At 41.3% G+C, this 115,343-nt stretch carries 128 protein-coding genes and 1 other RNA gene (1 of these 129 only partly in view); 18 read left to right on the forward strand and 111 right to left on the reverse strand.

What is annotated here, in order from left to right:
• Nucleotides 1-287, reverse strand: partial view of a nucleoside hydrolase gene (locus AB685_RS01960; RefSeq protein ID WP_198530440.1) — the 5' end (the start) only. Its footprint begins 694 nt before the window's first position; the window shows 287 of its 981 coding nt (coding positions 1-287); its start codon is at nt 285-287; its stop codon lies off the left edge, out of view.
• 128 nt (nt 288-415) lie between these two features.
• Between AB685_RS01960 and AB685_RS01965 the strand changes: the two genes are divergently transcribed.
• Nucleotides 416-928: a PCYCGC motif-containing (lipo)protein gene (locus tag AB685_RS01965; protein ID WP_047968866.1), complete on the forward strand. Its 513-nt coding sequence runs from the start codon at nt 416-418 to the stop codon at nt 926-928.
• A gap of 529 nt (nt 929-1,457) precedes the next feature.
• Here AB685_RS01965 and AB685_RS01970 read toward each other — a convergent pair.
• From AB685_RS01970 to AB685_RS02035, 15 genes are all read right to left on the reverse strand, one after another.
• Nucleotides 1,458-2,300: a DegV family protein gene (locus AB685_RS01970; RefSeq protein ID WP_047968867.1), complete on the reverse strand. Its 843-nt coding sequence runs from the start codon at nt 2,298-2,300 to the stop codon at nt 1,458-1,460.
• A gap of 227 nt (nt 2,301-2,527) precedes the next feature.
• On the reverse strand, nt 2,528-2,779 hold the full coding sequence (locus AB685_RS01975) for a DUF2535 family protein (protein ID WP_047968868.1): 252 nt from the start codon (nt 2,777-2,779) through the stop codon (nt 2,528-2,530).
• 92 nt (nt 2,780-2,871) lie between these two features.
• Complete coding sequence (locus tag AB685_RS01980) at nt 2,872-3,537, reverse strand: SOS response-associated peptidase (RefSeq protein ID WP_047968869.1); 666 nt, start codon at nt 3,535-3,537, stop codon at nt 2,872-2,874.
• 79 nt (nt 3,538-3,616) lie between these two features.
• Nucleotides 3,617-4,327, reverse strand: a complete 711-nt coding sequence (locus AB685_RS01985) for a lysophospholipid acyltransferase family protein (RefSeq protein ID WP_047968870.1) — start codon at nt 4,325-4,327, stop codon at nt 3,617-3,619.
• 69 nt (nt 4,328-4,396) lie between these two features.
• Nucleotides 4,397-4,882, reverse strand: a complete 486-nt coding sequence (locus AB685_RS01990; RefSeq protein ID WP_047968871.1) for a dihydrofolate reductase — start codon at nt 4,880-4,882, stop codon at nt 4,397-4,399.
• Complete coding sequence (locus AB685_RS01995) at nt 4,879-5,673, reverse strand: thymidylate synthase (protein ID WP_047968872.1); 795 nt, start codon at nt 5,671-5,673, stop codon at nt 4,879-4,881. The genes AB685_RS01990 and AB685_RS01995 overlap by 4 nt, the downstream gene beginning before the upstream one ends.
• Before the next feature lie 124 nt (nt 5,674-5,797).
• Nucleotides 5,798-6,547: a hypothetical protein gene (locus tag AB685_RS02000; RefSeq protein WP_047968873.1), complete on the reverse strand. Its 750-nt coding sequence runs from the start codon at nt 6,545-6,547 to the stop codon at nt 5,798-5,800.
• Nucleotides 6,548-6,757: 210 nt separating this feature from the next.
• Entirely contained in the window at nt 6,758-7,288 is a 531-nt protein-coding gene (locus AB685_RS02005; protein WP_047968874.1) for a phosphatidylglycerophosphatase A, read from the reverse strand.
• A gap of 30 nt (nt 7,289-7,318) precedes the next feature.
• Nucleotides 7,319-7,906: a YpjP family protein gene (locus AB685_RS02010; RefSeq protein ID WP_047968875.1), complete on the reverse strand. Its 588-nt coding sequence runs from the start codon at nt 7,904-7,906 to the stop codon at nt 7,319-7,321.
• 338 nt (nt 7,907-8,244) lie between these two features.
• A complete protein-coding gene (locus AB685_RS30800; RefSeq protein WP_128755785.1) occupies nt 8,245-8,376 on the reverse strand; it encodes a YuzL family protein in 132 nt (43 codons plus the stop codon).
• A gap of 62 nt (nt 8,377-8,438) precedes the next feature.
• The gene (locus tag AB685_RS02015; protein ID WP_047968876.1) at nt 8,439-9,212 is read right to left on the reverse strand and encodes a class I SAM-dependent methyltransferase; all 774 of its coding nucleotides are present in this window, start codon (nt 9,210-9,212) and stop codon (nt 8,439-8,441) included.
• A 479-nt stretch (nt 9,213-9,691) separates the two neighbouring features.
• Complete coding sequence (locus tag AB685_RS02020) at nt 9,692-10,126, reverse strand: BrxA/BrxB family bacilliredoxin (protein WP_047968877.1); 435 nt, start codon at nt 10,124-10,126, stop codon at nt 9,692-9,694.
• Nucleotides 10,127-10,164: 38 nt separating this feature from the next.
• Nucleotides 10,165-11,286 (reverse strand): conserved virulence factor C family protein, encoded by a 1,122-nt coding sequence (locus tag AB685_RS02025; protein ID WP_047968878.1) that lies wholly within the window; start codon nt 11,284-11,286, stop codon nt 10,165-10,167.
• Between the two features lie 74 nt (nt 11,287-11,360).
• Nucleotides 11,361-13,268 (reverse strand): ABC-F family ATP-binding cassette domain-containing protein, encoded by a 1,908-nt coding sequence (locus AB685_RS02030; RefSeq protein WP_047968879.1) that lies wholly within the window; start codon nt 13,266-13,268, stop codon nt 11,361-11,363.
• A gap of 4 nt (nt 13,269-13,272) precedes the next feature.
• Nucleotides 13,273-13,902: an HD domain-containing protein gene (locus AB685_RS02035; RefSeq protein WP_047968880.1), complete on the reverse strand. Its 630-nt coding sequence runs from the start codon at nt 13,900-13,902 to the stop codon at nt 13,273-13,275.
• A 219-nt stretch (nt 13,903-14,121) separates the two neighbouring features.
• Here AB685_RS02035 and AB685_RS02040 point away from each other — a divergent pair, with 219 nt between their 5' ends.
• Entirely contained in the window at nt 14,122-14,373 is a 252-nt protein-coding gene (locus AB685_RS02040; protein ID WP_047968881.1) for a hypothetical protein, read from the forward strand.
• A 3-nt stretch (nt 14,374-14,376) separates the two neighbouring features.
• On the opposite strand, the gene AB685_RS02045 is transcribed toward AB685_RS02040, so the two are convergent.
• From AB685_RS02045 to AB685_RS02065, 5 genes are all read right to left on the reverse strand, one after another.
• On the reverse strand, nt 14,377-15,219 hold the full coding sequence (locus tag AB685_RS02045; RefSeq protein WP_047968882.1) for a DegV family protein: 843 nt from the start codon (nt 15,217-15,219) through the stop codon (nt 14,377-14,379).
• A gap of 44 nt (nt 15,220-15,263) precedes the next feature.
• The gene (locus AB685_RS02050) at nt 15,264-16,121 is read right to left on the reverse strand and encodes an amidohydrolase family protein (protein WP_047968883.1); all 858 of its coding nucleotides are present in this window, start codon (nt 16,119-16,121) and stop codon (nt 15,264-15,266) included.
• A gap of 152 nt (nt 16,122-16,273) precedes the next feature.
• Nucleotides 16,274-16,753: a glutathione peroxidase gene (locus AB685_RS02055; protein WP_047969690.1), complete on the reverse strand. Its 480-nt coding sequence runs from the start codon at nt 16,751-16,753 to the stop codon at nt 16,274-16,276.
• A gap of 243 nt (nt 16,754-16,996) precedes the next feature.
• Nucleotides 16,997-17,488, reverse strand: a complete 492-nt coding sequence (locus AB685_RS02060) for a hypothetical protein (protein WP_047968884.1) — start codon at nt 17,486-17,488, stop codon at nt 16,997-16,999.
• Complete coding sequence (locus AB685_RS02065) at nt 17,488-19,179, reverse strand: formate--tetrahydrofolate ligase (RefSeq protein ID WP_047968885.1); 1,692 nt, start codon at nt 19,177-19,179, stop codon at nt 17,488-17,490. Before AB685_RS02065 ends, AB685_RS02060 begins: the two co-directional genes overlap by 1 nt.
• A gap of 228 nt (nt 19,180-19,407) precedes the next feature.
• Between AB685_RS02065 and AB685_RS02070 the strand changes: the two genes are divergently transcribed.
• Nucleotides 19,408-20,586 (forward strand): glycosyltransferase, encoded by a 1,179-nt coding sequence (locus AB685_RS02070; protein ID WP_047968886.1) that lies wholly within the window; start codon nt 19,408-19,410, stop codon nt 20,584-20,586.
• Between the two features lie 28 nt (nt 20,587-20,614).
• Here AB685_RS02070 and AB685_RS30070 read toward each other — a convergent pair whose 3' ends face one another.
• The 3 genes from AB685_RS30070 to AB685_RS02080 form a co-directional block, all read right to left on the reverse strand.
• A complete protein-coding gene (locus AB685_RS30070; RefSeq protein ID WP_082153462.1) occupies nt 20,615-20,767 on the reverse strand; it encodes a DUF3934 family protein in 153 nt (50 codons plus the stop codon).
• Between the two features lie 278 nt (nt 20,768-21,045).
• Complete coding sequence (locus AB685_RS02075) at nt 21,046-21,735, reverse strand: AIM24 family protein (RefSeq protein ID WP_047968887.1); 690 nt, start codon at nt 21,733-21,735, stop codon at nt 21,046-21,048.
• Between the two features lie 14 nt (nt 21,736-21,749).
• Entirely contained in the window at nt 21,750-22,430 is a 681-nt protein-coding gene (locus tag AB685_RS02080) for a class I SAM-dependent methyltransferase (protein WP_047968888.1), read from the reverse strand.
• Nucleotides 22,431-22,501: 71 nt separating this feature from the next.
• On the opposite strand from AB685_RS02080, the gene AB685_RS02085 reads away from it, so the two are divergent.
• From AB685_RS02085 to AB685_RS02090, 3 genes are all read left to right on the forward strand, one after another.
• Nucleotides 22,502-22,726, forward strand: coding sequence for a DUF3892 domain-containing protein (locus AB685_RS02085; protein WP_082153463.1), 225 nt, complete (start codon nt 22,502-22,504; stop codon nt 22,724-22,726).
• Between the two features lie 23 nt (nt 22,727-22,749).
• The gene (locus tag AB685_RS31630) at nt 22,750-22,893 is read left to right on the forward strand and encodes a hypothetical protein (RefSeq protein WP_198530441.1); all 144 of its coding nucleotides are present in this window, start codon (nt 22,750-22,752) and stop codon (nt 22,891-22,893) included.
• A 156-nt stretch (nt 22,894-23,049) separates the two neighbouring features.
• A complete protein-coding gene (locus AB685_RS02090; RefSeq protein WP_047968890.1) occupies nt 23,050-23,682 on the forward strand; it encodes an FMN-binding negative transcriptional regulator in 633 nt (210 codons plus the stop codon).
• Between the two features lie 289 nt (nt 23,683-23,971).
• Here the strand turns inward: AB685_RS02090 and fetB are convergent, their stop codons facing one another.
• The 4 genes from fetB to AB685_RS02110 all read right to left on the reverse strand — a co-directional run bounded on the left by fetB (nt 23,972) and on the right by AB685_RS02110 (nt 28,057).
• Nucleotides 23,972-24,724 (reverse strand): iron export ABC transporter permease subunit FetB, encoded by a 753-nt coding sequence (fetB, locus tag AB685_RS02095; protein WP_047968891.1) that lies wholly within the window; start codon nt 24,722-24,724, stop codon nt 23,972-23,974.
• The gene (locus tag AB685_RS02100) at nt 24,721-25,440 is read right to left on the reverse strand and encodes a phosphate ABC transporter ATP-binding protein (RefSeq protein WP_047969691.1); all 720 of its coding nucleotides are present in this window, start codon (nt 25,438-25,440) and stop codon (nt 24,721-24,723) included. Before AB685_RS02100 ends, fetB begins: the two co-directional genes overlap by 4 nt.
• A 94-nt stretch (nt 25,441-25,534) precedes the next feature.
• On the reverse strand, nt 25,535-27,706 hold the full coding sequence (locus AB685_RS02105) for a DNA topoisomerase III (protein ID WP_047968892.1): 2,172 nt from the start codon (nt 27,704-27,706) through the stop codon (nt 25,535-25,537).
• 105 nt (nt 27,707-27,811) lie between these two features.
• Nucleotides 27,812-28,057, reverse strand: coding sequence for a hypothetical protein (locus tag AB685_RS02110; RefSeq protein WP_047968893.1), 246 nt, complete (start codon nt 28,055-28,057; stop codon nt 27,812-27,814).
• 195 nt (nt 28,058-28,252) lie between these two features.
• Between AB685_RS02110 and cspD the strand changes: the two genes are divergently transcribed.
• Complete coding sequence (gene cspD / locus AB685_RS02115; RefSeq protein WP_047968894.1) at nt 28,253-28,453, forward strand: cold-shock protein CspD; 201 nt, start codon at nt 28,253-28,255, stop codon at nt 28,451-28,453.
• 165 nt (nt 28,454-28,618) lie between these two features.
• The gene (locus tag AB685_RS02120) at nt 28,619-28,900 is read left to right on the forward strand and encodes a DUF2564 family protein (RefSeq protein WP_047968895.1); all 282 of its coding nucleotides are present in this window, start codon (nt 28,619-28,621) and stop codon (nt 28,898-28,900) included.
• Between the two features lie 489 nt (nt 28,901-29,389).
• Here AB685_RS02120 and AB685_RS02125 read toward each other — a convergent pair whose 3' ends face one another.
• Nucleotides 29,390-29,578: a zinc-finger domain-containing protein gene (locus tag AB685_RS02125; RefSeq protein WP_082153465.1), complete on the reverse strand. Its 189-nt coding sequence runs from the start codon at nt 29,576-29,578 to the stop codon at nt 29,390-29,392.
• Nucleotides 29,579-29,599: 21 nt separating this feature from the next.
• Nucleotides 29,600-30,253 (reverse strand): reverse transcriptase-like protein, encoded by a 654-nt coding sequence (locus tag AB685_RS02130; RefSeq protein WP_047968896.1) that lies wholly within the window; start codon nt 30,251-30,253, stop codon nt 29,600-29,602.
• A gap of 167 nt (nt 30,254-30,420) precedes the next feature.
• On the opposite strand from AB685_RS02130, the gene AB685_RS02135 reads away from it, so the two are divergent.
• The gene (locus AB685_RS02135) at nt 30,421-30,807 is read left to right on the forward strand and encodes a reverse transcriptase-like protein (protein WP_047968897.1); all 387 of its coding nucleotides are present in this window, start codon (nt 30,421-30,423) and stop codon (nt 30,805-30,807) included.
• A 31-nt stretch (nt 30,808-30,838) separates the two neighbouring features.
• Here the strand turns inward: AB685_RS02135 and AB685_RS02140 are convergent, their stop codons facing one another.
• A complete protein-coding gene (locus AB685_RS02140) occupies nt 30,839-31,111 on the reverse strand; it encodes a DUF6123 family protein (protein ID WP_047968898.1) in 273 nt (90 codons plus the stop codon).
• 62 nt (nt 31,112-31,173) lie between these two features.
• The gene (locus tag AB685_RS02145; RefSeq protein ID WP_047968899.1) at nt 31,174-31,662 is read right to left on the reverse strand and encodes a divergent PAP2 family protein; all 489 of its coding nucleotides are present in this window, start codon (nt 31,660-31,662) and stop codon (nt 31,174-31,176) included.
• A 97-nt stretch (nt 31,663-31,759) separates the two neighbouring features.
• Here AB685_RS02145 and sspL point away from each other — a divergent pair, with 97 nt between their 5' ends.
• Complete coding sequence (gene sspL, locus AB685_RS02150; protein ID WP_047968900.1) at nt 31,760-31,900, forward strand: small, acid-soluble spore protein L; 141 nt, start codon at nt 31,760-31,762, stop codon at nt 31,898-31,900.
• Between the two features lie 219 nt (nt 31,901-32,119).
• Here sspL and AB685_RS02155 read toward each other — a convergent pair whose 3' ends face one another.
• The 10 genes from AB685_RS02155 to AB685_RS02195 form a co-directional block, all read right to left on the reverse strand.
• Nucleotides 32,120-32,989: a 5'-3' exonuclease H3TH domain-containing protein gene (locus tag AB685_RS02155; protein ID WP_082153466.1), complete on the reverse strand. Its 870-nt coding sequence runs from the start codon at nt 32,987-32,989 to the stop codon at nt 32,120-32,122.
• Nucleotides 32,990-33,113: 124 nt separating this feature from the next.
• Entirely contained in the window at nt 33,114-33,248 is a 135-nt protein-coding gene (locus AB685_RS32320; RefSeq protein ID WP_262372560.1) for a hypothetical protein, read from the reverse strand.
• Nucleotides 33,249-33,321: 73 nt separating this feature from the next.
• Nucleotides 33,322-34,161 (reverse strand): sulfurtransferase, encoded by an 840-nt coding sequence (locus tag AB685_RS02160; RefSeq protein ID WP_047968901.1) that lies wholly within the window; start codon nt 34,159-34,161, stop codon nt 33,322-33,324.
• Between the two features lie 17 nt (nt 34,162-34,178).
• A complete protein-coding gene (locus AB685_RS02165; RefSeq protein WP_047968902.1) occupies nt 34,179-34,436 on the reverse strand; it encodes a YpbS family protein in 258 nt (85 codons plus the stop codon).
• Nucleotides 34,433-34,633, reverse strand: a complete 201-nt coding sequence (locus tag AB685_RS31985; protein WP_047969694.1) for a hypothetical protein — start codon at nt 34,631-34,633, stop codon at nt 34,433-34,435. Before AB685_RS31985 ends, AB685_RS02165 begins: the two co-directional genes overlap by 4 nt.
• Complete coding sequence (locus AB685_RS29640; protein ID WP_053073697.1) at nt 34,620-35,378, reverse strand: nucleotidyltransferase domain-containing protein; 759 nt, start codon at nt 35,376-35,378, stop codon at nt 34,620-34,622. The genes AB685_RS31985 and AB685_RS29640 overlap by 14 nt, the downstream gene beginning before the upstream one ends.
• Before the next feature lie 12 nt (nt 35,379-35,390).
• On the reverse strand, nt 35,391-39,107 hold the full coding sequence (locus AB685_RS02180; protein WP_053073698.1) for a dynamin family protein: 3,717 nt from the start codon (nt 39,105-39,107) through the stop codon (nt 35,391-35,393).
• Between the two features lie 511 nt (nt 39,108-39,618).
• A complete protein-coding gene (locus tag AB685_RS02185; RefSeq protein ID WP_047968903.1) occupies nt 39,619-40,188 on the reverse strand; it encodes an isoprenylcysteine carboxylmethyltransferase family protein in 570 nt (189 codons plus the stop codon).
• 6 nt (nt 40,189-40,194) lie between these two features.
• On the reverse strand, nt 40,195-41,274 hold the full coding sequence (locus AB685_RS02190; RefSeq protein WP_047968904.1) for a 3-oxoacyl-[acyl-carrier-protein] synthase III C-terminal domain-containing protein: 1,080 nt from the start codon (nt 41,272-41,274) through the stop codon (nt 40,195-40,197).
• A gap of 230 nt (nt 41,275-41,504) precedes the next feature.
• Nucleotides 41,505-42,038: a GNAT family protein gene (locus AB685_RS02195; RefSeq protein WP_047968905.1), complete on the reverse strand. Its 534-nt coding sequence runs from the start codon at nt 42,036-42,038 to the stop codon at nt 41,505-41,507.
• A gap of 160 nt (nt 42,039-42,198) precedes the next feature.
• Here AB685_RS02195 and AB685_RS02200 point away from each other — a divergent pair, with 160 nt between their 5' ends.
• Nucleotides 42,199-42,657 carry a chemotaxis protein CheX gene (locus tag AB685_RS02200; protein ID WP_047968906.1) on the forward strand — a complete coding sequence of 153 codons (459 nt, stop codon included), beginning with the start codon at nt 42,199-42,201 and terminating at the stop codon, nt 42,655-42,657.
• Between the two features lie 491 nt (nt 42,658-43,148).
• Here the strand turns inward: AB685_RS02200 and AB685_RS02205 are convergent, their stop codons facing one another.
• From AB685_RS02205 to AB685_RS02260, 13 genes are all read right to left on the reverse strand, one after another.
• Nucleotides 43,149-44,666 (reverse strand): carboxypeptidase M32, encoded by a 1,518-nt coding sequence (locus tag AB685_RS02205; protein WP_047968907.1) that lies wholly within the window; start codon nt 44,664-44,666, stop codon nt 43,149-43,151.
• Nucleotides 44,667-44,807: 141 nt separating this feature from the next.
• Nucleotides 44,808-46,727 (reverse strand): ATP-dependent DNA helicase, encoded by a 1,920-nt coding sequence (locus AB685_RS02210; RefSeq protein ID WP_047968908.1) that lies wholly within the window; start codon nt 46,725-46,727, stop codon nt 44,808-44,810.
• 828 nt (nt 46,728-47,555) lie between these two features.
• Nucleotides 47,556-47,750, reverse strand: a complete 195-nt coding sequence (locus AB685_RS02215) for a hypothetical protein (RefSeq protein ID WP_047968909.1) — start codon at nt 47,748-47,750, stop codon at nt 47,556-47,558.
• Nucleotides 47,751-47,843: 93 nt separating this feature from the next.
• The gene (locus AB685_RS02220) at nt 47,844-48,050 is read right to left on the reverse strand and encodes a hypothetical protein (protein ID WP_241773249.1); all 207 of its coding nucleotides are present in this window, start codon (nt 48,048-48,050) and stop codon (nt 47,844-47,846) included.
• Between the two features lie 52 nt (nt 48,051-48,102).
• Nucleotides 48,103-49,245 (reverse strand): class I SAM-dependent RNA methyltransferase, encoded by a 1,143-nt coding sequence (locus AB685_RS02225; RefSeq protein ID WP_047968911.1) that lies wholly within the window; start codon nt 49,243-49,245, stop codon nt 48,103-48,105.
• A 159-nt stretch (nt 49,246-49,404) separates the two neighbouring features.
• Nucleotides 49,405-49,794: RNase P RNA component class B (rnpB, locus tag AB685_RS30080), an RNA gene on the reverse strand.
• A gap of 62 nt (nt 49,795-49,856) precedes the next feature.
• Nucleotides 49,857-50,162 (reverse strand): cell division regulator GpsB, encoded by a 306-nt coding sequence (gpsB, locus tag AB685_RS02230; RefSeq protein WP_047968912.1) that lies wholly within the window; start codon nt 50,160-50,162, stop codon nt 49,857-49,859.
• Between the two features lie 104 nt (nt 50,163-50,266).
• On the reverse strand, nt 50,267-50,833 hold the full coding sequence (locus AB685_RS02235; protein ID WP_047968913.1) for a DUF1273 domain-containing protein: 567 nt from the start codon (nt 50,831-50,833) through the stop codon (nt 50,267-50,269).
• Between the two features lie 269 nt (nt 50,834-51,102).
• Nucleotides 51,103-51,513 carry a spore coat protein gene (locus tag AB685_RS30085; protein WP_047968914.1) on the reverse strand — a complete coding sequence of 137 codons (411 nt, stop codon included), beginning with the start codon at nt 51,511-51,513 and terminating at the stop codon, nt 51,103-51,105.
• 339 nt (nt 51,514-51,852) lie between these two features.
• Nucleotides 51,853-53,088 carry a ribonuclease H-like domain-containing protein gene (locus tag AB685_RS02245; RefSeq protein ID WP_347230858.1) on the reverse strand — a complete coding sequence of 412 codons (1,236 nt, stop codon included), beginning with the start codon at nt 53,086-53,088 and terminating at the stop codon, nt 51,853-51,855.
• Nucleotides 53,089-53,130: 42 nt separating this feature from the next.
• Nucleotides 53,131-55,398, reverse strand: a complete 2,268-nt coding sequence (locus tag AB685_RS02250) for a DEAD/DEAH box helicase (protein WP_047968916.1) — start codon at nt 55,396-55,398, stop codon at nt 53,131-53,133.
• 155 nt (nt 55,399-55,553) lie between these two features.
• On the reverse strand, nt 55,554-55,766 hold the full coding sequence (locus tag AB685_RS02255; protein WP_047968917.1) for a cold-inducible protein YdjO-related protein: 213 nt from the start codon (nt 55,764-55,766) through the stop codon (nt 55,554-55,556).
• A gap of 164 nt (nt 55,767-55,930) precedes the next feature.
• Nucleotides 55,931-57,853: a lysylphosphatidylglycerol synthase domain-containing protein gene (locus tag AB685_RS02260; protein ID WP_047968918.1), complete on the reverse strand. Its 1,923-nt coding sequence runs from the start codon at nt 57,851-57,853 to the stop codon at nt 55,931-55,933.
• Between the two features lie 156 nt (nt 57,854-58,009).
• On the opposite strand from AB685_RS02260, the gene AB685_RS02265 reads away from it, so the two are divergent.
• Entirely contained in the window at nt 58,010-58,474 is a 465-nt protein-coding gene (locus tag AB685_RS02265; RefSeq protein WP_047968919.1) for an Hsp20/alpha crystallin family protein, read from the forward strand.
• A 108-nt stretch (nt 58,475-58,582) separates the two neighbouring features.
• Here the strand turns inward: AB685_RS02265 and AB685_RS31635 are convergent, their stop codons facing one another.
• The gene (locus tag AB685_RS31635) at nt 58,583-58,732 is read right to left on the reverse strand and encodes a hypothetical protein (RefSeq protein WP_198530442.1); all 150 of its coding nucleotides are present in this window, start codon (nt 58,730-58,732) and stop codon (nt 58,583-58,585) included.
• Between the two features lie 137 nt (nt 58,733-58,869).
• Between AB685_RS31635 and AB685_RS02270 the strand changes: the two genes are divergently transcribed.
• Nucleotides 58,870-59,067, forward strand: coding sequence for a hypothetical protein (locus tag AB685_RS02270; protein ID WP_128755788.1), 198 nt, complete (start codon nt 58,870-58,872; stop codon nt 59,065-59,067).
• Between the two features lie 569 nt (nt 59,068-59,636).
• On the opposite strand, the gene AB685_RS29650 is transcribed toward AB685_RS02270, so the two are convergent.
• The gene (locus AB685_RS29650) at nt 59,637-60,269 is read right to left on the reverse strand and encodes a YppG family protein (protein WP_053073699.1); all 633 of its coding nucleotides are present in this window, start codon (nt 60,267-60,269) and stop codon (nt 59,637-59,639) included.
• A gap of 206 nt (nt 60,270-60,475) precedes the next feature.
• Here AB685_RS29650 and yppF point away from each other — a divergent pair, with 206 nt between their 5' ends.
• Together yppF and AB685_RS31640 are read left to right on the forward strand one after the other, a co-directional pair.
• On the forward strand, nt 60,476-60,679 hold the full coding sequence (yppF, locus tag AB685_RS02280) for a YppF family protein (RefSeq protein WP_047968921.1): 204 nt from the start codon (nt 60,476-60,478) through the stop codon (nt 60,677-60,679).
• Between the two features lie 300 nt (nt 60,680-60,979).
• Nucleotides 60,980-61,147 carry a hypothetical protein gene (locus AB685_RS31640; protein WP_198530443.1) on the forward strand — a complete coding sequence of 56 codons (168 nt, stop codon included), beginning with the start codon at nt 60,980-60,982 and terminating at the stop codon, nt 61,145-61,147.
• Between the two features lie 238 nt (nt 61,148-61,385).
• Here the strand turns inward: AB685_RS31640 and AB685_RS02285 are convergent, their stop codons facing one another.
• The 3 genes from AB685_RS02285 to AB685_RS02295 all read right to left on the reverse strand — a co-directional run bounded on the left by AB685_RS02285 (nt 61,386) and on the right by AB685_RS02295 (nt 63,409).
• Nucleotides 61,386-61,745 carry a YppE family protein gene (locus tag AB685_RS02285; protein WP_047968922.1) on the reverse strand — a complete coding sequence of 120 codons (360 nt, stop codon included), beginning with the start codon at nt 61,743-61,745 and terminating at the stop codon, nt 61,386-61,388.
• Between the two features lie 39 nt (nt 61,746-61,784).
• The gene (locus AB685_RS02290) at nt 61,785-62,042 is read right to left on the reverse strand and encodes a hypothetical protein (protein ID WP_047968923.1); all 258 of its coding nucleotides are present in this window, start codon (nt 62,040-62,042) and stop codon (nt 61,785-61,787) included.
• Nucleotides 62,043-62,395: 353 nt separating this feature from the next.
• Nucleotides 62,396-63,409 (reverse strand): DUF2515 family protein, encoded by a 1,014-nt coding sequence (locus AB685_RS02295; RefSeq protein ID WP_128755789.1) that lies wholly within the window; start codon nt 63,407-63,409, stop codon nt 62,396-62,398.
• A 101-nt stretch (nt 63,410-63,510) separates the two neighbouring features.
• On the opposite strand from AB685_RS02295, the gene recU reads away from it, so the two are divergent.
• On the forward strand, nt 63,511-64,107 hold the full coding sequence (gene recU / locus AB685_RS02300) for a Holliday junction resolvase RecU (protein ID WP_047968924.1): 597 nt from the start codon (nt 63,511-63,513) through the stop codon (nt 64,105-64,107).
• A gap of 45 nt (nt 64,108-64,152) precedes the next feature.
• A complete protein-coding gene (locus AB685_RS02305; protein ID WP_047968925.1) occupies nt 64,153-66,876 on the forward strand; it encodes a PBP1A family penicillin-binding protein in 2,724 nt (907 codons plus the stop codon).
• A 48-nt stretch (nt 66,877-66,924) separates the two neighbouring features.
• Here AB685_RS02305 and AB685_RS02310 read toward each other — a convergent pair whose 3' ends face one another.
• From AB685_RS02310 to AB685_RS02395, 20 genes are all read right to left on the reverse strand, one after another.
• Entirely contained in the window at nt 66,925-67,440 is a 516-nt protein-coding gene (locus AB685_RS02310) for a YpoC family protein (protein WP_053073700.1), read from the reverse strand.
• Nucleotides 67,440-68,093, reverse strand: a complete 654-nt coding sequence (gene nth / locus AB685_RS02315) for an endonuclease III (RefSeq protein ID WP_047968926.1) — start codon at nt 68,091-68,093, stop codon at nt 67,440-67,442. Before nth ends, AB685_RS02310 begins: the two co-directional genes overlap by 1 nt.
• 72 nt (nt 68,094-68,165) lie before the next feature.
• Nucleotides 68,166-68,867: a DnaD domain-containing protein gene (locus AB685_RS02320; RefSeq protein WP_047968927.1), complete on the reverse strand. Its 702-nt coding sequence runs from the start codon at nt 68,865-68,867 to the stop codon at nt 68,166-68,168.
• Between the two features lie 547 nt (nt 68,868-69,414).
• On the reverse strand, nt 69,415-70,707 hold the full coding sequence (gene asnS / locus AB685_RS02325; protein ID WP_047968928.1) for an asparagine--tRNA ligase: 1,293 nt from the start codon (nt 70,705-70,707) through the stop codon (nt 69,415-69,417).
• A 132-nt stretch (nt 70,708-70,839) separates the two neighbouring features.
• Nucleotides 70,840-72,027 (reverse strand): pyridoxal phosphate-dependent aminotransferase, encoded by a 1,188-nt coding sequence (locus AB685_RS02330; RefSeq protein WP_047968929.1) that lies wholly within the window; start codon nt 72,025-72,027, stop codon nt 70,840-70,842.
• 21 nt (nt 72,028-72,048) lie between these two features.
• Complete coding sequence (locus tag AB685_RS02335) at nt 72,049-72,522, reverse strand: DUF5590 domain-containing protein (protein ID WP_047968930.1); 474 nt, start codon at nt 72,520-72,522, stop codon at nt 72,049-72,051.
• A gap of 12 nt (nt 72,523-72,534) precedes the next feature.
• On the reverse strand, nt 72,535-72,705 hold the full coding sequence (locus AB685_RS30095; protein ID WP_082153472.1) for a YpmA family protein: 171 nt from the start codon (nt 72,703-72,705) through the stop codon (nt 72,535-72,537).
• Between the two features lie 216 nt (nt 72,706-72,921).
• Nucleotides 72,922-73,755, reverse strand: coding sequence for a hypothetical protein (locus AB685_RS02340; RefSeq protein ID WP_047968931.1), 834 nt, complete (start codon nt 73,753-73,755; stop codon nt 72,922-72,924).
• Between the two features lie 58 nt (nt 73,756-73,813).
• Complete coding sequence (locus AB685_RS02345; protein ID WP_047968932.1) at nt 73,814-76,393, reverse strand: exonuclease domain-containing protein; 2,580 nt, start codon at nt 76,391-76,393, stop codon at nt 73,814-73,816.
• 169 nt (nt 76,394-76,562) lie between these two features.
• Nucleotides 76,563-76,946 carry an aspartate 1-decarboxylase gene (panD, locus tag AB685_RS02350; protein ID WP_047968933.1) on the reverse strand — a complete coding sequence of 128 codons (384 nt, stop codon included), beginning with the start codon at nt 76,944-76,946 and terminating at the stop codon, nt 76,563-76,565.
• 3 nt (nt 76,947-76,949) lie between these two features.
• Entirely contained in the window at nt 76,950-77,813 is an 864-nt protein-coding gene (gene panC / locus AB685_RS02355) for a pantoate--beta-alanine ligase (RefSeq protein ID WP_047968934.1), read from the reverse strand.
• A gap of 5 nt (nt 77,814-77,818) precedes the next feature.
• The gene (gene panB, locus AB685_RS02360) at nt 77,819-78,649 is read right to left on the reverse strand and encodes a 3-methyl-2-oxobutanoate hydroxymethyltransferase (protein ID WP_047968935.1); all 831 of its coding nucleotides are present in this window, start codon (nt 78,647-78,649) and stop codon (nt 77,819-77,821) included.
• 288 nt (nt 78,650-78,937) lie between these two features.
• Nucleotides 78,938-79,084: a hypothetical protein gene (locus AB685_RS31175; protein WP_157860689.1), complete on the reverse strand. Its 147-nt coding sequence runs from the start codon at nt 79,082-79,084 to the stop codon at nt 78,938-78,940.
• Nucleotides 79,085-80,038: a biotin--[acetyl-CoA-carboxylase] ligase gene (locus AB685_RS02365; RefSeq protein WP_047969700.1), complete on the reverse strand. Its 954-nt coding sequence runs from the start codon at nt 80,036-80,038 to the stop codon at nt 79,085-79,087.
• 2 nt (nt 80,039-80,040) lie between these two features.
• Nucleotides 80,041-81,252: a CCA tRNA nucleotidyltransferase gene (locus AB685_RS02370; protein WP_047968936.1), complete on the reverse strand. Its 1,212-nt coding sequence runs from the start codon at nt 81,250-81,252 to the stop codon at nt 80,041-80,043.
• A 22-nt stretch (nt 81,253-81,274) separates the two neighbouring features.
• The gene (bshA, locus tag AB685_RS02375; protein WP_047968937.1) at nt 81,275-82,402 is read right to left on the reverse strand and encodes an N-acetyl-alpha-D-glucosaminyl L-malate synthase BshA; all 1,128 of its coding nucleotides are present in this window, start codon (nt 82,400-82,402) and stop codon (nt 81,275-81,277) included.
• Nucleotides 82,403-83,113: a bacillithiol biosynthesis deacetylase BshB1 gene (bshB1, locus tag AB685_RS02380; RefSeq protein WP_047968938.1), complete on the reverse strand. Its 711-nt coding sequence runs from the start codon at nt 83,111-83,113 to the stop codon at nt 82,403-82,405. It lies immediately after the preceding gene.
• The gene (gene mgsA / locus AB685_RS02385; protein ID WP_047968939.1) at nt 83,106-83,525 is read right to left on the reverse strand and encodes a methylglyoxal synthase; all 420 of its coding nucleotides are present in this window, start codon (nt 83,523-83,525) and stop codon (nt 83,106-83,108) included. The genes bshB1 and mgsA overlap by 8 nt, the downstream gene beginning before the upstream one ends.
• Nucleotides 83,526-83,542: 17 nt before the next feature.
• Entirely contained in the window at nt 83,543-84,346 is an 804-nt protein-coding gene (dapB, locus tag AB685_RS02390; RefSeq protein WP_047968940.1) for a 4-hydroxy-tetrahydrodipicolinate reductase, read from the reverse strand.
• Nucleotides 84,346-84,684: a nucleotide pyrophosphohydrolase gene (locus AB685_RS02395; protein ID WP_047968941.1), complete on the reverse strand. Its 339-nt coding sequence runs from the start codon at nt 84,682-84,684 to the stop codon at nt 84,346-84,348. Before AB685_RS02395 ends, dapB begins: the two co-directional genes overlap by 1 nt.
• A 218-nt stretch (nt 84,685-84,902) precedes the next feature.
• Here AB685_RS02395 and AB685_RS02400 point away from each other — a divergent pair, with 218 nt between their 5' ends.
• Complete coding sequence (locus AB685_RS02400) at nt 84,903-85,778, forward strand: YitT family protein (RefSeq protein ID WP_047968942.1); 876 nt, start codon at nt 84,903-84,905, stop codon at nt 85,776-85,778.
• Between the two features lie 434 nt (nt 85,779-86,212).
• Here the strand turns inward: AB685_RS02400 and AB685_RS02410 are convergent, their stop codons facing one another.
• From AB685_RS02410 to spoIVA, 31 genes are all read right to left on the reverse strand, one after another.
• Nucleotides 86,213-86,893, reverse strand: coding sequence for a zinc metallopeptidase (locus AB685_RS02410; RefSeq protein WP_047968944.1), 681 nt, complete (start codon nt 86,891-86,893; stop codon nt 86,213-86,215).
• Between the two features lie 81 nt (nt 86,894-86,974).
• Nucleotides 86,975-87,772, reverse strand: a complete 798-nt coding sequence (locus AB685_RS02415) for a sporulation protein YpjB (RefSeq protein WP_053073701.1) — start codon at nt 87,770-87,772, stop codon at nt 86,975-86,977.
• Nucleotides 87,773-87,831: 59 nt separating this feature from the next.
• On the reverse strand, nt 87,832-88,428 hold the full coding sequence (locus tag AB685_RS02420; RefSeq protein ID WP_047968945.1) for a DUF1405 domain-containing protein: 597 nt from the start codon (nt 88,426-88,428) through the stop codon (nt 87,832-87,834).
• Between the two features lie 73 nt (nt 88,429-88,501).
• Complete coding sequence (locus AB685_RS02425) at nt 88,502-89,296, reverse strand: menaquinol-cytochrome c reductase cytochrome b/c subunit (protein WP_047968946.1); 795 nt, start codon at nt 89,294-89,296, stop codon at nt 88,502-88,504.
• A 37-nt stretch (nt 89,297-89,333) separates the two neighbouring features.
• Entirely contained in the window at nt 89,334-90,008 is a 675-nt protein-coding gene (gene qcrB, locus AB685_RS02430) for a menaquinol-cytochrome c reductase cytochrome b subunit (RefSeq protein ID WP_047968947.1), read from the reverse strand.
• Nucleotides 90,009-90,011: 3 nt separating this feature from the next.
• Nucleotides 90,012-90,521, reverse strand: coding sequence for a ubiquinol-cytochrome c reductase iron-sulfur subunit (locus tag AB685_RS02435; RefSeq protein WP_047968948.1), 510 nt, complete (start codon nt 90,519-90,521; stop codon nt 90,012-90,014).
• 247 nt (nt 90,522-90,768) lie between these two features.
• Nucleotides 90,769-91,227, reverse strand: coding sequence for a YpiF family protein (locus AB685_RS02440; protein WP_047968949.1), 459 nt, complete (start codon nt 91,225-91,227; stop codon nt 90,769-90,771).
• 174 nt (nt 91,228-91,401) lie between these two features.
• Complete coding sequence (locus AB685_RS02445) at nt 91,402-91,938, reverse strand: ReoY family proteolytic degradation factor (protein ID WP_047968950.1); 537 nt, start codon at nt 91,936-91,938, stop codon at nt 91,402-91,404.
• A 32-nt stretch (nt 91,939-91,970) separates the two neighbouring features.
• On the reverse strand, nt 91,971-93,230 hold the full coding sequence (locus AB685_RS02450) for a tetratricopeptide repeat protein (RefSeq protein ID WP_047968951.1): 1,260 nt from the start codon (nt 93,228-93,230) through the stop codon (nt 91,971-91,973).
• Between the two features lie 69 nt (nt 93,231-93,299).
• Nucleotides 93,300-94,211 (reverse strand): hypothetical protein, encoded by a 912-nt coding sequence (locus AB685_RS02455; RefSeq protein ID WP_047968952.1) that lies wholly within the window; start codon nt 94,209-94,211, stop codon nt 93,300-93,302.
• Between the two features lie 147 nt (nt 94,212-94,358).
• Nucleotides 94,359-95,651, reverse strand: coding sequence for a 3-phosphoshikimate 1-carboxyvinyltransferase (gene aroA / locus AB685_RS02460; RefSeq protein WP_047968953.1), 1,293 nt, complete (start codon nt 95,649-95,651; stop codon nt 94,359-94,361).
• A 16-nt stretch (nt 95,652-95,667) separates the two neighbouring features.
• The gene (locus AB685_RS02465) at nt 95,668-96,780 is read right to left on the reverse strand and encodes a prephenate dehydrogenase (protein WP_047968954.1); all 1,113 of its coding nucleotides are present in this window, start codon (nt 96,778-96,780) and stop codon (nt 95,668-95,670) included.
• Between the two features lie 54 nt (nt 96,781-96,834).
• Nucleotides 96,835-97,929, reverse strand: coding sequence for a histidinol-phosphate transaminase (gene hisC / locus AB685_RS02470; protein WP_047969702.1), 1,095 nt, complete (start codon nt 97,927-97,929; stop codon nt 96,835-96,837).
• Nucleotides 97,930-97,938: 9 nt separating this feature from the next.
• Entirely contained in the window at nt 97,939-98,745 is an 807-nt protein-coding gene (gene trpA, locus AB685_RS02475; protein WP_047968955.1) for a tryptophan synthase subunit alpha, read from the reverse strand.
• A complete protein-coding gene (trpB, locus tag AB685_RS02480) occupies nt 98,742-99,941 on the reverse strand; it encodes a tryptophan synthase subunit beta (RefSeq protein ID WP_047968956.1) in 1,200 nt (399 codons plus the stop codon). Before trpB ends, trpA begins: the two co-directional genes overlap by 4 nt.
• Nucleotides 99,916-100,581, reverse strand: coding sequence for a phosphoribosylanthranilate isomerase (locus AB685_RS02485; protein WP_047968957.1), 666 nt, complete (start codon nt 100,579-100,581; stop codon nt 99,916-99,918). Before AB685_RS02485 ends, trpB begins: the two co-directional genes overlap by 26 nt.
• Nucleotides 100,574-101,338 (reverse strand): indole-3-glycerol phosphate synthase TrpC, encoded by a 765-nt coding sequence (gene trpC, locus AB685_RS02490; protein ID WP_047968958.1) that lies wholly within the window; start codon nt 101,336-101,338, stop codon nt 100,574-100,576. Before trpC ends, AB685_RS02485 begins: the two co-directional genes overlap by 8 nt.
• Nucleotides 101,328-102,353, reverse strand: a complete 1,026-nt coding sequence (trpD, locus tag AB685_RS02495) for an anthranilate phosphoribosyltransferase (RefSeq protein ID WP_047968959.1) — start codon at nt 102,351-102,353, stop codon at nt 101,328-101,330. Before trpD ends, trpC begins: the two co-directional genes overlap by 11 nt.
• Nucleotides 102,346-103,860: an anthranilate synthase component I gene (trpE, locus tag AB685_RS02500; protein WP_128755805.1), complete on the reverse strand. Its 1,515-nt coding sequence runs from the start codon at nt 103,858-103,860 to the stop codon at nt 102,346-102,348. Before trpE ends, trpD begins: the two co-directional genes overlap by 8 nt.
• A 283-nt stretch (nt 103,861-104,143) precedes the next feature.
• Nucleotides 104,144-104,524 (reverse strand): chorismate mutase, encoded by a 381-nt coding sequence (gene aroH, locus AB685_RS02505; protein ID WP_047968961.1) that lies wholly within the window; start codon nt 104,522-104,524, stop codon nt 104,144-104,146.
• Nucleotides 104,525-104,557: 33 nt separating this feature from the next.
• Entirely contained in the window at nt 104,558-105,655 is a 1,098-nt protein-coding gene (gene aroB / locus AB685_RS02510; RefSeq protein WP_047968962.1) for a 3-dehydroquinate synthase, read from the reverse strand.
• The gene (aroC, locus tag AB685_RS02515) at nt 105,639-106,811 is read right to left on the reverse strand and encodes a chorismate synthase (RefSeq protein WP_047968963.1); all 1,173 of its coding nucleotides are present in this window, start codon (nt 106,809-106,811) and stop codon (nt 105,639-105,641) included. The genes aroB and aroC overlap by 17 nt, the downstream gene beginning before the upstream one ends.
• A 213-nt stretch (nt 106,812-107,024) precedes the next feature.
• On the reverse strand, nt 107,025-107,807 hold the full coding sequence (locus AB685_RS02520) for a protein-glutamate O-methyltransferase CheR (RefSeq protein WP_082153473.1): 783 nt from the start codon (nt 107,805-107,807) through the stop codon (nt 107,025-107,027).
• Between the two features lie 788 nt (nt 107,808-108,595).
• A complete protein-coding gene (ndk, locus tag AB685_RS02525) occupies nt 108,596-109,042 on the reverse strand; it encodes a nucleoside-diphosphate kinase (protein ID WP_047968964.1) in 447 nt (148 codons plus the stop codon).
• 136 nt (nt 109,043-109,178) lie between these two features.
• Nucleotides 109,179-110,141, reverse strand: coding sequence for a heptaprenyl diphosphate synthase component II (gene hepT / locus AB685_RS02530; RefSeq protein WP_047968965.1), 963 nt, complete (start codon nt 110,139-110,141; stop codon nt 109,179-109,181).
• 18 nt (nt 110,142-110,159) lie between these two features.
• Complete coding sequence (locus tag AB685_RS02535) at nt 110,160-110,873, reverse strand: demethylmenaquinone methyltransferase (RefSeq protein ID WP_047968966.1); 714 nt, start codon at nt 110,871-110,873, stop codon at nt 110,160-110,162.
• A gap of 3 nt (nt 110,874-110,876) precedes the next feature.
• Nucleotides 110,877-111,695: a heptaprenyl diphosphate synthase component 1 gene (locus tag AB685_RS02540; RefSeq protein ID WP_047968967.1), complete on the reverse strand. Its 819-nt coding sequence runs from the start codon at nt 111,693-111,695 to the stop codon at nt 110,877-110,879.
• Between the two features lie 225 nt (nt 111,696-111,920).
• Nucleotides 111,921-112,142 (reverse strand): trp RNA-binding attenuation protein MtrB, encoded by a 222-nt coding sequence (mtrB, locus tag AB685_RS02545; RefSeq protein ID WP_047968968.1) that lies wholly within the window; start codon nt 112,140-112,142, stop codon nt 111,921-111,923.
• Nucleotides 112,143-112,174: 32 nt separating this feature from the next.
• A complete protein-coding gene (gene folE, locus AB685_RS02550; RefSeq protein ID WP_047968969.1) occupies nt 112,175-112,741 on the reverse strand; it encodes a GTP cyclohydrolase I FolE in 567 nt (188 codons plus the stop codon).
• A gap of 137 nt (nt 112,742-112,878) precedes the next feature.
• Nucleotides 112,879-113,151, reverse strand: coding sequence for a non-specific DNA-binding protein Hbs (hbs, locus tag AB685_RS02555; RefSeq protein ID WP_010193643.1), 273 nt, complete (start codon nt 113,149-113,151; stop codon nt 112,879-112,881).
• Nucleotides 113,152-113,513: 362 nt separating this feature from the next.
• A complete protein-coding gene (spoIVA, locus tag AB685_RS02560; protein WP_047968970.1) occupies nt 113,514-114,992 on the reverse strand; it encodes a stage IV sporulation protein A in 1,479 nt (492 codons plus the stop codon).
• Nucleotides 114,993-115,343 lie beyond the last annotated feature (351 nt).

Consider the following 115,343-nt stretch of genomic DNA (forward strand, 5'->3'; position numbering starts at 1 on the left):
TCCTCCGGTAGTACATATCCCCCAAAGCCTTCCGGTCCATGAACTTCAGGGTAATAGATTGGAGGGTCACCAATCATGGACCTCTCCGCACCACCAATAAGGGGAACATCATGCCTTCCGGTATTTCTCTGAATATATCTGGCATTTCGTATTGCAGTCCTTTTATCCACGTTTCCATATTCAGCAACCACGCCAACAATATCCACATTTTTTTCATTATAGGCATAAATGATCGCCATTATATCGTCTATCCCAAAGTCAGCAAACAAGAGGACTTTTCTGATCAATTACACCACTCCTCTTTGGACTTGCAATGCCCAATAACATACCAACTTGTTCACAATAGTGTTATAAATGATTTCTTCTCAATATGTTATAGTATATTTGTACAGTTTATGTGAACGAGGTGTGAATTATGAAAAAAATGGCAGTAACACTAACCTGCATCATGGTATTCTCAGCAGGGTGCTCCAGCACAGAAACGGATAACAATCACTCCAGCCATGGTGAACAATATAATCATAATGAGAAGCCTTCTTTTTTCCAGGGGGATTTAAGGGAAGAGACAGCATCTGTCGACGAACTGCCATCCTTTTTGGGGGATAAGCCAGAGGATATGCAACTGATCTATACAGCTGCAGCACAACATCAAGAAGTACTTGAGAGTATTCCATGTTATTGTGGGTGTGGTACATCGGCCGGGCATAAAAGCAGCTATGATTGTTTTGTTTATGAGAATAATGAGGATGGATCGTTAGTATGGGATGATCATGGTACTAAGTGTGGGGTATGTTTGGAAATTGCGGCAACCTCTGTGATGGAATACAGTAAAGGGAAAAGTGTCAAAGAGATACGAGATATGATTGACAACGCATATAAAGAAGGATTCTCAACACCCACTCCAACACCAGAACCTAAAGACAACTAAATAAGAAAGACCGGGCAAAACCCGCCCGGTCCTTTTTATACTGAAAAAAGCACTTCATTGTTTGTTGGGTTCTACGCCGCTGTTCCTTTCCGCAAATGGCTGCTCTTTCCACGGGGCGACCTTGAGCTTCCTCGTGTTACGCACTGCGGGGTCTCAAGATTGCCGCTATCCCCCGCAGGACAAGGAAGGCTACGGCAGCGATACATCGCACGCAGAAAATGCTCGCATTTTCAAGGAGTCTTCGCCTATTGCTTCAATCAACAGCTAGAAATCAGTCACCTCTTTAAAATCGTTTTTAATTACCCTTTCGGTGAATGAAATTACCTTGTTGATTGGAGTGGAAGGCGCGCAGACTCCTGTGGGAGGAAGGGACTGAGGAGACCCCGCAGGCTTGTCGAGGAGGCTCCCGGACCGCCCACTGGAAAGCGAAGCGCCTGGAACGGAAATCAACCGGATTTTATACTTTCTTACTTTTAGAAATAACAAAAGCCTTTCCATTTACACGGAAAGGCTTTTGTATTTACTATATCTACTCAGCGTAATACATGAACGCCAGTGCACCGGGACCTGTATGCGTAGATATGACAGGAGTTGTATAGGCAATCTGAATGTTATCAAAGCCTGAAGCCTCATACAATGATGCTTTTAGTGCTTCAGCCTGCTTGATGGTACCAGCATGAGCAATTCCTACACCCTTCACCACTTTCCCTTCAATATCTTCTTTGAATTGCTTTGTATAATACTTGATGACTTGTGAATAGCTTCTTGCCTTCGTAACAGGAGTGTACACACCATCAGCTAATGAAGCGATTGGTTTGATATTTAATAAGGAACCTATAAGAGCCTTTCCTCTACCAATTCTTCCACCCTTCACTAGGTTATCCAATGTATCAACCATTATAAATAGATCAGTGTTTGAACGGATTTCATCCAGCTTACTGACGATTTCTTCAACAGACTTCCCTTCATTGGCCATTTTGGCAGCAGCCACAACCTGAAAAGACAATGCGAATGAGATGAATCGTGAATCCACCACTGTAACATCTGCGTCACTGATACTTGCAGCACTTTCGGCAGATCCGACTGTTCCGCTCATTCCACCAGTCATATGAATGGACAGGATTTTACTCCCATCCTCACCTAAGCGGTTGTAAACATCAACAAAGGTACCCACAGCAGGCTGAGAGCTTTTCGGTAGTTCTTTGGAATCCTTCATCTTGTCCATAAATTCATCCGGCTTAATTCCAAATCTATCTATGTAGGACTCTCCGTCAATTATAATGGATAACGGTACTATTTCAATATTCAATTCATCAATTATCGACTGTTCTATGTCAACGGTCGAGTCGGTCACTATTTTTACATTTGTCATTTAATTCACTTCCCCAATAAAATCCTTATGTATATTATTATACCTTCATATGATGGAGGTTGAAACCTAAACAGGCTAACCTGCAAGTTAAAAAAAGGCTTTTTTCAAAAACTTGACACAAAGGTCGTTGATGCCTTTTCAACCACATACTTCATTAAGAGCCTTTATAAAGCAAAAAAAATACAGGGTCATGGGCCCTGTATTAATATTATCACAACTAAAGAACTTTAAGCATTATTTTTTAATATATCTGTTTTTACAACGTTACAATAATCCGGCCACTTCAATACTGTACGCAAGTATTCCTTGAAGGAATAGATTTGCTTTGGTTCTTTTTCAGAAAGAATACTGTTTATAAATGCTTCCAGTCTGACACGAACCATAAAATGATATGTGCTATCGTCCTCCAATACTGGAATTTCAATGACTTTTACCTTCTGTCCCTCATTAATCGTGAACTCTAGGCTTTTCCATAGCAAAATATCAATCCTCTTTTTTCACCCGTTTGTCATTATTATACCCTAATTTTTTTCAAAAGTGCAAACTTTCATTAGACAAAATAAAACATTTTTTATACTTTTTCTATACATTCCGGTCCGTAGTTTTTTGGAGAATTTACAACCGATGACACTTCAAATGCCTGCATGAGACTCTCTTCATAAGGTTGTAATAAAGAAGTTACTAGTTTGATGTCCCGCTCTTTTTTAGATAGCCATGTTTGTTCGTGTTCCTTTTTTACAATGACCGGCATTCTGTCATGAACACCTTTGACAAGCCCGTTCGGTTTGGTGGTAATCAATGTGCAGCTTACCACTTCTTCCTCATCATGAACCCAGCGGTCCCATAATCCTGCAAAAGCAAAAGGTTCTTCATTCTTCAGAGAGAACCTGACCGGTCTCTTTTCTCCGTTTATTTTCTTCCATTCATAGAATCCGTCTGCAGGAATCAAGCACCGTCTTCGCTCCAATAACCTGTTGAAGCTTACTTTCTCCTCCAGGGTTTCCGACCGCGCGTTTATCATTTTATATCCGACTTTCCTATCTTTTGCAAAGCTTGGCACCAGCCCCCAATGGAGATAGCCGGCTCTGTAATTCGTGGAACCCTCTACTATAGTCAATATTCGTTGACCTGGTGCTATATTGTAGTTGATATGGTAATCCAGATCCTTTGTATTCTCCAGAAAAAAACGCTCTTCCAATTTATGTAGCTCCGTTGTCAATGAAAACCTTCCACACATGTTATGTTCACTTCCTTTTTATGGATAGTACCATTGTACTGTACAGGAAGGGCCACTACAAATGTAGTGGCCTCTTTTGTTATAATTGTTGCTTGATTCTTTCTTGCACTTCTAAGCCAAGTTGATTTCCATCCACTTTTTCATCCTCGGGTAAGTAAATCGGATCATGGACAGTCACCTTTACATGGGCTGGATGAAAACCGAATCTACTTTCTTCCATGATTTTGTAGGATCCTGAAATGGTAATAGGAACAACCGGAACCTTGCTGTCTGTTGCCAGTCGAAGTCCACCTTTTTTGAATTCGCCCATCTCGTTCCCTTTGCTTCTGGTCCCTTCGGGGAAAATCACAAGTGAATGACCTTCTTTTAAAGTCGTAATACCTTCCCTTATGGACAGAATCGCCTTTCTCCTATCCTTTCGATCAATGAATACACAGTTCATCGCTTCCATCCATCGAGAAATCAATGGAATTTTCTTCACTTCAACCTTTGAAAGGAAACCTAATGGCTTTTGCAGAAAGCCAATTAAGATTGGGACATCAAAATTCCCTTGATGATTACTTACAAAAAGGACAGGTCCCTTTGGTATTTTCTCCTCACCAACCACCTCGATTTCCGATCCTGTAAGCTTGACCAAAGTTTTGGCCCAGTGTTTTGGCTTTTGGTGAATGATTGTATCTTTCTCCTCCACTGTCAGAGTGGAATCCAACTTTTTCACCTTTTTGATTGTCGGCAGACTGTAAATAAGATAGCCGAAAAAATAAACAAACCACCATATCGTACGTAGCATTTCTTACTCTCCCTATACAACACACCTATTCATATTATCTGAAGGTAACTTACTTAACACTTAAGGGGGTTATATTTTTCTTCTTTTATATTTTCTAAAATAGTAATCATACGGATTTTTCTCATCCTTAATTCCTTTTTCATCGGAGATCAGTTCCCACTCACGCTCATTAAAAGATGGAAAGTACGTATCACCTTCAAACTCCTCATCGATATACGTCAAGTACAAGAAATCCGAATATGGTAATGCTTCCTTGAATATATGGGCTCCTCCTATGATAAAGAGCTCTTTGCTTTCCTCATCCAAATGTTTGACCTCGTTCAAAGAAGGTAGTGTTTCACACCCCTCTGCCGAAAAACCTTTTCTTGATAAAATGATATTTTTCCGTTTAGGAAGGGGCTTTCCGATGGACTCATACGTTTTTCTGCCCATAACAATGGTGCTCCCGCTAGTAATCTTTTTAAAATAAGCAAGATCAGCAGGGAGTCTCCAAGGGAGATCGTTGTCCTTTCCAATGAGATTATTCCGATCTGCCGCTACAATAATCGAAATCATACACTTACGGCTCCTTTAATATGCGGGTGAGCTTCATAATCCACAAGTGTAAAGTCTTCGTATTTGAAATCGAAAATGGAAGTGACATCTTTATTCAGAACCATTTCTGGCAACTTTTTCGGTTCTCTTTCCAGTTGCAATTTTACCTGATCTAAATGGTTGGAATAGATGTGGGCATCTCCTAGAGTATGAATGAATTCACCAGGCTTTAAATCACATACCTGCGCAACCATTAACGTTAACAGTGCATAAGAGGCGATGTTAAATGGAACACCTAGGAATACATCCGCCGACCTTTGATACAACTGACAGGACAACTTTCCATCTGCTACATAGAACTGGAACATCGTATGACATGGCGGAAGTGCCATTGAGTCGACATTCGCCACGTTCCATGCAGAAACAATTAATCTTCTTGAATCTGGATTACTTTTTATCTGTTCGATTAAATTGGTTATCTGGTCAATCTGTCTACCATCCGGAGTTGGCCATGACCTCCACTGATAGCCATATACAGGACCAAGCTCCCCGTTTTCATCTGCCCATTCATTCCAAATCCGCACGCCGTTATCTTGCAGATACTTCACGTTTGTGTCCCCATTTAGGAACCAAAGCAGTTCATGGATAATTGATTTTAAATGTAATTTTTTCGTTGTTACCACAGGGAACCCTTCCTGCAAGTTGAATCTCATCTGGTAGCCGAATGTACTGATTGTGCCTGTGCCTGTTCGGTCCTCTTTTTTTGTTCCATTATGTAAAATGTGTTCGCATAAATCCAAATATTGTTTCATTGTTCCCTTCACCTCTTGGACAGTGATTTTTTCCTTAGTACATTCTAACACAAAAGGAAGAATCGACGCGCTTATTTATTATCCAAGACAAAAAGAAAAGCATTCCAATATAGGAATGCTCCCTCTACTCCTTTTTGACAAAGAATTCTCTTGTTAGAGGCCTCTTTTCCATATTTTCAAAGAACAAGAACGTCTGCGGGGCGAGCTTTGCCAATTCAAGTTTTGAAACATCATTTAGATAGTACATGGCAAACGTCTCCGCAAAATACTCTTCCGGAAAAGTTTGGAAGTAGCTTCTGTTCGGGAAAATGGCAGCCACCTCTTGTTTCCAAGCTTCTTGGAATGCTTGATTATTCCGGACATTACCAAGTACATAGCGATCAATGGAATGAGCCAATTCGTGCAGCTCAAGATTAACGGAACCATGTCCCATCCCTTTATTACTGTGACCTATTTTCGCCAAGACCAATTTTGATCCACCAACACCTGGTACATCTTCCCAGCTAGATCCAGTAACACTGTAACCTCTAGGTTTGATCCCTTGTAAATGCGCAAACCCCTCAACATCTGTCAATTTACCATTGAACAAATATAGATGTACATTTTGCTGTACAAGAACGTTAAGGATGTTTACTGGAATATTTGCTACATGATGTATCATTGTTGCTGCATCTTTTTCCGAAAAATTATGGGTTGGAAGGTATATAAGCTGATCGATCGTTTCCTTGTTAGGGATGTCTTGGAGAAAGACATCCATTTCAGTAGAATGGTAATATTTAAGTGGGATGGCATCCAAGCTTGCATATGCTTTCCAGTATATCGGGATAATTGTAAAAACAATCAATAACATGATTGCCAGAATACGCCGCTTCATCTTTGCTCTCCTTCTCGTGGTGTCAATTATACGTGATGTTTTCATCTGTAAATTAGACTCTATTATACTAGTATTATATCAGGAAAAAGATTTAATTTGAATGTTATTTTTGTAATATTTCGTTAATATAAGGTATTAATTTTTTCCAATTAAACCCCGGAAAATAAAAAGGACTATTCATAAGTGAAATAGCCCCTTGTTGTTACTCTTTTATACAATTACTTCTTTTTCGTTTAACTCGGCTTCCTCTATATCTCTTGATCGATGTGCAATTCGACTCGCAGCCGCTGCAGCAAGTGCGCAGACTATGTCATCCATGAAGGTATGTACTTCTTCTCCCTCATGTTCATCTAGGCTTTTAATGATTCCAAATTTTTCTTTATCAAGAAAGCCGAAATTGGTCAATCCAATTGAGCCATATACATTTACTATGGATAAAGGAATGATTTCATCAATTCCGTACAATGGCTCATCCGTTTCAACCAGATACTGAAGCGGTTCAGGAAGCAATTTTTTCTCTGCCAATATGTCAAGAGAAACGCCGGTTAAAACAGCATGCACGATTTCTCGCTTTTCCAGAACTTTTTCCACATTATGAATGCAATCTTCCAGCGTGACGTTTGAAATATATTTCTTTTGAAGAAGAAGAACGATCTCAGCGATGTCATTGATTGTAACCCCTCTGTCTTCCAACATTTTTTTTGTGGTCTCCCGCATTTCTTGCAGTGTGTACTTTCTCATTGTGACCCCCTCTTTCTCTCTCTAGTTCAACTAGCTCAACCATTTAGGTGGAGTGTTTTTTGCCCAATAGATGGAACCCAATGTATGATGACCTAGGAATTCATCGTGGTATGTATGGTAATGGAAGTTGAAGTAGTATCCATCCAAAGGTGGATGATCTTTTCTCACGTGAAAACGAATCAGATCCTGGCCGGTCTGTGAGTGGTAGATATGAAAGATCTTTTCACTATCTCCTCCTGTCGGCTTTTCGGAAATGGTTAAATTATTCAGATCTTCTTCCGGGTGCTCTATTCCGAGTTGATTTATCACTTCTTCCATTTTAGGAAAAACGATGTCCATGAACTCGTCTTGTATTTTCGGTCCGATACGGGAACCAAATTTTGTAAAGCTTTGAATTTCGGCCTGTTCTTTAGCCAAAGATAGAAAGGCTTCTCTGGTAAGCTCCTGTTCAAATGGTTCAATAATATCATTTGAATAGTTAAAATCTTTATTGGAAAAATCGCCAAAAGATGAGTCATCTTTTTGATCATCTACGGTCAAGTAGGCGGGTGGCGATACTGTACCGAATGTAAGGGCTGTTATGAGGACTACTAATGATTTTTTTAACCATTTCGGCATGATAGTCTTCCTTTCCATTTCTGTTTCATGGTTGCGACAACACTATTAATTTCTCTATTAATCAGTAAAACTAGTATATCACAAAAGTAAGAAAATTTAATCAATTTTCTTTAATTCGCTTTTATAAACAAAACACATTTTATTTAAATATTTGTTATTCATTTATTTGTGGTTTTTTGTTAATATTAAGAAAGAGTACATATTGGAGGTAATTATCATGGCAGATGTTGCTATTCTTGTATCAAGTTTTGTTACTTTAGGGGCTTTAATTTATTTATGTTTTGCTGACTGATATGAAAAGAAAAAACTCGCGTTGAGCCTTACTCAACGCGAGTTTTTTAATTCTTCTTATTGCTTTTTCTGGTTGATGACCTGGATTCTCCATCGATTTCAGAATTTGTTGTCCCCTGTCCTTCCACCTGAGGAGAGGAAAGCCCTACATTTCCAGGTTTTTTCCTTTTTCCACCCATGTCCTGACACCTCTTTTCTACTGGTAATATACCATCAAAAAATAGGATGCCCAACCTGCCTGCTAAGTTTTCAAATACCCATAATGAAACTTAGCCGTTTTTCTTTTATTTACTGTAAATCCGAACTTCCCAAATCTTTCGCTTTGCCAATGATCTTTTAATACAATCCTGTTCCTTGCGACTCTTTTGGCATCTAGAATGGTCTGTTCCGTTAATTCGTCATAAACAGCAACTTTTCTTAGTGGACTGATACCATTCGATTCTTTTATCTGGTTCTCAAACATCGGATCGAAATATACTACATCAAAACTATTTTCTGGAAGACTGGTAAGTATATGTTGGTGTTTACCTTCAAGGACTTTAATCCTCTTCATCGCTTCATTCATTTGCCCAATATCGGATTCCCAATTCTTCAGGCCCGTTTTCACCAAGTATGCCAGTAGCTTATTGCCTTCCACGCCAGTTACTTGACCATGTTCTCCTGTTGCCATACTTGCCATTATACTATCGGAAGCCAAACCAAGCGTGCAATCCAGGAAACTCATACCTGTATTGAGATCGGTTGCTAGCAGAAATGGTTCCACCTCCCCTTTTTGCCACCTTTTCGCTCTGAATGCGGCTGTATTGGGGTGGAAGAAAACCGGGTCTGCTTCACCTAATCTGTACCATTCATAACGGTTTTTTCCGATTACCAGTACATCTTGTTGTCTTTCTTCGGAGATTGCCCCAATGGATTTTTTGTTCCTTTGGTAGTAATGATAACCGAGATCGTTGGCAATTTTTCTTGCGGTTTGAATCATCTGTTCATTTGTTCTCCCCGCGGTGGTTACAATCATATATTTTTTCTCCTTATAAGTAGAAAATTTGCTCATTCAACTTAAGAAAAACCGCCCGGTCCTTCCTTGTTTGTTTGGTTCAAGGCCGCTTTTCCTTTCCGCAAATGGCTTCGCTTTCCACGGGGCGACCTTGAGCCTCCTCGGCGTTGCGGGGTCTCAACATTGCCGCTACTCCCCCGTTGGAGTCTTCGCCATTTGCTCCAATCCACAGCTAGAAATTACGAGAACGTAACGTTAATGCTTTTTTCAGTAAACTCAATTTAATGACTTATCGTTAACTTTTAGATGAATGAAGTCACCTTGTTGATTGTAGTGGAAAGCGCAGACGCCCGCGGGAGGAAGGGACAGGGGAGACCCCGCAGGCTTGCCGAGTATGCTCCCGGACCGCCCACTGGAAAGCGAAGCGCCTGGAACGGAAATCAACAGAATTATATCCTTTTAATAAAAAGGATGTGCAAAGTTTGCACATCCCTCACTTACTAACAGTATTGGTGAAACGCTCCTTGCAGGTTGGTCATGATGTTCTCCATCGTATTCGATTCTATATCGTGGCGATGGATGAAATGGAAAACTTCTTTGCCTTTCATAAGTGCCATGGATGGGGAGGACGGTGGAATATCACCAAAGATCTCTCTCATTTTTGATGTGGCATCTTTATCCTGCCCTGCAAACACTGTCACAAGGTGGTCCGGGGTTTTGTCTGCTTGGATAACGGATTGTGTAGCTGCTGGTCTTGCCAATCCGGCTGCACAGCCACAAACTGAGTTGACTACAACCAGTGTCGTTCCTTCCACTTTGTTAAAAAAACCCTCTACTTCTTCACTTGTTGTCAATTCTTCAAATCCTGCTCTTGCCAGTTCATCTCTCATCGGTTTCACTAATTGTTTCATATATTCTTCGTATGCCATCGACATCTTTTTTTCCTCCTATTATAATATTGTTTTTGCAGAGCCTAATTATTCCGTTCTGTCATCTGCTTCCAAACAGAGCCCTTTGCTTCTTCTCCGCCTTCAATACGTTGAATCGCCATCTTCACTTGCATGCTTACTTCGAATTCAGAATCACTTTCCGCATCATGCAAAGCAGGCAGAGCTGTTTTATCTCCCACTTCATATAGGAACATCGCAGCCCTCCATCTCACCAATTTATTTTTATCCTTAAGCGCCTCTATCATGGCTGGCATTGCAGCTTTATCACCAAGGTCTGACATGCAGTCCCCTGCCGTTCTTCTCACTGTAACAGATTTATCTCTCAAAGCTTTGGCAAGGTAAGGTAAAATATCCGATTTTTCCAGCATGCCGAAATAGACGGTTGCCAAACGACGGATGGACCCCTTTTCATCCTCAAGGGCCTTTGCCAAAACAGGAATGTCCTCTTCTTTTGGATCCATCTGGTCGAGCGCTGCAAAGCGTTTTGACCAATCAGGGTCATCAAGCATTTCCAGTGTGACTTTGTAACGTTCCTTCGACTTTATTGTATTCGATTTATCGGCATTTTCTTCTTGCTTCAGCATTTTTCCAATACGCTCTTCGGTAAAAGTTGCAGAGAGCTCTTCCACAATCTCCGTACCAACTGCTTCAAGATCACCATAGCGAACACCATGTTCTTTCCACTCTCTTTCAAGAACCACATTGTCCTGTTTTTCTTGAACGGTTAGAATGGCATTCATAAAGCGGTCAGGTAAGCCGACCCGCTTTTCTTGCTCCCCATCGGATAGTTTCACCTGCATAGGAATGCCTTGGAACATTTGCACAAACACTTTCACTTCTCCAAAGCCTTCCAATGATCGTTGTTGTTCCGTCTCTTGGTTTTCTTCGTTTTCACCAAATGCTGCCCTTACTTCCGAAAGTATACCTTTCCAATCGAAACGTGCATTTCTCTCAACTGCCAAAAAGTCGGCAACATGATAAACCCCTTTTACCCCTTCAATTACCAGGATTTCCTGAATGATTTCTGGTGCTTGGTTACTATTCTCTTTCGTATAATTATTCCTTGCTCCTGCCGGTAACTCTTCACTTAGAATTACTTTCATTGTATTGGGACTTGGAGTAGGTTCAATGGATTGTATATTCACTAGAAAACACCCCTTCTGAATTTTTTCTTTATATCATCGTAGCATATATTTTACACACACTACATTAGTAGCGCTTATGATTGCTCTTTGATCGTTTCGACTTTTTCAGATAGCTCTTCCCACCTGTTCATAGATTCTTCCAACTGTCTGTTCGTTTCTTCCTGCTCAGCAAGCCACTTGCTAACTTTTTCATAATCGCTTCCGGCTTCAGCAATTTCAGTTTCAATATTCTCAAGTTTTTCCTCTAGGCTCATGATCCGTTCTTCAATCGTATCCCAGTCTTTCTGCTCTTGATAGGAAAGCTTCATCGTTTTCTGTTTTTGACGGGTAGAAGATTGTGCTTCCTTTTTAGCCAATTCCAGTTGCTTCTCTTCTTTTCGTTTTTGTTGCTGTTCCTCTACATAGTCTGTATATTCACCAAAGATCCTTTTCGCTTTCCCATTTCCCTCGAGGATAACCAGTTCCTCCACAACTTTATCAAGGAAGTAGCGATCGTGGGATACAGTTATGACAACCCCAGGGAACTCCTCCAAGTAAGATTCCAAGATGGTCAATGTTTCTGTATCCAGGTCATTTGTCGGTTCATCCAAGAGCAGAACGTTTGGCTGTGACATAAGGATTCTTAATAGATATAGCCTTTTACGTTCACCACCTGAGAGTTTTTGTATCGGTGTGCCATGGGAATGGGGCGAAAACAGGAATCTTTCCAGTAACTGGGATGCACTGATATGCTGCCCATCTTCCCCTTTAATGACTTCCGCTTCTTCCTTTACATACTCAATCATTCGTTGCTCAAGGTTCATATCCTGCTGTTCCTGGGTGTAATAACCGAGCTTAACCGTAAGACCCACATCGACCTTGCCGCTAGTAGGGGTGATCTTTTGGGCTAAAATGTTTAATAGACTTGATTTCCCTACACCATTTGGACCAACTATTCCTATACGGTCCTTTTGCTTGATCAGCAGGTTCACCTTTTCAAAAATCACCTTCTTATCGTACTGCAGGGAAACCTCTTCAAGCTCCATCACCTTTTTTCCCAAGCGGGCCGAACCAGTAAGGAGTTCCAGTTCACCGGAGGTAGAGGTAGAAGCAACTTTCTCATCCAGTACATCAAATCGCTTGATTCTTGCTTTTTGCTTTGTTGTTCTTGCCTTGGCGCCTTTTCTCATCCATTCCAACTCTTGGCGATAAAGGCTTTTTTGCTTGGCCTCCGTTTTTAACTGTTCTTCCTGCCTTATTGCTTTTGCCTCTAAGTAGTCTCCATAGTTTCCGGAGTAGGTATATATAGTACCATTATGTAACTCGAATATTTTATTTGTGACCCTGTCCAAGAAGTATCGGTCATGGGTGACGAGCAGGACCGCTCCTTGATATTTGCTTAAATAATCCTCAAGCCACTCAATAGCTTCAAAATCTAGGTGGTTGGTAGGTTCATCAAGAATGAGGAGGTCCGCAGCTTCAACCAATGTCTGGGCAAGTGCGACCCGCTTTTTCTGCCCCCCTGATAAGCTTTCAATCCGCTGGTTCACTTCAATAATTCCTAGTTTGTTAAGAATAGCTTTGGCATTTGCGCTGGCATCCCAAGCTTGCAGCTGATCCATCTGAGCTTGCAGGTTGGCTAGACGCTCATGCAACTTTTCATCAGTAGGAGTTTCCTGGACTTGCAGGAGGCAGTTCTCATACTGCTTGATGATGTTATTCATATGTGACTCTTTACTGAATATTTGCTCCATCACTGTATAAGACTCCATCAGTTCGGGCTGCTGAGATAGAAATCCGATGGTATAGTCATTTGATGTCGTAATGACACCGGCATCTGCAGTTTCCAGTCCAGCAATTATTTTTAACAAAGTAGACTTCCCTGTCCCATTAACCCCTATCAGGCCGACCCGTTCTTTTTCCTGGATATTGAAAGAAGCCTTATCCAGTATCACTTTCTCTACATATGTTTTTGATAGACCTTCTCCAATCAACATTTTCATAATCTTATATCTCATTCCATTCTTTCATAAATTGATTCACGAATTGTTCCATGAATGTATGGCGTTCCAAGGCAATCCTTTTCGCTTCCTCCGTATGGAGCGTATCCTTCAAAAGAAAGAGTTTCTCGTGAAAGTGATTGATCGCAGTAGATTTTTCTTTTCGGTACTGTTCGTAGCTCATAGCAGATCTCACTTCTATTTCTGGATCATACATCGCTTGCCCTTTCGCACCGGAATACATGAATGTTCGTGCAGTACCAATAGCACCAAGAGCATCCAATCTATCCGCATCCTGTACAACCTTACCCTCAAGCGTTTCCAGAACAATGCCGTTTCCGCCTTTGAAACCGATGTTTTCAATTGTATGGAGAATTTCATCTATATGTAATTTCGTTAACGGTAGTTCCGCTAACAGTTCAGCTATTTCAGTTCTTGACTCGGTCTTGTCATGGGTCATTTTATCGTCAAGCACATCATGCAGAAGTGCAATGATCTCTACCATCAATAGGTTGGCTTGTTCCTCTTTCCCAATGTGCAATGCAAGTCTTTTGACCCTTTGAATATGGTACCAGTCGTGTCCGGTTGTATCATTATTGAATATTGATTCTATGTATTGCTCTACTTTATGTATCACAAGTGTAACTCCCTTATCTTTTGATTCCATCTTATTTTACCATGAGTGAGTATATATCCATACCATTTCGCAATGGAAGCCATTTCAATAGTGTAACATACCTACTTAATCCCTCATAAAATAGGGATAGAGTTACATGAATCCACTAACTAAAAAAGCCGATGACAATGTCTGATTAAAACTTCAGACATGCACATCAGCTATTGAGGAGGAGAACAGTTGAACTATCCTCGTAATTTCAACAATCCGCAAATTGGCACGGCATGGTTTGGAACCCATATTGTACTCATTAACTGCAATCATCAAACCGGTGAAATGCTAACCTTGTTTCAAAGCGATCATGCCCCGACTGAGCCAGTATCCGAAAGTTGTGCTGAAACATTATCAAGATATATCAGCATCGGCTATACACTTATTGGAGCCTACCCTCTTAATAAAAGGGAAATCCAGTATGTTCTACAGTACCGATGAGCGTTATTCGTTATACCATGATATCCCTATCGTATTGACTCCGGCATGCACGGCAATTGCAGTAGATAAAGGGAAAGGGTTAATTGGGATATCCGGATACTTTTCCTTGAGATTGGCTACTAGAACATCCGCTTCCTCCACGTTCGTACCATGTAAAACAAACAATTCTTTGATGTTTGCCTGTTCATTGGCTTCGTCAAGGAAATCAACAATCTTTGATAACGCTTTCTTTTGGGTACGTACCTTTTCTGCTACATCGAGCTTTCCTTCTTCTATCCGAATGATTGGTTTAATCTGGAGAAGGCTACCCAATAATTTTTGTACTCCTGACATTCTACCACTACGGTGCAACTGTTCAAGACTGCCAATCAGAACATAGATGTCACATTTTGTTGCCAAATCATGGAGGTAGTCCAGAATTTCCTCATGCGACTTGCCTGCCTCTTGAGCTTGAATGCCTTTCTTTACCATGGCGGATAGTGGGAACGAAATGACTTTTGAATCCACTGTGTGAACAGGAATTTCCACAAGCTCCCCTGCTTGCATACTGGATGATACCGTCCCGCTTAGATGACTAGATAGGTGCACAGAAATAATTCGATCATAGGATTCTGAAAGCTTATTGTACAATTCCACAAATGCCCCTACGGAAGGTTGAGAAGTTTTGGGCGGGGTACTGCTTGCCGCAAGCCTTGTATAGAAGTCCTCTAAAGATAAAGTGACTCCATCGAGAAATTCTTCCTCTTCAAAATATACCACCATCGGTATGCTATATACATCAGGATGGTTCTTCAACATCTCGTCCAAATATGCCGTACTATCAGTTACCCATGCTATCTTTTCCATAAAAAATCCCCCGTTCTCTATATCTTTTATCCTATTTTATTCTACTATTCTGATAATAATGATTGCAACCTTGGAAATACCTTTAATGCGGTGTCATGGAATACCGCTTGATGAAAGTCTTCAGGAATAATCCCTTTGATGAATTGTATATAGCTACCCACTGATAGAAGTGGCCAATCAGTCCCAAACATAAGCTTCTCATAATGGTCGCAGTAGTCGAGAGCATGTAAAAGGTGCTGCAGAAACCTTGTCTGCCGATGGCGATTAATTTCCCGTTCTGTTCCGACAATCAATCCCGAAAGGTCCGCATACATGTTTCTGTTTTTATACACAACCTCTGCACCATCGAGTACCCAAGGGTCACCGAAATGTGCCATTACAAAGGTGACATCCCGGTTTGCAACAGCCACCTCATCTAGTGTCAATGGGTGTGAGTATTTTAACAGCCCTCTTTCTGAATATGTATCCCCTGTATGAAATACGACCGGTAATTGATACTTGGCTGCCAGTCGGTAAATCGGAATATAAATCTCATCATAGGCATAGAAGGGGTAATAGCCCAAATAGATTTTCATTCCTACCACATTGGTTTTTTGAATTACTCTTTCAAGTTGCCTGAGATTCTCTTCTTTCATCCTATAAGGGTTAATCCCTGGACAATAACCCATGTTTGCGGGAATGAAAGGTGAAAGGTCTAGCCCCATCGGCGTTTCACTGCGATTGTCCGGAAATCCATAAGGCTCTGTCTCTGTAACCCCCATCGCCACCGCTCCCACTACATGATGTTCCTTCCATTCTTTCAGGAGCCCATCATATGTATAGGATAGACGTGAAAGGTTATCTGCGGTGTCCTTAAAGCTCTTAATAGTTGAAAAATGCACATGGGCGTCAATGATTTTCAAGCGCTTACTCCTTTCTTCGGATAGTGATAATATTATTTATTCGATAGTAATATAGAAAACCCTTCTCTAAATTTAAGAAAAGGGTTTTCTTTTATAATAGGTTTTATAAGTCGCCATTATTCTTTCAATAGCAAAAAATCAGTTTAAATTTATTATAGTAACTTCTCAATATCATTTTTCAATTTTGATGGTGAGGTCGTAGAAGCAAAGCGCTCCACCACTTCCCCGTTTCTGTCCACAAGAAATTTGGTGAAATTCCATTTAACCGCTTTTGAGCCAAGTAATCCCGTCGCATTTTCTTTTAGATATTCAAAGAGTGGATGGGTATCGTCACCATTCACTTCCACTTTGGAAAACATAGGAAAGGAAACACCATAATTCAACTGGCAAAAGTCATTGATTTCCTCTTCTTTTCCTGGTTCCTGATTGCCGAATTGGTTACAAGGAAACCCAAGTATCATAAATTGTTTATCTTGATACTCTTTGTAGAGCTCCTCCAACTCTTCAAATTGCGGGGTAAAACCGCATTTACTAGCTGTATTGACAATAAGAATTACATATCCTCTATATTCCGATAACGGTACTTCATTACCTTTGATGTCGATTGCAGAAAAGTCATAGATTGTTGACATTGTGCTCACCTCATTTTTTTTGGTTCTGTTAAACACCGCTGTTGATTTCCGCACCGGGCTTCGCTTTCCGCGGGGCGCTTGTGGAGCCTCCTCGGCAAGCCTGCGGGGTCTCCACTAAGCGCTACCTCCCGCTGGAGTCTTCGCCCTGTGCTACAATCAACAGCTAAAAGTCTCTTTTACATAGCTGATTTATACTCATTATGAATCAAGGGGATGGTTCTGTCTATGTTGAGTATGCTGAAGCTAGTTAAGGCTTTGGATCATAAAAGTAAGCATATCTCTAAGGTCATCAATATTCTCCTCATGGATAAGCCTGGTAAAGTTGATTTCAGCTGAAAGTGTAACCTCTTCCTCGGCGTCGTGTTTTCTGGTGGAAAAGATGGTGATTTCTCTTTCTTCCCAAATATCTGAAAGAAAGATTCTCCATTTCAACACTTCAGCATCGATATCAGCTTCAGGGTGAGCTATTTTCATAAATACTAGCTTCACACGGCAACCAGGCTTCTCGTTTAGCCGGAGTAATTCTCCTGAGATATTTTCGATATCAGAGGAAAGACTAATCTCTCCAAACACTTTGTCATCTAGCGTAAATTTCATACTGAAGGAACGGGACATCGTCGCCAGGTCAATCCTATCCTTGCGGTCTGCAATCTGAATCTGTCCTACGAGATCCAAATCGTATAAATCACCCTCGATTACCACTTTCAAATTATCAAAGACAGTAGGGTCGAACATCAGAAAAGTCCTACCGCTTTTCCATCCACATCCACATCCATATTAAGTGTTGCTGGCTGCTTTGGCAGTCCTGGCATCGTCATGATATTTCCGGTCAGTGCAACGATGAACCCAGCTCCTACCGATGGCTTCAACTCCCTGATTGTGATGGTGAAGTTTTGAGGTCTGCCAAGCTTCTTGGCATCATCGCTTAAAGAGTATTGCGTCTTTGCCATACAAACAGGCAGATGGCCCCACCCCTCACCAACAATCTGCTGAAGCTGTTTCTTTGCAGCGGGGAGCAGTTCCACTCCTGATGCACCATAGACGTTTTTCACAATCGACTCCAATTTTTGTTCGAGCGGGTCCTCGGAATTATATAATGGAGTAAATTCAGCCTGCTTATTTTCCAACTGCTGAAGAACTTTCGTCGCCAGGTCTATTCCACCTTCCCCGCCTTTTTCCCAGACTTGGGTCAATGCCATAGGAATCTGGTTTTCCTCGCACCATTGACGTACAAAATCAATTTCAGCTGCGGTATCGGTAATAAATTCATTCAAGGCAATAACAAATGGCAGGCCAAATTTTTGTACAGTTTCAACATGTTTTTTTACGTTTTCTATACCTAACGTCAATGCTTCAAGATTCTCTTCCTTCAGCTGATCCTTAGACATCCCTCCATGCATTTTAATAGCACGAATGGTTGCCACAATTACCACTACTTCTGGGTTGAACCCAAGAGCAGGTGTTTTGATATGCAGAAATTTCTCCGCTCCAAGATCTGCCCCGAATCCAGCTTCTGTCACCACATAATCACCTAGCTTCGCAGCCATTTGCGTGGCCATCACACTGTTACAGCCATGTGCTATGTTGGCAAAAGGTCCGCCGTGAATAATAGCCGGTGTATGTTCCATTGTCTGTACAAGGTTTGGCATGCAGGCATCCTTTAGGAGCAAAGTCAATGCACCTTCCACTTTGAGATCCTTTACAGTTACCGGTTTTTTAGTAACATCATAACCAATGACCATTTTGGAAAGCCGTTTTTTTAAATCACTTAAGTCCTTTGCCAAACAAAACACTGCCATTATTTCAGATGCAACCGTAATATCAAAACCATCCTCACGAGGCACACCTTGAGTAGGTCCGCCCATCCCAATCACCACTTTTCTGAGAGCACGGTCATTCAAATCGAGCACCCTTTTCCAAGTGATTCTTCTTGTGTCGATCTGCAGGGCATTTCCTTGATGGATATGGTTATCAATCATCGCCGCCAAGGTATTGTTGGCAGTCGTGATGGCATGGATATCCCCTGTAAAATGAAGGTTGATATCCTCCATCGGCAACACCTGTGAGTATCCCCCACCAGTTGCTCCACCCTTCATACCCATTGTTGGCCCAAGAGATGGTTCCCGCATTGCAATCATCGCTTTTTTACCAAGCTTATTTAGCGCCTGACCAAGTCCCACTGTAACCGTAGACTTTCCTTCACCCGCTGGAGTGGGATTGATTGCTGTAACCAAGATGACCTTACCATTTTCTTTCGTATGTAAACGTTTTGTTATATCAAGAGAAAGTTTTGCTTTATATTTTCCATATAGCTCTATTTCATCTTCTTCAATATCAAGCAGACTAGCAATGTCCATAATCTTTTTCATAGATGCTTGCTGTGCAATCTCAATATCGCTAAGCACCGCAGTCTTAGTATGCTTCATCATTCATTCCCCCGTATATAATGATAGACTTCTTTATTACCTGCCAAACAATGTTATTATTGTACCACTTTTCTTTAAAATTATGGGTGTGGTTCTGCTCACCAGCCTCCTCTGCCGTTTAAAATTTCATAAAACCTTAACATATATTTTGAAAAACTTTAATTTTCCGACAACAAACGGCTGATAACATTTATTATGGGGACAGTTAATTTGTTAGGAGGTTTAAAGATGGGTAAGAGGAATCCAAAGATTATTATATTGACTGCTTCTTATGGAAATGGTCATTTGCAAGTTGCCAATTCTCTTTATCAGGAGTGTTTGAACAGAGGATTTGATAATGTAAAAATTTGCAATCTATATGCTGAATCACACCCCTTCTTTTCGGAACTGACTGAAAAACTTTACAAAAAAAGTTTTACTTTCGGCAAGCAATTCTACAAGCTGTTTTATTATGGTACGGATAAAATGCAAAGTAAAAAATTGCTTCGATGGTATTATCAGTATGGATTCAAACGGTTGACGTCTCTTATCCAAACGGAAAAATCCGACATATTAATTAACACCTTTCCGATAAACGCCGTTCCTGAATTTAGAAGAAGGACAGGCATCGTTATTCCGACTTTCAATGTCATAACCGACTATTGCCTTCACAGACTTTGGCTGCATCATGAAATAGATAGATACTATGTTTCCACAAATGAAATGAAATTAAAAATAATGTCAGAAGGTGTTATTGAATCCAAAGTAGTAGTAAGCGGCATCCCTATCCGACCAGCATTTTCAGAAATAAGGAACAAAAGGCATCTCTTTGAAAAATATCATCTTACTCCAGGAAGAAATTTGGTCCTCCTTCTTGCTGGAGCACAAGGTGTTCTAAAGAATATGAAGGAGATTTGTGAAACCCTTCTCCAACAAACAGATCATCAGGTAACTATAGTGTGTGGCAATAATCATTCTCTAAGAAACGAGCTTGCCCCGTTGGCAAGCAAATACGTTGGAAGGTTCCATTCCTTTGGGTATGTGGAAAGAATCGATGAGCTTTATAGGCTGGCAAGTGTGATCGTTACGAAACCGGGAGGAATTACACTTACAGAGGCTACCGCAATCGGCTCCCCTCTCATCCTTTATAAACCTATACCAGGTCAGGAAAGAGAGAATGCTGTGTTTTTTACAGAAAAAGGGGCTGCAATAACTGTCCATCATCAAGATGAATTGATAGGTACTATTGCCTCTTTACTTGAGAATAAAGAATGGCAAATGGACATTTACACCTCATTAAAAAAGTTGCACATTCCACAGTCGCACCATGTAATTATGGATGATATCCTGACTGAAAGTGATAAAATAGCTAGGTCACCGGTCTTTATAAAAAATGTGAAAATCGATAAAAAAAAGCTTGGGAGCTAAAATATCAGCTCCCAAGCTTTTCTTTCAATCATTCTGAATCACTACCGCCCTTTGCTTTTACACCCTTACTTTTATAAGGCTTGTTGCTTTTGGCTTTATTAGCTGCTTTCTGCCAACGGCTCCATCCCTTCTTACCTGTTCCACGGCCTGTTCCTCCGCCTTTGCTCTTTCCGCTACTCATCGCCTTCACTCCTGTATATGTTAAATGAATATAATATATATAATTTGATTAAACATCTAGTTTACTACAGTAAAGTGACAATGGAAAGTTTTTTTATGAATGCTTAGAGTAGAGTAATCAAATTAAAGACATTCTAGCTGTTGATTGCAGCACAGGGCGAAGACTCCAGCGGGAGATACCGCTTAGTTGAGACCCCGCAGGATTGCCGAGGAGGCTCCACAGGCGCCGCGCGGAAAGCGAAGCCCAGTGCGGAAATCAACAGCGGCGCTTAACAACATTTACTCACTGGCGGTGTACACTTCCTCGAATGGCTGTACCACCACAAAACCACTGCCGGCGAATTTCATTTGGATAGACTCTCCACTTCCTCTTCCCAAGAAGGTCTTCAACTGCACATCTGTGACAAATTCCGGCTGAAGGTTCCCTGACCACGCAACAGTGGCGTTCGGGTCGGTATAGACTGGCTGCCCAGGATACACCATCAGGGTTAGCGGCTCATAATGAGAGGTAAAGGCAACCATCCCCTGCCCTTCCAGCCTGACATTGAACAATCCGCCCGCCATCATACCTGCCACTCTTCTCATCAATTTGATGTCCCAGTCCAAGCCTTTTTCAAAAGCCAGCAGATCGTTTCCATTAATGAAAATACTGTCGCCTTCTAAATCAAGGATAGTAATCTTCTTTCCCTGATCCGCAACATAAAGCTTACCCTTACCTGAAGCTTTCATTAATTGAGACCCTTCACCTGTAAATGCCTTCTTCATGAGTTTCCCTAAGCCGTGTTCAAGAATCCCTTCCCGCTGGAACTTGATGGACCCCTCATAGGAAATCATGGAACCCATTTTTGCCCATATGTCACCATTAAGGTTTATTTCAAGAATCCTTTCCGTCTCCAGTTCAAACAAACCTTGTCCCTTATCCTCTTGTTTACTTTTTTGAATAAATTGTTGAATGGAGTACTTAGACATACACTATCGCCCCTTTATTTTTTCTGTAGCATGAACACCCACATGAACGTTAATGACTGCTTCAGGATACGAGGCAGGTTAGTAGTGTCCAGCTTTTTTGCTTCTTCCTTATATACGGGCATCCCGTCCATAAGTTCCCAACCATTTTCCTGTGCAAGTTGTTCAAACTCCCAAGGCATCATGGTGTTGCAGATTGCTTTTTGGTTATATAACCTCGGAAAGCTGTTTCCTCTTGGTCCTGCTGTAGGTCCCAGCAAGCCTATAAACAACTTCCCATTAGGTTTTAGAACCTTATGAAACTCCTCCAACACTTGAAGGGGCTGTTCCACCCATTCAATACTATTGATTGCCATGATTGCATCTTTTGATGAAGGGTCCATGTGTAGTGCTGTCAAATCCCCTTTCTGAAAAATTACATGATTATGTACTCTTTTTTCCGTTGCAAGATCAATCATTTTCTCTGATATGTCAATACCGGTTACCTGATAACCGTTCTCCGCCAATAGTAGGGATCCGAAACCGTCCCCACAGCCTGCGTCCAGAATATGTGACCCTTCTGCTAACCTCGCCTGGATGAACGGCACAATGGTCTTCCTGCTTCCATGCAGCCACATGTTCTCACTATTTTCATGCCAAAAACCAGCCCGTTCGTTCCAGGCTTTTTCCGTTTCCTCATTCCAATTGAACGACTTCATCTAAACCCACCTCCGAATAATTTTATTCTACAAGGAAACGCTACAATCGTATAGAGAAAGGAGGATTAACTTTGAGCGAAACATTCGTGGCAGTGCAGAAAAATGGCGATGGAGACATCACAGGTTTTAAAACATCCACCGGAAGAGTCCTCTCCTATCAAGAAGCGTTGAATGATGTAAATCAAGGTGTAGTCATTGGAGCAAATGTATTTAAAGGCAAGGATGGCGAAATGTATATCCGAGGGAATGCGGATGGAGATCCTACCAACAACTTGGATAACTTACCGATGTTCTAACCTGCCGAAAGGAGATAACCATCATGACGAAGAAATATAACAAAGGCGGAAGCCAAAACCAAAACAGTCCTACTAGCAGCATTACAGGCGGAAGCGAGAAAGTTGCTGGTGATAACAGCAAAGGAAACAAGCGAAATAAAGATCAGAAGGATAAAACGGAGCTATAAAGTGAATTTAACTTTTCAGGCTGTTCAAAAGAGGTATTACTCTTCTGGACAGCCATCTTTTTTTGATTGGTAATTTTCAACTATTCCTTTATAATTTTTAGTATATATTCTATTTATCAGCTACCGTTTATTAGTAATCTGCAAAGGAGATTTCAAATGTACATACCTAAACAATTTATTAATGAAAATACGGATGAAATTATTCAGTTTATCCAAGAAAATAGCTTTGGAATATTATTCTCCGAACACGAAGGGATTCCCATTGCCACACACCTTCCTTTTATCGTTTCTCACAAGGAGGATGGTTCCATCATCCTACTATCGCATATGGCAAAAGCAAACCCTCAATGGAAATCACTGAACGACACTCGTGCCCTTGCAGTATTCACCGGTCCTCATGCCTATATTTCCGCTTCTTGGTACGAAGAGGAAAACACTGTATCTACCTGGAACTATGTAAGTGCACATGCTAACGGAAAAATAGAGATTGTCCTGGATGAGAAATCGCTGAAACATATATTGAAAGAAGCAACGAATTTCTATGAAAAAGGGTTTGAAAACCCATGGCGACTAGATGATAACAAAGACACTGTGGATAGTATGTTAAACGGAATTGTAGGCTTGAGAATGCAAGTGGAGAAGCTAGAAGGTAAGTGGAAATTGAACCAACACCACTCCACGTTAAGGAAAGAACGTGTCATTGAACAACTGAAAAAACAGACTCATTATGACTCAAACGAGATTGCGAGATTAATGGAAGAGGATCTTAATAGAAGTAACAAGGGATAAATCCATTGGGTTTATCCTTTGTTTGTTATTGCATGAAAAGTTAATTTATATCATAAAGAAAGGCTGTTTTCGTAAACTTTGTTGCTTTTTCGAAATGTTAAACCAACCGTTATATTCCTTACTGTCGTGCTCTTTTCCCGGCTGTACTGAATAAACTACATGCCTGTTTTAGAGTAGATATACTGTAAAAAGTCCAATTGCCGACTTTTTACTAGTGAATAGCAACAATCTTTGAGAAAAGAGCCTAAAGAAAAGCCATCAGAATCGATGGCTTTTTTATATACCCACATCACCTCATCCTCAAAAGCTGCTTTCGCTCATTGAACAAGGTTGGATAAGAGAGGAATCCAAGCATAATGCTTGTTACAGAGGCGGTAGTCAGAAGTAGAAATAAAATAAGCAACTGTAACTGCACAGCTTGTATAGGACTTGCACCTGCAATGATTTGTCCGCTCATCATTCCCGGAAGCTGGACAAGCCCAATTGTTTTTTGACTTTCAATAGTGGGAATCATACTTGCCTTGATTGCCTGTATGAGCTGGGTATGAATGGCCTGCTTGGTTGTTCCACCAAGAGAAAGGATCAAATCGATTTCGTCCTCTCTTGCTTCTACCTCTGACATAAATCTATTTAGAAATAAGATTCCAAGTACCATGGAGTTCCCGATGATCATGCCACTGATCGGAATGATATATTGCGCGGTTGGAGGAGTGATATTGAACCCGATCAAAATCCCTTGCGTCAGGATTTCAATAAAAATAAAGGTAATAGCCACTTTCCATGTGATTCCTTGGATCCGGGTCTTCTTTCTTGCAACATTCTGAACCGCAGCAGCAATCATGATGATTACCATTAACGTAATAAAAAAATACCCTTCCGATTCAAAAACGAACGTGAGCAGATAACCGACGATAAATAGCTGTATCACTGATCTTACAACCGCGATAATAGTATCCTTCTCCAAGCCCAGCCGGAAGGATTTAGAAAGCACAATAGGTATGAGAACAAAGATGAGTGCGATGGAAAGAGTCAGTGCGTTCATCCCAAATCCCCCCTAAGAAAAGCTTGGACTTTTTCATTTCGGGAGTTTTCAATTTCATTGCTTTTTCCCGCTTCCAACAGTTGCCCATTCATTAAAAACCACGTGTAGGTTCCGACAGTCAGCGCCTGTTTCAGGTTGTGAGTTATCCATACAATAGTCGTACCGTATTTCTTACTTACCTTTTGAATTAATTCATTGATTTCTTTTTGGGATACTTGATCCAAAGAAGCCGTAATTTCGTCCAATAGCAATACCTTTGGCCGGTTAACTAATGTTCGTGCGATGGACACCTTCTGCCTCTGCCCCCCTGATAAATCTTTGATGTTCTGATGTAAATGGTCTTCTCCAAGACCAACAACATTTAATATTTCCTTGGCTTCTTCTTCCGACAGTGAACCATTCTGGAGTCGTAATGGCAAAGAAAGATTATCAAACACATCTCCATCGACCATTGGGGCACTTTGCAGAGCAATCCCAACCAGCATACGAAGCTCAGTAGGTTCATATTGGTTAATCTCTTTGCCATTTATCACAATTTCACCTGAAGTAGGTGAAAGCAGACCGTTTAGCACCTTTAATAAGGTTGTTTTGCCAGCACCCGAGGGACCGACAAAAGTTGTGATCTCCCCTTCACGAATGACACCTGTAATTCCTTTTAAGATATGTATGTCTTCCGTTTCATAATGCACGTTTTTTAATCGTATTGCTTCCTGCAAACTTAACCCCTCCTTCCCTGTGTCACCACTTTCTACTATTCCCTTGTCAGGTAAAAAAATAAGGCCGAGCATATTACTACCCGGCCATGGAATCTTAAAATACAAATTGAATTCTGTCCTCTTTCCACTCCAGAGATGCGTTGAATACCTTTTCCCCTTTTTTGAACCCTTTAATCTCATCAGTTTTCCCTTCCCCTAACAGCTTTTTCGCATTAGTAGCGGAGATTGTTTTTCCGAGTATCTTTTTGGAGATGGTAAAATTGCATTTATTTGAATTGTAGTTGGAACACCCATAGAATGAGCCTTTGTCCACTATATCCCCATCACATTTTTTACAAGTGCCAACTTTGGTTCCCGTTCCTGCCGACCCACGACTTCGACGCTTTCCTTTTGTGTACTTGAATTCACTGATGTCCATTCCTTCAAATGACCATTGGTCACTTTGTGTTTTGGCATCATCTATCAGTTTAATGGAGAGCTTTTTGACCTGCTCCATGAACTCTTCTGGAGATGCCTTCCCTTCCCCGATTTCATGAAGCCTTTGCTCCCATTTAGCGGTCATTTCCGGGCTTGCTAGAATGCTTGGACCAATCGACTGAATGAGTAGTTTTCCTTTATTGGTAGCAAATACTTGATTTCGTTTAACATCGATATACTTTCTATCTTTTAGCACCCCGATAATGCCAGCACGGGTCGCTTCTGTTCCAAGACCTTCCGTTTTGTTGAGCACTTTCGTCAATTCCCCATCCTCCAGGTGCTTGCCGGCGGTCTTCATCACAGTAATCAATTGACCTTCCGTATATCGTTTCGGTGGTTGGGTCTTTCCTTCTTTTACTTTCACATCATGGACATTGCCTGTTTCCCCTTTTTCAAGGGAAGGGAGATTTTGTTCTTCTTCATCTGTTTCCTTGTCCTTTTTGTTCCCATAGATGACGGTACGCCACCCAGTCTGCACCTCTTCTTTCCCTTTTGAGAAAAACGTGGCGCGCCCATCCACTAAGGTATTAATCGTAGTGTAGTCGAAAATCGCTTTATCGTAGTGAGCTGCAATAAGACGCTTTGCTATAAGCGTGTAAATTTTCTCCTCATCAGGTGACATCTTAGATGGGTCGGTTACCTGCTCGGTCGGTATAATGGCATAGTGATCAGTTACCTTCTTCTCATTTACCACCCGCTTGTTATTCATGACGGACGAAAATGGGAGTGGAAAATAAGCTTTAAATGCATCAAACGAACTCAGCTTCTGTAGTGTTTCGGGAAACATGGCTGCCTCTTCTTTTGTCACAAAGCTTGAGTCAGAGCGGGGATAGGAAATAATCCCTTTAACATATAGCTTTTGAGCTATCTCTAATGTTTTCTGTGGTGAAAATTTATACATGCTGTTGGCTGTAGCCTGTAAGGAAGACAGGTTGAATAGGAAAGGAGGTTGAAATTCTTTTCGTTCCTTCTCAATGGTATCAATCCGAGCGTCTTTCCCTTTACAGAACTGCACTATTTTTTCGGACAAATTTGGATTATCGAGCCTCGATTCCTCATTCTTATGCCATTTTCCTTTATATTTCTTTCCGTTCATATTGAATGTTGCCAGCACTTCCCAGAAAGGCTTTGATTGGAAATTTTCTATTTCCAGCTCCCTTTTTACAATTAAAGCGAGGGTTGGTGTCTGTACCCTACCAGTGGAAAATACATCGGAAATCCCTTTCTGTTGCAAGAGTAAAGTATATGCTCTTGACGCGTTCATCCCTATCAACCAGTCAGCACATGATCTACTTAATGCTTCATAGTAGACATTCCTGGTTTGGTGCTCATCAAGAAGGTTTTCAAATCCTTTTTGTACCGCTTTAGGTGTCAGTGAGGATATCCATAGGCGCTTTAGAGGTTTATTACAGTTGCTGACAAGAAGGATGATGCGGATGATTGCTTCACCTTCCCGCTCCGCATCACCTGCCATAATGACTTCTGAAACCTCAGGATGATGAACTAATTTTTTCACTGTTTGGAATTGCTTCCATTTGGATTTGGTTACTTTGTGTTGAAATCGTTCGGGTATGATTGGGAGAGTTTGCAGGGACCATCGTTTCCATGCCTTGTCGTATTCTTCCGGGGATAACAGTTCACAAAGATGTCCTACCGCCCAAGTCAACAAGGCGCCATTCGGGAACATCGGTTGCGGGGGGATTTCTACGTATCCATCCTTTTTCTTGAAGGAAAATGGAGCAGCAAGCTTCAATCCTTGATCCGGCTTTTCGGCAATAATTAATTTCACTACATCTTCCACTCCGCTCTATGTAAAAATAAATGCAGGAAAAGAGTGCGCTACCTTCTCTCTTTTCCTACATTTATTATAAAACCAAAACATTTGTTTGTATAGTTACGTGGATACAATATTTTTGACGGGAACTATGTTCTGCACAGTTATTAGTGGATATGCACTCTGTTGAGTTTCTCCTACCACCAGACAGTCGTCAATCTTTACTGCAAAGGAATCCATCAAATAAATGTCCTTTAATACCGAGCACAGACTTTGGTAGATGATGTCCTCGTTTAATGAATACAAATGAAGATTCGTTTTGATCCTTAAGATCATTTCCCTACCCTCATAATGTGTCCGCAGCATAGCTTATCCCCCCTTTACCTATGTGTATGTAGAAATATAAAAAATAAAACAGGTACAAAGTTCGAGTCCTTGACTCTAGTAGAGAAAATATTGTATATTGAAATTGTCATTTAACCGCATTCTTTTTGTCTGGGAATTCGGTTGTGATAATACAATTTTACGGCACACTGTGCGCTTTTAGGAGGAAATATAACAATGCAAAACGGTAAAGTTAAATGGTTCAACAACGAAAAAGGTTTCGGATTTATTGAAGTAGAAGGTGGAGAAGACGTATTCGTACATTTCTCTGCAATCACTGGAGAAGGTTTCAAATCCTTGGAAGAAGGCGAAGAAGTTTCTTTTGAAATCGTGGAAGGAAACCGCGGACCTCAAGCTGCCAACGTTTCAAAACTTTAATCTAAGGCTGTAAAATATACTGTAAAATATATAAGTAAAAGAAAGAGACCGCCATTTTGGTTGGTCTCTTTCTAATTTTCAGATTTTTTTGGTGTATAAAATTTACTTACCGTGAATATCTTCGGCCCCTTTGACCGATTCTAAAAAAAGAAGGAGGCTGTAAAAATGGATAACCAACAACATAATAATGATAACGAAATACACACTGGATACAACGATTTAGGCCAAGTGGAAGTGTCCATCCAATCTGCTGAGAAAATGGTCGGTTCAGCTACCATGAGCCTTGATGCGGAATCAATGGATCATGCAGAAAGAGCTATTTCCAACGCAAGATCATTACTTAATGATGCAAAAAACGCTGGTACCGGACTTGATACAGATTTTCTTCAAAACTGTGAACTGACACTTAACCAGTGTGAACATCAGCTATCTGAAGCACGAAAATGACCGCCTAATGGGCGGTTTTTTAAAAGAATAAGAAAGTAGATAATTCGGTTGATTCCTTTCCAGGCGCTTCGCTTGCCTGCGGGCGGTCCGTGAGCATCCTCACTTAGTTGCGGGGTCTCACCTGTCCCTTCCTCCCGCGGGCGTCTGCGCGCCTTCCACTCCAATCAACAAAGTGACTTCATTCATCTAAGGGTATAGGAAAGGGCATCTAACTTAGTTAACTGAAAAAGAATTAACGTTTCGTTTGCGTAATTTCTAGCTGTGGATTGGAGCAAATGGCGAAGACTCCAGCTGGGGAGTAGCGACAATCTTGAGACCCCGCAGGCTTGCCGAGGAGGCTCAAGGTCGCCCCGCGGAAAGCGCAGCTATTTGCGGAAAGAAACAGCGGCGTTAACCAAACAACTAAAGTTTTACAGCTTTAAAAGGACCGGGCGGTTTCTGCCTGGTTTTTCTTAAGCCATAATAAAAAATCAGCCAGTAAAGCGCCAACTACTTGCGCTCCACCAACTGATCTCCCAGCTTTTTGATTTCAGCACCCACTGTACATTCGCTGATACAGAAGAATTGAGCATGTGTTTTGCCATAGTCCTTCCGCAATGTCTGCTTAACAAGACACTCGGTACAATACGTATCTAAAATTTCACCAACCTCCATCAGTATCTTTTTGCGATTAATCATTCTCTCTATTCACTCCTATATTCACAGTAGCAAATTGCTTTCTATTGGTGTACCTTCCATTGCCTGCTTTGCAAGCTGATGAGCCTCTGTGTTATCTTTTCGTGTGACAGGTTCATATATAGGCCTTATTTTCAGTACTTTCAACTTTTCTTCTATTTTATCCAGCCAGCGATTAAAAAGTTCGTCATAGCACGGCCATTCACCGGAAAGCTGGTTTAGAACCACCAGGGAGTCCCCCTTAAAAGTCACTTCCATCGCCCGTATTTCCAGATGCTCCAACTGTTGTACTAGAAAATAGAACGCAGCATATTCCGATTCGTTGTTGGATTCAAGTTCCTCAAGCCTGGCATTTATTCTGTACCTGTAGTCTTTTCTATTTTGATTATAATAAACCACATTTCCGATTCCCGCCAGTCTAGTGTCTGTATCGTACCCTCCATCAAAGTAGGCTACAACGTCCGATATTCCCACTTCACTCTGTTTAATCCATTTGTTTATCTCTTTTTTTGTCCATTCCGAGCCATCCTGATCAAAGAAGGATAGTCGTTTCACTCTTCCTGTCTTTTCTATATCTTCAGCAAGCCTTAGCGCGATCCTGATGTCGAGCTCTTCACTTCTGAAGGTTGTTTCTATATGTTTTGGTGTATGGTAGTGCCATTCCAACGTCAAGTTCATCTAATGGAAATCCTCCTTCCAACTAACTATATCCCTTAATACCCTCTGTCGAGAAAAAGTATCTATGATATGGCTTTATTCCTTTACTGTTATTGTGTATTCTTATCTTATCACAGGACATGTGGAAATATGTTTGTATAACACTTTTTAATAGGTAGGCGAATAGGATGATTGAAGTTTATATAGATGGGGCAAGCGCTGGAAACCCTGGTCCTTCTGGTGCAGGGGTATTCATTAAGGGACATGGACGTGCTGAACAATACAGTATTCCACTTGGGATCATGTCGAATCATGAAGCGGAATTTTGTGCTCTGATTGAAGCCTTGAGAATTTGTTCAAAACAAGGCTATAACATTGTCTCTTTTCGAACTGACTCACAGGCTGTGGAAAGTGCGATGGAAAAGCGCTTTGCAAAAAAAACGGAATACCGGGTACTGTTGGAAGAGGCACTATGCTTATCGGATCAGCTGGACCTTTTCTTTATCAAATGGATACCGAGCAAAGAGAATAAAATGGCTGATGAACTTTCACGTAAGGCCATTCAATTAAATTAAAAGGACTTTCACCATTGAGGGAAAGTCCTTTTTAAATAATCCTTTTTTCCTTGGCCAATTCAAAGGCTGCACGCTTGGAATGGACCTGTTCCTGTTTGATCATTTCCAAGAATGAGACAAAAAAGCTCCCATCAAATTGCTTTTGTGCCTTTAACGTAATTTCGATGGCTATGTTGACCAAGTAGTCGGAACTGTCTGTATAGTGCTTTCCAAATTCTATAAAACCAAGAGAATCTTCCCCAAATTTAAAACCCTTTGCGGTAAGTTGTTGCAGATATTCCTCTGTACTCCATGTTTTTTCCATGTCTATCCACCCTTTTGTTCATCCCCATCTACAATCTTACCGCAAAATTTGTCGTTTGCCCATTAAAGTTTGTTCCAAAGTTCCAATTTTTTCTTTTTAGGTAGCAAGCGCATTCCAAGGAAAGCTAATGCAATTCCAAACAAAGCACCTCCAACCACTTCCTCTGGTTGATGACCCAAGCGCTCTTTTAAACGTTTCTCCAATTTGTCATGCACATTTTTATCCGGCTTACCTTCAAGTCTGTCCAATTTTTCTGCAAGGTCGTTGACTGCAAGCGTGATTTCCCCGGTTTGACGTCTCACCCCTTGGGCATCATACATGACAATAACTCCGAAAATAGCTGAAAGTGCAAAATCTATTGTTCTGAACCCCCTCTTCAGGGCAATGATGGTGGCCAAAGCGGATACTCCTGCTGAGTGGGAACTTGGCATCCCTCCTGTTTCAAAGAAGGTGTTCCATTCCCACTTTCCCGAACGGAGATATTTTATCGGTATTTTTAAAAATTGTGCCAGCATGATGGCACTGAATGCAATTTTCAATGGTCGGTTCAACCTAATCACCTCATGGTTAGTTTGGGTCAGTTTGAACTCCACAATTCAACATAATTTTTAGAAGAGAAAGGAAAACTATTTAACGGAGGTGAGAAGTATGAGCAGAAACAAGTCAGAAAACAGAGGAAAAAAAGCACCAGGTGTTAACCCGCAAGGTTATGGGCAGGATGCGGAGTTTGCACAAGAAGTACATTCCAAGCTAGAAAATAAAGCAAAAAAAGATAACACCAAAAGATAAAAAAGAGAAGATGATTCGCTTATCTCCTCTTTAGTGTATAGACAAATTACTTTAATAATATTCAGTAACCATGTTGATTGGAGTGAAAGGCGCGAAGACTCCTACGGGAGGAAGGGACATGGGAGACCCCGCAAGGCGTAGCCTGAGGAGGCTCCCGGACCGCCCGTGGAAAGCGAAGCGCCTGAAACGGAAATCAACAGTTAAATGTAATTTGTGTAGTTAGCAAACTTTATTAATAAATGCATGTAAATTTTTGAACTCCAACTCATCAAATTTACTTGCGACCTTGCTGCGATCGATTGTGATAGTGGCATCATGAAGTTCACAAGCAATCGGTACATCACACTTGATAGTTGCAAGCTCCCTAGAAAGGTGCAACAACTCCAAGCTGTCTTCAAATTTCTGGCGCTGGCTCTTAGTTAGCGCCGCCAGATTTTCGAGAATACCATCTACAGTCTGATACTCCATCAACAGCTTTGTAGCTGTTTTTTCACCGACCCCTTTAACACCAGGGTAATTATCACTACTGTCACCCATGATCGCTTTAAGGTCAATCAACTGTTGGGGTGTAAGACCTTTTTTCTCATAGAATCCATTCTCATCCAACACTTCATAGTTACCATAGCCTTTTAACAGCAGAGCCACTTTAATATTAGGCTTGATTAGCTGTAGAACATCTTGGTCACCTGTCAGAATAGTGACCTCCGCTTCTTCCCGATAAAGTTCAGCAAGTGTCCCCAGGCAATCATCCGCTTCAAAACCTGCAAGTCCAATATTCGGGATATCGAACGACTCCACGACTTCCTTCACCAGGTCAAACTGTGGAATCAATTCTTGTGGCGGGGCTGGTCTGTTTGCTTTATAGTCATCAAACATTTCGGTACGGAACGTCTTGCTTCCCATGTCCCAGCAGCAAACAACATGTGTGGGCTGGAAGGTTTCCATAGAAGTGATCATATGTTTAACAAATCCCTGTACTGCATTAGTCGGGATTCCGTTGGATGTGTACATGAAACGGTTATAGACGCTAGTGGCAAAAAAGGATCGAAATAATAATGCCATTCCATCTATCAGTAATACTTTTTTCACAAGAACACTCCCTCTCTTTTCCGCTTATGATTATAGCACAGATTGGGATCAAGGGACAGATGGTTCTCTGTGGATTCCAACATATAAAAAAGCCATCAACCATAGAAGGTGATGGCTCAATTATTTAATGATTTTTCTTGTTCGTCATTTTCGCTGCTTCGTATTCCGCATAAGAAGCAAACTCAGTATCCATGTTGCCTTTTTGCTTGGCGTTATTGTTACGCTGCGCATTTGCATTTCCTTTTTTCGTACGACCCATTCTAAATCTCCTCCTTTGCATTGGGATCCCTTTTAGTTTGTGTAGGGGATCAGCAATTTACATGAGGGTAAATTTAGCTCTCTATTTTAGATATTGGGTTCTCTGTGTAACTTATCCAGTCACTCCAACTACCGGCATAAAGCTTGACATTAGTATGACCAGCCTCTTTCAGGGCCAAGATCGTCGGACAGGCGGTAACACCAGAACCACAGTAGACGACAATCTCTTTAGAAGAGTCCAGCTTGGAAAATCTTTCTTTTAAATCTTCTTTCTGTTTCCACTTTCCATTCTCCAGACTATCCATCCAGAAAAAGTTCAGAGCACCTGGTATATGGCCGGCAATCCTATCTATCGGCTCCTCGATTCCTTTATAACGATTAGGCTCCCTTGCATCGAGAAGATAGGCGGTTCCATTCTTGTAGGAGGATAATTGTGACTTGATGTCTTCCTTTTCCATCAACAATTTATTTTCAAGCTTAAAAGTAAAACTTCCCTGCTTTTGCTTTTGTGGCACCTCTGCCGTTACAGGATATCCTTCCTCCAACCATTCTCTGTAGCCACCATCCAGAACCAACACATGTTTATGACTCATAACTTGCATCAGAAACCAAAGCCTTGAAGCCATGGCACCGTTCTGGTCATCGTAAAGCAGTACCGTGCCATCGTCATGGACTCCCGCTTCTTGCAGTTTACGATGCAGTTCCTGAAAATCAGGCAGTGGATGTCTGCCACCATGAGTATTGACTTCTCCGGAAAGATCATGATTCAGGTCCATATAATGGGCCCCCGGGACATGATGTTCTTTATATTCTTCAAAACCTTTTTCCGGTGCATGAAGATGAAAGCGGCAATCAATGATAATGAGCTCATCCAACTGCTCCTTCACCCATTTTGCTGAAACGATATGCGTCATGGTTTCCCTCCCCCGTGTTATTTACTTCTAGAAACAAATTCCTCCACCATTTCCTTCGTCACCAGTTGACGTTGAGGAGCGATACCTTTTCGAGCGAGTTCATTGATTCTTTTCGTTATCTCGTTTATTTTTTCGGTTGTAAATGATTTGTTTTGCTGGCATAGTACAATTGCCTCTTCTATGTATGACTCTCTTTGCTGTTCAAGTTGTAGAAAGTTCATCACGACTTGATTTTGTTTCCTAGAATGCTCACTGATTGCTTTGTGTACGCTCATGGTTGTTCCTCCGTTTTTCTCTGTTCTTTTTTCATTAATTGTAATACGTTCTCTTTAGGTTGCCAACAATTGAATTTGAAATGTGGCTTCGTTTCGTATCCAAGTCTACTGCAACGATACACCGTACCTCTCTCCAATTTTATCACTTGATAATGCTTACAGGTGGCACAGGCATGAAATCGATTACCTTTCGTGATCACTCTCACCCTCTATTCCCAGCTCTTGAAAAAATAGCCCCTCTAAGTCGTGAAGCTCCACCTTCCCCTCGCTAAGATGGACCAAAGGCTTTTCGGAAGCAGTTAAAAAGTTCTTTAATTTGGTAGTAAGTTGAAGGATGATTGGATGTTCGGTCAAATCTTCTCCCATCTTCAAGCGAAATAGTAGCGATAGCTCATCGCTATTGAACACTCTGCTTTTTTTTATAAGCTCCTTAAACTGAATCGTTAAAATATCATGGTGGATGACCTGTTCCAACATAAGAGATGCACGGACCGAGTGAACAAGATAAGAACTTTCTTTTTTCTCGCTCCATGCGTGAAGATTCTTCTTAGCCATATTCACATAATGGAGGGCCAGCACTTTCTTTGAAAAATCGCTTTGGATCATTTCTTTTAATTGAACCATCACCGGGCTCATTTCTCTATAAACGATAGGGGATAGTATCCATTCATATATGGATGGATTTGATTTTTTCGCCAAAAGCAATGCCTTTTTCAAATCCCAACCTTGTATGTCATATTCTCCTTCTTGGAGGGTAATGGTATCCCCCTTCCTCGTCAAGGAAAGATAGTCCTTAAAAGGAGCGATATAGATGAACCGAATATCGAAATCGCTATTTTCGGATGCAAAATCATATGCCCTGCTTCCCGCTTCACAGCCATAGAGGATCTTCACATTATGTTTGAACTCGATTCCGTTGAGCATATCTTTTATCCGGTTCAACTGTTTTCCTCCTTATTTACTATGTTGTTGAATATATTCCAGAACCCGTTCCAGCTGTGGAATGTCCTGTTCTTGCTCAAGTGCTGCCTGCATCCCGTCAAAATAATCATGAAGCTGTCTAAGGATATACTTCTTTACTTCTTCCAATGAATGTTCCAATTCAGTCTTATAATGAGTAGTCAGATCATCCCCGCTTCCCTTCAAGTAGCTATCCATCAGAGGAGAAAGTTCCTCTTCCAAAAACTGAGCCATTTTCAGTTTTTCATTTTTCTCAAAAAAAGCTTTCGCGTTGCGGTAATAGCCTACCGTTTGTTTTTCAAGTTTGGAAGTGATAGAAGGAAACGTACTTTTCATTTTAAACGGTTGGAATTCTTCCACCTCTAGAAAACGTACGGAAAGCTGTCCTTCCAGCTTTTTCGCTTCCGCTTCCAGTTCTTTTTGCCAGGAGTTCAGCGTCTTCCAGATAAAATTCTCAGCCCGAACTGTAGTTGCTCTTACTTCCTGCGAGAGATTGTGGGAGATATCAGTAACAAGCTCATGCAGACAACTGATCAGCTGCACTTTCATATTTCTCCCGTCCTCTCTGATTACTGCCGGATTAAAGCTTTCTTTGAAGAAATCAGAAAAACGTAATAATGTTCGTTGCTTAACGTAGTAGAGCAATTCATTTAATTCCTGGTCAAGTAGCGTGTAGAAGCTATCCGTTGAATATTCTTTGATATGTGCTTCTATCGTCACTTTGTTGTTGGCATGGAAAAGCTGCAATTTTTCCTTTTCCTCCGACCCAAGCTTTGCTTGCTGGACAAAATGGTTAAATAAAGCGACCGCTCGGTTTAAATCTAATTGCGCTGCATGGAGACTCATCTCCACCAGGTCCGCCTGAATGAAATCAGAAAATGCTTCTTCAAAATAACTCATCAAGGAACTTTTTAAAAATGGATGTTGGAAGAGCTGACCTTCTTTTTCTTTCAGGGCAAGCAGACTTGATACAGGATATAGTCTTGGATGACGGATCCCATATGTCGTCAATTGTTCTTTTACATAATCACATACCAACTCAAGCTCTTCCTCATTATTTGCAAGATCTGCTGCATTCACCAAGAAAAACATTTTATCCATGGCAAATGCATCTTTAACTCTGCCAAGTTGAATCAAGAATTCGCGGTCCGCTTTTGAAAAGGCATGCTGATAATAGGTAACAAACAGGATGGCATCTGCATTCTTGATATAATCAAAGGATACATCTGTATGCCTAGCATTGATCGAATCCGCTCCCGGTGTATCCACCAAGGTTAGCCCTTGTTTTGTAAATGGACAATCATAGAATACTTCAATCCATTCCACAAAGCAGGATTTTTCCTCCTGAGCGACATATGCTTCAAATTCATTAAGTGTCACCTTTTGAAGCGTTCCCAAGTGAGACTTCATATCCTCCCAGCCTGTCAGAAAAGCTTTCAAAAAATGAAAGTGAGTCTTCTTGCTTGCTTCAAGTTCAATGTGTTCATTTTTAGAAATCATACTCTTGATTGTCGGACCAGCATCTTCAAGATTGATTAAATTAGTGTCGAAATACAGCAAAGCTTGCTTTACATCTTCAAAAAGCTGTTCGGCTGTCTTCATCTGAATACATACCGTTCCATGAGGATTCCCCTCCGATATAGGAGAGATCTTATTGATGGAAGCAGTTGTGGGATTTGGTGAAACAGGCAGTACTTTCTCACCAAACAAGGCATTAGCAAGGGATGACTTCCCTGCACTGAAAGCTCCGAATAAAGCGACCGTAAAGGTTTGGTTCTCTATTTTACCTGCTCTCTTTTTCAGGTCATCCACAATCGTTTGGAAACCATGTATCCCATTCAAAGAGTACGCTGTCTCCTTAAGCCCTTTTACAAGAGATGTCGGGTCATTCTGCTTCATAGTATCTTGGATAACTTCTTGTTTCTGTATGTCATTTTTTAGCTTGTTTGAAGTGGATGGCAACTCATCTCCACGCACTCTTTTATATGGACGGTGAAGATACTCAGATAGCAGTTCAACCATTTCACCACTTTCCACTATTGTGTTTATGTTCCTAAAGAGGATGCTATTTAACACCTCATATTCCTGCTCGAGTTCCATATGGAGAATCGTAATGGCTTCTTGGGCATTGTGTATCGCTTCTATTCTTTCTACTTCCACCTTTAGCGCTCTCGTATTCTCCTGCATTTGTTGCTCGAGTTTCTCGAAGTAATCTTCCATCAATTTTTGCACCTGTTTCTGGTACTCCAATTTAATGGAATGAGCAAGATCTTTTGTATATTGCAAAACGGCATTCCCCGTATATCCTGCACCCGGTTTCACATGCCCTGATATAAATCCGTCGGTAATAAGAATCGTTATCCCTTGAACCTTATCAAATATGGCGGGTGAATAGAAATTCTGCTCCTTCAAAAAAGAAAAAATATGTTCATGAATAAACTTCTCAATCTGTGTTTTGACACGGTCGCCCAAATCATTCCGAAAGGCAGCACTTCTTTGCTCCCGCTCTTCCTGTGTTTTTTTACTAGAGAATAATAGTCCCACTTTAAATCCCTTTTGCTGGGATTCTAGATACTTCTCTGCTAATTCCCTCATCTCAAACGGTGTGATATTGGCGTTTTCCAATATCCGCTTTGTCTGATTGATAAATTCCTCTTTTATTTGAGCAGTTTCAGATTCGATGGATGTAAGCTTGGCTTTTACATCCCTTAAGGTTCCAACTACATCTTTAGGTATGTCTTCTGTTGATTGAATAATCTGTTCATGACGCTCGATTTCCTCTGCCCTCTGTTCCTGAAGCCATTCTTTATGTTCCTCCATTACATTATGGAGTGCCTTTTCAATCGTCTTAGGCAGAATATCAAGTTTATCTTGTCTAAGGATATGAATCGTCTCTTTGACGATTGCCAGGTCATTTAGGGGATGGTTCGAGTCTTTCAGGCTTGTAAAATAGATGCTTGCCGGCTCAATTCCCCAATCCTCAAAGGACTCCCTTATTCTTGCGTTGTATGTGGAAAACGGAATCTCTTCTTCCCGATGCTTATCAATTTGGTTCACAATTAAGTAAATCTTCTTTTCCTTGTCCTGAAGTTCTTTTATAAACTTTAAGTTCACTTCAGACTGGACGTGATTATAGTCCATCACATAGAAGATGACATCCGCCAAATGCAAGGCTGATTCTGTGGATATTCGATGGGCATCGTCGGTGGAATCCACCCCTGGGGTATCCAGCACAACCATGTCACTAGGAAGCTTCTCAAAAAGAAATTGGTATTCGACAGATTCCACTTGGTCCCCGTTTTTGCAATATGCCTTTACATGCTCAAATGATACTGGTGGCAGAATTTCCAGAGATTCTCCTTCAAAAAAATGAACATGTGCAAGCTCTTCTCCATTTCTGATCTGGACGACATTGGCTGAGGTTGGTATCGGACTCGCAGGCAGAATGGCTTCCTCCAGTATTTCATTGATAAAGGATGATTTTCCAGCTGAAAAATGTCCGCAAAATGCTATACTCAATTCTTTCGTTGTGTTTTTATTTAGAAGTTCGGCGACTTTTCTCGCACTTCTATGGTCACCGTGATTATGTAATTTTTCTAGGATTAAGTTCAGTTTTGTTTGTAGTAGACTTGTCTGCTGTGCTTGCTGTTGGATTTGCTGCTTTGGTTTGTTTGATTCCATTTCTTCTGTCCCCTTAGTTGTGTGTATCATTTCTACGTACTCCATGTCTATTTTACTTGAAATTGCAGTGTTTTCCCACTTTACTAGCCTTATTTATAAATATTTTTCTTCGAGAAACATGTGCATGGATTTTCTGCTAAGGTTTTTTGTTTCAACTCCTGTAGATTTCCGTTCCAGGTGTTCGCTTTCCGCGAGGCGGTGCTTGATCCTCCTCGGCAAGCCTGCGGGGTCTCAAGTCTACCGCTACCTCCCGCCGGAGTCTCACACCCTGCACTTCTATCTACAGGGAAATCACTTTGAGCAATGGGCTGAAGCATAAAAAAACAGGGACTTCTACGTGTTACCGGTGTAGAAATCCCTGTTGTGTATTATTTTATCGGTTTAGGTTCACATGTTTGCTGTAAAACAACTTTCATTAATACGGAATACGCTACAACAGTTGTACCAATCAACACTAATGTCATTTTGGTATGTCCTCCTCGTTGATAGTGATAATTATTATCATAATCATATCAGCTTATGGGCTAATTGACAATGACTTTCATTCCGATTCTTTCTGAAATGTTGGAGAAAATCTGTTCCGGCCCTCCATATAGGAGGCGTAGTTCGTTGTCATTTCCGATAATCCCCTTTCCTCGAGCGGAATTCTTACACTCAACATCCAGGCATTCAACGCTGTAAACACTATGGCTGTAATAAAGGCATTAAACATTAGTGGTATCAGCATAATTTCCATTACTACAATAATATAATTGGGATGGCGAAGAAATTTGTATGGGCCAGTTTTCACTATAGATGCATCAGGTAAAATTAGAACCTTTGTATTCCAATATTTCCCCAATGACTGTATAGCCCATATTCGGAGGGATTGTGTCAAAATAAAGAGGATGAGGATGGCCGGCCAAAAGGGACTTAGCGTTCGATCGAGTGCTACCACTTCCAATAAGAAACTTGCTAAAAAAGCTACATGCAAACTGACCATATATTTATAATGTTCTTTACCATATTCAACAGCACCCTGTGACAATATCCATTGTTCATTCCTTCTGGCGATACCAAGCTCCACCACCCTTTGTGTAATAATAAAGGCAAAGAACAAAGCGAAAATCATTCTTCTTCACTCCCATTCCAATAATAGCAATTCAGAGCTGAATCCCGGGCCAAGTGCAGCAGCAATTCCCTTGTCACCTTTAGTCGGATTCTTTTCCATGATATCTTTCAGGACATACAGAACGGTAGCAGAGGACATATTTCCGTACTCCTTTAGCACCCGCAACGATGTATCCAGCTTATCTGCCTCTATTCCAAGACACTCTTGGTATGCTTCTAAAACCTTTTTTCCCCCAGGGTGCAAGACGAAATGGTCTAGGTCTTCCAAACTTACACGATGGTTTTCTAGGAATCGACTGACATTAGGTGCTAGCCAGTTTGTAATAATTACAGGTATGTCTCTTGAGAATATAACGTAAAGCCCCTCATTCTTAACCTCCCACCCCATCACATCCTCCGAATCCTTCATTAGGGTGGATTGGCTTCCTAAAATTCTTGGGTAACTCCCTTTACTTTCCACTTTAACCTCGTCCCCCACCATCAAGACACAGGCAATTCCATCAGCAAAAAGGGAGGTTCCCACCAAATTGCTTTTTGATCGGTCATTCTTTTGGAAGGTTAGGCTGCAAAGCTCAACACTTAATACTAGAACCTTAGCTTCCGGGAATGCCAGACAGTACTCATACGCTCTGGAAAGTCCAGCAGCCCCCCCTGCACAACCTAACCCCCAAATCGGGATTCTTTTCGTATATGGAGAGAAGGGAAGGACATTCATAATCCGCGCCTCAATACTCGGTGTGGACATTCCTGTTGTGGAAATGTAAAAAATAGCTTCGATATCTTCATAAGGTACAGGTTGAGAGAGCGTTGCAGAGTTATGCAAGCATGCATTGATTGCATCCGAACCATAGACTACTGCCTCTTTTATGTATATATCATTTTTCTCTTCTAACGTATGTGGTTCCCTGAACCATTCTACATCCCTTGTAAAATGCCGCTTTTCTATCTGGCCATTTTGAAAAACAGTAAGAAGTCGATTAATATCTTTGAATGACTCTTCAAATAACTCCTTGGCAAATTCAACAACCGTATCCTGTTGGATTGAATATTTTGGGATGGAGGTTCCAACAGACAGTATTCTTGGCATGATTTGTGCACCTCATCAGTTTTAGTACCGTTATTTTTTCCATATTTTATATAATTATACAGTTGAAAAAGAAACAAATAGATACAAGTGAAAGAAGTTATGAGAGAAAAAAACCAAAAAAACCTTCCCAATTTTTCCGGGAAGGTACATTTCGTTTTAAAGGAGTTGTTGTGTTGTGCATTTTTATTATACCGAATACTACTCCTTTTATCACTATAAATTATTGGAAATCACTTTTTGTAGAACTTTGTCATCCAGAGTTCATCCACATATTCCCCATTGATGAAGGCTTGTTCTTTTTGGTTACCTTCTTCATGAAACCCGTATTTTTTATATAATTGGTAGGCAATCTGGTTGGAAGAAAAGACGGTTAAAGAAAGTTTTCTTATATGTTGCTCGCACCACATATCGGTATAATCCATGATTTTTTTTCCAATACCAAGTCCTTGTGCTTCTTCAGCAAGCCACGTCCGAAAAAGACCTGTATGCCGTTTCATTTGTATTTCTCCACGAATGACACGTGCAATGCCAACTACTCTTCCATCCCGCTCTACGCCAATATACATATTTTCCTTTGCTTTCATATCACGGATAAACAGCTTCTCTTCCTCGGGCGTCCGAGGCACATCCTTTTGAATATATTGACCCGCAGCAATAATACTCTCCACAGCAGTTACTATATCTTCGGCATCTGATTCTTCCACCGGCCGTAATATTACTGTCGACTCATCCTTGGCTGTAAATTCAAAACGTAAATCTAACATGGTGATCCTCCTGTAAACTCTTTAGGTACTACATCCTACTGCATTTATCTTTATTGTTCAACAAAAAACTCTTTATCAACCAGTGAAATTTGTTGAAAAATAGATTATAAAGTATGGTATGATTAATTTGTACTATACAAAAGAATTAAGGAGGTGCCAAATGTCCCCTTCAGAGAGCTTAACGCAAATTTTTAACAGGACTATAGACTCATTCAAAGCTGTCATTCCGTTGGAGTTCACTTTTGATCAACCCCGGTTGTACACAGAAAAACTGACTAATGTTACATTTGGAGTTCTGATCATGTTAACTGGCGACATTCGTGGCCAGTTGATCATCCAAGGCGAACGTAATGCTTTTCAGCATATTGGAGAAATGATGTTTGGCATGCAACTAGAAGGAGAAATGCTACAATCCTTTACAGGTGAGCTTGGCAATATGATTGCAGGAACTCTTTCATCCAAGGTGGCTGGAAGTGGCATCAATATGGATATAACACCTCCAGATGTATTGAGCGAGCAACAAAAGGAGTTTCACCTTATTCACCGTTTACATACTCCCATTTATTTGAAAGATACATTGAAAATGCAAATTATTATGGAGTTGGAAGAAGCTTCATAAATTTTGGTTGGGACCCTCTTGATGGAGGGTTCTTTTTTCTCTGGAAAAAACAAGGATCGTTGTTTTTTAAAATGGCTGTTTTCGTAAACTTTGTTGCTTTTTCGTATTTATCAACCAACAGAAATATTCCTTACTGTCGTGCTCTTTTCCCGGGTATCCAGGGTAAACTACATGCCTATTTTAGAGTAGATAAGCCATAAAAAGTCCAATAGCCGACTTTTTACTAGTGAATAGCAACAATCTTTAAGAAAGGCTGTTTTCGTAAACTTTGTTGCTTTTTCGTAATTATCAACTAACCGTTATATTCCTTACTGTCGTGCTCTTTTCCTGGGTGTACAGAGTAAACTACATGCCTATTTTAGAATAGATAAGCTGTAGAAAGTCCAATAGCCGACTTTTTACTAGTGAATAGCAACAATCTTTGAGAAAAGAGCCTTAAGAAAAGAGCCTTTAAAATAAAAAGGACCAGAGATTACCCCTGGCCCCTTTCATCATGTTAATTGATAAATTCTATTGTATTTGTCTTCTAGATAGTTGATAAGATGATCAACATTCAATTCATCACCTGTTACATCTTTTAGAATTTCTAATGGTTTCTTCAACTTTCCATACTGGTGGACCTTATCTGTCAACCATTCTTTCACAGGCTCAAGATCACCGTTGGCAAGCAACTCATCATAGTTTGGAAGATCATTCAACATCGCCTGTTTGAACTGAGCGGCATACATGTAGCCAAGTGCATAGGAAGGGAAATACCCGAAGCTTCCGCCAGACCAGTGAACATCCTGTAGTACACCTTTCGCATCATTTGGTGGTGTAATACCAAGATAACTCTGATATTTTTCATTCCAAGCCGCAGGAAGATCCTTCACTGCCAGTTCATCATTAAATAAGGCTTTCTCCAATTCATAGCGTATCATGATGTGCAAGGAGTACGTCAGTTCATCTGCTTCAATCCGGATCAGCGACGGTTTGGATTCGTTGATTGCCAAGTAGAATTCTTCTAGGCTGATTTCATCAAACTTCCCTTCTGCATATCGTTGAAGACATTCATAATGGCGTTTCCAGAAGTTTTCATGACGTCCCACAAAGTTCTCATAAAATAATGATTGAGACTCATGAATTCCCATTGATGTCCCGGAGCATAATCCCGTCCCCTGTAGATCTTTAGAGATGTTCTGCTCATATAAGGCATGGCCACATTCGTGAATGGTACCGAACACAGCCGTACGGAAGTCCTCTTCATCATATTTTGTAGTCACACGTACATCTCCCGGATTAAGGCCGATCGCAAATGGATGGACCGTTTCATCCAGTCGACCTGAGTCGAAATCATACGCTAATTCCTTTAAGATCTCAAGACTGAAGTCACGCTGTTTACCTTTTGGGAAATGCACTAACAATTCCTTGGCCCTTGGTTGGACGGTAGAGTTAGCGATATTTTGGACAAGTGGGACAATACGTTCCTTCAACTTAGCAAATACCTCGTCCAATTTCTCCACTGTAATTCCCGGTTCGTACATATCCAATAAAGTATTGTACTTGTTTCCTTCGTAGCCCCAGTATTCAATGAATCTCTTATTGAAATCCACTAGTTTTTCCAAATATGGATGAAGTAAGGAGAAGTTCGATTGTTCTTTTGCCTCTTCCCATACCGACTCGGCCTTTGTGGAAAGAACAACATATTCCTGGTACTCTTTTGCCGGGATCTTTTTGTTGCGTTCATAATTTTTTTTGCTCTCCAAGAGTGATGCCTTTGTAATATCATCGAGTTCATTAAAATTTTCATCACTTAATAGCTGCGTTAAATAGCTTGCCATTTCCTCAGATGTGGACATCTTGAAAACTTCCGAGGACAACATCCCTATGACATCCGATCGACGGTCCACTCCCTTTTTCGGGGCTCCCGTTCTTAAATCCCAGAATATGAGTGATAGTGCTTCGTTATAGCTGTCCATCTTGTTGATATAATTCAAGTATTCTTCTTTTACTGTACTGATATCTACCATATGTATCTCCCCCAATTATTATTAGAGCTACTGTTAAGAATACACAATTTTCGCACTAGTTGGCAATATATTTAGAGATCAAGATTTTTTTACATATGAAAAAGCACCGAATCAAGTTGCGGTGCTTTTTCATGACTGAATTTATAGTGTCACTGGGCTGGTCGGGAGTACACCCTCCAGTTTCTCACGAACATCTGCTTGTAATCCTGACGGAAGATACACGGTAATCTCCCCTTTATCTTCCGTGGTACGTATAAGTCGTCCCATCCCTTGGCGTAAACGCAACAGCATGTACGGCACATCCAATTGCATGTATGGGTTATCCAACCCTTTCCGTTTAGCAGCAAAAACTGGATCATTCGGCGGAAAAGGCAGAGACCAGATGACAACATTGGACAATGAAGGCCCCGGGATGTCCAAACCTTCCCACAAGTGGTAGGCGCACAATACGGCCGTTTCATCATTTTGAAACTCGGAAACCAATACGCTGATTTCCTTTTCCCCTTCATAAAGGAATGGATAGTCCATATTGTTCTCGTTCTCCTTCTTGAACCTTTGCAGGTCCTGCTTTGATGAGAACAATACAAGCGTTCTACCACCATTTCTTGCTATCGATTCCAGCGTCCTGGTGTACTTCACTTGAAATTCTTCTTCCACTGTTAAAGAAAGTTTCATATTTTCCTCGTAGTCAAACGGCGAATTGATGGAGAAAGATAAGTAATCTCCTATTCCTAAAGAATTCGCCAAGTAACCAAAGTTTTCGTTGTCTGATAAGGTTGCAGAGGAGAATATAAAAGGTATTCGCTTAGAAAAGACATTTTTCTTTAAAACTTCTTCTACGGTTTTCGGCATGACGACAAGTGTCAGGTCCTTGTTTGCATGCTCAGCCCAGGCTATTACATCTTCCTTGGATAAGAGAAGCTTCAATAAGAATTCAATGGAGTCCAAGTATTCCTCCACGATATGAAGCTGGTAATGGTCTACGGTATGGAGCTCTCCTTCAAAAACCAGTTGATTGCCTATCTCCTCTATGTTGGAAAGAAGGTCCTTCGCGGTTTTAACAAGTGTTGTATCTATATTAATATCTTTACGATCCGAACCCTCAATAGTTGTCAGATTTTCCTCCAATGTTTCGAAGAATAAATCATTTGTTTGTAAAGAATCCTCGACAAGTAGGGCAAACTCTTCACGCAGATCATTCCCCAATAATCTGGTAAGAATTTCTTCCACTTGATGATTTTTGATTTTATATGTCAGAGCTTTTTGGGCAGCAAACTCAAGTAGATGGCCTTCATCAAACACCACACTTGAAGCCTCAGGTAAAAGTGGAAGCTGTCCTTCACGCTTACGTTTTTCATAGGTCCACACATGTTCCATGTAGAAGTCGTGGGAACAGATGATAAGATCTGTTGATTTACGGTAATGATCCCGTGATAGGGTTTGTCCGCAACGATGACGTTTATCACAACTGAAACAGTCCTGGAAACTATCCCATGCGATCATGTCCCATTCCTTGTCGTTCAGGTTTGCATAATCTTTTCGATCCCCGTACGCATGAAATGACTGCATTGCTGCAGGTTTGTTCACAAACTTAGGAAGTGCGTCATACACTTCATCTATGTTGTCATTATCAAATTTGTCCAATGCATAATCTAGTTTATTCAAACATAAATATTGATCAGGAGACTTGGCCAGACGAACATCCACAGTGATGTCCAAGATCTTGGACAGTTTTGAAATGTCACCTTCTTTTTTGACAAGCTGTTCTATCAACGATTCATCGGCACAGGTAATAATGGCAGGTTTCCCTATATATCTCGCGTAACAAATTGCGTATAAAAGGTACACCATCGTCTTCCCTGTTCCAACCCCGGCCTCCGAGAAAATCACCTTCTTCTCTTTAAACGCTCTCTCGAGTTGAAACGCCATAAAAATCTGTTCATCACGCAATTCAAATCCAGCTTCAGGTAGGATGTCATAAAACACATCCCCGATCCATTCGTTCAGGCGATCAAAAAAGGAATCTCCTTTGTTCATTGTAAATGGCAGACGATTGTTCATAGTATGTACCTCCGAAAAAATTTGCATCTAGTCATTATCTAATATTTTGGAGGTGTTTGTCAAGTGTAGAACTAGGATTTTTTCAACTGCTGATTCATAAGTGACAAAATAAAAACCGCCTGGTCCTTTTATAGCTTAAAAAACTTTAGTTATTTGGTTAATCACCGCTGTTCCTCTACGCAAATGGCTATGCTTTCCGATTGTTTTTGTTTTATACACTTATCAGACAATAAATGTTGAACAGCTTACAAAAGGGCGAAGAGGGGGATTAAACTCGGAAGGGAATTGTGATTGGCCGATTGCATTGGACCGGAGATTGATGAGGTTTTTAAGTTAAGAGTAATGGTGGAAAAACGCTTATTTGTGGGGGGATTATCTTGAGTTATGGTTTAATTCCATTCTTTTGTGGGGGGAATAAAGGGATCTATGGGGGGAATATGATGATGATGGGGGGATTGTTGTCATATATGGGGGGATTACCCTCTATTACTGGTTGGAATAAGTACCCATGATGACGAGAAAAACGATTTGAGTGGGGGGATGAGAAAGAGAAAGGATTGAATGTGGAATTTGGAGTGGAAATATCACTCTAAAAGGGTGGAAAGTGGATAGAAAGATTGCGTACCACTGCCTGTGGGCATAAAAACTTATCTAAAAGTGAATATTATAGGCTGTTTGCCGTATTTTTATCTCAGTTGTTTAGTGGAAGGCGCGCAGACGCCCGCTCACGGACCGCCCGCAGGCAAGCGAAGCGCCTGGAACGGAAATCAACCGGATATTATACTTTCTCTACTTTAAATAAAAAACCTCCCAAAAGGAGGTTTTCACTTAATTCTTTGTGATATGAATTATCTCATCATCAAGCAAAGTGGCGTACAGCATTGCTTTTGTATATTCATCACGTGCAGCATTCATTCGTTCCACACATTCATGATTATCTAGTAGGTTTTCACTTGCAAGGCGCTGGTAGCTACTTTCCAATGCTTTGGAGATTCTCATAAAGTCATTCACATGCAAAGGCATAGAAATCCCTCCAAACAGTATTGATAGAAGTATTCTATGCCCATTCACCTTTTTTTATTCATCCATAGTGTACAGTTGAATTACAATATTTACTTAATTCTTTTTACTCGTCGAACGGTCTTTAGACCCCTTTTTGTCACGCTCTTCCTCTTCTTCATATTTGATTTCCTCGAGCGGAAGTTCATCTATAGGCATGACGAGCTGATCGCGGTTTTTCTGTTTTTCTTCGTTCTCTTTAAAAGCTTTCTCTTTTTCATTTCGCTCTAACAATTCTTTATCTTTACTCTGGTTTTTCAACACAATCACTCCTTTACATATGTAAATTCCCTGTGATTGATCCAATTAAACGTCGTTATCCCTTTTTGGGTGGACGCTTTCCCCAGTATTGATACAAATCTGTTTTAATAAAGCCGTTAAACAATTTTCGTTTTTTGGTTGCTTTTTTCCCGTAGAAGCTTTCAAACCCTTCATGGGAAGTCAGCATATACACAGACCATGTATCCAGTTCTGCAAATGCTTTACCCATTTCACGATACATCTTTTCCACTTCTGGTCTTTCCCCAAGTCGTTCCCCGTATGGAGGATTTCCAATTATGACACCATACTCCTTTTTGGAAGTGACATCACGCACCTGCATTTGTTTAAAATCGATCAATTCTCCAAGACCTGCCTCAAACGCATTTTCTTTGGCAATCGTAATCATTCGGTGATCAATATCATATCCTGCAATATCCAGAGGCTGATCGTAATTGGCTTTGTCTTCCATCTCTTCACGTGCTTTATTCCATAGGTCTTCCCCTACCCAGTGCCAATCTTCAGACACAAAGTCACGGTTAAAACCTGGTGCAATGTTTTGTCCAATTAATGCCGCTTCGATCGGGATGGTACCGGAACCACAGAATGGATCAATAAAGGGCTTATCAGGATACCAGTTAGTCAACATGACAAGAGCCGCTGCAAGTGTTTCCTTAAGCGGAGCTTCCCCTTGGTCAGCTCGATAGCCACGTTTATGCAATCCAATACCTGAAGCGTCAATGGTTATTTGAGCAACATCTTTTAATAGGGCCACTTCTATTTTGTAAACGGCCCCTTTTTCATCCAACCAGGCTGACTGGATATTGTAATGTGCTTTAATTTTCTCTACTACTGCTTTTTTTACAATGGCCTGGCAATCCGGAACACTAAAAAGCTTTGATTTTACAGACTTTCCTATAACCGGAAATTCCGCATCTTCAGGAAGATAGTCTCCCCACGGAAGTGCCTTTGTCTTCTCAAAAAGTTCCTCAAAAGTTGTAGCCCTGAATTCTCCAACGACCACTTTAATCCGGTCTGCTGTACGTAACCAAAGGTTTGCACGGCAAATCGCCATGGCATCCCCTTGAAAAATAACTTTTCCATTATCAACCGTACATTCATACCCGAGATCTCTTACTTCTTTAGCAACAAGGGATTCTAGGCCCATTGCTGCTGTTGCAATCAATGTGTAGTTCTTCATTTATGATCCACCCTAACTGAAATTCAATTTCTAATATGTATTATTTCCACATCTTGAGTTTTAAAATTAAAATATACTACCTATCAAATAAAGCTCTCCTGGCAACAGGAGAGCTTATGATACATAGTCATAGTTGGATGCGACATTCAATCAATAGTGATCTGTAAGCCATGTTCTGTTCCCTTGTACTGCAAACGGATCGCTCCTTGTACGCAGGTGGTAACCATCTGTCTACAGAAACTTAAAGTTTCTGTCCCTCTCATCGTTTAGTTCCTTAGAGAAGGTGCCCCTACCATTATTTGGGTTTCTCGCTCGAGGGGTTTACCTCGTTCCACTCTTACAATTTCTTGTAAGACTACGTCACTGTGGCACTTTCAAGGTATTAACACCATATCTAAAAGACTTAGGTGCGTTCCCTGCCGTTAGCTTCGTCCGAAAACCAAGCTACCCTAGCTTATTTTTTCGCTAGGCACGAACACTACAAGCATCTCAGCCTGTGCGAGCATGGACTTTCCTCTACAGTCGAAACTGTAGCGGTTACCCAATCACTATTGATGTCAGCAAGATATAGTATAGTAAAATTTAACGAAGAATGCAACTGTAAATTACTGTCAGTCGTATAATTTACTTCCGAAAACATGTTTCTCCAAGTTTGAAAGCCTTCTTAGTATATCAAAGTTGGTAGATCCACTGTTTGTATTGGTTGGCTGAGGCTTCTTGCCTGCTTCTTCAACCTGCCTCTTGAGTCTCGCGTTTTCTTGAAGCAACAAGTCATATTCTTGGTAAAACGTTTCATAGTCCTTGATAACAACATCTAAAAACTTGTCCACATCTTCCGCTTTGTAGCCTCTCATCCCTGATTTGAACTCTTTTTCCAGGATCTCTTTTGACGTTAATTTAATTTTATCTGATAGCATAAGTCCCTCACCTCTATGTGAGTGCCCATTATATCGTATTTTTTTCAATTCATGGGTCACTTGTCAATTTCTATTTCTAATGAAAATTAGTTACTCTTATCACATTACCAATTCTGCGGATCGTTAAACTGTTCTTCTTCCACTACTAGCTGTAATTCATAGCTGTCAATCATATATATGGGGTATTCTGTACTAACCGATTTTTTCCGTGCCATCTCAATAATATATTGTGGGCTACCAGGACCCTCTTCGTCGTACACTACTAATAAACCGTCTGACTTATCCACGATGAACTGATTTTTTAATCGTAGCTGCAGAGGAGATTCATATTTCTTTTTTGTAATGGAGTCAATATGATTAGCTTGTGACAAAATAAGCTCATAATACTCCTTATTTTGCTCACTCCATTTTTCTTCCTGCTCGAGAAATGGGGTGAAGACAGCCAATTTGAGATCTGGATATGTCAGCTGCAGATCATATACCACTTCCGCTGCCCAAAGCTCCACTCCCAGCTGTCCGCTGATGACAATCCATTCTAACCCATTGTTCTCTTCCAGTAAAGCAGTGAGCCGTTTCTGAATGGCCTTTTTGATAAAACCGATAGCTGGATCATCTTTTTTAAATATTTGAAGTTCTTGTGGTTTATACCCGGTTATTACTAATACTTTCATAAGCACCTCTACTTAAAATAATAAATAGAAAGGGAAAAAAGCGCAAGCTTTATGAGAAAAGTGGAGCCGGCTCGTTCTGGCCCGACAAGCATAAGACGGGTTTCGGAAGAGGTCGCTCTTTTGACCTCTGTAGAAAAACGACTTATGACCTCGAGGGCCAAGCCGGCGGAACTAGACACCAGTGAAATGCTGAAGCCCCTCATTTATGTAAAGGAAAAAGAACTGACATAGCCAGTTCTTTTTCTATCAATTATTCAAGCAAAACTCGCTTATCTTCCATAACCATGAGGCTTACATTGACCAGGCATTCCGCCAGGGCCCATTTGTCCGTATCCAGCACCCATTTGTCCGTATCCAGGACCTTGTTGTGCTCCCATAACTTGACCAGGCATTCCCATTTGTCCGTATCCGTATCCAGGGCCGGTTTGTGCTCCCATTACTTGACCTTGACCACCCATACCAGGGCCACCAGGGCCACAGTTGAAGTGTTGGTGCGACACAGAATCCACCATGGAATCTGAGTGCGGGAAATAATGTTTGTGTTGGAACTGTTGGTTGTTTACATATGTTGTGTGTGAAGGATGAATGTGAGGAACCTCAGTAGTAGAAAACAGGTTTTTAACACAACATTTAGTAGGGTGAACGATTGGTGCCATCATATTAGGTCTACAGTTGTACATACTTTTGTTCTCCTTTCAATTTGTTTTCTCTTTACATTAACAAACTATGAAAGAAGTGAGGTACATGTACTAATACAAACACCTATTTTCACAATATATATACAGCTGCCTACCATTTTTATAGTAAAATCGTGTAGATATTATCCTTTAAATTGGAAAGTCCAAATAACGTAAGGCCGATAACAACAAAAAACAAGCATAAAATAAATCTAGACAACGTGCTCTCTCTCCCATATTTCTATTAGTAGTTTTGTCATTCACAATTGTTAATTTTACATGGTAAAAAGCACGTTGACAATATATGTTTTACAAAAATTGAAGAAAATTTTGAAATAAATTTCAATTATTTAATTTTCTTTGCAATCGTTTCAATCTTTTCTCAAGATCAGATAAAACCGAAGGCTTGTTTTTTAATAAACCTGTATTTTTTTGATTACACCAGTCCATGGACTTTTCCGTATAAAATAGGGCAAGCGGCAAGTCTTTTTCCTTGTGCTCTAGTATTTTCGCCAACTCTATCCCAGCTTCTTCCTTATGTGGGTTTTCTTCATGTTGAAAGCATTGGAGAAACAGCATTTTTGCTTCCTCATAATTTTTCTCCTGTTTCTTCAGCATCCCCAATTTAAAGGTTGCCTCCCATGAAGTATCGGCAATGTTCTTATATATCGTAGCTGCAGCTTCCTTTTCTCCCAAGGCATCATACCAGCGTCCTACTTCATACTCTTCCTCTTTGTTTCTTTCCTTGTTTTTCACCAAAAGGAGCTTTGATAAATGGGCATACAAGGTAATAAGGGTGAGCACATCCCATTCATTGTGTTTAAGGACTCCTTTGATTCCCTGCATTTCATGTGTTTTCACAAAATCAAAATAAATCATTGGAGCCAAAAATCCTGGTATGTCATCTTTACGTTGAATACCAAGGATTTCTTTTTCAACATTTGCAAGTCTTACAGATTCCATTTTGTTTTTCCAGAGCCTTCTTGAAGCATGCAGAAGGTCATAGTGGCCAAAGGAGGGAAGCTTCGGTACATGCTCTCTTATTAACGTGTGACGAGTTCTCACCTGTGGCCAATCAAATGCTTTTCCATTATATGTGACAAGTGTAGTATAATCTACCGCTTCCAAAAAGCTCTGATAAAGCGCCACTTCGTTACCCGGTCCCGGTAGCAGATGTTGCCTTACCACCACTTTATCCTCTAAAACCCTGGCATAACCAAGTAGGAATATGGTGGTTCCCGTCCCTCCACTTAACCCGGTAGTTTCTGTATCAAAAAAGAACAAGTCTGAAGCATGATGCCCTTTTGCAGATAACGGATGCTCTACATCAGATGTCTGCCACTCTTTCATTACTGGCAAAAGGTCACCCAACTTGTACTTTCCATGCCAATAGTCCAGATCATACTCCACTTCCCGTATCAGGCAATACTCATTATTGGCATAGTACGGCTTAGCACCATACGATTCCCACTCTTTCATATTTGGTATTTCGATCTGACTGGAAGCGGAAGCCTTTTTCGATTGTTCCACTTCTCTCTCAGCTGATTTGGAAGTATCAGATTGTAGATGTTTCTTCATCCTTTTAAGTTTATTCTTCATGCTCATTCTATTTACCCCGCTTTACACAAGCCGTCGAAGAAGTGATAGTGACAACTGCTTGGAATCTTCGTCCGGATAGTCTGCACCTATACATGAGGGACATCCAGAGCGACATGGACAGCTGCCGATCAGTTCGCTTGCTCTGCTTAACAATTCATTTATATGAGAAAATACTTTTTCGCTTAGACCTATCCCACCAGGATAGCGGTCATAAAAATATATCACAGGCTTTTCATCATAGGTGGACTTGACTTGTGGAACAACCTGCACGTCCATCGGTTCGCACATCAACAATAAAGGAGCTACATGTTTCATGGCATGAGCGATACCTAACAAACTTTTTTCTAAATCATCACCCTTTAGGCTTTGGGTAATTCCCTCCTCCAACGTTATCCATGTGGCACTGGTCTGTAGCTCTTCTTCAGGCAGGTAAATCGGCCCGGAACCGATATTTTCATGCGTCTCAAATTTGATTTTCTTGAATATGGTAGCCATCGCCCTGACAGAAACATCTCCGAAAGATATGGTTCCTGCTGTATAGTCCATCTGCTTGTCCACCTCCAGAACGTCCAAGGAAACGGCAAGATTTGCATCGGTAAAGTAGTCGACATTCACTTCTCTTACAAACGCCTTCTTTTCTTCCCAATCCAGCTTTTCCACTTGATATTGTATCCCTTGATGGAGATAAATGGCCTCATCATGAAGCAGTGTCATCGAGCTGAAACGGTCCATTTCGCCAATCACCTTGTTAGCTGGTTCCGAGGATTGATCCACAATAATGACATTTTCCTGGGAAGCTGAACGCAGACTGATGTTATGTGCCGGAAAGGCATCATTCATCCAATGCCACTTCCCGTTGTTTTCATGGAGGACCCTCTCTTCCGTCAAATAGTCAAGAATATCTTCCAGCTCCACGCCATCGAAGGTATCACCTTTTTTAAATGGTAACTCATAGGCGGCACATTTAATGTGGTCAACAAGGATAACGAGATTGTTCGGGTTTATTCTCGCTGATTCAGGATTGCTCTTCAGAAAAAATTCAGGATGCTGGATGACATACTGATCAAGAGGATTGGAGCTCGCAACCATTACAATGACAGCCTCCCCTTGCCTTCTTCCTGCACGTCCCGCCTGCTGCCATGCACTTGCAATCGTTCCCGGATAGCCGGTCATAATACATACTTGCAGCTGCCCTATATCGACACCAAGCTCAAGAGCATTTGTGCTGATGACACCATAGATCTCTCCATTCCTTAAACCCTTTTCAATCGCTCTACGCTGTGTGGGCAAATATCCCCCACGATATCCTTGAATGGACTTTTCCCCAAGTTGATCCTTCACAAGCTCTTTCAGATAGGTCAATAAGATTTCCACTCTGACTCTGCTCTTGGCGAACACAATGGTCTGAATTTTTTCCTGAAGAAACTCGGCGGCTAGCTTTCTTACTTCCAATGTGGCACTCCTTCTAATGTTGAGTGGCTTATTGACGATTGGCGGATTATAGAAAACAATATGCTTCTTGCTCGATGGTGCCCCATTATTGTTAATCAGTTCAAAGCTTTCTCCTGTAAGCTTTTCTGCCAATTCCTTTGGATTCGCTATCGTGGCAGAGGTACATATAAAGGTGGGGTTGCTACCATAAAAATTGCAGATCCGCTTCAATCTCCTGATAACATTTGCAACATGGCTTCCAAAGACTCCCCTGTAGGTGTGCAGTTCATCAATCACAATATATTCCAGGTTCTCAAAGAGGGAAACCCATTTTGTGTGATGTGGCAGAATGGCGGAATGTAACATATCGGGATTTGTGATAACGACATGCCCTGCTTTTCTCACCTTTTGTCTGATAGTTGGTGCTGTATCTCCATCATACGTATAGCTGTTGATTGGAACGCCCATCTGTGTGATGATTTCGTTCAATTCACTCTTCTGGTCTTGTGCAAGTGCTTTCGTGGGAAAAAGATAAAGTGCACGAGCATCATTGTTCTTCACGATTTTTTGAAGGACGGGCAGATTGTAGCACAACGTTTTTCCAGATGCAGTCGGTGTGACTGCTACAAAGTGCCTTTTATGTATGGCTGCATCAAAAGCAGTTGCCTGGTGTGTGTATAAAGAGGAAATCCCTCTCTTGGTCAATGAATGTAACAACCTCTGGTCTATCTCTCGCGGGAACGAAACGGACTGCGCTTCTTTAGGCGGGACCGTTTCCCAATGTACAATATTTTTTGCTATCGACTCTTCTCTTTTCATCCAGTCAATAACTTCATAAATCGTTTTTCTCCATTTCATACGCTCACCTCATTGTCTAGTTCTATTTTAGCGAATAAGCGTTCGGTTCGTAAAGAGGCGTTTATTGGATTATGGGGAATGTGGACAAATAATACGACTAAAAAACAGGAAAACCAAGCACAGAAGCATGCTTGGTTTTCCTGTTTGAAATGTATTTACATTTTCTGATTTTGACTGTAGTTATTGATGACTGCTAGCACTTTGGTGGATTGTGTCATACTGCTATGGCAAAGCGGACATGTTGGGACTTCAATCTCGCTGTTCTTGAAATTGTCTCTCATCCAACCATTGCAATCCTCTGCCTCACAAACCCAAACTTTCGTTTCCTCGGTTACGATTTCTTCTACTTCTCTTCTTCCAAAAGCCATAGTACCACTCTCCTATCTGTTGAGGTGGGGCGCAATTTATCCTCACTAATATACTCTTAGTATTCCAATTTACGAGGAAAAAATAATAAAAAAATAAAAAAAGCATCCTCGTCATACAATCTCTTCCATATAATTATAACACATATACATTGAAAAAGCAGTCTTCAGGACATTTTATTCACGACACGATTCAACCATTTTATATTGGTTTTTGCGACAATTTGCGGAACACTATTCGATAAAGCATAGACTGTTACGTCCTCTTTGATAATCTGAAAACCCGCTTCATAAAATGATGCTATTTCTTCGTTCTTGATACTAGGAACAATGACGATAAATCCATATCTATCCATCTCATTTTCAAACTTCTGACACAGAAAAACACTCTGCGCATGTAAATCCCTATTTACCTCTATTCTTTCCATTACAACAAGATTATCCATCCATTTCTGATAATAGATCTTCCCTTGATCGGTGGAGTAGACATATATGGCTTTATTGTGAAAGAGTGGCCTTGGAGTCTTCTTATCAACTTTAGAAACAGCCTTAAACAAAGAAGCTGACCCCTTCCACCTTTTGAAAAACAACCCGAAAAACAAAAGCACGAATGCCAACAACATACCTACCCCAACGTCTTGCCACAACGATTGGGTATCAAGAGAGAATATGTCCTGCAATTTTTTTGGTACAATTTTTTGGATATAGGAAATCTGTAGAGTTCCCACAATTACATAAATCAATGCGATGCCTAATAGAATCACACCATCAATAAGTACTTTGATAAAGGTATATTGACTGCTATGTCGATAAAATAGTTTCCTGGAAAAATACAATAGAAACATCGCGACAAGTAAAAGAACAGCTTCCCAAAAATGGAAACCTTTCGAAAAACTAACTAGAATTCCGATAGCAAGAATGAAAAATGTAAAATAATACGCTCTTTTCACCCTATCTTCAATCGCTCTTGCTAAAACAAGTAAAGTGATACCTATTGTGATGGAAAACTGATGGGAAATCTGCATCATTTCCATGGATAGGAAATCATTCGCTATGCTTATTTTACGGACAATTACAGGAATAACCGGAAATAGCACTAACAGTACACCCACAATGAGTACCCAGATAGAAAGGATTCTATGACACAGTTGTGACCAGGTCTTTTTATCTGGCAGTAGAGACTTCCATGCTTTCTCTTTGAACATAAAGTACAAGAAAAAAACATTACTGATAAGAAAAGGTACTACATAATACACAAGACGATACAGGAGCAACAACGCCACAAGTTTCTCCTCATATACACCAAATGAAGCGAATCCGACAAGAATGACAAAATCAAATGCCCCTACACCACCAGGTACTGTGCTTAATACACCTGCAATGGCAGCCATAAAAAACAGCATGAAGATAACTACAACCGGAACGTCGACATTTAACATAGCTGAGGTCTGCCAGAATACTACACCCGCGAGAACCCATTCTAAAATGGAAACTCCAATCAGCTTAAATTGTTGTTTTAACGGCAGGCTTTTGGTGAAATGACTTGCCGATACAATGAAAAACAGGTATCCACTCATAATAAGAAGAGGCAATTTTAAAATGGGATAATCCAACAGCAACGTGGGCCGTGACCATTCATATGCTATTATCCACCACGCAAATACAGACAAACCACAAAGCATATAGGGTAGAATAATCGTTACACTTTTCAAAAGTCCAGGGATATTTTTCACATATTTCCGATAGTACATGGTTCTTAGTCCTACCCCTGCAAAACCGCCAAACCCCATGAAATTAGCAAAGGAATTCGATGAAAACCCGTAAACAGCCAGTTTTCTTGCTGGTACCTTCAATTTCAATCTCCTGACGACGAACATATCATAAATAATCATGGAAGAAACAGCTACCACACCCAAAAGAACCAGCCATGCAAAGGAGAAAAATCCAATATCCTGAACTTTTCCAAGCACAAGAGCAAGATTGATGGTTTGAATCTGTTTTTTTCCTTCTATATATAAAATAATCAAGATTGTCAGTGGAAAAACAACCTTCAGTACTTTTAAAAAATATGTATTCTTTAATAACTGCATAAAAAACTTCCTTCTTTAAACTTCTTAATTCCAAAAGTATCATAAATTGTACGCGCTTACCATGAAAATTTTGTCGTTTCCTTCCGCATTAATATTGGAACCCATATGAAACAAATTCAATATAGTAATGATAAAGAGCAAGAAAGGAGCAATTCCATGAAAGACGAACAGGATAACCTTCCACAAAAAAGAACCTCCCCAAACAACATAATGTCGTCCATTGATGCTTTTTTCAGTAGTTCCCCCATTAAAGGGCTGCTACATCAAATGGATGATTTTTTCGGAAATGCGTTTGAAAATACTTCTCTTCCGTTGGAAACAAAGGAAACCTCCGGAGAGTTTATAGTTATTTGCAAACTACCAGGTATTAAAAAGGAACAGATCAGTATTGAAACCTTTGACAGGTCTTTAACAATCGGAGTGAAAAATGAAGAACAACTGGAAACGATAGATGATAGTGTCCAATTTGTAAGCAGTAGCTATTCAATGAAACAGTCCAAACGAACAATCCCTGTCCCCGCTTACGTGAAATTGCATGCTTTACAGGCGAATTACCGGGACGGTCTCTTACAGATTCGTATTCCAAAGAAAAATAGTAAGCAAATCAATATTCAGGATTAGGAAAGCGAAACGCCTGGAATGGAGAGCAACGATTAATGTCACAAATAATAATATGAGGGTTTGTTAACAGTCGAAAACAACGCAGATCTCCTGCGTTGTTTTCATTTGTTAATTTTTATGAGATTTCGAACCGTATTTTGCATTTTCTTCAGGAGTTGAGTCCATTTGGATACTTGCCAGTTCTTTCGCCGTTTCTTCTCTGTGCGGGTTATTAGGATATTTATTTTTACGTTCTCTATTATCATTTTTGTTTGTCATCTAATTGCCTCCCTTTTTCATACAGTTCCTTTTTAGTTTGGATAGTATCTTTTCCTTTTATGTTTGGAAAAGAATTTCAATCTGAACTCCTACATAATTTTCTCACACCGGCAGAGGATATACTTTAGGAGGTGTACATGATGAATAAAGAACAACATTACAAAAAAGTGTATGCAAGTCCATCTACTTCTCCTTCACTAGTGATAAAAACGAACCTAGATGAAAAGCAGAAGGATGATAACCCTTACTACAGCTCTTCCCTCAACCACCAGGAAGAAGAACAGCTTGACAACTTTTTCTTTGAACAAGAACCAAAAGGTGAATACCATAAATAGATGTTTTTAATTAATTGGCATTGCAATAGGTGAGAAAAATCAAAAAAACCGGGCAAAACCGCCCGGTCTTTTAATGCTAAATATTGAGGTTAGCCTCCGGTGTTCCTTTCCGCAAATGGCTGCGCTTATCCTATGGGCGACCTTGAGCCTCCTCACAACGCTTGAGGGGTCTCAAGATTGTCGCTACTCCCTCGTAGGACAAGGAAGGCTACGGCAGCGATACATCGCACGCAGAAAATGCTCGCATTTTCAAGGAGTCTTCGCCATTTGCTCCAATCCACAGCTAGAATTCTTAAGTAAGCTTGGGTAATGGCTACTTCAGTCGCTTTTTAGTAAGATGATTTTCGTTCTTCTAACGGTGAATGAAACCACCTAGTTGATTGTAGTGGAAGGCGCGCAGACTCCTGCGGGAGGAAGGGACAGGGAAGACCCCGCAAGGCATAGCCTGAGGAGGCTTCCGGACCGCCCGCGGAAAGCGAAGCGCCTGGAACGGAGATCAACAGTTAGATGCAGTTTCAAAAATCATAAAAGCTTTGTTAACAGTTGAGTGCCTTTTAACGGCAATCTTTTTATGCTTTAAACGTAGCTGTTATACCCTTGAACATGTTATTCAGCTGGTTTACTGTGTTCATCATTTGGCCTGCAGTATCCATCATCTTTTTCATATCCACATTCCCGTCCTGCCCCTTAAATTGGTTCATAAAAGAATTTACCTGGGAAGTTTGGGGCTTAGCAGATTGTGTTTGCGTTGGGTATGGATTCATGAATGGCATGCCCATTGGATTTGGCATACCCCCTCCATTTGTCCCTTGAGCCATACCAGGCATCTGCATTCCTTGTGGAAACCCATTCTGTCCCATGCCTCCCATCTGCATGCCCTGTTGAAAAACATTCTGACCTCCTCCACCCATTTGCATGTTTGGTGGAAATGCATTCTGTCCCATCTGATTCATCATATTAAACGGAAATCCTGACGATGGCATATTCCCTCCTGAAAACGGCATCGTGTTCATGAAGTTGTTAGGAGTCGTTCCCTGTTGGTTCATCCAACCTCCATCCATAAACTGCTGAGGGATCACTCCCTGCATTCCTCCACCATTTGCGTTAGGCAGAAAGTTGTTTAAAAAAGGAAGCTGATTCAAAAAAGACATGTTCCGGTTATATGATAAATGTCTAGGTCTGCCATACATTCTCCTAAACATTCAAACCCCTCCTCTTTTCTAGCTATACATAACATATGAACAAAAATTGGGAAAGGTGCCTATTATAAAAACTGCAGCAGTGAGAAGAATCCATTTTTTATCACGCAAATTTTGTTTAATTTTGTCGGAAGTTTCATTTTTTCAAAAACAAGAAAAATTATATTTGCATGCTATTATTAAATTAACTTCAAATGGGGGGGATTATTATGATACTAGAAGAATTGCGTCACAAATTTGTCGCCTGTAAAAGCTATGAACCGATGGAGCACAACGAGTTAATGGATTTTGCCAGACAGCTTTATCTTCGAGGAGACCTGACGATAGGCCATTTCCGTAATCTGATTCGTGATCTGGAGGCAAAAGGTGCTGTTCCGCCAAATACATTTGAAGACATTTTAGAATTAACATAATACCGCATGATACATTGAGACCTTTATGGTCTCTTTTTTAAATTTTTGTTAAAGTAAAATGTTAATATTTTCTATACTTTAGCTGTTGGTTGTAGCACGGGGCGTAGACTCCGGCGGGAGGTAGCGCTTAGTGGAGACCCCGCAGGCTTGTCCGAGGAGGCTCCACAAGTGCCCCGCGGAAAGCGAAACCAGTGCGGAAATCAACAGCGGCGCTCTGTTAATATCATGGTGGTTAATTGTTGGCAGTTATGAGAATTACATTTCCATGGAAAGCTAAAGTGGAATAAAGGAGGGAAAAATATGAGCCGTGGAAAAAATTTCAACCATAAGAAAAAAGGTCATGAACCAACAATAGGTACAAAACCTGCTGAGAAGAAGGTCTTTGAAAAGGTGGAGTATGCAATCGAGCCTGTTGCAACAGCTGAGGATCGTCCTGTAAGCAACAAAGCAGAAAAAGATCGCTCATAAACACGATTAAGCCTGGCCGATCCCCTGGCCAGGCTTTGCATTTTAAATTTTGGCTCTGTTAGACGCCGCTGTTGATTTCCGCAATAGGCTCGCTTTCCGCGGGGCGACCTTGAGCCTCCTCGGGATTTTGCCCTGTGGGGTCTCAAGATTGTCGTTACTCCCCCGCAGGAGTCTACACCTTTTACTCCAATCAACAGCTAGAAACCAACTCATTATCAACACTTAACTTTAACAGAGCCTAAATTTTAGAAAGGGTATCATTCAATACATATCTAATGGATTGGATCATGCCCTTGAAACGTTTCTCACGTGTATCAGGATAAAAACACTGTACGGACACCATGTTTATGTTTTCCACTGTGCTATCTATCTGTTGGGTATGAATATACTTCGGCTGTTCCGTCAAAATCCACTCTTTAACAGTATTTTCCCATTGCTGGACCGTTACATACACTTCGTCCGCAAAAGGCTTGACAGTATGAAAAAAATCGGGATTTTCCTTATTATCTCTAGTTGAATGAAATAGTTCTTCAATCCTGTCCAGATAATCCAATATTTGATCAGATATTTGTTTAACGTTCTGTTGATTGCCAGACATTTTAACTTCACCTCTAGCAATACATATTATCATATCTTCTTATACAGAGTAAGCGCTCTGATTAAAGTTGATAGCTTTTGGAGCCTGCACCTTTGACACGCGCTGTTCGGCCATTACTTTTTCTACTTCATCCAACGTCACGTGCAGCCGTTTGATCTGATGCTTCATTACCTCTTCCATCTCTTCCCGCTCTATTTTGAGTGAACTAGACATCGTCTCCTCCAACACATCCATTTGAAGCATCATTTCATGGAACAAATCCGTAATTTCACTTCTGGAAACAATAACATTGGACATATGAAATCCCCTCCATACTTTGTTAATATATAATTTCGTCGTCTTATTTCAACCACCTTCCCATATGACAAAACTAGAAGCATTTCGTCAAAGAAAGTGTTTATTTGCACTTCCACTCTCATATTTCGCATGATTACACACCAAATTGTTAAAAATACAAGAGAACCAAAAGCTTAGAGGAGGTCTGACAATGTCCCAACAACAGAAAGATCAACAGCATCATCAACAACAACAACGTAAAAATCAGGTGGAAAGCGCTCCTGGGCAAGAAGACAAAAAGTTGAAAGGGCCAAACCGCCCTTCAACGTAATATCATGAAACTATAAAAACAGCTCCTTTAACGGGAGCTGTTTTTATAGCCAGCTTTTTAAAGCAATTAAGCTGTGCATCTGATGTTGTTTGTGTATAAACCATTTGGTTAGGTCAATCTTTTTGTTGGCTATTGGTGAAACAGGACTTTTCCATTTAGGTATATGCTTGACTTTTTTAAAGACCCAGTCGTCGGGAGTTTTCACATTTTTGTGTGGAATGATTGGATATATCCCCCTTAATAAAGGTGTCTCCCGAAAAAGATTTTCGTGTAAATATTGTTCATAGTCGAAACGGGATCCGGTATGTTCCGTTTTCAATGAGAAGTTATAAAAGGAATTCTTTAGTTCAACAGAAAATAACAGGGATGCTAACTTTTTTCCTAGTTCAATTCGATTATCAAGCTTTTGAAATCCATGCACAGAGTACCCGTAAAGTCTTCCTTCAAGTGTCGGAAATACAACACAACTAAAATGGCCCAAGTCCTGAAAGGCATATACACTTGTACCAAATACTTTTCTTTTCAATTTTTTGTTATGTAAAACTGGTTCTTGTATAAGATTTTGTTCGTTGATAATCAAGGAAGTAACTAGCCTTTCCCTATCTCCTGATTTCCAGAAATACTCCCATTCAGCTTCCATAAAGCATGAAACGTTAAATTCTTTCAATAAATGAAATAGTGGTTTGTTATAATAGATGGATAATTCGTATAGTAATAATTGTGGATAAGCATCATTAAAAATCAGCCAATTGGCCATTTCGTAAGTTAGAAAAATTGGAAAACGTTTTTGCCACTCCAATGCGAGCTTAAACCATCTCCCTTGAAGATCCGTCATATTCCATCCCGCATTGCGTGATACCATACTCGCCAAAAAAGCCCATCTGACCTCGGGATTCCTATTATAATAGGAGGCATAAGCTTTGGTCCGGGAGATGTTATCGACATTGTATTTTGCTGTATTTTTTCTAATAGTAGTGATAAACTTATTTTCTTGAAAGGAGTACGTGTACTTCTCCCTTCTTTTTTCTATTTGCAAATAGAGAGAAACATGCTCCAATGCCGTTAATCCTCCTTTCAGCTACAATAAGTGACAAAGTTTACAAAATGATGACGTTTTTTTCTAATATAAGATTAGTTTTTGTCTAGAGGGGGAAATTTATGAATATCCGTTACCCTAACGGTAAGATATTTCAGTCAAATGGCACTACACCTTCCAAAAAGACTGGTCCTACTTTGTATGGAAACCGCGGAATGAGTTTAGAGGATGACCTTCATGATTCCAATATGTATTACCTTACTCACGGAGTAGCGGTTGTCCATAAAAAACCGACACCTATCCAGATTGTAGATGTTCATTATCCGAAAAGAAGTGCGGCAGTCATTAAAGAGGCCTATTTCAAACAAGCTTCGACCACAGACTTCAATGGGGTATATAAAGGGAGATATATCGACTTTGAAGCGAAGGAGACAAAGAACAAAACCTCCTTCCCCCTTCAGAACTTCCATGAGCATCAAATTCAACATATGCGGCAGGTTGTGAAACAAAATGGGATCTGTTTCGTCATATTAATGTTCCGTCTTTTTAATGAAGTGTATTTGCTCCCAGCTGAAAAATTATTTCATTATTGGGAAAGAAAAGAATCCGGGGAAAGAAAGTCAATTACAAAACTTGAGGTGGAACAAGATGGATACTTGGTTCCACAAGGCTATCAACCAAGAATTGATTATATTAAAATAATTGACATGAATTTTTAAATGCCCTGGAATATATGGATGAGTGAAGAAAGGCAGGTCTGAAACATGACTGAAAAGTATCAATCAAGAGAACAAAGAAGAAAAGCCATGGAAGAAGAAAGAAGCACAAAAAACGGGACAAAGAAGAAAAGTTCCAAAAAAGGGATTTTCAAAAAAATATTTTTATCTGCACTTATTATTGGAATTGTAGGATTACTAACAGGTATTGGAACTTTCGCTTATTATGTGCAAAGCACTCCGCCTTTAGATGAGACACTTCTGAAGGTCCCGGTTCCATCTAAAGTCTATGGAATGGATGGTGAACTTGCTGCGGAAATCGGAGGTCATGAAGCAAGAGAATATGTGGATGCTGATGATATCCCTGACCTTGTAAAGGATGCATTCCTTGCTACAGAAGATGTCCGTTTTTATGAGCATAACGGAGTGGATTACCGACGACTTGCCGGAGCTGTGTTAGCAAACGTCACAAGAGGATTCGGTTCAGAGGGTGGTAGTACCATCACACAACAGCTTGTGAAACTATCTTTCCTATCTACCGATAAAACATTAAAACGTAAAGCACAGGAGTTCTATTTGGCCTATCAATTGGAGTCCCGATTTACCAAAGATGAAATTCTTGAAATGTACTTAAATCGTATCTACTTTTCTAACTATGCATATGGTATCTCCAATGCTGCGAACAATTATTATGGTAAGACGCTAGACGAATTGGAGCTACATGAAGCAGCTATGCTTGCTGGGCTTCCTCAGAGCCCGAACAGCTATAACCCTGTAACAAATCCGGAGAATGCGGAAAAGCGCCGTAATATCGTCCTTAGTCTGATGGTGAAGCATGGCAAGATTACACAGGAAGAAGCGGATGAAGCTAAAGCGACACCTGTTGATTCCACATTATCAGATGATGTGGAAAAAACGAATTACTCCAATAAATACAATGCTTTTATTGATCGAGTAATTGAAGAAATATCCGATCAATTAGGGGATGTAGATCCTCAAGCAGACGGGTTGGAAATTTATACAACTTTGGATGTAAATGCACAAGAAGAAGTAGAATATATTTTATCGGATGAAAGTGGTATTCCACATTTAGATAATGAGGATTATCAAGCTGGTATTGCTTTAATTGACACACAAAGCGGTGAAATCCGCGCTATCGGTGGCGGACGAAACCACATGAAGACAGGAACAAACTATGCTACGGACATCAAGGTTCAGCCCGCTTCAGCTATCAAACCGATCCTTGATTATGCACCTGCTATTGAATATCTGGATTGGTCGACATACCACCAAATTAATGATGAACCATACAAGTATTCATCCGGCACTGAATTGAACAACTGGGATAACAAACATAAGGGCTACCTTAGCATGAGACAGCATTTGGCTGACTCACGAAATATACCTGCTTTAAAAGCACTTCAAGAAGTAGGTTTGGATCGAGCTCGTGATTTTGCTGTTCAACTGGGAATTCCACTTGAAGAAGAAATAAATGAAGCATACGCTATAGGTGGATTCACTAATGGTGTATCCCCCCTTCAAATGGCTGGGGCATACAGCTCATTCGGAAGCGGCGGGGTCTATACAGAACCATTCGCTGTAACTAAAGTAGTTTTTCAAGACGGTACAAGTGTCAATTTGAATAAAGAATCAGAAGTGGTAATGAAGGACTCTACCGCATTCATGATTACAGATATGCTGAAAACTTCTGTTCGAAGTGGCTTAGCGACAGCGGCTAACGTTCCTGGATTAAATATCGCAGGTAAATCAGGAACTACCAACTTCGCTGAAGATACAATCAATGAGTATGGTATTCCAAATGGCGGTGTTCCGAGTTCATGGTTTGCAGGTTATACTCCAACCTATACAGCAACAGTCTGGACCGGTTTTCGAAGAACGGGTGAGGAGAATTACCTCCGCCCGATTGATGGAGTGAATCAAGATCAATACTTATCCCGTATCATCTTTAAACAATTGATGGAAAAAATTTCTACAACAAGTGAAGACAAGGCCGACTTCCCTGTTCCAAACAGTGTTGTCCGGGTTCCAATCGAGAAAGGATCAAACCCTCCGCTAAAAGCGAGCGAGTTTACTCCTTCCGAACAAATTACGAACGAATACTTCGTTAAGGGAACAGAACCGACAGAGGTATCAAAAGAATATGATAAGCTTCCTACTCCTAGTGGTTTCACCGCGGAGTATGATGAGGAAGCGAATGTAATTAATCTGAATTGGAAGTACCCTGAAGATCGTATGGAAGGTGTAACCTTCAATATCAGCGTTGCTGTAAACGAAGGATCGCCTCAACCATTAACCGAAACGAAAGATCTAGGCTTGGTTGTGGAATCACCTGATCCTGGTGCAACATTCAAATTTGAACTGATTGCCGTTCAGGATGAAAATAATGAAAACAGAAGTGATGCAGCTTCTCAAACAGTAACAATACCTGAAGCTGCCGAAGAAGAGGATGAAAGCATTATTCCTGAAATCCCTACCCCTCCTGGAGATGGTGAAGAACCCCCTGGGGATGGCGAAGAACCTCCTGGGGATGGCGAAGAGCCTCCTGGTGACGGCGAAGAGCCCCCTGGTGACGGTGAAGAGCCCCCTGGGGATGGTGAAGAACCTCCTGGGGATGGTGAAGAACCTCCTGGGGATGGTGACGGCGATGGCGACGGTGAAGAAACTGATGGAACTAATACACAAAGTAACACTAACCGTAACGGACAGGGTCAACGAGGCAGTAACAACGATTCTGAAGATAACGACGACTAACCATATAGCAAAAGGGCTACCATGTTGATTGGTAGCCCTTTGTTTTTTCTATTGGTTTGTTTCTCTATTTTCTAACGCCTTGCTTTTATAGAAAAGTTTCTCGCCTTCTGTGAAAAGCTGTTGAAGCTGAATAAAAGAATGGTATAACTCTGGCTTTTTTAAAACAAAATCAAATCTTTCATCCACATTTATCGGTGTCCATTTTAATGAATCTATATCCCTTTTCCAATCATTTATACTTCTCACCGGCTGTCCATTCATCCAGAACTGCATTTGGAGAAACCACCCAATAGCGGGAATCATCTCTTCTTTCGCCCCTCTTCTATCCCTGTTTTCATGCAGGGTGTTGAGAGTACTCTGCTTCGCTTTCCAGCTAATAAGTATCAAAGGAATGCTGTCGCTTGTATTCTCCCAAGGAAGCTTGTATGGAGCAGCTCCTTGATAATATGCGATATCATATTTGAATGGGATAGTAATAATATCTTCCATATCAAAGTGATTGATATTGATTGAGTCCTTTTTGGTATAAAAATATGGATGAATAAACGCCTCAGGAATCTTCATTAGCCCACCTTCTTTTTCATTCTCTTCTTTCCTTCCCTACACATCTCGAGTAATGGACAACTTTCACATTGAGGGTTTTGCGCCTTACAATGATACCGTCCAAAGAAGATAAGCCGGTGATGAGTAGCTGACCATTCTTCTATCGGAATTTTTCTCATCAACGTTTTTTCCACTTCCAACACATTATCTTTCCATTTGCAGATTCCAAGTCGTTTGCTAACTCTTTCTACATGGGTATCCACCGCAATTGCAGGTACACCGAAAGCTACAGATACTACTACATTTGCCGTTTTTCTCCCCACCCCTGCTAATTTAACTAGTTCATCTCTATCTTTAGGAACCTCTCCACCATACTCTTCAAGAAGCAACTGACAAAGGCTGCGGATGTTTTTGGCCTTGTTTCTGTATAGACCGATGGAACGAATGTCCTGTTGCAACTCTTCCAAAGATACAGAGAGGTAGTCCTCTGGTTTTTGGTATTTTTCAAACAGATTTTTTGTCACTTTGTTGACAAGTGCATCCGTACATTGTGCAGATAGCGCAACAGCTATCACTAACTCAAAGGGATTTTTATGATTTAATTCACAGTGGGCGTCTGGGAACATTTCTCCCATTACCTCTACTACCTCTTTTATCTGTCTCAAGTTTAGCATTATTTTAATCCTGCCTTTCTCTTTTTGATAGAAAAAAGGACACGCAATTCTAGCATTACGCGTCCCCTATTTTTAATCAAGCCAGTTGTAAAATGGAACCGTGCTGTTGTTCGACTTATTTGGTGGAACGGAAGTAGGCTTTTGCTGGTTTTTACGAAATTTTTTGCCATATTCGTTTGCCTGGTTGATTGTTTTAATTCCATTCTTTTTCCATTCGAAAAGAATCCGGTCAATATAGCGGAAATTCAGTTTGCCTGAAATAACTGCTTCTCTTAATGCAGCTTTAATAATAGATGGATCGTGGTGATCCTGATCCATCCACATATTTAGTGATTCACATTCGAAAGGTGACAAGGGCCGACCAAATTCCTGTTCAAAGACTGTATATAAATTGATTTCCTGCTCTTGATTCGATTGTTGAGTGGCTTGCTTGTTCTGGTCCATCATATAGGTAATCATCTTTTCCCATAGGGGTTGGAGAGAATAACGTTCGTATTTGATGGAGTATTCATCCATTTCATCACTGATGGATACATACCCTTTCTGAAGTAGATGACGTAGTATTTCCATACACTCGGAAGGATCTACTGTCATCTTATCTGCGATTTCCATTGGGGTTGGAAAAATAATTCCGCTTTCCACGAAAGAATGTACATGTAGAAGGAGTAAAAATTCTTTTTCATTTAACCCTAGCTTTACATAGTTGTTTAACAAATATTTAGGAACGGTAAGGTTCCCCTCTTCCATAAATTCAAAAAATTGCTCTTTTTTCATTTGAGACACCTCTCCGATAAGTATAACAAATTTGTTGGTGTTCTTCCTAGGGGAATATTTTTCAATCATAAGTTATTAAGGGGATTTCCTTTGCTACTTTGCTACTTTGCTACTAAGACATAAGAAAATCCGGGCAAAAAACGCCCGGTCCTTTTGAACAAAATATCATTAGAAGTTTGTATAATCGCCGCTGTTCCTTCCGCAAATGGCTTCGCTTATCCTAAGGGCGACTTTGAGCCTCCTCGGCGATGCGGGGTCTCAAAATTGTCGCTACTCCCCCGTAGGAGTCTTCACCATTTGCTCCAATCCACAGCTAGAAACCAGTCACCTCATTAAGATAGCTTTTAGTTACCCTTTTGGTGAATGAAATTACCTTGTTGATTGTAGTGGAAGGCGCGCAGACTCCTGCGGGAGGAAGGGACAGGGGAGACCCCGCAACGGAGTGAGGAGGCTCACGGACCGCCCGCTGGAAAGCGAAGCGCCTGGAACGGAAATCTTTCTGGTCTTAAAAAAAGTCACCTGCCAAAAAGGCGGGTGACCGATATTATTATGGATATAAACGGTTTAGTAATCTTGGGAATGGAATGGCTTCACGCACGTGCTCTGTTCCACTGATCCACGCCACTGTACGCTCTAGGCCAAGACCGAAGCCCGAATGTGGCACGGAACCGTATTGACGTAGCTCCAGATACCATTTATAAGCGTCAGACTCCAGGTTATGCTCTTTTAAACGTTGTTTTAATAGCTCATAGTCATGAATACGTTCTGACCCACCGATGATCTCTCCATAGCCTTCTGGAGCAATCAGGTCTGCGCATAATACCACGTCATCACGTTCTGGGTGTGGTTGCATGTAGAAAGGTTTAATTCCAACCGGATAGTGTGTGATAAACACAGGCATATCATAGCTCTCTGCAATTGCAGTTTCATGAGGAGCACCGAAATCATCGCCCCACTCGATATCGTCGAATCCTTTTTCATTCAAGAATTTGATAGCATCGTCATAAGAAATTCTTGGGAATGGAGCTTGGATTCTTTCAAGCTTGGACACATCTCTGTCCAAAATTCCAAGTTCCAATTTGCAGTTTTTAACTACAGATTGAACAATGAATGATACATATTGTTCTTGAACGACAAGGTTGTCATCGAATTCGTAGAATGCCATCTCCGGTTCGATCATCCAGAATTCAATTAAGTGACGTCTTGTTTTGGATTTTTCCGCACGGAATGTCGGTCCGAACGAGAATACCTTACCTAATGCCATTGCTGCAGCTTCCATGTAAAGTTGGCCACTTTGAGAAAGATATGCATCCTCATCAAAGTATTTGGTTGCAAACAGTTCGGAGGTACCTTCAGGTGCACTTCCAGTCAAGATAGGCGGATCCACTTTAGAGAACCCGTTTTCATTGAAGAATTCGTAAGTTGCACGAATTACTTCATTTCTGATTTTCATGATGGCATGCTGCTTTTTGGAACGTAACCATAAATGACGGTTATCCATTAGGAATTCTGTACCGTGATTTTTAGGAGTGATTGGATAATCCACTGCTTCATGGATGACTTCCACTCCAGTAACTCCTAATTCGTATCCAAATGGAGATCTTTCATCTTCACGCACTATTCCTGTAACATATACAGATGTTTCCTGTGTGACAGATTTAGCTGCCTGGAATACGGACTCATCCACTTCAGCTTTCACGACAACCCCTTGAATGAACCCGGAACCGTCCCTTAATTGTAAGAAAGCAATTTTTCCGCTTGATCGTTTGTTCGCAATCCAGGCACCAATGGTTACTTCTTCACCAACATATTTATGTACTTCTGCAATCGTAGTTTTCACTTCTTTGTTCCCTCCAACATTGTTCTTCCAATTATAATGACACATTTATGTACATAACTTCTATTATACAAGGCTGCAATAGGGTAAGCAAACTCTTTTCTTCCTATAAAAAAAGCGTAAGGCTAAGTAATACTACTTAGCCGCTACTTTTGCCATATAGTTTGCGATTCGTTCCACGGCACTTTCTAACAGGTCGAGACTTGTGGCGTAGGAAAGACGGACATAATCATCCGCTCCAAAACCGGAGCCTGGAACGAGTGCTACTTTTTCCTCTTCCAATAATGCTTTAACAAAGCTGTCCACGTCTTCAAAGCCGGCCATTTTTGCCGCTTCTATCGCTTTGGGGAACAGATAGAAAGCTCCTTGTGGTTTAAGGCAATGGAAGCCAGGGATCTGATTCAGCTTTTCAAAAATGATGTTAAGTCGTTCTTCAAATGCTTCACGCATCACTTCTACATCATCCTGCGGCCCTTGATATGCAGCGATTGTTGCATATTGTGAAATCGAGGTCGGGTTTGAGGTGCTATGGCTTGCAAGGTTTGTCATCGCACTGATAATATTCTGGTCACCGACTGCATACCCGATTCTCCAGCCTGTCATAGAATGTGATTTGGATACTCCATTGATGATGATTGTCTGTCCTTTTAGTTCTGGAGACAGTTGGGCGATAGAAACATGCTTGTTTCCATCATAAAGTAGCTTTTCATAGATCTCATCAGAAACGATTAGGATATTATGTTCAAGGCATATTTCCCCTAACGCTTGAAGTTCTTCCCTACTGTAGACCATTCCTGTCGGGTTGCTTGGGGAATTCAGGATTACCGCTTTTGTTTTAGGGGTTATCGTCGCCTTCAGTTGTTCAGCAGTTATTTTAAATTGATTTTCTTCCTTACCTTCTACATAAACAGGCACGCCTTCAGCCAATTTTACCTGCTCAGGATAGCTGACCCAATATGGAGTTGGGATGATCACTTCGTCCCCTTCATCAAGGATTACTTGGAATAAAGTGTAAAGTGCATGTTTGGCACCGATGCAAACAATCACTTCAGAAGGCTTATACGTAAGTTCCTGATCACGCTCCAGTTTGCTGATTATTTCTTTTTTCAATGCTGGTAATCCACCGGACGGCGTATATTTAGTAAAGCCCTTATCCATTGCTTCTTTTGCGGCATCTAGAATGTGAGCTGGTGTATTAAAGTCCGGCTCCCCTGCTCCAAGTCCAATAACATCATGACCTGCGTCCTTCAATTCCTTCGCTTTTGCCGTGATTTCCAATGTCGTAGATGGTGTTAATGTCGATACTCGTTTGGCTAATTTCATCTGTACTTCCTCCCGCTACCATTAAAAAATTATTCGTTGAAAGTATTCTCCATTTTCATATTTGATGTAATAGAGATTATACTGATTGTTATTGTCCTTGAACTTAATCTCCCACAAAGGCGTGTTCTTTTCCATTGCCAATGAAACGGAAATGATTTCTTTTGGTTCCCTGTCTGTTTGGAGATAGTTCAGTACCTCTTCTTTCGCGATTCCTTCTTCTTTTTGGGCTAAATGAACGACTTCCTGGTTCTCATCCACCCAGACGACCATTTCTTCGTTCTCATCATCTGTTCCTTGAACGATAATAAAAGAACTGGTTCCATTATATGAAGATACTTCATCAACCGTTTGCAGGTTTGCCTCTTGCTTCGCGATTTCTGTTGCACGTTCCATTTCATCTTTGACAGGTGACATGGCCGTTTGGTATATGGTAATGAGTTGCCACAAAGTAACAATGGCAATCAAAATAATACTGTATAATATCCACTTTTTCATTTCATCACTTCTTTATGTACGATATATTGTAAAAACTGCTTTTTCCTGATTTTCTTGGTCAAGTGCCAAGCCGAACATAAGGTTTTCTCTTTTTAATGTTCTGTTCAATGTATCCACGATTTTGTACAAATCGGATGAATTCTCCACTGTTACGGTTGATAAAATTTCGATTTTACTTTCCATCCCAAAATCCTCCTGCGCTTAAACAATTTTTGTTACTCATACTGACCTGTATTGTCGGTTAGAATATAAGTACTGAATCACCTATAGTGTTCAAACACATTATAACAGTTTCTATTCAGTTTAGTACATTGATGTACGTTATTGTATAAAATATTACTCCTATCCCACACCAACTTGAAAGGTGAATCTTTCTATAAAGGCAGATTCACCCTTTTTTTAGGATATCGATCGATATGTATCCAACGGGATAGTAAAAACCTGATAATCATGGTCATTCGCTTTCACAGATATATTTCCCACTTGTCTGGTCTGATAGATGTCCATCCATGTCTCGTGGAGCCGTTCCAGTACGCCTGTAATTCCTCTTTGATTATTCTTATTGAAAACGATGGCTACTTGAGGGTCACATTCTTCCAGAAATGCTTCCGTTGTTCCGGAAGGGTTACCGAAATCCCCCACTTTCAAGATATTTACCACGCTCAAATCTTTATTTTTCATAAGGGTCTTTTCAACTTCTTCTTTTGCGCTCGTCATGTATAGAAGAAACGTCCCCTTGTACTCGAATAACAAGTCCGTGGCAAAATGTTCCGTTTTATTCCCCTTGCTAAGTACTTCACATTTTAAATCATGAAATACCTCTTCCGTATTTCCAGCTGTCCAGCTTACATTTTTTATATGTAATGGAATGTTAAAAGAAGTATCGGGTAAAACAATACTGTGGACTTGGACATTTTTTACCACACTTTGCAGATTACCGATATATTCGTCTTCTTCATTTGTGATGATGACAGTAGTCAGTTCTTCCACTCCAAAAATATCGAGATAATATAATAACTCTTCACCTGCTTCCGGTCCTCCTGTATTTAGGAGAATATTGTCCCCGGAACTTGACTGTATCAAAGTACTCTCACCTTGAGTCAAATCAAAGAATGTAAAGGCTATTTCATTTTTGGATAAATTCAAATTGATTCTTTCCACATCATGAGGAATCTCCGGCTGAAATATTCCCCACTTGAATAGTAATATAGCAATGGTAATAAATTTCCACATAGAATTCATCCATTCCACTTCTTAGTTATCTTACTGTATTAACCTAACTAAAAAGCCACTAATTCATACTATCCAATATGGAAAAAAAGGAATCTTTCTTAACGATGGCATTCGGTATGGCGTCTATAAATGAGCTACCGTACCGTTTTTCCACCACTCTCCTGTCAAAGATGAAAATATCCTTCGATCCGCTTCCTTCCAGAAACGTTCCGACCATTTTCTTGAATCTCAGAACCGCAATCGGAAGGGAAACATCTGTAAATGAATTTCGCCCCTGCCCTTCCACATTAGCAATTCTTGCTGCCATCACTGGTTCGTCCATCGCCTTGAACGGCAATCGGATTACTACCAAAGTGTCTATTCTTTCATCAGAAAGGGATACCTCTTCCAGAAAACTGTTGGAAACTAACAGAATGGCTTTGTCAAAATTGGAAGCTGCCTTCAAAATCTTTTGCTTGCCACCTGTCATGCTGCTTTGACTTACTACTACCGTTTCTTCGGCATTTGGAAGTGATTTAATCTCCTGGTAGACTGCTGCAAGCATTTCAAGTGAAGAAAAAGTGACAAGTATTCTCCCGCCCTTTTCTTCCAGAAGCTCTTTTAGTTGGATGCCGGCCATCTGAATATAAGTTTCATTTTTGCCCCTTGTAATGGCAGGCATATCCGTTGGGATATACACACCTGTGTATCTATCTTCTATTGCTTTACAAAGGACAGTTTTGGGATAAAAATCAGTTAAACCAAGTTCTTCGATCATATAATCAAAACGATTATCGACACTTAATGCCTGTGAAATAAATAGAACACTGCTTTTTATCTGATAGAACTTTTCTGCAAGACTCTGTTTTACATCAATGGGCTGCTCATAAATTGTGACGGAATTTTTTGCTCCCCTTGCTGGAACATCAAACCATGTCAGTGCATTGTCCCCAGCTTCAAATAAGAGTGAATGAAAAGTTTCTCTCATTACCTTTAATGGATGCAAGTTGGCCTCCTGTTGAATTCCTGTTTCACTGGTTTCGGTTCCCCGCTTATCCAAAGAAATAAGTACCTCTGTCAATTTCATACAGAGGCGCTGTCCCGCTTCCAATACAGCAAACCAACCTGGAGATTTTTCCTTTAACAAATCATATCTATATATGGATCTCTGCTGAGTCTTTTTTGTTTTGGAAAGGCAATAGCTCCTGATCATTCGAAATGCCTCATCAAGCTCTTCCTTCGCCTGCGAGACAATTGGGGTTTCCTTCAGTTTCATTAGAGCAAAATATAAATCCAGATAACTTATTTGTTTTCCTAGAAATTTGCCAACGTTTTGTTGAAACACATTAGCATCTTCTATTAGAAAATAATCTAGCTCCTTTAAGACATCCGGTTTCCAAATTTCTTTTGAAAGGAACTGATGATTGGTGAAAATGATATTTGCTCCATCCAATTTATTTATTGCTTTTTGATAAAAGCAGAACGCGCCTTTAGATTGCTCCTTGTTTACTCCGTAGGTACAGTTTATTGATTCCCAAAGCAACTTCCCCCCTGATGAAAGAGAAAGTTCCTCAAGGTCTCCCGTTTCCGTCTCCGTCAGCCAAACCAGAATCTGTGCTTTGGTGAGCACTGCATCATAGTTATCATCTTGATCATTGAGCGTAGAACAGAACCTCGGTAAACTAAGGTAATAGAATTTTCCTTTAATCTCCGTACAAATATGCGCTGCATCCCTTTTGAATGTATGAATCAGCTTCTCAAGGCTTCGCTTCGTATCTGAAGTAACAGAACAGATCGCAACTTTCTTATTCTTTTCAAGGGCAAAAAGCAAAGCACCCATAACATGGTTTATTTCCTTCACTTGTGATGGAAGCAATTCCAACAATCCATGTTGTCGGGATTCCAGAAGGGTTCTTACTTCTTTTCCCACAGATTTTTGTAGGCTTATTGCTTGTTCACTAATCGCCTTATCAGCATCAACTTTTTCATTCAGGCTATGACCACTGACCTTTTTAACTACCAGCTTTTCTTGGTATAGAACGTATTCTTCAGAAATGGTTCCACCTTCTGTTTGGAACAAAAGATGGATATCGCTTTTCATCGAGTGCAAAAATGTATGTAACTGTTTGATTGTTATGGCAGGAAGCCTATCAATCTTATCCAATAACTTCAGAAATATAATTGCGGTCGCTTCAGCGTCACTGTCTGCCCTATGAGGATTATCATGATTAAGTTGATAATAGATGGACAGATCCGTCAACTTATAGCTTTTTTGAGTCGGTAGCAGAATTCTGGCTAGTTCAACTGTATCAAAGGTGTTTCCTGAGAAAGCAGGAAAGCCGCTTGATCTCAATTCATGCTGCAAAAAAGATAGGTCGAACGGAACATTGTGTGCAACCAGTGATGAACCGTCGAGCATTTCATTCAACATCGGTGCAATCTGTTGAAAAGTAGGGGCACGGTCAACCATCTCTTGATTGATGCTTGTTAATTGTTCAATAAATGGTGGAATGGAACATTCTGGATTTACAAAGCTTGAGAATCGCTCCACTATTTCTCCATCTTCAATCAAAACAGCGCCAACTTGTATTATTTTGTCATTTTTCTTCGGAGAATTCCCTGTCGTTTCCAAATCTAGAACGACAAATCGCTGTTTCATTAACTCCACCTCATTACATCTGTTCAACTTATATAGAAAAGAATCTATATAAAAGGTACCATAGACACCACCTGAAAAAAATATTTAATTTTATTTTCCCCATTGATTCAATAGAAAAACCCCCTATTTACAAGGGGGTTCAATATAAGTCATTAAAACATTATAAGTGCTACATAACAGTGGCAGCAGGCTCTGTACCAAGCATTTCCACAATCTCATTGAATTCGTTCATGACTGCAACTTTAGGTTGGTGTTCTTTTACCTTCTCCTCTGCCATCATTGCATAGGAAATGACAATAATGACATCGCCTTCTTGAACCAGTCTAGCAGCAGCACCGTTAAGACAAAAGTCTCTTCCACCCCTTTGACCTGGAATGATGTAGGTTTCAAATCGTGCTCCATTGTTGTTGTTCACAATCTGGACCTTTTCATTTGCTACCATACCAACCGCATCCAGAATATCTTCGTCAATTGTAATGCTCCCGACATAATTTAAATTGGATTCCGTTACTCGGGCACGGTGTATTTTTGCATTCATTAATGTACGAAACACTTGCTATTCCCCCTTATTGTATGAAAAGACAATGTTGTCAATCAGTCTGGCTTTTGAGAACTTCAGTGCCAGAGCAATAATGATGTTATTCTCTTCCAATGGCGTTTTTACTTCCTGAAGGGTAGGATACGCGTAAATTTCCACGTATTCAGCTTGGACTCCAGTATGAAGTGTGATGAATTCCTCAATGGAATTCTTTACATCACGGATTACCATATCCTCTTCTTCCATCAGCTTTTTGCCATGAATCAGTGCTTTATATAGGTATGGAGCTTTTTCTCTCTCGATTTCATTAAGGTACACATTCCGTGAACTTTTTGCCAGACCGTCTTTCTCCCTGACCGTACCAACTCGAACTAACTCCACAGGTAGATGATAATCGTTTATAAGACCATCAATCACCGCAACCTGTTGAGCGTCTTTCATTCCAAAATAAGCCGTATCCGGTGAGACAATCTGGAATAGTTTCAATACCACTGTTGCTACCCCATCAAAATGGCCAGGACGATGCTTTCCGCAAAGAACATCCACTCGCTTCTCCACTTTAATAATGGTTGTCCGTTCTTCTTTGTACATTTCATCCACACTTGGATAGAACAGATAGTCGACTCCAAGATTCTCCGCAATGTCTTCATCCCGTATCATATCACGGGGATAGGCATCAAAATCTTCGTTAGGCCCAAATTGCAGAGGGTTGACAAAAATGCTCAATACGACGACATCATTATTGTCGCGGGCTTCCTTAAGCAGTGTCTGATGACCTTCATGCAGGAAGCCCATTGTGGGAACAAAGCCAACCTTTTTGCCTTTTTGTTTCTCTATTTTAATGACATTCTGCATGTCCTTTATTTTCTTTACAATTTCCACGTTTCTTATCCCCCATATAATCTATGCAGTGTTTCCTCTTTCATCGTAAAACTGTGTTCCGCCTTAGGAAATGTCCTATCTTTCACTTCCACCACATATTGGTGCAAGCCGTTCTTCATCAATGTCTGGGAATCCACGTATGATTGAACAAACTTAGGAACACGGTCAACGCCATATTTAACAACATCGTGGTACACAAGTACTTGGCCGTCGACATCCACACCTGCCCCTATTCCGATAACAGGTATCGTTAGTTGTGCGGCAATATCCTTGGCAAGCTGTTTTGGTACGCATTCCAAGACAAGCGCCATGGCACCTGCCTCCTCGGCAGTCCTGGCATCATTGATCATTTTTTTGGCACTCTCCACATCTTTACCCTGGACCTTGTAGCCTCCAAGAACTCCAACCGATTGGGGAGTAAGACCAAGGTGTGCCACCACCGGGATCCCTGCACTAATCAACGAGGATATGACATGGAATACTTCTCCTCCCCCTTCGACTTTAAGCGCATTGGCTCCAGATTCCTGGACAATTCTTTTGGCGTTTTGAAGGGTGTTTTCCATGGAAAGGTGATAGGACATAAATGGCATATCGGTGACTACAAAGGTCGAAGGTGCTCCACGTTTTACCGCTTTGGTATGATGGATCATATCATCGACTGTCACAGGAACAGTGGATTCGTATCCAAGGACAACCATTCCAAGGGAGTCGCCGACCAGAATCATGTCCACACCAGCCTCTTCTGCTAGCTTGGCGGATGGGTAATCATATGCCGTCAACATGGCAATTTTTTCATCGTTCTTTTTCATTTTCAAAAAATCCGAAGTAGTTTTCATTTTCCTTCCTCCTTTTTTGATAGGCTCTGTTATGCGCCGCTATTCATTTCCGCACTGGGCTTCGCTTTCCGCGGGGCACTTGTGGAGCCTCCTCGGCTAGCCTGCGGGGTCTCCACTAAGCGCTATCTCCCGCTGGAGTCTACGCCCTGTGCTACAATGAACCGCTATAATATCTTAAATTTCAACATTCCACTTTAACAGAACCTTTTGATAAGGAGAGGAAATGAACCGAAAAAAATCCTTCTTTTGCGCATGCGAAAGAAGGATGGTTGTATAGCATCAAATAAACTAATTCAGTTCAATCCCTCTGTCCCAGTCCTTTGGATCAAGGCAGATATTTGGTTGGTTATTACATGGTATGACAATGCTCAGGTGCAGTTCTGATAGATACTGCCCACCACTATTATAGTTGATATCTTGTAAAGATGCCATCATTTAATCGCTTCCAATTTGTATATCTGCAGAGTGAATATAGTGAATCACCTCTTGGTCATCTTCAAGCATCAGGACTCCATCTTCTGTAATTCCTTTTGCTTTCCCTTCCAAGGTCCCTGTAATAGTGCGGGCGATGATTCTCTTTCCTATACTTATGGCATAGGACTCCCATAGAAGCTTTATCGGGTAAAACCCATGCTCAAGGTATTTATGGTACAGGGTTTCAAACTTTACGAGTATGGTCTGGATAAGCTCAGCGCGATTCACAGGTTCGCCAAGTTCGATGGACAGGGAGGTGGCAATTGAATGAAGTTCTTCCGGAAAATGCTCTATTGCCTGATTTACATTTATACCCACACCAATAATGACGGAATTGATTTTATCCGCCTCTGCTTGCATTTCCGTCAGTATTCCCACTGTTTTCTTCTTATTGATTAGAATATCATTTGGCCATTTGATATCCGGGCGTAAACCGGTCACCTCCTCAATGGCTTGTGTGATTGCAACCGCCGCCAATAATGTCAATTGAGGGGCCTTTGCAGGCGGCAGATTTGGACGCAGAATCAAACTCATCCAGACACCGGTGTGTTTGGGTGAATACCAAGACCTGCTCAACCTTCCTCTGCCGGATGTTTGTTCTTCTGAGACGACCAAAGTTCCCTCAGGTGCACCATCATATGCAAGTTGGTGTGCAATCTTTTGAGTGGAAGTAACCGATTCCTCGAAGTGGATTTTCCGGCCAAGAGCTTCAGTTTTCAGCCCCAATGAGATCTCATTATGGGATATCTTATCGGGAATTGTTTTAATTCGGTATCCTTTTCTTCTGACAGCCTCAAGTTCATAGCCCTCATGCCTCAAGTCTTCTATATGCTTCCAAACCGCCGTTCTTGAACAGCCAAGTTCTTCACTGATCTTCTGGCCTGAAAGAAAATCACCTTCTATATCGGTAAACATTTTCAATAGTTTTGATCGTATTTCTGTAGCCAATTACATACCCACTCCTTCAAAGCAACTCTTTCATTTTGAATTTCCCCATGAATTAATGCCTTTTCCAAATCATTATAGATATCGGAAATCCATTTTCCACGTTTCTCTCCTGCTAAATTCATAAGGTCATGTCCGTCGAAAACGATATCTTTCAGACAGTGAATAGGCAGTGAGTAATAGATTTTTTTGATTTGAATCCCCGTCTCCCGTGTGTCCCAACCTAGTATATTCATTACTTGAAGAGCTTCCAGTGATTGCTCTATACCCGATCTGTATAAGACTTCTTTTTCCCATCCGAATTTTCGAACCTGTTCTATGACATTCAAATTCTCCTGAACGGCCTTACTCACCTTTTTCGGAAGCTTCCAATCGTTCAAGAAACCTTCCGCATCAACTATTTCTAAGACGAGAACCAACAGCGTCCAAAGTGCAGAACGGCTTTGAAGCTCATAAACAGGTAATTTTGCTAGCTCTAGTAAATGATCCCCTTTCCCTTCTAGATGAGGGAGAAATGCATGAAGATCCGTTGTAACCATTAGCTCAAGAGCATTCTTGACCCCTTGTCCCTTTAGTAGCTTCTCCATTTCCACCGTTTTCCTTTCAACGGAAATCATCTCCAGAAGGGCTCGATCTTCTTGGATGCCTATAAACGTATCAGCCTCCATGGAAAAGGACAATTGACTGGAAAAACGGATGGCGCGAAGCATCCGTAAAGCATCCTCACGGAATCGTTCTGTTGCTTTACCCACTGTACGAATAACTCTTCTTTTAATATCACATTCCCCAAGGAAAGGGTCCAGTATTTTCCCGTTTTTGGTCATGGCAATAGCATTCATGGTGAAATCCCTGCGCTTCAGATCTTCCTCAAGGCTTTTCACAAAAGTCACTTTATCAGGGTGGCGGTTATCCGTATATGTTCCATCTGTTCGGAATGTCGTCACTTCATAGCTTTCCTGCTCTGACGCAACAACGATGATGGTCCCATGGTCTGCTCCCACGTCAATTGTTTTTGCAAAAATTGCCTGTATTTGATCAGGAGTGGCCGAAGTAGCAATATCTATATCACCTATCACTCTATTCATCAAGGTATCACGAACAGAGCCCCCTACAAAGTAAGCTTCATGTCCGTTGTCTTCAAGACGCTCAATAATTTTTATACCTTGATAGAAGGCTTCATTCATCGTTTATCCCTCAACTTCCACACTAGTTATTAATTAACTGCATGTATATGTCTTCGTACTGTTTTACTATTTTTTGAGAGCTGAAGTGCTCTTTTACTCTCGCTACTGCATTTTCAGCAAAGGTTTTATGTAAAATGCTATCTCCCAATATTTTTATGGCATTTTTCGCAATATCCTCTATATCTCCCACTTCACTGAGGTATCCGGTCTTGCTGTGGTCAATCACTTCCGGAATCCCTCCGATTCTTGTCCCGACGGAAGGAACACCACATGCCATTGCCTCCAATAGAACGAGGCCAAAGCTCTCTTTTTCAGACAGAAGTAGCATTAGGTCGCTGATGGAGTACAAGTCTTCCAGGTTCTCCTGTTTTCCAAGAAACAGTACCTTCTCACTAAGGCCTAGCTCTTTTACCAGGTTGCATACGACAGAAATTTCTGGACCATCGCCAACTAGCAGCAATTTGGATGGAATCTGCTTTTCAATGAGGTGAAAGGATTTCACTACATCTTGTACGCGTTTCACTTTACGGAAATTGGATACATGGATGATGATCTTCTCTTCCTCAGATATTCCATATTGTTCCTTGAGATCGTAAGTATCCTTTTTAAAATAAACACGCTCATCAATAAAATTATAAGCGGTCTGAATGTCTTTTTTCGGTTGCAGTAAATCGTAAGTCTGCTGTACCAATGACTCGGATACGGCTGTCACCACGTCAGAGCCCTCAATACCAAAACGGATCATATCGTTGAGTGATGGATCATAACCCAATACCGTAATATCGGTTCCGTGAAGGGTCGTTACTATTTTCAATTTATCATCCGTCATTTTTTTGGCCAGATATGCACACACCGCATGAGGTATGGCGTAGTGAACATGTAACAAGTCCAGTTTTTCCCGTTTCGCCACTTCTGCCATCTTACTGGCCAAAGCCAAGTCGTAAGGTGGATACTGAAAGACAGAATACTGGTTCACCTGAACTTCATGATAGTAGATGTTGCTGTACACTTTATTTAGTCGAAATGGCATACTGGAGGAGATGAAGTGAATTTCATGCCCCTTTTCCGCCAAAAGCTTCCCCAATTCCGTTGCAATTACCCCTGATCCTCCAACAGTTGGATAGCAGGTAATGCCAATTTTCAATTTCAATTAAATCCCACCTAATAAATCATAATTAAGGACAAGTGGTCCTTTTGCAAAAAATCCTTCTGCGTACACGGAGCCAATCTGTTTTCCATATGCACGTTCTCGGCTAATGACCGCCTCAACATATCCGTTGGTCAACGGTGTGTCCACTCCATCTTGATTTTTTTCAAACTGGCTTGTATATACTTCAAGCGCTCTCGTCTTCTTATCAATTTGGTTCGTTACATCTATGTAGAAATCCGGTTTGTTCATTCCATTAATTTGATAAAAATAAATATTTTCAGGTTTATGAGCATTTTGTTTCTGTGAATCTTCCACTCGCTTGATACCAGAAGAAAAAACAGCCTCCTCCACTAATTTGGCACAGTTACCATGATCGGGATGACGGTCTTCGTGATAAGGAGCGAAAACCAGACGGGGCTTATATTTTCTGATGACGGATACAAGTTCAAGTATGTATTCTTCTTTCATAAACAGTCCTCTATCAGGGAGCGAAAGCTGAATGCGCGCATCCAATCCAAGTACCTTACAAGCTTCATTTGCCTCTTGTTGCCTTATTTCGACCGATCCATTGGATGACCTTTCCGCAAAGGTCAAATCACAGATTCCGGTTTTGTAGCCTTGTTCTTTATATTTTGCAAGGGTACCAGCCATTCCTATCTCCACATCATCTGGATGTGCCCCGAATGCCAGAATATCCAATTGATCAGTCATTTTTCTCCGCCTCTTTGCCATGTACAATCTCTCTCCATCCAAGCTCTCCCCTTGCCAGCCCGTGAATCAATATTTCAGCAGTCCCCATATTGGTTGCAAGTGGAATGGAATAAACATCACACAACCTCAATAAAGCAGTGACATCAGGTTCATGTGGCTGTGCAGTCAATGGGTCGCGGAAAAAGATGACCATATCCATCTTGTTCTGTGCAATCAAAGCACCAATTTCCTGATCCCCTCCCAGTGGTCCCGATCGGAATCGGTGTACAGACAATCCTGTCGCTTCAGAGATTCTCAAGCCCGTTGTCCCTGTAGCAAAAATTTCATGATTCTCCAGAACACTTTTATAAGCCGTAGCAAATTGTATCATATCCGGTTTTTTCTTATCGTGTGCAACTAACGCTACCTTCATCACAGTACCCCCTACTACTACTCAATAATATTTTCCAAGCCGTACACTAACACATCTAAAGACATTATGGTTTCTACCGATAGCTTCACACCTGACATGAAGCTTGCACGATTGTAGGAATCATGGCGTATTGTCAAGGATTGTCCTTCCCCCCCAAACAACACTTCTTGGTGTGCAACAAGACCAGGAAGTCTGACACTATGAATACGGATACCGTCTTTCGTTTCAGCACCTCTTGCTCCTTGGATCGTTTCTTCTTCCTCAGGGTGGCCTTGATGTTTCGGCTCCCTCGTTTTGGAAATCAGTTCCGCCGTCTTAATTGCAGTACCGGATGGAGCATCCAGTTTTCTATCATGATGAAGTTCCATGATTTCGACGTCCTGGAAATGCTTTGCTGCCATCTGTGCAAACTTCATCATCAGAATTGCACCAACAGCAAAGTTAGGAGCAATGATGACACCGATTTTTCTCGACTCGGCAAGCTCCGTCAATTCCTGTAGCTCCTCTTCATTAAATCCGGTCGTACCTACAACAGGGCGAATCCCGTTTTCCACGGCAAGTTTCGTATTGATTTTCCCTATTTCTGGTGTGGTAAGGTCAATCAGGACATCAGCTTCCACTTCTTGAAAACATTTTTCCGGATCGCTGTATATAGGTGCGTCGATTGACGGGAACCCGTCCACGTCCGAAAGCATCTTGCCTTCGTTTACCCGATCAAGGCATGCCACTAATTGAAAATGTTCTACATTATGTATTAGATCCACGGCTTCTCGCCCCATGCGTCCACGTGGTCCTGCCAGTATAATCTTGATGTTGTCCATTACTTCTCTTCCTCCTCGATTCTAGTCCATCTATCTTTGTCCCTTGTTTGGAACTTTTCCATAACACGGTCGTGCGCTTCTTGTAAATCTATATTGAGGGAATTGGCGAAGCAAATCATGACAAACAGCATATCACCAAGCTCTTCTTCTACCGTATTCTCTTTTTCAGTACTCTTTTTCGGCTTTTCACCGTAATAGTGGTTGACCTCCCGGGATAATTCCCCAAGCTCCTCGGTCATTCTCGCAAGCATTGCCAGCGGACTGAAATAGCCTTCTTTAAACTGGGAGATATATTTGTCCACTTCTAGTTGCATCTCTTGCATCGTCTTCTCACTCATACACGTCTCACCTCACTCTATCATGTTAGCTAAAACCCTATCATTTGACAAATGTTTAAGCTTGTCCAACACTTGGAACACAAATTGACAGGACGATAATCCAATCTCCTCTGATTGATGTACTCCAATGATACTCAATTCTAAATCTCATTTACTTATCTTCTTTATGTCTATTATAATGGAGAGGTTGCAAACTATCTAGGTCTTGGAGGTTCACCATGTTAAATGGCTTAAAAATCAAAAATATCATCTACATTCTAATCGGATCTGCCATATTCGCTTTTGGTCTCGTCAACTTCAATATGCAGAACAATCTCGCGGAAGGCGGCTTTACTGGTATTACCCTGTTATTATATTTTCTTTTCAGATTCGACCCTTCCTATACCAACCTCTTGCTGAACATCCCGATCTTTTTTATCGGCTGGAAGTTGCTCGGAAAGAACACATTCTACTACACGCTTATCGGCACTTTCAGTTTGTCTTTATTTTTATGGATTTTCCAGAGGGTTCCTTTAATGTTCCCTCCACTAGAAGATGATCTTACTTTAGCAGCATTGTTTGCCGGAGTGTTCATTGGAATTGGATTGGGGATCATATTCCGGTACGGAGGAACGACAGGTGGAGTGGACATCATTGCCCGCCTAGCCCATAAATATATCGGTTGGAGCATGGGTAAAGCGATGTTTCTGTTTGACGCAGTGGTCATTCTCCTCTCGCTCATCATGTACCTGACCTCTCAGGAAGCCATGTACACACTAGTCGCAGTATTTGTTGCGGCGCGTGTCATCGATTTCATGCAGGAAGGTGCTTATGCAGCTAAAGGGGCAACCATCATTTCTGATAAGCATGAAGAGATCGCATCTAAAGTTCATCAGGAGATGGACCGCGGGGTTACCATCTTACGTGGACAAGGTTCGTTTTCGAAGGTGGAACGCAATGTGCTCTATTGTGTGGTAGCAAAAAATGAATTGGTCAAGTTGAAAAATGTCATCACGTCTGTTGATCCACATGCATTTGTGGCGGTCAGTGATGTGCATGATGTGCTTGGGGAAGGCTTTACACTGGATGAGAATAAGAATCCGGTGGAGCGGTAAGGTAAGGACTTATAGTTTTTTTGTTAACACTGTTCAAGGGTCGATGGAATTCTGGCCTTTGAGCAGTTTTTTGTTTAAAAGGACTATTTTTTCTTTAAAAATGAGTAATTGTGGACAACGATAAGTAGGATTCACTTGGTGTTAATAGCAATAAAAGGGCATTAGTTGAATGTCTCCTGCTATAATGCTCATTCCAGGAACAGAAAATGCGCATGCATTTGGAATAATATGGATTGTCATCAATCTCAACTGTTTTTTTGTATAATTCTCCTCTTTTTTTGTATAATTCAGGCTCTTTTTTGACTAATTCCCCTCTTTTTTTAATCATTTTCCTTCTGCCCATCAATCTTCAGCTACATTCCTTTTAAGAAACACAAAAGAAAAGCAGCCCACTTACTCAGGCTGCTTACTCAGGCTGCTTCATAGCAATTTTCCTATTCCCGACTTCCCAAATATATCAAAATAAATCTTGTCAATTCCGCCACCGCCACAGCAGCAGCTGCAACATATGTCAACGCGGCCGCATTCAATACCTTCTTGGTTTCACGTTCCTCGTAGTTATTGATGATGCCAAGTGATACTACTTGATTCATTGCCCTGTTGGAAGCATCAAATTCCACCGGCAGTGTTACAAGCTGGAACAATACTGCAGCTGCCATAAAGATGATTCCAACAAGAATCAAATTAGTTGCTCCGAAAATGAGACCGGCGAAAATAAGGAAAAACGACATATTCGAACCGATACTTGCAACAGGAACAAGAGAATGGCGGAAGCGTAAAAACGCATAATCCTGATTGTCCTGAATCGCATGCCCCACCTCATGGGCTGCAATCGCTGCACCGGCAATGGAATTTCCATGATAGTTATGGGAGGACAGACGAATTGTTTTTGACCTCGGATCATAATGATCTGTCAAATGTCCCCTTGTTTCTTCCACTTTCACATCGTAAATCCCATTATCATGTAATATTTTTCGTGCGACCTCTGCTCCAGGCATTCCTGAAGAGGAAGCAACTTTGGAGTATTTTTTATAAGCGCTCTTTACTCTAGACTGTGCCCATAATGGGACAATCAGCAAGAAAGCGAAATAGATCAGATACATTCCTAATCCCATAAGTAAGTCCCTCCTTAGCTTAGAACCTGCTAATTATAGTCTTCCTATTAGGATTATTTTATTTCTTCTTTTTTATCCCTGTCAATCTTTAAGCTTTTTCCGCATCTCCAGCTTCTTAGCACCAAGGTATTTGCGAAAACCTACATAGGACAATGTCAACAAAATAAAACTTCCTGTGGAAATCATAACCCATAAAAGCGACGGATCTGTTTCATCTTCCTTAAGTTCCTTGAAGAGAGCCTTCAGGTCAGCTTCAATCACTTCCATATCGTCAAATTCCTCACTATGAGAAAGTAATGCTTGTCTATTTTTATCCAAATAATCGATATGAGCATCAATCTTTTGGATATGTTCAGGTTTTACATCCAATTTGATGCTGGGGTGGATCATATCGTACTCTAGTAAGAGCCTTCTATACAACAGTTCATAGGAATCGCTATCACGTGTGTCCACAGAATCCCTTAACTGTTGAAACGTCATCACCATCGCATCTTCCATCTCCACCCACATCGGCTGGTGCTCGGATGTCATAGCATCCACCGCTAAGCGCAATTTGATGACTGCCCTGACCTTCTCCTCATGAGGGAGGGTCACATCACTAAGGGAGCCAAGGGATTGCTGATGCGCTACGGAAATAATCCGCACTTCATCCATCGGTATCTGCTGATTCCCAACCATCAGCTTTGTAAATTCATCCGAAAATATATCAAGCAAATTGTGCGCTTCCACATACCTTTCCGTTTCTACAAGCTGAAGGGCATCATCCATGATGAAGTTCAACGCAAAAGGTTGTAACGGTTCATGAGAGTGTGCTTTAATCCCTATAGGAAAAATAAGTAGTAATAGTAGTATGGCAACTAAATATTTATTTACTTTCATCGCTTGTCCCTCCCATATTCTCTACTAAATGTTATGAGAATGTGGACAAGGTTAGAACATTAATCCAAGGATAACTTCAACCTGTTAACCCTTAAAGAAAAATAATACGCGATGACGATCGAGAATATACTTAGCCAGAATGTGAAATAGCCGATTTGTGGCAAATATTTCATGAGACTACCGTACCAAGGCATCATCTTGAAAACGTAGTCGATAATATCATTATGTAAAGTCCAAATAGCTGCTGCCACAAGATGCCATATCTTGAATCGATAGTATGGACTATACAACACACCTTGCACAGCCATTGCACCATGGGAAACAATCAGCATATAGCCTTCTATCGGCAAATATCCCGTTTCCATGAGCGTTAAGAAATTCATTACGACCGCCCAGATCCCATATTTCACAAGAGTAATAATCGCTAATGCTTCAAAAAGCTTAAAATTCTTTTTTAGAATAAAACCTACAAGCACAAAGCAGAAAAAAAGACTGGCAGTTGGACTGTCAGGAACAAAAATAAGAAAGATGGCAGGTGTCTGTTCGAGCTGATAGCCATACCATATGTAGCCATAGATTGTCCCTAATACATTGATAATCAACACCATCCATAACATCACCGGTGTTTTAAGCAGGTGTATAAACCAAGTTAACATGATTTTTCCTCACTTTTAAAAGATAGATGTTTCCATTATACAAAAAAGCTGGCTAAATTAGCCAGCTTTCTCATTATTCTGCTTCCGCAGCAAGTTCATTCATTTCTACCAGGTAATCACCAAGGATTTGAAGCTCTTCATCAGTACCTTTGAAGAGATCTGCTGGCATTCCACCAATACCATTAACCGCAATATCTGCATAATCTTCAGCAGTCATATCAGGGTTGTCAATTAGTGATGGCGCCATTCCAGGGCTTCCTTGAAGGTTGTCACCGTGACAAGATAGACAGGTATTCTCTTGAAGAATCAAGTAACCTTCTGCCTCCATGTCAATTTCAATGTCAATCTCATCCGTGATTTCCCCTTGCTCTGCAGCAGCTTCCCAGTCATGAGAATCTACGGACTGCCAAGTCAAGAAGAAGATGGATGCGATACCTAGAAGCATCAAACCTGTTGCAATTGGACGCTTACTTGGGCGACGCTCTGGTCCGCGATCTAGGAATGGAGCAAGTAGTAATGCACCAAACGCAAGACCCGGCATAACCATTGCACCGATTACAGTGTATGGTCCAGCTGCATAACGATATTTAAGTAATTCATATAAGAATAAAAAGTACCAGTCTGGTAACGGGATATACCCTGTATCAGTTGGATCTGCAACACGCTCTAGAGGCGGCTCATGAGCGACAGTCAAGCATAGGAAAGCGATTAAGAAAACCGCACCAACCATCCACTCTTTTAATAAGAAGTTTGGCCAGAATGCTTCTGTTTTACCAGGGAACTCTGAGTAATCTTTTGGGATATTAGGTTTTCGTACTGCTGGGACACGAGAGTCTCCAACAAACTTCATACCTTTTCCTCTATGCATATAGGTTTCCCTCCTTTGTTATCAAAAATAATGAATCTTATAGCGGTCCTGAAATACCTTGCTTACGGATCATGACAAAGTGAGCTCCCATCAATCCGAAAAGGGCAGCCGGCAAGAAGAATACATGAATCGCAAAGAAACGAGTCAATGTCTGTGCACCGACAATTTCAGGATGTCCGGCAAGTAACGTCTTTACTGCATCTCCGATAATCGGTGTTGCTGCAGCAATCTCTAAACCTACTTTAGTCGCGAATAACGCTTTCATATCCCAAGGTAATAGGTAACCTGTAAAACCGAGGCCTAACATGACGAAGAAGATAAGTACTCCTACAACCCAGTTAAGTTCACGAGGTTTTTTATATGCACCTTGGAAGAAAACACGTAGTGTATGTAAGAACATCATTACGATAACCAAACTTGCTCCCCAGTGATGCATACCGCGCACGATTTGACCGAACGCCACTTCATTTTGAAGATAATAAACGGATTCCCACGCATTTTTAATATCCGGAACATAATACATTGTCAGGAACATACCTGATAATACTTGGATGACCGTTACGAAGAACGTCAATCCACCGAAACAATAAACGAATGCGGAGAAGTGATGTGCTGGGTTTACGTGCTCAGGAACCTCGTGGTCAGCGATATCGCGCCACATGGGCGTAATGTCTAATCGTTCGTCAACCCAGTCATAAATCTTATTTAACAATTATTACGCCTCCCCTTTTGGCTTCGCATTACCTAAATACACAATTCCATCCTTCACCTCATGCACATATACATCAAGAGGTGCAAGTGGCGGTGTATTTGGAACGTTGTCACCATTTTTGTAGTATAAACCATAATGGCATGGACAGAAGAACTTATCTTCGTTGCTAGGATCTGATGCCCAGTTAACTGTACAACCAAGATGCTTACAAACTGGAGATAAGGCAACTATTTTACCTTCTTCATCCTTGTAAATCCAAGCAGTTCTAGGCTCATCAGATTCATACCAAGCGTCCACTTGTTTAATCTTGAAAGGGAAGTTTTGCGGCTCCGCAGTTAATTCGCTTTCTTCACAAACAGCAACTAAATCTTGTTCATTTCCAGCTTTTAGTACTGGATCAATTGCAAAACGGACCATTGGCATCAGCATACCTGCTGCCATGAAACCGCCTACACCAGTAAGGGTATAGTTCAAAAATTGACGTCTAGACACGCGATGGTTTTTCTCGCTCATTGTTTTTCCCCCCTCTATAGAAAGAACTAAGTCCATACGGACAGTAGATTATAACACATAGAAAACTAGGACATTCTCATGATATATCAATCTTGTCCCAAGGTCAATAATCTCCTGCCCCGAAAAAATGGCAAGGTTGTGACTTATTTTATATACTCTGAAATTATTTTTAATTTTCTATTGCTTTTTTAATATCATTTTGTTCCAGGGTTCCCTTTGGGGATATTTTGTACATTTTCTGGTACTTTTAGTCCTGCCATTTTTGGATGAACATCGGCAGCAACTGATTCATCTGATCTTGGATGATTTTCTGTTTGTATTTTTCTTCCATATCCTCAAGCGGTATCGCAGGCAACCATACCAGTTTCCCTTCTAAGTCCTGTTCAAACTGGCTCCAGGATGAGTCAGACGTCATAAGAAAGACATGTTTAATGTTCTCTTTTTTAATATGTAGAGTTAAGTTATTAAGTTGGTTCACTTTGTTCTCTGGTAGGTCTGATTCGACATAGGTGTAAGAAGGTAATAATATTACTCTCCCTTTAAACTGCCTTTCTAATTCATAACTTAGTATGTTTATGTATTCTCCATGGGATGCGATCGTTTTGATGTTGTCGCTGAAGCTGATTGGAATAAGGGGGATGATGACGGTATCAATATATTCTTTAGCTTGTACGTATTGGGTGATATCTTTGCTTGTCCATTTCATGAGTGATTTTCAGCTCTTTCTTTTTTGGATTTTTGCTCGTCCTTTAAATATAGATTTTATAAAGAGAGAGGTCAAATGTTTTAGTGGATATAAGTATTTATTACAAAATAAAACCCCTACCTTAATAATGGTGGGGGTTAGTTCATTTATCCTTATGAGGAACTTTACATTTACCTATAGTCTCTTCAACTGACCTGTCAGTTTCCGGAACGCTTCTTCATCTTGGCGATCCAGCGCATCGTCTATCATTTCCAGAAGCTTTTCTTTCTGAAAGGTGTAAATGGACTCCTCTAGCATCCTTTCAGCCAAGATGCGGTCTTTCTCATTGATTTGGGACTGCTTCGGCATAAACGGGTTATCCTCAAGCACTGCAGCATATTGCGGTGAATGATAGACAGAACGGAAATTCAATTGAATATAGATATCTTCATCTCGATTAAGTCTGATGTCATGAAAGGACTTCTCTGCATCCGTCGTCATGACATTCTCCTTATAGAACCTGAACGGCACTTCCTCTACACAATGGGTTGACATGATAATTCCACGTGGGCAAAATTGGGCTTGCTCGACAAAGTGAACTTTCTTCATCAACTGGTCATGACTCATCAAATAGTTTAAAATCCATACACATTCACGTCTTTTTAATTGATAGTTTCCCAAGAACCACCTTATAAAGTCCTTCTTCTCGTTGACAGATACAGGGGTAGCCACAACTATCGTCCCTCCTCTGCGTAGAATATTCCCTACTCTTGTAAATTTAAATACAGATCTTGCAACTCTATGTTGGTTGGGTCTAGTTGTATTAGTTTCTCAAAAAGCGGCTTTGCTTCTTCTCGTTTGCCTTCCTCTAATAAAAAGTGTGCATAATCATAAAGGAAGCTGCTGTCATCTTTAAAAGAAGTATATGCATGACGGTAATGGTTTAATGCATCAGAATATTTTTCCGTTTTCTGGTATGCGACAGCCAGGTCCCAATCGTATTGGGGATCTGTTTCACCAAACTTGATGAGTTCTTGAAGACAGTCTATAACATCTTCATAGCGTTCTTCCTGCAAGAAGATTTTTGTCAGAGTTAACGCTGCTTCAACATAACCTGGATCAATGGCAATGGCTTCCCTCAACAATCTTTCCGCCTCGGCAACATTCTGCTGTTTCATTGCCACCTTTGCTCCATACACCTGCAACTCTTTGTTATATTCATTAACCGCTAACCCTTCTTTTACAACGCGCAGGCTGTCTTCCAATAATCCTTCGTGCTCATATGCTTTTGCAAGATATAGATAAAGAGAGGAGTATTCATAATCCATTTCTTTTACCTGTTTAAGTTTTTCGATACAGGTCTTGTAATATCCTGCCTGAAAAGCGGTAAAACCGTACTGAAATAATACGTCAATTTTCAACTCTTTCTGCAGGGCGTGCTCGAAATAGGGCATCGCTTCTTCGAATTGGCCAGTTGCACTATAGCATTCTGCCAGTCTTTCTTGCAGTGAGAAATCCAGATCATCCGCTTGAGGCAGCACTGATTCGTAAAAAGGGATCGCCTTTTTGTAATCCCCTTGGGAAAGGTTCAGTTCTCCAAGAGCAAGACTGATGATCGGTTCATTCGGAGCTAGCTTTTTAGCAACAAGCAATTTTTGCTCACCAACTTCAAAAAGCCCCTGCGCCTGATAAAGGTCCGCTAAAAGAAGAAGGGACTGGACATAGACCTCGTCCGCTTCTGAAATATTCTCAAGCAAAGCCATTGCTTCATCCTCTTCATCGAGGTCTATATGCACTTCGGCCAATGAAATAATCAGGTCCGTCTCGTTCGGAAACTGGTAAAGAAGGTTCTGAAAGAGTTCCTTGGCATCTTCGATCATGCCAAGCTGCTGATAGATCTGCGCTGTCTGGAACAGGTCCTCTTCCCCAAACTTGGATTCGTTTTCTTTCAGCAAGGAAAGTCCTTTTTCGATTTCTCCATTATCTATTAGTTCTAAAGCTTGATCGATTACTGTGTAAGACAAAATACTACTTCCCTTCGTTTTAAAATCCGAGAGTACCCCCGGAGTCAGTCTTAGCCCGCATTTCCTATTTTATACTTTTTCATCCATCCAGAAATGACCGGGGATGGTTACCGTACATTCTTTGCCAAAGCCGGGACGAAATAAAACTTTTTCGCCTGTTTTGATAATAGTTCCTTTATGAACTGTAACTTCTGGAATATGACTATCATAATCCAGATTTTGAATTGTTTCAATTATATGGCCTTCTGGTGACAAATAGAGATTATAGTCTAATTCTCCACCCACCCTCAAATCTCCTTTAGTAGGATAGATACCAATTTTCATCAGCAGGTCCAAATCCAGTGGCATACCCTCTTCGGGACAATAGGTAGAATGGGATAAATTCTCTTGTTTCATGATGATTTTCCATTCTTTTTTCTTTTTTGATTTTTTGGTTGGAGAGATGTTCTGCCAGCACGGAAGAAAGGTGATTGGAAATTGATATAAGGCATCTTTTATCCATCCCCATGGAACAGAAGTAAGTTCACTCTCATCCTCCATTTGCAGGAAGATAGCCGAAATCTTGTGGCGCCTACATTGTCGGACAAACGAGGGCGTAAGCTTATGAAAAGGGATTCTCACGGAAAAATAATAATCGATAGGACTGTTCAGTAAAATGGTTCTGACTTTTTTCAGATTGGACAAAAGTTCTTGTTCCCGTTGGATGGTAATCAAAGAGAGAAGGGTCGTACAGCCTTTTTTCAAATAGTTCTCTATGATGAATTGCTTGAATTCCTGAAAGGGCATTTGCTCTAGGTTATCGACCATCATTATATGACCGGGTGTCAGCACATAGGGGGAAACATCCATTCTCATGGACCGCGAACTGGTAATAGGTCCTTCTTTCATATAATGGACTTTATTGTTTTTCACGAGTATATTGCTTTTGAGGAGTGTGGTTCTGTTCTTCACCATATTTACAGCTTCCATAATATACTCCATAGCATCCCCCTCTTACAATCGTCTTAAGACAAGCTATGCGGAAGGAAAGGGATATATTCTTTTTACCGGGAGATGGTTGGTATGAAAATTAAAGCTTAGCAACAAAAAGAGGCCACTAAAGGACCTCTCACGTAAATATCCCTAAATTTACCCTCTTCTCAGACTTTCTAGATGTTCAAAGAAACTTGGGTAGGACACATTTATGGCTTTATCATTTTCAAGCACTGTCTCCCCTTCTGCAATCAGGCTTGCAATGGCTCCCATCATGCCTATCCGGTGATCTCCGTAACTATCGAGGGTGCCACCATGCAAACGTGTCTTCCCTTTAATAATCATACCATCTTCTGTTGCCTCTATGTCCGCTCCAAGCTTTTTCAGCTCGTTCACAACCGAATCGATGCGGTTCGTCTCTTTCACCTTCAGCTCTTCAGCATCCTTGATCACCGTGGTGCCTTCCGCCTGTGTCGCCATCAAGGCGATAATAGGCACCTCATCTATTAATCGAGGAATAATATCCCCGCCGATTTCTATTCCAGTCAGAGAGGAGGTTTCCACCGTGATATCGGCATAAGGCTCAGGACCTTCCTCAACTACATTAGTGTAGGACAGTTTTGCCCCCATGCTCTTCAAGACTTCCAGAATACCTGTACGCGTAGGGTTGAGTCCGACCCGTTGCAATGTCACTTTGCTATCCGGCACGACGACACCAGCCACGAGGAAAAACGCTGCGGAAGAGATGTCACCTGGCACCACAATATGCAGGTCGGAAACGAGTTCCTGTCCACCTTCGACACTTACCTTGCATTCATCTGCTTCCTTCACATCCACACCGAATGCACGGAGCATCCTCTCTGTATGATCACGGGATTTGAATGGTTCTTCTACGCTTGTTACGCCTTCCGACCGCAACCCCGCCAAAAGAATCGCGGACTTCACCTGTGCACTGGCAACTGGGGAGACATAATCAATTCCACTCAAACCCCCACCTTGAATCGAGATTGGGGTAAAGTTTCCGTCCTGATTTCCTTGAATGCTAGCACCCATATCACGCAACGGAACTGTCACCCGTTTCATCGGCCTTTTGGAAATGGATTCGTCCCCAATCAGCACAGAGTGAAAAGGCAGACCTGAAAGAATTCCCATCATCAATCGAGCAGTGGTTCCTGAATTTCCTACATCTAGTACATCAGAAGACTCACTTAGTCCTTCAAATCCTTTCCCAAACACTGTCACATTGGAGCCATCCTGCTCGATCTCTACACCTAGTTTAGAAAAACAGCTGATGGTACTTAGGCAGTCTTCACCAGGAAGAAAGTTCTCCACCGTCGTCTTCCCTTTTGCCATTGATCCGAACATGACAGAACGGTGCGAAATGGATTTATCACCGGGTATGAGAATACTACCTTGCAACCCGCTTGCTGTGCTTGTCAGCTTTTTCATGATATCTATCTCCTCACTAAACAATATAGGTTTCGTACATCGTATTTTTCCGTAAGCATTCTTCTGCCGATTGACGATCATCATCAGATTGGAAGCTTAAGCGGAGAACACCATAGATTTCTTCTCTTGTTTCCATGATGCGAATATTGGTGATGCTGATTTTTTCCTTTGCAAGAATGCCAGTAATTTCGGAAATAATACCTGGATAATCCGGTACATCTACATACAGGTCGTAAAAGGATGGTATGGCCCCTTTCGCTTTTACCGGAAGACCATCCCGAAACTCCTTTGCCTGACTGAAATAGTCAAATAGAAATGCTTCATCATTTTCTGTCAGTTTTTCTTTAACTGTGGCCATATGCTCCATCCACTTGTCCATAAGCTTCAGAATGGTTTCTTTATTATGTATGAGTATATCTTTCCACATGGTCGGGTTGCTGGACGCAATTCTGGTGATATCCCGAAATCCGCCTGCTGCAAGCCTTGAAACATAAGGGTTGCTGGACTGCATGTCTTCTGCCTGGTGTACAAGGCCAGCCGCCACCACATGTGGGAAATGGCTGATCACTCCCGCTACAAGGTCATGTTCAGCTGCCGACATTGTAATAAAATTGGCTTTTGTCCCTGCCAGCCACATTTTGGTCAAGGCTACCTCTTTCGGGTGGGTATCCTCTTCAAATGGAGTCAGGACATAAAACGCATTCTCAAAAAGATGGCTTTTCGCTGCAATTACTCCACTTTTATGGGAGCCTGCCATCGGGTGTCCCCCTATAAATGTAACATTTCCCTGTGGGAAGAGGGTAGCTGCAAGTGAAGTGATACTATGCTTCGTACTTCCTACGTCTGTAATGATCACCTGAGGTTTAGAGAAGGTAAGTCCGCTAAGCTGTTTCAAGACTTCATTTGACTGCATGACCGGTACAGAAATAATGATCAAGTCAGCATCGGCAGCTTCCTCTTCATAGTGTTCACAATACTCGTCAATGACTTTCAATGACTTGGCAAGCTTCCCTTGCTGTTCATTAATATCAAAGCCTACGATATCGGCTAGTGGATGTTCTTTTTTTATGGCAAGAGCTATCGATCCGCCAATTAACCCGAGTCCAATTATTAACACTTTACCTTTCATATGCTTCACCGCCTGATGTCTATATATAAATAGAGAGGAAAATTCTCCTCTCTATTAGATGGCTTGCTTCATTTGGAATTCTTTCAAGTAAGAGATGATCTCTTCGTTCTGTTCCGCGGTACCGACCGTAATACGTAAACATGTCGGGTAGCCCAGCGCTTTTCCAGATCTAACAATGTATCCTTTACTCATCAAATAATGAAAAATTACATCGGCATCCGTCTGGAAATCGATCAATACGAAATTCCCTTCAGAAGGGTAATATGCCAAATTCATCTCTTCGCAGAAAGCATAATATTGTTCTAACCCTTCTTTGTTTTTCATGACGCACTCTTTGATAAAAGACTGATCCTCTACTCCCACTGTTGCTGCAACTTGTGCAAGGGAGCTTGTATTGAACGGTTCTCTTGCCGGCTCGATGAGACTGATCAGTTCAGCATTTGCAATACCGTACCCAATACGGAAGCTTGCAAGTCCGTAAGCTTTAGAGAATGTCCTTGTTATCAAGAGATTTGGAAAATCATTTAACAACTTCACAGTCTCCGGGTAGTCTTCTGCTGTTACATATTCTTTGTAGGCTTCATCAACTACAACAAGTGTGCTGCTTGGTACTTTTTTGATAAAGGAAAGCAATAGCTTCTCCTCGATATAAGTGCCAGTAGGATTGTTAGGACTGCACAACCAGACAATCGCTGTGTTCTCATCAATCTGCTGCAGCATTTCATCAAGCTGATGATAGCCGTCTTTCAGAGGTACTTCTCTTATCTCGGCACCTTCAATGATTGCATTATGTTTGTATTGCGGGAAGGTAGGATCCGGCATGACCGTATTCTTACCCGGTGCTAAAAGGGCACGGCATAAGATTTGGATCACTTCATCAGAACCATTCCCAAAAATAAGCTCCTTTTCACTGACTCCAACTTGTTCTGAAAGGGCTTCTCTAAGTTTCCTTGCGTATCCATCCGGATAGGTCGCAGCCGATCCAAGTTCATTTATAAGGGCCTGTTTAACCTTCGGAGAGCAACCATATGGGTTCTCATTGGAAGCAAGTTTGACTATTTTCTCTAAGCCTAACTCCCTCTTCACTTCTTCCATCGGTTTTCCTGGCTGGTATGGTGTCAGGTTAAGCAGTTGTTTTTTTACATCCATCATCGACAATCACCTTTCTGCTAAAAGTGGAGAAATAAGCTCCTCTATTTCTTGTTTTAAATTCTGCAAGGTTTTTTCTTCATCAACTTTAAAAAGTTTTTCTCTTTGCTCTATCATCTTTATGAGTGCACTTCCTACTACAAACCCGTCACAATAAGGCTTCAAGGTCTGTATATGTGCACTTTCTGATATTCCGAAACCTACGGCTGTAGGCACGTTACTCGTCTTTTTGACCTCTTCAAGGAACGAGTACAACTCTTTGGAAAATTCCTTTCGCACCCCAGTCACTCCAAGTGAGGAAATGCAGTATAGAAATCCTTGTGCATGCTCAGTAATGGTGTTCATCCGCTTTTTGGAAGTAGGTGCAACTAGAGAAATATATGTTATAGCATGTTCGCTGCATTTCTCTCGTGTACGTCTACTTTCTTCAAATGGAAGATCGGGAATCAATAGGCCATCCACCTGATTTTCCTGCGCTAAAGCGAAAAAGGATTCTTCCCCTAATTGTAACACAGGATTATAGTACGTAAAGAGGATGATCGGAATTTTCAGTCCTCTCCTTCTCATTTCCCCTGCAAGTTTCATTGTACCAGTAATGGTCATTTTATGCGCTAAAGCACGTTTGGAGGCCCGTTGAATAACCGGGCCATCTGCTAGGGGGTCGGAGTATGGAACACCAAGCTCCAGTACAGATGCACCCGCCTCCTCCAATAAGAGTGCAAGCTTGATCGTCAGTTCAGGCGTGGGGTCCCCTGACATAATAAAAGGAATAAACAGCTTGTCATGTTTCGGTAATCTTTCAAGATACGATGTCATTCCGCTGCCCCCTCCATTCGCTTCATTAAAGTATGAACATCTTTGTCACCACGGCCTGATAGGCAGACAAGCAACGATTCCGTTCCTGACATTTTTGCAGCTTCTTTATAGGCCGATGCTAAGGCATGTGCGGACTCAATTGCAGGTATAATGCCCTCTTCTTTAGCAAGAATATCAAGAGCTTCAAGCGCTTCTTCATCAGTCACACTCTGGTATTCGACCCTTCTACTATCTTTTAGATATGCATGCTCGGGACCGATACCCGGGTAATCCAGTCCGGCTGATATGGAATAGGGCTCCACTATCTGGCCATGCTCATCTTGGATCAAGTAAGTCAGTGATCCGTGGATGACCCCTTTCGACCCTTTTGTCAATGTTGCAGCATGAAGTGGTGTATCTATCCCTTTTCCTGCAGCCTCCACTCCAATCAGCTCCACTTTATCCTCTACAAATGGGGCGAACATCCCAATTGCATTCGAACCACCACCCACACAGGCGACGATCTTATCAGGCAACCCACCCTCTCTTTCTTGGAACTGCCTTTTTGACTCCTCTCCGATAACACGTTGAAATTCTCGGACCATATATGGATAAGGATGAGGACCAACTACCGAACCAATCATGTAAAAGTGGTCCTCACAGTGTTGTACCCAGTAGCGGATTGCTTCATTTGTCGCATCTTTCAATGTTTTATTCCCGCTCGTTGCAGGCACAACTTCCGCTCCAAGCAACTTCATACGGAACACATTAAGCGACTGACGATCGATATCCTCTTCTCCCATGAACACCTTGCATTCCAGACCGAATTTCGCTGCAACCGTTGCTGCAGCAACTCCATGCTGTCCCGCTCCTGTTTCAGCAATGATTTTCTTCTTCCCCAAACGCTTTGCCAGTAGAGCTTGACCAATGGCATTGTTAATCTTGTGGGCACCTGTATGATTAAGGTCTTCTCTTTTAAGATAGATTTTCGCGCCGCCTATCCGTTCTGTAAGTTTTTCCGCATATGTCAGAGCAGTGGGTCTGCCGGAATACTCTTTCAAATAGTAATGATAGTCTTCTAGAAAGCCTGGGTCCTTCAGCGCTTCTTGTAAGCCTGTTTCCAGCTCCTCCAAAGGAAGCATCAATGTTTCGGGCACATACTTCCCTCCGAACTCTCCATACCTGCCAAAACTATCTGGTGTTTGTACGCTTTTCATATTCCATCACCATACTTTCTATCAGAATCATTTTTTCTTTGCTTTTGATGAAATCCTCTTCGATACCACTGGATAGATCGATACCAAGGGGCATATGAGGCAATAGGTCAATTAACGTATGTTCATTTATCCCTCCAGCAATTATGCATCTGATATCATGTTCGGCTGCAAGCTTAGTATAAACCGGAATATATGACCAATCGAAACTTGTTCCAGTACCGCCATATTGGTTGCCCTTCTTTTTATCAATAACGATTCCATCAACGAGCGCTATATACTCTTTCGCTTTCTTTACACTTTCAGAATCCTCATGGTGAATTACTTTCCATATCTCTGCCTCACACTCGGCCTTCAGGTCCTCTATGAACTCCGGTCCCTCATCACCATGGCACTGGACGACATCAAGTGGTACGGTTTGTACTGCATGCAGAATTTCCGCTTTTGATTGGTTCACAAATATCCCTACAAGCCGCTTATTTCCAGGCGAAGTCACCCTGAGCCATTCTGTCACTTGTTCAGCCCTCACCTGCCGCTTGCTGTCGGCAAAAACAAAACCTATAAAATCAGCCTCTGTACTTATGGCTACCATGTAGTCTTGCAAACTCTTATTGCCGCAAAACTTTATCTCCGTTCTAGGCATGCTTTAGTTCTCCGAATAGCCTTTTCACACCGGTACTTGGGGAAATATCCTTCATAAATGCCTCCCCTACAAGAACTGCATTCGCACCAAATTCCTTTACATGGTTTAGGTCATCTGCAGTCAGGATCCCGCTTTCACTGACAAGCAAAGAAGAACTTGGAATATGTGTTGCAAGCTCCTTGGTAGTTTGAACATCTGTTTCAAAGGTTGCAAGGTTCCGGTTGTTGACACCGATTATTCTGGGTATGATCGTTTGGAGAAGCCGGGAAAGCCTTTCCAAGCTATGAACCTCCACTAGCACATCCAGCCCTGAATCCGTTGCTTGTTTATAAAGTTTTGCCAATTTTTCATCTGTCAGAATTTCTGCTATCAACAAAATCGCATCCGCACCAATACGTGCACTTTCCTCGATTTGGATTGAATCAATGATGAAATCTTTTCTAAGCACAGGGAGGCTTGTCGTCTCCTTCACCATCATCAGGTCATGCTTTGACCCCTTGAAATAGGTCTGATCTGTGAGGACTGATATGGCATCTACTCCTACCCCTTCATACTCCGCCCCGATATCTATGGGAGCAAAGCTTTCTTTAAGAATTCCTTTTGATGGGGAAGCCTTTTTCATCTCCGCTATTAATCCAATGCTTCGTTTTGGGTTGGCCAGCGCTTCATAAAAAGAATAGTGTTGTACCTGTTTTTTTGGAGGAAGCGTCATTTTTGCCACTTCCATCTTTTTCGTCTCTACTATATTAGTTAACATGCTCACTCATCCCCACCTTTTTCAATTGCTGCAAAAGCTCGTATGGCTTATTGGTTTCTATCAATTGTCTCGCAAGCTCCACCCCTTGATGTAACGTCTCCACAATTCCTGAAACATAAAGTGCAGCTCCTGCATTCAAGCAGACAATATTTTTCGCACTTCCTGTAGCTTTGTTCTGAAAAATCTGTTTGATCAGATGGGCACTTTGCATACTGTTGGCTACTTGAAGGTCCTCCAAGCGTCCTCTATCAAATCCAAAGTCCTCTGGCGCGATGGTGTAGGAGGATATCTTGCCCCTATTCACCTCAACTACATGTGTTTCGGCAGTAACAGTTATTTCATCCAATCCATCATGCCCCGCCACAATCAACACATGTTCGGAACCGAGTTCATTCAACACTTCAGCCATCTTGAACGCATAATCAGCTGAAAATACACCAATCACCTGTTTCTTGCAACGGACGGGGTTGGCGAGAGGCCCAAGAAGATTAAAGATGGTCCTGAAACCAATCTCCTTTCTAGGGGCAACAGCATGCTTCATTGCCCCATGATAGATCGGAGCAAACAGAAAGCTCATCCCTTTATCCTTCAGATTTCGGGTTGCTTCTTCGAGGGTCTGTTGGACAGGGAGCTGAAGCTGTTCCAAAACATCTGCACTTCCACTTGAAGAGGAAACTGCGCGATTTCCATGCTTGGCAACTTTCGCTCCTCCGCTTGCAGCCACTATCGCAGAGGCAGTGGAAATATTGAAAGTCGACGCTCCATCTCCACCGGTTCCGCATGTATCTATTAGATGAGTATGTTCATAGGCAAGCGGCTTCATATGGCCCCGCATGGCTTTGGTGAATCCTAGCATTTCTTCGACTGTCTCGCCCCTGAATCTCAGAATGGAAATAAAGCTTGCAATCTGACTGGAGGTCACCTCACCATTCATCATAAGGTCCATCGCTCTTTCCGCTTCTTCCGTTGTAAGGTTCGCTCCATCTATCAATTTGGTTAAATAGGCTTTAAACATAACTGCATGACCCTCCAGTCTTTTTCGCAAAATATTTATTAGCTATTTGAATGGTTTCAATCAATGCGGACGCTTTGTTTATCGTTTCCTTCCACTCTAGCTCAGGAACAGAATCTGCCACCACACCGGCTCCCGCTTGGACAAAAAAGGAATCTCCCCGCTTTTGGATGGTCCGGATGGTTATGCAGGAATCTATATTCCCATCAAACCCGATGTAACAGATGGCCCCTGCGTACGTATTGCGTTCAGTCGGCTCGAGTTCCTGCAGAATCTGCATCGCCCTTACCTTTGGCGCCCCTGAAACTGTACCGGCAGGGAAAGCTGCAAGCAAGGCATCCACAGGTGTGAATTTCTGGGATAGTTCCCCTTTTACAATGGAAATCAAATGCATGACTCTAGAAAAATAAACAAGCTCTTTTATGACCGGAGTATGAACAGATCCATATGTTGCCACCCTTCCTAAGTCATTTCTCGCAAGATCAACCAGCATATAGTGCTCCGCCTGTTCTTTTTCGTCCTGCATTAGATCTTGAGCCAAGCCTTGGTCTTCCTCCTCCGTTTTGCCTCTTTTCCGTGTACCGGCAATGGGGTGTATTTCGAGCTTCTTATCCTCGATCTGTATCAGCCTTTCGGGAGAGCTCCCGATCAGCTCCATCTCGTTATATTTCAGATAGAACAGATAGGGAGATGGATTTTGTCTTCTTAATACACGGTAGACATCAAACCCTTCCAAATTCGCTTCCAGTTTAAAACGCTGGGAGAGAACACATTGAAAGATGTCTCCCGTCTGGATATATTGCTTGATCTTTTCTACGTGTTCAATAAACCGCTCTTTCGTATAGTTTGAATGGACAGGCAACTGCTCTTTCATGTCGTCCACTTCTAAAAGTGCATCCATCTCTTCCCGCTTTCGGATAAGGGAAACCTTTGTGGAAATCGACTGTTTTGCATAATTGAACTTTTCACGTAACTGCTCCATATTTTCCGTTCCATCCAGACGGATATAATGAATAAAATGCAATTCATTTTCCTTATGGTCACAAACCACTATGTCCTCGCAGTACAATAGGTTGGCTGTATGTTCTCCACGGTAGGATGGATGCATAGGGACCTTCTCGATTGTCGGAATGAAATCATAGCTCAAATAGCCGACCGCCCCTCCTGTAAATCCCACCTTTTTCTCCAGTTGTTTCACCTGAAGCAATTCATTGGCTTGCTGGATAACTTCATTTAATTGTTTGGATTGGAACAGTATTTTGGCTGTCTTTTCCTCCTGTAAGGAAATCATCGTATCCTTACCGGTTATTTTCCAGAATGGATTCAACCCGATAAAAGAATATCTTGCCCAAGCTGAATTCGGTTCTTTACTTTCCAGAAGATAGACCGCCTCTTTCCTTAATGCCTGAAAAATGGACACTGGCGTTAATGTGTCTTCAAAAAAACTTTCAATAATGGGAATGGTTTTGTATTGTTTGCTTGCCTCAAGAAACTCCGCAAACTGTTGCATCATGATCTCCTCCATTTTCGCCAAATGGAGAATGAGCTTTTGTAACGAGGTGTTACAGAATGGGGAAAAACAAAAACCCAAAGACAGAGGATAGTCTTTGGGTAGATTTATAGACATACATTCTAACCTCAGCTAATCTCAACTCATTCTCAGCTATTCTCTTCTCAACTCGGCTCATAAACTTTTTACAATTGCTTTTTTGGCTCTCTAGCCCTCAACTTGTTTCTCTAAACTGAACTCTACACTCTTTTGTTGCTTGTAAGTACTATATGATAGAAGATTGCTAATTGTCAACCGTTATTGGTCTTGCCAAATCAGGTCGCAGGTTCACAGCCTCATGCAGATATAAATGCTGAATGTCTTTCTGTGGGACTTCCGTGTTCACTGTCATCATGACCCTGATACAGGAAGAAAGGGAGTTAGGAACTGCTATCTCCTTTGTGCACATAACTGGCACGTAGTCCCACCCTTCAAGGTTTCGGAGCGCTTTGGCAGGGAAGCATGCCGTAATATCTGCTGTCACAGAAATTAATACTTGTGCAACATCTTCTGCCACTATGCTGTTCGCATGGATCATCGATCGTAATAACTCCTCGGTTTTACTGATAATCTCTTTTTCCGAATTCTCCGTTATTGTTGTTGCACCTCTTACACCTCTGATCACCGAATTCCCCCTTTACATGTTGAAGCCATCACATTAATAGAACTCCTTCAACGTTTCTAGAATTAGCTCATCAGGTACTGACCTCAGTTCCACGTTGCCGACTAATTGGATCAATACCATATGTATATGACTGTTCTGTGTTTTTTTGTCCTTTTTCATCCAACCTAAAAGATCTGCCGGTGAGACGGACGGTTGTATGCTTGTAGGAAAACCATAAAGCTCCCAGGCTGCTTTCAATTCGTCTACCAATCGCAGGTTTGGATTCAGCTTCTCGCTTACTCTTGTTGCAAAAAGAATGCCCAGCGCCACTCCGTCACCATGTGTGATTTTGCCATAGCCGTACGCCGCCTCAAGGGCATGTCCAAGTGTGTGACCAAAGTTCAAAATGGCGCGAAGCCCCGTTTCTTTTTCATCATTTGAAACGACCTCGGCTTTAATTTTAATTCCATTTTCCAGGCACACAAGAAGTCTTTCTTCGGTCAGGTCGTTTATACTCTGAATAGTTTCCTTTATCCATAGATAAAATTCTTCATCCCAAATTAGTGAATGCTTAACCACTTCCGCAAAGCCTGAGCGCATTTCTTTTTCAGGCAGGCTCTTGAGGAAGTTCACATCATAGATGACCGCTTCCGGCTGATAAAAGGAGCCGATCATATTTTTCCCTAAAGGATGATTAATGGCAACCTTGCCGCCAACCGCACTGTCATGGGCCAGGAGCGTGGTGGGGACCTGAATGAATTTAATGCCTCTCATGAATGTCGAGGCAACAAATCCTGCAATATCCCCAACCACTCCGCCTCCAAGGGCAATGATCACAGAACCACGGTCCAACCCGTTCTCCAGTGCAAACGTCTGAATCGCAAAATAGTTCTCAAACGACTTTGCGCTTTCACCGTTTGGAAGTACATAGGAATGAACACTAAAGGATTGTTGCTCTAGACTTGATACAACTCTGGCAAGATATAGTTTTGCCACATAATTATCTGTCACAATCAACACTTTATTTGGAATAGCACTAAAAGAAAGCAGGAGTTCAGGAAGATGTCCAAACGCCCCTTTCCCCAAAAATACGGGATACTCCTTTGAAGCGGTCTGAATGCCCACCTTTGTCCAATTAGAATTTTGCGGCATGATCACGCATCCTTTGGACATTTTCTTTAATCAGGTCCATTCTGTCATGCCCGAACTGTTCCACAATGGCATGAGCAATTTCCCAAGCGACTACGGCTTCCGCCACTACACTCGCTGCCGGCACCGCACAGCTGTCCGAACGTTCAATGCTTGCCTGGAACGGCTCTTTCGTATCAATATCAACACTTTGAAGCGGCTTATAGAGTGTAGGGATCGGCTTCATGACACCTCTCACCACAATCGGCATACCCGTTGTCATACCACCTTCAAAACCACCAAGGTTATTGGATAAACGATAGTAGCCACGCTCCTCACTCCAGGCAATTTCATCGTGTACCTTGCTTCCCGGGAGGCTTGCCGCTTGGAAGCCCACCCCGAACTCCACACCCTTAAAGGCATTGATGCTCATAATGGAAGCGGCAACCTTGGCGTCCAATTTACGGTCATAATGAACGTAGCTTCCAACTCCTGCAGGTACTCCTTCTACTATCACTTCCACTATGCCTCCAATGGAATCTCCATTCTCTTTGGCTGTGTCAATAGCGTCCATCATCGCCTGCTCCACATTTTTATCATAGCAACGAACAGAGGATGCTTCGGTTTGCGCTTTAAGGTCATCTAAATTTGTTGTATTTTGCGGCTCTGCTTTCACACCACCGATTTCCGTTACATGGCCAGCCACCTTAATTCCTAGCTCTGCCAAGAACTTCCGTGCAACAGCTCCAGCTGCAACCCTTACCGTAGTCTCACGTGCGGAAGAGCGTTCCAAGACGTTGCGCATGTCCCGGTGCCCATATTTTATCGCACCATTAAGATCGGCATGTCCTGGACGTGGCTTTGTCACCTTTCGCTTTACTTCTTCCTGTTGCTCTTCTAATAGGGGCTCAATCCCCATAATCTTGGTCCAATGCTTCCAATCATCATTTGTAACCGCCAGGGTTATGGGAGAACCTAACGTTTGACCATGACGAACCCCACTCAATATATCAACGGTATCCTTTTCGATTTGCATTCTTCTGCCACGGCCATGCCCTTTCTGTCTTCTTGCGAGATCCTCATTAATATCCTCGACAGTCAGTGGCAGCCCGGCTGGGACACCTTCCAATATGGTGGTCAATTGCGGTCCATGCGACTCGCCAGCAGTCAAATATCTCATCGTTATCAGCCTCTCCTTTATCTCTTTAAAGCTTTTAAGCATGTAAGTAAAATTAATTATGTAATACTATATCATAAGTGTAGCGGATTGTTCTAGTAAAAAAAAGCAGGTTGTGGCGGAAAACGCACTTTTGACCGACAGGGAAGTAGTCAAAATAATATTCTTCCTACTATAGAAAAACCCCTGCAATTGCAGGGATTGGCGTTTTCCAAATTATACTTTTCTATAAAAAAATGTATCCACCACTTCAAACCCATATTTTGCAGGTTGGAATATCTGTTCCGTGCTTCCTACGAAAAGGATCCCGCCCCTTTTCAAGGCATTACTGAATTTATGGTATAGTTGCTCCTTCGCTTCCTCTGTAAAATAGATCAGGACATTCCGGCAAACAATCAGGTCGTGTTCCGATTCGAACGGGTCAGCTAATAGATTCTGCCTTTTAAAGTTTACCGTCCTCTTTATCTCATCCCTGACTTTGTAAAGTCCATCTTGCTCCATAAAATATTTGCTTTTAATTTCAAAAGGAACCTCTTGAAGTGAACGCTCCTGATAGGTTGCAAGCTTGGCCCTTGCAATGACATTCGAATCAATATCTGTAGCTTTCACCCGGATATCACACAACGGGATAAAGTTACTGAGGACCATCGAAAGTGTGTACGGCTCCTCACCTGTAGAACAAGCAGCACTCCACACTTTGGGACTCTTATTCTCCTTCAACATCTCAGACAGGATTTTCTTCTCCAAGATCTCCCAACGTTTAAAATTACGGTAGAACTCAGAAACATTTATGGTCATACGATCCAAGAATTCAATTAATTCTTCCTGGTTTTTTTCCAGCAGTTGATAATACTCTTTAAAGCTCTTATATCCCTTTTTCTCGTAAAGGGAGGTCAACCTTCTTTTCATTTGCCCCTCTTTATACAAGGCCAGGTCAATGTCCGTCTTTCTTTTTACTTGGTCAATAAATTGACTGTAATCGTCCCTCATTCCATTCATCTACTTTCTCTCTATATCTATACCTTTAGTATAGCTGATTTGGGATTGGAGAGGAACTCCTCTTCTCTGCTAGCTCTGTACATACTACCCTTTAACCACGAACTTCTACCGTTCAGCGGCATCCTTCTACATTTCCCAGATTCACTTCTACATTTCCCAAACGTTCTTCTACCTTTCAACTCCAATGTTCTGCACTTTCGCACTCCAGCTCCCCATTTTAAATTAGGTAATTTCACATTCCCTTACCATCCCTTTCAATTCCGCACGACAATGAGCATTTATTGTTAACAAACCATCACATACCCGCATCTAAACATAAAAATAACCAGGCAGAAACCGCCCGGTCTTTTTATAGCAAAAAAATTACAGTTGATTGGTTAATCGCCGCTGTTCCTTTCCGCAAATGGCTTCGCTTTCCACGGGGCGACCTTGAGCCTCCTCACTTCGTTGCGGGGTCTCAAGATTGTCGCTTCTCCCCCGTAGGAGTCTTCGCCATTTGCTCCAATCCACAGCTAGAAACCAGTCATCTCTTTAAGATAGTTTTTTAGTTAGCCTTTCGATGAATGAAATCACCTTGTTGATTGCAGTGGAAGGCGCGCAGACTCCTGTGGGAGGAAGGGACAGGGGAGACCCCGCAGGCTTGCCGAGGATGCTCCCGGACCGCCCACTGGAAAGCGAAGCGCCTGGAACGGAAACCAACAGAATTATATGCTTTCTTATCTTTTTTAAAAAACACCTCCCTCAAAATGAGAAAGGTGTCCCTGTTAAAGCGTTTTCAATTTATCGGATTAATAAATCCAGTTGTCAACGTCTCTTTTGTATTCCACAAGGCCTTCACCTTTGAAGAATAGACCGATTTCGCGCTCTGCACTTTCAGAGGAGTCAGATCCGTGGATAATATTCTTGCCAACTGTAACACCGTACTCACCGCGGATTGTTCCAGAAGCTGCATCTTTAGGGTTTGTTGCACCCATCATGTGACGCGCGGTAGCGATTACATTTTCACCCTGCCAAACCATTGCGAATACAGGACCGGAAGTGATGAAGTCTACAAGCTCTCCGAAGAAAGGACGCTCTTTATGTTCACCGTAGTGCTCTTCTGCCAATTCGGTAGGAATTTGCATTAATTTAGCACCAACAAGTTGGAATCCTTTTTTTTCAAAACGAGAAACGATTTCCCCAACAAGGTTACGCTGTACGCCATCAGGCTTTACCATCAAAAATGTTTTTTCCATAATAATTTCTCCACCCCATTACAATTATGTAAGGTTAGGTAAACCCTAACCTCCCAAAATATATCACGGTTTTTACCGTCTTGCAACAGAAGATGGAGAATTATCGTAATATTTTACAAAGTTCACGAAAATGGTCCTAATATTTCCGTTTCCCGATATATTTTGCTACATTATTGAATGTCCGTTTGGCAAGGCCGTTAGGGAGTTTTTCAAGCTCTTTGAAAGCCCGCTCCAAATAGCGGTCACTAAGTGCAAAGGAACGGTCAATTGCGTCCGATTCCTTGATGAGATCTATGATTTCTTGTATTTCCTTGGCATCACTGTGCTCGTGTATTCTCCGTATCTTATCTTTCAAGACTGGAGTTTCCATTGCATAAAGAACGGGAAGGGTAATATTCCCTTGCAGGAGATCGCTCCCAGCAGGTTTACCGAGTTGTTCTTCGGTGGAGGTGAAGTCGAGTATGTCATCGGTAATCTGAAATGACATTCCCACATAGTAGCCGAACCAGTACAGGCTATTATGAACTGAGGTAGGAACACTTGCCGTAATGGCGCCAAGCTGACAGCTGACTGCGATAAGTATGGCTGTCTTCCTTTTAATCCTTCTCAGGTAGGTCCGCAGATTCTGATCATAATTATACTTATCTCTAATTTGTTCTATTTCACCTTTACACAGCTCTACAATAGTATGCGAAAGGATTCGGTGCGCCTCTATATCGTCTACCATGGTCATCAGTTCAAGAGATCTTGCAAAAATGTAATCGCCAGTGTACATGGCAATTCGGTTATCCCACTTGGCTTTGATGGTCGCTTTTCCGCGTCGCAACTCTGCATCATCAATGACATCGTCGTGAACGAGGGAAGCCATATGTATGAGTTCTAATGCCACAGCTACATTCTTGATTTTATGGATATCGTACGTTCCAAGCTTAGCAGCCAACAGAACAAAAACAGGGCGGATTCTTTTTCCGCCTGCTTGCAACAGATGCAATGAAGCCTCCTGAAGTAAAGCCCGCTCCGTCTGGATAGTGGCTTCTAGTTCATCTTCAATTATTTGCAAATCATTATTTAAAAAGGAATACATCATCTTTAATTTCATGTAGGTCACCTTTACAAACTATTTTCTAGGTTTAATTCCTAAATGCATGGCAGCAACTCCACCGGTATAAGCCTTCACCTCAACAGGTCGGAAACCTACTTTTTCATACATTTCTTTCAGTTCTTTCATTCCAGGAAAGTCTTTTGCCGATTCATGTAGCCATGCGTATTCATTATAGCTTTTGGCGAATACTTTTCCGAGCATCGGCATTACATATTGGAAATATAGGAAATACACTTGGCGGAAGCCGGGCATGGTTGGCTGTGACGTTTCCAGGCAGATGACCTTTCCTCCAGGCTTGACTACTCTGTACATTTCTTTCAGGACTTGAAAATAGTCAGGAACATTCCGTAATCCAAAGCCGATGGTCACATAGTCAAAGGTGTTATCTTCAAATGGAAGTGCCATTGCATTACCGTGAATAAGCTCTATGTTATCAACACCTAATTCTTTGACTTTTTCCTGTCCGATGGAAAGCATGTTCTCACTGAAGTCCAGCCCCACCACTTTGCCGTTCTTGCCAACTGCATCCGCCATGGTTAGAGTCCAGTCTGCAGTACCACAGCATACGTCCAAGGCTTTGGATCCGGATTTCACGTTCATTCTTTTCATCGTATCCTTCCGCCATGCTACATGACGTTGAAAGCTAATGACCGAATTCATTTTATCATAGTTTTTATATATTTTTTCAAAAACACTATGCACTCGCTCTTCTTTGGATGGATGTTGCATGGCTTACCCTTCTTCCGCGTACTTTTTCGATGAAAATGGTATCTCATAGAAAAGTTCTTGTATTCTTGATTCTAATAAATTATTCATTTTGGGAATTGAATGAGTCAATTGCTCGATTGTCCGTTTCACATGATCGATATATCTGTCCATCAGGTATAGCATATATGTTTCCTGGTCCTTTGACGGGTCATTCTTTTCCCCTTTTGAAAAGGCAATGCGCCTTAAAGTTTCAAAAAGGAAGGAGGATTTTTCTTGGCAAAAACTTTTCCGTTCATGAATTAAGCGCTTTAATAATAAAAAGTTGACACTCAAATCTTTAAGTAACGAGTCGGAAAAGTAACTGGAAACGGACTGGATCAGAGATGATTCAATCTTCCCCAGGCTATCCATCAAATTTTCAATGCCTTCTAGTTCTTTTTGGTAATAGGCAATTTTATGTTCATTTATTTGTTTAATCGAATGGGCCAATGTTTTTATCATGGAGATGTCATTAACATCTGCCAACAACCTGTAGTACAGACCACTATAGTAGTCTCCAGCAAGAACGGTTAGTTGTCGGCTTTTCGCGTCGTCCTCTTCCAACTGGTCAGCTTTCGCATTTGTAACCATATCATGGGTATCAAGAGCGATTTGTACAAGCATGGTGGATAATATGTATTGTTCTTTTTTTTCCTCGGACATCTCAATGGATTCCAGGACTGAATAGAGGAGCAACAACTTATCCTCATCTATGATAGGGTATTCAATATGTTTTATTAAATATGGATGTGTAATCAGATTATGTAGTTTTTCTTTTATTATGGATATATGTTTATGACTCACTAAAGACCACCCTTGTTCCCTTTTCTTGACTGAAGGCTGTGTCCGCTCAGGCGAATTAAGCCTAACTAAAATAGACAAAGTTAATTATAGCACATTAGTGAAACATATTGTTAAAATGGGCTATCTTTCTTTAGTTTAACCCGGTATGGAATAGATAATAAGAAAAGCAGAGAAATAAATATTCATCTGCTTCATCGCTTGAAATTATACACAGTTTAACATCTGTCAGTCTGCTTCCATTTCTCCATGGGAAGATTGAATGAGTGCTTTTCCTCTGATTTTGATGGCGGAAGTGTGCTCGGTAAATTGGGCTATCATCACTTCTCCCCTGTCAAGCTTTTCAGAATGATGAAAACGAGTGTCCGTTCCACGTGTTAAACCTATTACACTTACTCCATCTTCCTTCGCCTTTATTACAATGAAATCGTTCGAATTTGTTTGACCCATGACAATCCTCCTTGGTTCTTTATCGATTATTTCTAGCCTTTGATCAGTGATAGTACTTCGGCTCTTGCTGCTGCATCATTTTCCAGAACACCACGAACTGCAGAAGTGATGGTCATGGCTCCAGGTTTCTTTACGCCACGCATCGTCATACACATATGTTCTGCTTCTACGACTACCATCACACCATGTGGATCTAACGATTCTACCATGGACTCTGCAATCGTTGATGTGATTCTTTCTTGAAGCTGAGGTCGTTTTGCAACCGCCTCCACTGCACGTGCAAGTTTACTCAATCCGGTAACTTTTCCGCCTTTAGGTATGTATGCTACATGCGCTTTTCCGAAGAATGGGACCAAGTGATGTTCACACATGGAAAAGAAGGAGATATCCTTTACCAACACCAATTCTTCATGCGCTTCTCCAAATACTGTTTTGAAGTGTTCTTTCGGATCTTCATTTAACCCTGAAAATACTTCCGTGTACATTTTTGCCACTCGTTTAGGTGTATCTAGCAAGCCCTCACGATTAGGATCTTCCCCGATAGCTTCCAGGATCATTCGTACTGCCTGTTCTATTTGAGCTTTATTTACTTCTGTCATGTCCTTTATCCTCCTACATTACCCCTTAAATGGCTGTAATGTGATTCTAGCATAAGTTTTTTTTAAAAAGCAAAAATAAAGAGGCGCAAACTATGCGCCTCTTTAAGATGACATTCATTTGACTATGTAGCTGTCAATTATTTCACAGCATCCTTAAGTGCTTTACCAGGTTTGAAAGCTGGTACTTTGCTTGCAGCGATTTCGATCTCTTCCCCAGTTTGTGGGTTACGACCTTTACGCGCAGCACGTTCACGTACTTCAAAGTTACCAAAACCGATTAATTGTACTTTGTCACCGTTTTTAAGTGCGTCAAGAATTGTATCGAAAACAGCATCAACTGCTTTAGTAGCGTCTTTTTTGGAAAGTTCACTCGCTTCAGCAACTGCATTGATTAGATCTGTCTTGTTCATGCCATTCACCTCCTCCCAAGGGAGTTAATCGCTATTCTAGACCAAAATCCTGTTTTAGTCTAGTAAAAGCCTTTAGTATTAACATTTGTTCACAATTTTGATTGATTCTATACATGATAGAATCGCTTAATCTTGTAACTAGGCTTATATTAACCCATTAAACACTAGATTTCAACAAATTTCTCGCAAAAAACTACGTTTAGAGGAATATTTCGCCATTTAAGAGAAGATTTTCTGATTGTAGATTAACATAAGAATGCCCTTGATATCAAGTCATTCTTTATATCAACAACAAAAATAAGCTTCCCATTTGTGTTTTATACCACAGCCGGGAAGCTATCAAACATATTCGACATCATTTTTTATAGAATTATTGCAATGAGACCTCCAGAGCCTTCGTTTATGATTCTTTCCAACGTCTCTTTCAGTTTATATCTTGCATTTTCAGGCATCAGAGAGATTTTTGCATGAATTCCTTCTCTTACAATGGAGCTTAATGACCGTCCAAAGATATCGGAGTTCCAGATGGATAATGGATCATCCTCGAAATCTTGCATCAGATAGCGAACAAGCTCCTCGCTCTGCTTTTCCGTTCCGATGATTGGCGCAAATTCAGACTCGACATCGACTTTGATCATATGAATTGATGGCGCCACAGCTTTTAATCTGACCCCGAATCTTGAGCCTTGTCGAATAATTTCCGGTTCTTCCAGACTCATATCGGTCAAAGCCGGGGATGCAATGCCGTAACCAGTCTGTTTTACCATTTTTAAAGCATCCGATACTTGATCGTATTCCGCTTTGGCATAGGCGAAATCCTGCATCAATTGCAATAGATGATCCTTCCCTCTGATCTCCACCCCTACCACTTCTTTCAGGATGTGATCATACAGGTCGTCTGGAGCGTATAGATCGATTTCTGCAATCCCCTGCCCCATTTCTATTCCAGCCAGACCGGCACGGTCAATGAATTCGTATTCGCTGAAATGACCTACCACTCTGTCCACGTCACGCAGACGTTTGATATCTTTCACAGTGTCCTTTACAGCTTCCTGATAGCTTTCACGTAGCCAGTGATTGTCTTTGAGTACCATCACCCAGCTCGGAAGGTTAACGTTCACTTCAAGTACAGGGAATTCGAATAATGCTTCTCTTAAAACATTGTAAACATCAGACTCCCTCATGCTTTCAACGCTCATTGCTATGACAGGAATATCATATTTTTCGCAGAGTTCACGTTTCAGCGCTTCTGTTTCAGGGTGGTGCGGTTGTACGGTGTTGATTACCATGATAAAGGGTTTGCCGACTTCTTTTAATTCTTCCACAACCCTTTCTTCCGCTTCAATGTAGTCCCTGCGTGGAATTTCTCCGATGGAACCATCTGTAGCAATGACAACACCAATTGTAGAATGCTCCTGAATTACTTTTCTTGTTCCGATTTCCGCTGCTTCATGAAACGGAATCGGTTCCTCATACCAAGGTGTATTGATCATTCTTGGGCCATTTTCATCCTCATATCCTTTGGCACCCGGAACTGTATAGCCCACACAGTCTACAAGACGAATATTCACATCAAGGCCTTCATCTACTTTAACCTTTACTGCCTGGTTAGGTACAAACTTAGGCTCTGTTGTCATGATCGTTTTTCCAGCTGCACTTTGCGGTAACTCATCTTGAGCACGAGCTTTATCAGACTCGTTTCCTATATTCGGCAGAACCACTAACTCCATAAACCTTTTGATGAATGTTGATTTCCCTGTACGAACAGCTCCTACGACCCCTAAATATATATCGCCGCCCGTCCGTTCAGCGATATCTTTGAAAATATCTACTTTTTCCAAGTGATTCCCTCCCGACATTTATCTTGGGATTTACATTTTCTAGTAAGGATATAATCTATGACACTATATGTGTATGATGTTGTCCTAATTAAATATGACTAATATTTATAAGAAAATTCATCCCGGGTTATCCTTTTTTATTTTCAATGACAATGGCAATCCTAAAATCACTGTAGTTATAGTTACCTAACAGTTGATTGAAGCACGAAGCGAAGCCAGGTGCAGAAATCAACAGCGGTGGTTGACTGAGCCTTCAAATATTCTTCAGATTAGTAGGGGGAATTCGTTTTTCACCAAAAACAAAAACCCTTCTTTAGAATGTATTCTCTAAAGAAGGGTTCATGACAATTT

It is taken from the genome of Bacillus sp. LL01, assembly GCF_001037965.1.

Bases quoted from the DNA above. Each gene is read 5' to 3' on its own strand.
- AB685_RS02135 (WP_047968897.1), top strand. From the start codon at position 30,421: ATGATTGAAGTTTATATAGATGGGGCAAGCGCTGGAAACCCTGGTCCT.
- AB685_RS02415 (WP_053073701.1), bottom strand. From the start codon at position 87,772: ATGAAAGTAAATAAATATTTAGTTGCCATACTACTATTACTACTTATT.
- mgsA (WP_047968939.1), bottom strand. From the start codon at position 83,525: ATGAAGGTAGCGTTAGTTGCACACGATAAGAAAAAACCGGATATGATA.
- AB685_RS30070 (WP_082153462.1), bottom strand. From the start codon at position 20,767: ATGAGTAGCGGAAAGAGCAAAGGCGGAGGAACAGGCCGTGGAACAGGT.
- AB685_RS30095 (WP_082153472.1), bottom strand. From the start codon at position 72,705: ATGGAAAGTAAAATCGAAATTTTATCAACCGTAACAGTGGAGAATTCA.
- AB685_RS02160 (WP_047968901.1), bottom strand. From the start codon at position 34,161: ATGACGCATATCGTTTCAGCAAAATGGGTGAAGGAGCAGTTGGATGAG.
- AB685_RS02435 (WP_047968948.1), bottom strand. From the start codon at position 90,521: ATGAGCGAGAAAAACCATCGCGTGTCTAGACGTCAATTTTTGAACTAT.
- trpC (WP_047968958.1), bottom strand. From the start codon at position 101,338: ATGTTAACTAATATAGTAGAGACGAAAAAGATGGAAGTGGCAAAAATG.
- recU (WP_047968924.1), top strand. From the start codon at position 63,511: ATGAATATCCGTTACCCTAACGGTAAGATATTTCAGTCAAATGGCACT.
- AB685_RS02365 (WP_047969700.1), bottom strand. From the start codon at position 80,038: ATGTTTACCGATATAGAAGGTGATTTTCTTTCAGGCCAGAAGATCAGT.
- AB685_RS02400 (WP_047968942.1), top strand. From the start codon at position 84,903: ATGTTAAATGGCTTAAAAATCAAAAATATCATCTACATTCTAATCGGA.
- AB685_RS02270 (WP_128755788.1), top strand. From the start codon at position 58,870: ATGATGAATAAAGAACAACATTACAAAAAAGTGTATGCAAGTCCATCT.
- AB685_RS31640 (WP_198530443.1), top strand. From the start codon at position 60,980: ATGAGCCGTGGAAAAAATTTCAACCATAAGAAAAAAGGTCATGAACCA.
- trpD (WP_047968959.1), bottom strand. From the start codon at position 102,353: ATGTTTAAAGCCTATTTAACCAAATTGATAGATGGAGCGAACCTTACA.
- AB685_RS30800 (WP_128755785.1), bottom strand. From the start codon at position 8,376: ATGGGTGGAAAAAGGAAAAAACCTGGAAATGTAGGGCTTTCCTCTCCT.
- yppF (WP_047968921.1), top strand. From the start codon at position 60,476: ATGATACTAGAAGAATTGCGTCACAAATTTGTCGCCTGTAAAAGCTAT.
- AB685_RS02255 (WP_047968917.1), bottom strand. From the start codon at position 55,766: ATGGCTTTTGGAAGAAGAGAAGTAGAAGAAATCGTAACCGAGGAAACG.
- panB (WP_047968935.1), bottom strand. From the start codon at position 78,649: ATGAAAACTACTTCGGATTTTTTGAAAATGAAAAAGAACGATGAAAAA.
- bshB1 (WP_047968938.1), bottom strand. From the start codon at position 83,113: ATGACTGATCAATTGGATATTCTGGCATTCGGGGCACATCCAGATGAT.
- AB685_RS02130 (WP_047968896.1), bottom strand. From the start codon at position 30,253: ATGAACTTGACGTTGGAATGGCACTACCATACACCAAAACATATAGAA.
- gpsB (WP_047968912.1), bottom strand. From the start codon at position 50,162: ATGCTATCAGATAAAATTAAATTAACGTCAAAAGAGATCCTGGAAAAA.
- trpE (WP_128755805.1), bottom strand. From the start codon at position 103,860: ATGCAACAGTTTGCGGAGTTTCTTGAGGCAAGCAAACAATACAAAACC.
- AB685_RS31635 (WP_198530442.1), bottom strand. From the start codon at position 58,732: ATGACAAACAAAAATGATAATAGAGAACGTAAAAATAAATATCCTAAT.
- AB685_RS02320 (WP_047968927.1), bottom strand. From the start codon at position 68,867: ATGAAAAAAGAGCAATTTTTTGAATTTATGGAAGAGGGGAACCTTACC.
- hepT (WP_047968965.1), bottom strand. From the start codon at position 110,141: ATGAAATTAAAGATGATGTATTCCTTTTTAAATAATGATTTGCAAATA.
- AB685_RS02410 (WP_047968944.1), bottom strand. From the start codon at position 86,893: ATGGGATTAGGAATGTATCTGATCTATTTCGCTTTCTTGCTGATTGTC.
- AB685_RS02440 (WP_047968949.1), bottom strand. From the start codon at position 91,227: ATGAAATGGACAAGCAAAGATATCACCCAATACGTACAAGCTAAAGAA.
- AB685_RS30085 (WP_047968914.1), bottom strand. From the start codon at position 51,513: ATGTACAACTGTAGACCTAATATGATGGCACCAATCGTTCACCCTACT.
- AB685_RS02090 (WP_047968890.1), top strand. From the start codon at position 23,050: ATGTACATACCTAAACAATTTATTAATGAAAATACGGATGAAATTATT.
- folE (WP_047968969.1), bottom strand. From the start codon at position 112,741: ATGACAGAAGTAAATAAAGCTCAAATAGAACAGGCAGTACGAATGATC.
- AB685_RS02000 (WP_047968873.1), bottom strand. From the start codon at position 6,547: ATGAAGCGGCGTATTCTGGCAATCATGTTATTGATTGTTTTTACAATT.
- AB685_RS02010 (WP_047968875.1), bottom strand. From the start codon at position 7,906: ATGCCGAAATGGTTAAAAAAATCATTAGTAGTCCTCATAACAGCCCTT.
- trpA (WP_047968955.1), bottom strand. From the start codon at position 98,745: ATGACATCGTATCTTGAAAGATTACCGAAACATGACAAGCTGTTTATT.
- AB685_RS02110 (WP_047968893.1), bottom strand. From the start codon at position 28,057: ATGCTGCGGACACATTATGAGGGTAGGGAAATGATCTTAAGGATCAAA.
- AB685_RS02200 (WP_047968906.1), top strand. From the start codon at position 42,199: ATGTCCCCTTCAGAGAGCTTAACGCAAATTTTTAACAGGACTATAGAC.
- AB685_RS02345 (WP_047968932.1), bottom strand. From the start codon at position 76,393: ATGAAACAGCGATTTGTCGTTCTAGATTTGGAAACGACAGGGAATTCT.
- AB685_RS02335 (WP_047968930.1), bottom strand. From the start codon at position 72,522: ATGAAAAAGTGGATATTATACAGTATTATTTTGATTGCCATTGTTACT.
- AB685_RS01965 (WP_047968866.1), top strand. From the start codon at position 416: ATGAAAAAAATGGCAGTAACACTAACCTGCATCATGGTATTCTCAGCA.
- AB685_RS02260 (WP_047968918.1), bottom strand. From the start codon at position 57,853: ATGCAGTTATTAAAGAATACATATTTTTTAAAAGTACTGAAGGTTGTT.
- AB685_RS01995 (WP_047968872.1), bottom strand. From the start codon at position 5,673: ATGAAACAATATTTGGATTTATGCGAACACATTTTACATAATGGAACA.
- AB685_RS02425 (WP_047968946.1), bottom strand. From the start codon at position 89,296: ATGCATAGAGGAAAAGGTATGAAGTTTGTTGGAGACTCTCGTGTCCCA.
- ndk (WP_047968964.1), bottom strand. From the start codon at position 109,042: ATGGAAAAAACATTTTTGATGGTAAAGCCTGATGGCGTACAGCGTAAC.
- AB685_RS31630 (WP_198530441.1), top strand. From the start codon at position 22,750: ATGACGAAGAAATATAACAAAGGCGGAAGCCAAAACCAAAACAGTCCT.
- AB685_RS02195 (WP_047968905.1), bottom strand. From the start codon at position 42,038: ATGTTAGATTTACGTTTTGAATTTACAGCCAAGGATGAGTCGACAGTA.
- AB685_RS02370 (WP_047968936.1), bottom strand. From the start codon at position 81,252: ATGAATGAAGCCTTCTATCAAGGTATAAAAATTATTGAGCGTCTTGAA.
- AB685_RS31175 (WP_157860689.1), bottom strand. From the start codon at position 79,084: ATGATGGCATCTTTACAAGATATCAACTATAATAGTGGTGGGCAGTAT.
- AB685_RS02055 (WP_047969690.1), bottom strand. From the start codon at position 16,753: ATGTCAACAATCTATGACTTTTCTGCAATCGACATCAAAGGTAATGAA.
- nth (WP_047968926.1), bottom strand. From the start codon at position 68,093: ATGCTAAACTTGAGACAGATAAAAGAGGTAGTAGAGGTAATGGGAGAA.
- AB685_RS02020 (WP_047968877.1), bottom strand. From the start codon at position 10,126: ATGTCGATGGCATACGAAGAATATATGAAACAATTAGTGAAACCGATG.
- AB685_RS02205 (WP_047968907.1), bottom strand. From the start codon at position 44,666: ATGGTAGATATCAGTACAGTAAAAGAAGAATACTTGAATTATATCAAC.
- AB685_RS02215 (WP_047968909.1), bottom strand. From the start codon at position 47,750: ATGCCTTTGCATGTGAATGACTTTATGAGAATCTCCAAAGCATTGGAA.
- trpB (WP_047968956.1), bottom strand. From the start codon at position 99,941: ATGAAAAGCGTACAAACACCAGATAGTTTTGGCAGGTATGGAGAGTTC.
- AB685_RS02455 (WP_047968952.1), bottom strand. From the start codon at position 94,211: ATGGAGTATATTATGGAAGCTGTAAATATGGTGAAGAACAGAACCACA.
- AB685_RS02235 (WP_047968913.1), bottom strand. From the start codon at position 50,833: ATGAAAGTATTAGTAATAACCGGGTATAAACCACAAGAACTTCAAATA.
- hbs (WP_010193643.1), bottom strand. From the start codon at position 113,151: ATGAACAAGACAGATCTAATCAATGCAGTTGCTGAAGCGAGTGAACTT.
- AB685_RS02210 (WP_047968908.1), bottom strand. From the start codon at position 46,727: ATGAACAATCGTCTGCCATTTACAATGAACAAAGGAGATTCCTTTTTT.
- AB685_RS02290 (WP_047968923.1), bottom strand. From the start codon at position 62,042: ATGTCCAATGTTATTGTTTCCAGAAGTGAAATTACGGATTTGTTCCAT.
- AB685_RS02225 (WP_047968911.1), bottom strand. From the start codon at position 49,245: ATGAAGAACTACACATTGATTGCAACAGCAGCAATGGGCCTAGAATCC.
- sspL (WP_047968900.1), top strand. From the start codon at position 31,760: ATGAGCAGAAACAAGTCAGAAAACAGAGGAAAAAAAGCACCAGGTGTT.
- AB685_RS02245 (WP_347230858.1), bottom strand. From the start codon at position 53,088: ATGAAGAAACATCTACAATCTGATACTTCCAAATCAGCTGAGAGAGAA.
- AB685_RS29650 (WP_053073699.1), bottom strand. From the start codon at position 60,269: ATGTTTAGGAGAATGTATGGCAGACCTAGACATTTATCATATAACCGG.
- AB685_RS02070 (WP_047968886.1), top strand. From the start codon at position 19,408: ATGGGTAAGAGGAATCCAAAGATTATTATATTGACTGCTTCTTATGGA.
- AB685_RS02395 (WP_047968941.1), bottom strand. From the start codon at position 84,684: ATGAGTGAGAAGACGATGCAAGAGATGCAACTAGAAGTGGACAAATAT.
- AB685_RS32320 (WP_262372560.1), bottom strand. From the start codon at position 33,248: ATGGGTCGTACGAAAAAAGGAAATGCAAATGCGCAGCGTAACAATAAC.
- AB685_RS01980 (WP_047968869.1), bottom strand. From the start codon at position 3,537: ATGTGTGGAAGGTTTTCATTGACAACGGAGCTACATAAATTGGAAGAG.
- AB685_RS02190 (WP_047968904.1), bottom strand. From the start codon at position 41,274: ATGCCAAGAATACTGTCTGTTGGAACCTCCATCCCAAAATATTCAATC.
- AB685_RS02140 (WP_047968898.1), bottom strand. From the start codon at position 31,111: ATGGAAAAAACATGGAGTACAGAGGAATATCTGCAACAACTTACCGCA.
- AB685_RS02045 (WP_047968882.1), bottom strand. From the start codon at position 15,219: ATGGAAAAGATAGCATGGGTAACTGATAGTACGGCATATTTGGACGAG.
- AB685_RS02015 (WP_047968876.1), bottom strand. From the start codon at position 9,212: ATGATTGTAACCACCGCGGGGAGAACAAATGAACAGATGATTCAAACC.
- AB685_RS02180 (WP_053073698.1), bottom strand. From the start codon at position 39,107: ATGATACACACAACTAAGGGGACAGAAGAAATGGAATCAAACAAACCA.
- AB685_RS02005 (WP_047968874.1), bottom strand. From the start codon at position 7,288: ATGAGAAAGTACACACTGCAAGAAATGCGGGAGACCACAAAAAAAATG.
- mtrB (WP_047968968.1), bottom strand. From the start codon at position 112,142: ATGGGTCAAACAAATTCGAACGATTTCATTGTAATAAAGGCGAAGGAA.
- AB685_RS01970 (WP_047968867.1), bottom strand. From the start codon at position 2,300: ATGACAAATGTAAAAATAGTGACCGACTCGACCGTTGACATAGAACAG.
- AB685_RS02120 (WP_047968895.1), top strand. From the start codon at position 28,619: ATGGATAACCAACAACATAATAATGATAACGAAATACACACTGGATAC.
- AB685_RS02340 (WP_047968931.1), bottom strand. From the start codon at position 73,755: ATGTGGAAATTTATTACCATTGCTATATTACTATTCAAGTGGGGAATA.
- AB685_RS02075 (WP_047968887.1), bottom strand. From the start codon at position 21,735: ATGTCTAAGTACTCCATTCAACAATTTATTCAAAAAAGTAAACAAGAG.
- AB685_RS01990 (WP_047968871.1), bottom strand. From the start codon at position 4,882: ATGATTTCGATTATTGTAGCGGCAGATCGGAATAATCTCATTGGAAAG.
- fetB (WP_047968891.1), bottom strand. From the start codon at position 24,724: ATGAACGCACTGACTCTTTCCATCGCACTCATCTTTGTTCTCATACCT.
- AB685_RS02310 (WP_053073700.1), bottom strand. From the start codon at position 67,440: ATGAAGATTCCTGAGGCGTTTATTCATCCATATTTTTATACCAAAAAG.
- AB685_RS02265 (WP_047968919.1), top strand. From the start codon at position 58,010: ATGAAAGACGAACAGGATAACCTTCCACAAAAAAGAACCTCCCCAAAC.
- AB685_RS02465 (WP_047968954.1), bottom strand. From the start codon at position 96,780: ATGAAAGGTAAAGTGTTAATAATTGGACTCGGGTTAATTGGCGGATCG.
- AB685_RS02305 (WP_047968925.1), top strand. From the start codon at position 64,153: ATGACTGAAAAGTATCAATCAAGAGAACAAAGAAGAAAAGCCATGGAA.
- AB685_RS02080 (WP_047968888.1), bottom strand. From the start codon at position 22,430: ATGAAGTCGTTCAATTGGAATGAGGAAACGGAAAAAGCCTGGAACGAA.
- AB685_RS02125 (WP_082153465.1), bottom strand. From the start codon at position 29,578: ATGATTAATCGCAAAAAGATACTGATGGAGGTTGGTGAAATTTTAGAT.
- AB685_RS02060 (WP_047968884.1), bottom strand. From the start codon at position 17,488: ATGTTCGACCCTACTGTCTTTGATAATTTGAAAGTGGTAATCGAGGGT.
- AB685_RS02535 (WP_047968966.1), bottom strand. From the start codon at position 110,873: ATGCAACATCCATCCAAAGAAGAGCGAGTGCATAGTGTTTTTGAAAAA.
- aroA (WP_047968953.1), bottom strand. From the start codon at position 95,651: ATGAAAAAGCTGACAAGCACAGCAAGCGGGTTGCAAGGTAGTATTCTC.
- AB685_RS02030 (WP_047968879.1), bottom strand. From the start codon at position 13,268: ATGAAAATGTTGATTGGAGAAGGTCTATCAAAAACATATGTAGAGAAA.
- AB685_RS02165 (WP_047968902.1), bottom strand. From the start codon at position 34,436: ATGAGCGTACACAAAGCAATCAGTGAGCATTCTAGGAAACAAAATCAA.
- AB685_RS02250 (WP_047968916.1), bottom strand. From the start codon at position 55,398: ATGAAATGGAGAAAAACGATTTATGAAGTTATTGACTGGATGAAAAGA.
- cspD (WP_047968894.1), top strand. From the start codon at position 28,253: ATGCAAAACGGTAAAGTTAAATGGTTCAACAACGAAAAAGGTTTCGGA.
- AB685_RS02065 (WP_047968885.1), bottom strand. From the start codon at position 19,179: ATGAAGCATACTAAGACTGCGGTGCTTAGCGATATTGAGATTGCACAG.
- hisC (WP_047969702.1), bottom strand. From the start codon at position 97,929: ATGGATGTAAAAAAACAACTGCTTAACCTGACACCATACCAGCCAGGA.
- AB685_RS02420 (WP_047968945.1), bottom strand. From the start codon at position 88,428: ATGTTAACTTGGTTTATACACCTGCTTAAAACACCGGTGATGTTATGG.
- AB685_RS02485 (WP_047968957.1), bottom strand. From the start codon at position 100,581: ATGCCTAGAACGGAGATAAAGTTTTGCGGCAATAAGAGTTTGCAAGAC.
- aroC (WP_047968963.1), bottom strand. From the start codon at position 106,811: ATGAGATATTTGACTGCTGGCGAGTCGCATGGACCGCAATTGACCACC.
- AB685_RS01985 (WP_047968870.1), bottom strand. From the start codon at position 4,327: ATGCTACGTACGATATGGTGGTTTGTTTATTTTTTCGGCTATCTTATT.
- AB685_RS02330 (WP_047968929.1), bottom strand. From the start codon at position 72,027: ATGAAATTAGCCAAACGAGTATCGACATTAACACCATCTACGACATTG.
- AB685_RS02285 (WP_047968922.1), bottom strand. From the start codon at position 61,745: ATGTCTGGCAATCAACAGAACGTTAAACAAATATCTGATCAAATATTG.
- AB685_RS02185 (WP_047968903.1), bottom strand. From the start codon at position 40,188: ATGATTTTCGCTTTGTTCTTTGCCTTTATTATTACACAAAGGGTGGTG.
- AB685_RS02520 (WP_082153473.1), bottom strand. From the start codon at position 107,807: ATGAATGGAATGAGGGACGATTACAGTCAATTTATTGACCAAGTAAAA.
- dapB (WP_047968940.1), bottom strand. From the start codon at position 84,346: ATGGACAACATCAAGATTATACTGGCAGGACCACGTGGACGCATGGGG.
- aroB (WP_047968962.1), bottom strand. From the start codon at position 105,655: ATGCCGCAAAATTCTAATTGGACAAAGGTGGGCATTCAGACCGCTTCA.